This window comes from Brevundimonas kwangchunensis (assembly GCF_039523815.1).
In the GTDB taxonomy this organism is placed as follows: Bacteria; Pseudomonadota; Alphaproteobacteria; order Caulobacterales; family Caulobacteraceae; genus Brevundimonas; species Brevundimonas kwangchunensis.
This window is the reverse complement of record NZ_BAAAGA010000005.1, coordinates 167,850-253,141: the sequence shown is the minus strand read 5'-3', so window position 1 is coordinate 253,141 and position 85,292 is coordinate 167,850. Positions and strand designations below refer to the sequence as shown.

80 protein-coding genes (1 of these 80 only partly in view) are annotated in these 85,292 nt (G+C 65.3%); 37 read left to right on the top strand and 43 right to left on the bottom strand.

Annotation, left to right across the window (positions count from 1 at the left end):
* Positions 1–52: 52 nt before the first annotated feature.
* Entirely contained in the window at positions 53–646 is a 594-nt protein-coding gene (locus ABDZ95_RS10365) for a hypothetical protein (RefSeq protein ID WP_343793397.1), read from the top strand.
* Positions 647–668: 22 nt separating this feature from the next.
* On the opposite strand, the gene ABDZ95_RS10360 is transcribed toward ABDZ95_RS10365, so the two are convergent.
* Entirely contained in the window at positions 669–1,307 is a 639-nt protein-coding gene (locus ABDZ95_RS10360; RefSeq protein ID WP_343793395.1) for a CPBP family intramembrane glutamic endopeptidase, read from the bottom strand.
* 211 nt (positions 1,308–1,518) lie between these two features.
* Here ABDZ95_RS10360 and eno point away from each other — a divergent pair, with 211 nt between their 5' ends.
* From eno to ABDZ95_RS10295, 13 genes are all read left to right on the top strand, one after another.
* Positions 1,519–2,799: a phosphopyruvate hydratase gene (gene eno / locus ABDZ95_RS10355; RefSeq protein WP_343793393.1), complete on the top strand. Its 1,281-nt coding sequence runs from the start codon at positions 1,519–1,521 to the stop codon at positions 2,797–2,799.
* 109 nt (positions 2,800–2,908) lie between these two features.
* Positions 2,909–3,688 (top strand): helix-turn-helix transcriptional regulator, encoded by a 780-nt coding sequence (locus tag ABDZ95_RS10350; RefSeq protein ID WP_343793391.1) that lies wholly within the window; start codon positions 2,909–2,911, stop codon positions 3,686–3,688.
* A 65-nt stretch (positions 3,689–3,753) separates the two neighbouring features.
* Positions 3,754–4,221, top strand: coding sequence for a nuclear transport factor 2 family protein (locus ABDZ95_RS10345; protein WP_343793389.1), 468 nt, complete (start codon positions 3,754–3,756; stop codon positions 4,219–4,221).
* A 152-nt stretch (positions 4,222–4,373) separates the two neighbouring features.
* Positions 4,374–4,691 carry an FtsB family cell division protein gene (locus ABDZ95_RS10340; RefSeq protein ID WP_425542992.1) on the top strand — a complete coding sequence of 106 codons (318 nt, stop codon included), beginning with the start codon at positions 4,374–4,376 and terminating at the stop codon, positions 4,689–4,691.
* 114 nt (positions 4,692–4,805) lie between these two features.
* Complete coding sequence (pdhA, locus tag ABDZ95_RS10335) at positions 4,806–5,825, top strand: pyruvate dehydrogenase (acetyl-transferring) E1 component subunit alpha (RefSeq protein WP_343793385.1); 1,020 nt, start codon at positions 4,806–4,808, stop codon at positions 5,823–5,825.
* A 3-nt stretch (positions 5,826–5,828) separates the two neighbouring features.
* On the top strand, positions 5,829–7,223 hold the full coding sequence (locus tag ABDZ95_RS10330; RefSeq protein ID WP_343793383.1) for a pyruvate dehydrogenase complex E1 component subunit beta: 1,395 nt from the start codon (positions 5,829–5,831) through the stop codon (positions 7,221–7,223).
* Positions 7,220–7,531 (top strand): DUF5076 domain-containing protein, encoded by a 312-nt coding sequence (locus ABDZ95_RS10325; protein WP_343793381.1) that lies wholly within the window; start codon positions 7,220–7,222, stop codon positions 7,529–7,531. The genes ABDZ95_RS10330 and ABDZ95_RS10325 overlap by 4 nt, the downstream gene beginning before the upstream one ends.
* On the top strand, positions 7,528–8,808 hold the full coding sequence (locus ABDZ95_RS10320; RefSeq protein WP_343793379.1) for a pyruvate dehydrogenase complex dihydrolipoamide acetyltransferase: 1,281 nt from the start codon (positions 7,528–7,530) through the stop codon (positions 8,806–8,808). The genes ABDZ95_RS10325 and ABDZ95_RS10320 overlap by 4 nt, the downstream gene beginning before the upstream one ends.
* Before the next feature lie 151 nt (positions 8,809–8,959).
* Positions 8,960–10,366: a dihydrolipoyl dehydrogenase gene (gene lpdA / locus ABDZ95_RS10315; protein ID WP_343793377.1), complete on the top strand. Its 1,407-nt coding sequence runs from the start codon at positions 8,960–8,962 to the stop codon at positions 10,364–10,366.
* 221 nt (positions 10,367–10,587) lie between these two features.
* Positions 10,588–11,787: a tyrosine-type recombinase/integrase gene (locus ABDZ95_RS10310; protein ID WP_343793375.1), complete on the top strand. Its 1,200-nt coding sequence runs from the start codon at positions 10,588–10,590 to the stop codon at positions 11,785–11,787.
* A 203-nt stretch (positions 11,788–11,990) separates the two neighbouring features.
* Positions 11,991–13,268, top strand: a complete 1,278-nt coding sequence (locus ABDZ95_RS10305; protein WP_343793373.1) for a tyrosine-type recombinase/integrase — start codon at positions 11,991–11,993, stop codon at positions 13,266–13,268.
* Entirely contained in the window at positions 13,265–15,595 is a 2,331-nt protein-coding gene (locus ABDZ95_RS10300; protein WP_343793371.1) for a hypothetical protein, read from the top strand. The genes ABDZ95_RS10305 and ABDZ95_RS10300 overlap by 4 nt, the downstream gene beginning before the upstream one ends.
* Positions 15,585–16,058, top strand: coding sequence for a hypothetical protein (locus ABDZ95_RS10295; RefSeq protein ID WP_343793369.1), 474 nt, complete (start codon positions 15,585–15,587; stop codon positions 16,056–16,058). Before ABDZ95_RS10300 ends, ABDZ95_RS10295 begins: the two co-directional genes overlap by 11 nt.
* On the opposite strand, the gene ABDZ95_RS10290 is transcribed toward ABDZ95_RS10295, so the two are convergent.
* Positions 16,037–16,273: a helix-turn-helix domain-containing protein gene (locus ABDZ95_RS10290; protein WP_343793366.1), complete on the bottom strand. Its 237-nt coding sequence runs from the start codon at positions 16,271–16,273 to the stop codon at positions 16,037–16,039. The two genes, ABDZ95_RS10295 and ABDZ95_RS10290, sit on opposite strands and share 22 nt — an antisense overlap.
* Positions 16,274–17,202: 929 nt before the next feature.
* Complete coding sequence (locus tag ABDZ95_RS10285) at positions 17,203–17,499, bottom strand: nucleotidyltransferase family protein (protein WP_343793364.1); 297 nt, start codon at positions 17,497–17,499, stop codon at positions 17,203–17,205.
* A 120-nt stretch (positions 17,500–17,619) separates the two neighbouring features.
* Between ABDZ95_RS10285 and ABDZ95_RS10280 the strand changes: the two genes are divergently transcribed.
* The 5 genes from ABDZ95_RS10280 to ABDZ95_RS10260 all read left to right on the top strand — a co-directional run bounded on the left by ABDZ95_RS10280 (position 17,620) and on the right by ABDZ95_RS10260 (position 29,707).
* Complete coding sequence (locus ABDZ95_RS10280; protein ID WP_343793362.1) at positions 17,620–18,429, top strand: DUF2971 domain-containing protein; 810 nt, start codon at positions 17,620–17,622, stop codon at positions 18,427–18,429.
* 387 nt (positions 18,430–18,816) lie between these two features.
* The gene (locus ABDZ95_RS10275) at positions 18,817–22,743 is read left to right on the top strand and encodes a hypothetical protein (RefSeq protein ID WP_343793360.1); all 3,927 of its coding nucleotides are present in this window, start codon (positions 18,817–18,819) and stop codon (positions 22,741–22,743) included.
* Between the two features lie 231 nt (positions 22,744–22,974).
* Positions 22,975–27,357: an NACHT domain-containing antiphage protein HyoA gene (locus tag ABDZ95_RS10270; RefSeq protein WP_343793358.1), complete on the top strand. Its 4,383-nt coding sequence runs from the start codon at positions 22,975–22,977 to the stop codon at positions 27,355–27,357.
* 11 nt (positions 27,358–27,368) lie between these two features.
* The gene (locus tag ABDZ95_RS10265) at positions 27,369–27,548 is read left to right on the top strand and encodes a hypothetical protein (RefSeq protein ID WP_343793356.1); all 180 of its coding nucleotides are present in this window, start codon (positions 27,369–27,371) and stop codon (positions 27,546–27,548) included.
* Between the two features lie 8 nt (positions 27,549–27,556).
* Positions 27,557–29,707, top strand: coding sequence for an SEC-C metal-binding domain-containing protein (locus ABDZ95_RS10260; protein WP_343793354.1), 2,151 nt, complete (start codon positions 27,557–27,559; stop codon positions 29,705–29,707).
* 52 nt (positions 29,708–29,759) lie between these two features.
* Here the strand turns inward: ABDZ95_RS10260 and ABDZ95_RS10255 are convergent, their stop codons facing one another.
* The 6 genes from ABDZ95_RS10255 to ABDZ95_RS10230 all read right to left on the bottom strand — a co-directional run bounded on the left by ABDZ95_RS10255 (position 29,760) and on the right by ABDZ95_RS10230 (position 35,949).
* A complete protein-coding gene (locus ABDZ95_RS10255) occupies positions 29,760–30,467 on the bottom strand; it encodes a hypothetical protein (RefSeq protein WP_343793352.1) in 708 nt (235 codons plus the stop codon).
* Complete coding sequence (locus ABDZ95_RS10250) at positions 30,464–31,270, bottom strand: TIGR02391 family protein (protein ID WP_343793350.1); 807 nt, start codon at positions 31,268–31,270, stop codon at positions 30,464–30,466. Before ABDZ95_RS10250 ends, ABDZ95_RS10255 begins: the two co-directional genes overlap by 4 nt.
* Entirely contained in the window at positions 31,267–33,573 is a 2,307-nt protein-coding gene (locus tag ABDZ95_RS10245) for a hypothetical protein (protein WP_343793348.1), read from the bottom strand. The genes ABDZ95_RS10250 and ABDZ95_RS10245 overlap by 4 nt, the downstream gene beginning before the upstream one ends.
* 518 nt (positions 33,574–34,091) lie before the next feature.
* Positions 34,092–34,640: a hypothetical protein gene (locus ABDZ95_RS10240; RefSeq protein ID WP_343793346.1), complete on the bottom strand. Its 549-nt coding sequence runs from the start codon at positions 34,638–34,640 to the stop codon at positions 34,092–34,094.
* Positions 34,559–35,455 carry an NAD(P)-dependent oxidoreductase gene (locus tag ABDZ95_RS10235; protein WP_343793344.1) on the bottom strand — a complete coding sequence of 299 codons (897 nt, stop codon included), beginning with the start codon at positions 35,453–35,455 and terminating at the stop codon, positions 34,559–34,561. Before ABDZ95_RS10235 ends, ABDZ95_RS10240 begins: the two co-directional genes overlap by 82 nt.
* Positions 35,452–35,949 carry a flavin reductase family protein gene (locus tag ABDZ95_RS10230; RefSeq protein ID WP_343793342.1) on the bottom strand — a complete coding sequence of 166 codons (498 nt, stop codon included), beginning with the start codon at positions 35,947–35,949 and terminating at the stop codon, positions 35,452–35,454. Before ABDZ95_RS10230 ends, ABDZ95_RS10235 begins: the two co-directional genes overlap by 4 nt.
* 126 nt (positions 35,950–36,075) lie before the next feature.
* Between ABDZ95_RS10230 and ABDZ95_RS10225 the strand changes: the two genes are divergently transcribed.
* Entirely contained in the window at positions 36,076–36,981 is a 906-nt protein-coding gene (locus ABDZ95_RS10225; RefSeq protein ID WP_343793340.1) for a flagellar motor protein MotB, read from the top strand.
* 128 nt (positions 36,982–37,109) lie between these two features.
* The gene (locus ABDZ95_RS10220; RefSeq protein ID WP_343793338.1) at positions 37,110–37,841 is read left to right on the top strand and encodes an arginyltransferase; all 732 of its coding nucleotides are present in this window, start codon (positions 37,110–37,112) and stop codon (positions 37,839–37,841) included.
* Here ABDZ95_RS10220 and ABDZ95_RS10215 read toward each other — a convergent pair.
* From ABDZ95_RS10215 to ABDZ95_RS10180, 8 genes are all read right to left on the bottom strand, one after another.
* A complete protein-coding gene (locus tag ABDZ95_RS10215; RefSeq protein ID WP_343793336.1) occupies positions 37,838–38,863 on the bottom strand; it encodes a M48 family metallopeptidase in 1,026 nt (341 codons plus the stop codon). The two genes, ABDZ95_RS10220 and ABDZ95_RS10215, sit on opposite strands and share 4 nt — an antisense overlap.
* Positions 38,864–38,872: 9 nt before the next feature.
* Entirely contained in the window at positions 38,873–39,445 is a 573-nt protein-coding gene (locus ABDZ95_RS10210; RefSeq protein ID WP_343793334.1) for a LemA family protein, read from the bottom strand.
* Positions 39,446–39,601: 156 nt separating this feature from the next.
* Positions 39,602–41,803, bottom strand: coding sequence for a DNA topoisomerase IV subunit A (gene parC / locus ABDZ95_RS10205; protein ID WP_343793332.1), 2,202 nt, complete (start codon positions 41,801–41,803; stop codon positions 39,602–39,604).
* A gap of 1,049 nt (positions 41,804–42,852) precedes the next feature.
* A complete protein-coding gene (locus tag ABDZ95_RS10200) occupies positions 42,853–43,965 on the bottom strand; it encodes an alkaline phosphatase D family protein (RefSeq protein WP_343793330.1) in 1,113 nt (370 codons plus the stop codon).
* Positions 43,966–44,026: 61 nt separating this feature from the next.
* Positions 44,027–46,366, bottom strand: a complete 2,340-nt coding sequence (locus ABDZ95_RS10195) for a TonB-dependent receptor (RefSeq protein WP_343793328.1) — start codon at positions 46,364–46,366, stop codon at positions 44,027–44,029.
* Positions 46,367–46,592: 226 nt separating this feature from the next.
* The gene (gene recO, locus ABDZ95_RS10190) at positions 46,593–47,315 is read right to left on the bottom strand and encodes a DNA repair protein RecO (protein ID WP_343793326.1); all 723 of its coding nucleotides are present in this window, start codon (positions 47,313–47,315) and stop codon (positions 46,593–46,595) included.
* Positions 47,315–47,803 (bottom strand): nuclear transport factor 2 family protein, encoded by a 489-nt coding sequence (locus ABDZ95_RS10185; RefSeq protein ID WP_343793325.1) that lies wholly within the window; start codon positions 47,801–47,803, stop codon positions 47,315–47,317. Before ABDZ95_RS10185 ends, recO begins: the two co-directional genes overlap by 1 nt.
* A gap of 46 nt (positions 47,804–47,849) precedes the next feature.
* Positions 47,850–48,461: a flavodoxin family protein gene (locus tag ABDZ95_RS10180; RefSeq protein WP_343793324.1), complete on the bottom strand. Its 612-nt coding sequence runs from the start codon at positions 48,459–48,461 to the stop codon at positions 47,850–47,852.
* A 112-nt stretch (positions 48,462–48,573) separates the two neighbouring features.
* Between ABDZ95_RS10180 and ABDZ95_RS10175 the strand changes: the two genes are divergently transcribed.
* The 7 genes from ABDZ95_RS10175 to ABDZ95_RS10145 are packed head-to-tail and all read left to right on the top strand — an operon-like array spanning position 48,574 to position 51,865.
* Positions 48,574–48,921 carry an ArsR/SmtB family transcription factor gene (locus tag ABDZ95_RS10175; RefSeq protein ID WP_343793323.1) on the top strand — a complete coding sequence of 116 codons (348 nt, stop codon included), beginning with the start codon at positions 48,574–48,576 and terminating at the stop codon, positions 48,919–48,921.
* Positions 48,905–49,408 carry an SRPBCC family protein gene (locus ABDZ95_RS10170; protein WP_343793321.1) on the top strand — a complete coding sequence of 168 codons (504 nt, stop codon included), beginning with the start codon at positions 48,905–48,907 and terminating at the stop codon, positions 49,406–49,408. Before ABDZ95_RS10175 ends, ABDZ95_RS10170 begins: the two co-directional genes overlap by 17 nt.
* A 25-nt stretch (positions 49,409–49,433) precedes the next feature.
* Positions 49,434–49,910, top strand: a complete 477-nt coding sequence (locus ABDZ95_RS10165) for an SRPBCC family protein (protein ID WP_343793319.1) — start codon at positions 49,434–49,436, stop codon at positions 49,908–49,910.
* A gap of 35 nt (positions 49,911–49,945) precedes the next feature.
* Positions 49,946–50,389 carry a VOC family protein gene (locus ABDZ95_RS10160; RefSeq protein ID WP_343793317.1) on the top strand — a complete coding sequence of 148 codons (444 nt, stop codon included), beginning with the start codon at positions 49,946–49,948 and terminating at the stop codon, positions 50,387–50,389.
* Between the two features lie 49 nt (positions 50,390–50,438).
* Complete coding sequence (locus tag ABDZ95_RS10155) at positions 50,439–50,831, top strand: DoxX family protein (RefSeq protein ID WP_343793315.1); 393 nt, start codon at positions 50,439–50,441, stop codon at positions 50,829–50,831.
* Positions 50,832–50,848: 17 nt separating this feature from the next.
* Positions 50,849–51,232 carry a DUF1801 domain-containing protein gene (locus tag ABDZ95_RS10150; protein WP_343793313.1) on the top strand — a complete coding sequence of 128 codons (384 nt, stop codon included), beginning with the start codon at positions 50,849–50,851 and terminating at the stop codon, positions 51,230–51,232.
* A 24-nt stretch (positions 51,233–51,256) separates the two neighbouring features.
* Positions 51,257–51,865 (top strand): dihydrofolate reductase family protein, encoded by a 609-nt coding sequence (locus ABDZ95_RS10145; protein ID WP_343793311.1) that lies wholly within the window; start codon positions 51,257–51,259, stop codon positions 51,863–51,865.
* A 4-nt stretch (positions 51,866–51,869) separates the two neighbouring features.
* On the opposite strand, the gene ABDZ95_RS10140 is transcribed toward ABDZ95_RS10145, so the two are convergent.
* The 11 genes from ABDZ95_RS10140 to folK all read right to left on the bottom strand — a co-directional run bounded on the left by ABDZ95_RS10140 (position 51,870) and on the right by folK (position 61,899).
* Positions 51,870–53,105, bottom strand: a complete 1,236-nt coding sequence (locus ABDZ95_RS10140) for a serine hydrolase domain-containing protein (RefSeq protein ID WP_343793309.1) — start codon at positions 53,103–53,105, stop codon at positions 51,870–51,872.
* A 3-nt stretch (positions 53,106–53,108) separates the two neighbouring features.
* Positions 53,109–54,056, bottom strand: a complete 948-nt coding sequence (gene era, locus ABDZ95_RS10135) for a GTPase Era (protein WP_343793307.1) — start codon at positions 54,054–54,056, stop codon at positions 53,109–53,111.
* Complete coding sequence (gene rnc, locus ABDZ95_RS10130) at positions 54,053–54,769, bottom strand: ribonuclease III (RefSeq protein ID WP_343793305.1); 717 nt, start codon at positions 54,767–54,769, stop codon at positions 54,053–54,055. Before rnc ends, era begins: the two co-directional genes overlap by 4 nt.
* Entirely contained in the window at positions 54,769–55,560 is a 792-nt protein-coding gene (gene lepB / locus ABDZ95_RS10125) for a signal peptidase I (RefSeq protein ID WP_425542991.1), read from the bottom strand. The genes rnc and lepB overlap by 1 nt, the downstream gene beginning before the upstream one ends.
* Before the next feature lie 467 nt (positions 55,561–56,027).
* Complete coding sequence (gene acpS, locus ABDZ95_RS10120) at positions 56,028–56,429, bottom strand: holo-ACP synthase (RefSeq protein WP_343793303.1); 402 nt, start codon at positions 56,427–56,429, stop codon at positions 56,028–56,030.
* Positions 56,426–57,187, bottom strand: coding sequence for a pyridoxine 5'-phosphate synthase (locus ABDZ95_RS10115; protein WP_343793301.1), 762 nt, complete (start codon positions 57,185–57,187; stop codon positions 56,426–56,428). Before ABDZ95_RS10115 ends, acpS begins: the two co-directional genes overlap by 4 nt.
* A gap of 2 nt (positions 57,188–57,189) precedes the next feature.
* Positions 57,190–57,777: an orotate phosphoribosyltransferase gene (pyrE, locus tag ABDZ95_RS10110; RefSeq protein ID WP_343793299.1), complete on the bottom strand. Its 588-nt coding sequence runs from the start codon at positions 57,775–57,777 to the stop codon at positions 57,190–57,192.
* 9 nt (positions 57,778–57,786) lie between these two features.
* Entirely contained in the window at positions 57,787–58,602 is an 816-nt protein-coding gene (locus ABDZ95_RS10105; protein WP_343794278.1) for an LOG family protein, read from the bottom strand.
* A 2-nt stretch (positions 58,603–58,604) separates the two neighbouring features.
* Positions 58,605–60,818, bottom strand: coding sequence for a RelA/SpoT family protein (locus tag ABDZ95_RS10100; protein ID WP_343794276.1), 2,214 nt, complete (start codon positions 60,816–60,818; stop codon positions 58,605–58,607).
* Between the two features lie 71 nt (positions 60,819–60,889).
* Positions 60,890–61,249 (bottom strand): DNA-directed RNA polymerase subunit omega, encoded by a 360-nt coding sequence (gene rpoZ / locus ABDZ95_RS10095; RefSeq protein ID WP_343793297.1) that lies wholly within the window; start codon positions 61,247–61,249, stop codon positions 60,890–60,892.
* 89 nt (positions 61,250–61,338) lie between these two features.
* Entirely contained in the window at positions 61,339–61,899 is a 561-nt protein-coding gene (gene folK / locus ABDZ95_RS10090) for a 2-amino-4-hydroxy-6-hydroxymethyldihydropteridine diphosphokinase (RefSeq protein ID WP_343793295.1), read from the bottom strand.
* Between folK and ABDZ95_RS10085 the strand changes: the two genes are divergently transcribed.
* Both ABDZ95_RS10085 and ABDZ95_RS10080 read left to right on the top strand, forming a co-directional pair.
* Complete coding sequence (locus ABDZ95_RS10085) at positions 61,898–62,446, top strand: LabA-like NYN domain-containing protein (RefSeq protein WP_343793293.1); 549 nt, start codon at positions 61,898–61,900, stop codon at positions 62,444–62,446. The genes folK and ABDZ95_RS10085 overlap by 2 nt on opposite strands.
* Positions 62,447–62,573: 127 nt before the next feature.
* Positions 62,574–62,774: a hypothetical protein gene (locus ABDZ95_RS10080; protein ID WP_343793291.1), complete on the top strand. Its 201-nt coding sequence runs from the start codon at positions 62,574–62,576 to the stop codon at positions 62,772–62,774.
* A gap of 4 nt (positions 62,775–62,778) precedes the next feature.
* On the opposite strand, the gene smpB is transcribed toward ABDZ95_RS10080, so the two are convergent.
* Both smpB and dapA read right to left on the bottom strand, forming a co-directional pair.
* Complete coding sequence (smpB, locus tag ABDZ95_RS10075) at positions 62,779–63,249, bottom strand: SsrA-binding protein SmpB (protein WP_343793289.1); 471 nt, start codon at positions 63,247–63,249, stop codon at positions 62,779–62,781.
* On the bottom strand, positions 63,249–64,130 hold the full coding sequence (gene dapA, locus ABDZ95_RS10070; protein ID WP_343793287.1) for a 4-hydroxy-tetrahydrodipicolinate synthase: 882 nt from the start codon (positions 64,128–64,130) through the stop codon (positions 63,249–63,251). Before dapA ends, smpB begins: the two co-directional genes overlap by 1 nt.
* A 111-nt stretch (positions 64,131–64,241) precedes the next feature.
* Here dapA and ABDZ95_RS10065 point away from each other — a divergent pair, with 111 nt between their 5' ends.
* A complete protein-coding gene (locus tag ABDZ95_RS10065; RefSeq protein WP_343793285.1) occupies positions 64,242–66,344 on the top strand; it encodes a transglycosylase SLT domain-containing protein in 2,103 nt (700 codons plus the stop codon).
* Here the strand turns inward: ABDZ95_RS10065 and ABDZ95_RS10060 are convergent.
* Genes ABDZ95_RS10060 through ABDZ95_RS10045 form a run of 4 tightly spaced genes read right to left on the bottom strand, consistent with a single transcriptional unit; the run spans position 66,293 to position 69,499 of the window.
* Positions 66,293–67,090, bottom strand: a complete 798-nt coding sequence (locus ABDZ95_RS10060) for an ABC transporter ATP-binding protein (protein ID WP_343793283.1) — start codon at positions 67,088–67,090, stop codon at positions 66,293–66,295. The two genes, ABDZ95_RS10065 and ABDZ95_RS10060, sit on opposite strands and share 52 nt — an antisense overlap.
* Positions 67,087–68,073, bottom strand: coding sequence for a FecCD family ABC transporter permease (locus tag ABDZ95_RS10055; RefSeq protein ID WP_343793281.1), 987 nt, complete (start codon positions 68,071–68,073; stop codon positions 67,087–67,089). The genes ABDZ95_RS10060 and ABDZ95_RS10055 overlap by 4 nt, the downstream gene beginning before the upstream one ends.
* Positions 68,070–68,870 (bottom strand): ABC transporter substrate-binding protein, encoded by an 801-nt coding sequence (locus ABDZ95_RS10050; protein ID WP_343793279.1) that lies wholly within the window; start codon positions 68,868–68,870, stop codon positions 68,070–68,072. Before ABDZ95_RS10050 ends, ABDZ95_RS10055 begins: the two co-directional genes overlap by 4 nt.
* Positions 68,867–69,499, bottom strand: a complete 633-nt coding sequence (locus ABDZ95_RS10045; protein WP_343793277.1) for a TetR/AcrR family transcriptional regulator — start codon at positions 69,497–69,499, stop codon at positions 68,867–68,869. The genes ABDZ95_RS10050 and ABDZ95_RS10045 overlap by 4 nt, the downstream gene beginning before the upstream one ends.
* A 171-nt stretch (positions 69,500–69,670) precedes the next feature.
* On the opposite strand from ABDZ95_RS10045, the gene ABDZ95_RS10040 reads away from it, so the two are divergent.
* Genes ABDZ95_RS10040 through ABDZ95_RS10025 form a run of 4 tightly spaced genes read left to right on the top strand, consistent with a single transcriptional unit; the run spans position 69,671 to position 73,904 of the window.
* Positions 69,671–71,029 carry a glycosyltransferase gene (locus ABDZ95_RS10040; RefSeq protein ID WP_343793275.1) on the top strand — a complete coding sequence of 453 codons (1,359 nt, stop codon included), beginning with the start codon at positions 69,671–69,673 and terminating at the stop codon, positions 71,027–71,029.
* Complete coding sequence (locus ABDZ95_RS10035) at positions 71,001–71,897, top strand: RsmD family RNA methyltransferase (RefSeq protein WP_343793273.1); 897 nt, start codon at positions 71,001–71,003, stop codon at positions 71,895–71,897. Before ABDZ95_RS10040 ends, ABDZ95_RS10035 begins: the two co-directional genes overlap by 29 nt.
* Entirely contained in the window at positions 71,897–72,694 is a 798-nt protein-coding gene (locus ABDZ95_RS10030) for a TrmH family RNA methyltransferase (protein WP_343793270.1), read from the top strand. The genes ABDZ95_RS10035 and ABDZ95_RS10030 overlap by 1 nt, the downstream gene beginning before the upstream one ends.
* 58 nt (positions 72,695–72,752) lie before the next feature.
* Positions 72,753–73,904 carry a S41 family peptidase gene (locus ABDZ95_RS10025; RefSeq protein ID WP_343793268.1) on the top strand — a complete coding sequence of 384 codons (1,152 nt, stop codon included), beginning with the start codon at positions 72,753–72,755 and terminating at the stop codon, positions 73,902–73,904.
* On the opposite strand, the gene ABDZ95_RS10020 is transcribed toward ABDZ95_RS10025, so the two are convergent.
* Positions 73,901–74,254, bottom strand: coding sequence for a GFA family protein (locus ABDZ95_RS10020; RefSeq protein WP_343793266.1), 354 nt, complete (start codon positions 74,252–74,254; stop codon positions 73,901–73,903). The genes ABDZ95_RS10025 and ABDZ95_RS10020 overlap by 4 nt on opposite strands.
* Entirely contained in the window at positions 74,254–77,700 is a 3,447-nt protein-coding gene (gene dnaE, locus ABDZ95_RS10015) for a DNA polymerase III subunit alpha (RefSeq protein ID WP_343793265.1), read from the bottom strand. Before dnaE ends, ABDZ95_RS10020 begins: the two co-directional genes overlap by 1 nt.
* Positions 77,701–78,163: 463 nt before the next feature.
* Between dnaE and ABDZ95_RS10010 the strand changes: the two genes are divergently transcribed.
* On the top strand, positions 78,164–78,280 hold the full coding sequence (locus ABDZ95_RS10010; RefSeq protein WP_343793263.1) for a hypothetical protein: 117 nt from the start codon (positions 78,164–78,166) through the stop codon (positions 78,278–78,280).
* Positions 78,281–78,317: 37 nt separating this feature from the next.
* Here ABDZ95_RS10010 and ABDZ95_RS10005 read toward each other — a convergent pair whose 3' ends face one another.
* From ABDZ95_RS10005 to mce, 6 genes are all read right to left on the bottom strand, one after another.
* Positions 78,318–79,019: an ABC transporter ATP-binding protein gene (locus ABDZ95_RS10005; RefSeq protein WP_343793261.1), complete on the bottom strand. Its 702-nt coding sequence runs from the start codon at positions 79,017–79,019 to the stop codon at positions 78,318–78,320.
* Positions 79,012–80,322 (bottom strand): lipoprotein-releasing ABC transporter permease subunit, encoded by a 1,311-nt coding sequence (locus tag ABDZ95_RS10000; RefSeq protein WP_343793259.1) that lies wholly within the window; start codon positions 80,320–80,322, stop codon positions 79,012–79,014. The genes ABDZ95_RS10005 and ABDZ95_RS10000 overlap by 8 nt, the downstream gene beginning before the upstream one ends.
* Positions 80,319–81,635: a proline--tRNA ligase gene (proS, locus tag ABDZ95_RS09995; RefSeq protein ID WP_343793256.1), complete on the bottom strand. Its 1,317-nt coding sequence runs from the start codon at positions 81,633–81,635 to the stop codon at positions 80,319–80,321. Before proS ends, ABDZ95_RS10000 begins: the two co-directional genes overlap by 4 nt.
* Positions 81,636–81,865: 230 nt before the next feature.
* Complete coding sequence (locus tag ABDZ95_RS09990; RefSeq protein ID WP_343793254.1) at positions 81,866–82,204, bottom strand: DUF3088 family protein; 339 nt, start codon at positions 82,202–82,204, stop codon at positions 81,866–81,868.
* Positions 82,205–82,208: 4 nt separating this feature from the next.
* Positions 82,209–82,469, bottom strand: coding sequence for a DUF1467 family protein (locus ABDZ95_RS09985; RefSeq protein ID WP_343793252.1), 261 nt, complete (start codon positions 82,467–82,469; stop codon positions 82,209–82,211).
* Positions 82,469–82,894 carry a methylmalonyl-CoA epimerase gene (gene mce / locus ABDZ95_RS09980; RefSeq protein ID WP_343793250.1) on the bottom strand — a complete coding sequence of 142 codons (426 nt, stop codon included), beginning with the start codon at positions 82,892–82,894 and terminating at the stop codon, positions 82,469–82,471. Before mce ends, ABDZ95_RS09985 begins: the two co-directional genes overlap by 1 nt.
* Before the next feature lie 235 nt (positions 82,895–83,129).
* Between mce and ABDZ95_RS09975 the strand changes: the two genes are divergently transcribed.
* Positions 83,130–84,131 carry a hypothetical protein gene (locus tag ABDZ95_RS09975; protein ID WP_343793248.1) on the top strand — a complete coding sequence of 334 codons (1,002 nt, stop codon included), beginning with the start codon at positions 83,130–83,132 and terminating at the stop codon, positions 84,129–84,131.
* Between the two features lie 22 nt (positions 84,132–84,153).
* Here the strand turns inward: ABDZ95_RS09975 and ABDZ95_RS09970 are convergent, their stop codons facing one another.
* Positions 84,154–85,292 carry the 3' portion of a M20/M25/M40 family metallo-hydrolase gene (locus ABDZ95_RS09970; protein ID WP_343793246.1) on the bottom strand. Its footprint extends 472 nt past the window's final position, so only the last 1,139 of its 1,611 coding nucleotides appear in the window; its start codon lies beyond the right edge, outside the window — the gene reads right to left on this strand; its stop codon occupies positions 84,154–84,156.

Here is an 85,292-nt window from a genome sequence, read left to right as displayed (position 1 = left end):
CCGCGCGCCGTTTTCGTGCGTTGTATGCCCTGAACCACTCAGGGAGTTCTCGATGATCCGTCGTCTTCTGCTGGCCGCGTCCGTCCTGGCGCTGGCCGCCTGCAATGCACCGGAGGAGCCGGCGACGGCCCCGACGCCTTCGCCCGAAACGCCCGTGACCGAGCCGGCGGCGCCTGCCGCCAATGTTCTGTCGGCGCAAGGCTTCGGCCCGCTGCGGATCGGCATGACGACGGCCGAGATCGAGGCCGCGCTGGGACCGGACGCCAATCCGAACGCGGTCGGCGGCGCGGACCCGGAAAGCTGCGATCAGTTCCGTCCTCAGCGTGCGCCGGAGAACATGCTGGTCATGACCCAGCAGGGCGTGCTGACCAGCATCTGGCTGACGCGGACCTCGGACATTCCGACGGACCGTGGTTTCAAGATCGGCGACTCCGCCGCATCGATCAAAGCCGCCTACGGCTCGGCCGCCACAGTCGGACTGCACAAGTACGAACCCGCTCCGGCAGAATACATCACCGTCTGGTCGTCCAGCGACCACACCAGCCCTGCAGCGCGCGGGATCAAGTACGAGATCGGTCAGGACGGCAATGTAAAGGGCATCGCCGCCGGCGGTCCCTCGATCAGCTACGTCGAGGGTTGCTCCTGACGACGACGCCCTGGGTCTGGGCCTAGCCCAGACCCCAGGCCGCGGAAATCGCCACATCGAGGATCATGTGGGCGATCCATGCCGCCCACAGCGACTTCGAGCGCCGGACGATCCAGCACCAACCCACGCTGGTCACTGCAATCAGCCCCTGAAGTGCGTAGGGATACTGGTCGTGCGTCAGCCCGAAGGTGATGCTGGTGACGATCGCGGCCGGCCAGAAGCCAATCACCACTGTCAGGGCGGCGAGGAGGAAGCCGCGATAGATCAGCTCCTCGTAGAAGTTCGAGAACGTGTTGCCGGCGATCTCCCAGCCGTTGAAGCCGTTCCACGCGGGCGCGCCCATGCCGGCGAAGTGGAGGAAGGCCATGCAGGCCGCGGTGCTGAGCACCCCGCCGATGACGCCCCAGAGGGCGGCCGCGCGGGTGGGGCGGAACCAGTCTCCCGGTACATCGCCCGTCTTGACCAAGGCGAACCAGCAGCCCCCCGCGACCGCCGCCGTGAAGGTCGTGTAGAGCAGCAGGTGAGGGAGGAAGAGCCAGAGCCCCTCGTAGGGTTTCGGCCCGATCGCGGTTTGTGCTGCGATCCTGACGACGTCCGCCAGCCAGAAGGCGCAGACGTAGACGAACGCCACGACCGCGAGGATCAGAAACTTACGATTCAATTGCATATCCCGCCCGATGGTTTCTTATTGATTTCAAATCCCAGCGGCACTGGGTTGAGAGACTGAATAGAGATTCCGGCGGGGCGCAAGTCGTGTTGGTCGCAGGACGGGGGAGAGGCATGCGCCGCCAGCACGTCTCCCCGAGTTGCCGCGACGCCGCCGGCCGGGCTATGGCTGCGCGCGTTCCGTGAACATCCGCCGCAGAGATCCCATGACCGACATCGCCGAAATCCTCGCCCGCCAGATTCTGGACAGCCGGGGCAACCCGACGGTCGAGGTCGATGTGATCCTGGAAGACGGCAGCTTCGGCCGCGCCGCGGTGCCGTCGGGCGCTTCGACGGGCGCGCACGAGGCGGTCGAACTGCGCGACGGCGACAAGGACGTCTGGGGCGGCAAGGGTGTTCAGAAGGCGGTCGACGCCGTGAACGGCGAGATCTTCGACGCCCTGTCGGGCATGGACGCCGAGGACCAGCGCCGCATTGATCTGGCCCTGATCGATCTGGACGGCACGCCGAACAAGTCGCGCCTGGGCGCCAACGCCATGCTGGGCGTGTCGCTGGCCTGCGCCAAGGCCAGCGCCATCAGTGCCAACCTGCCGCTGTATCGCTATGTCGGCGGCGTCTCGGCCCGCGTGCTGCCGACCCCGATGATGAACATCATCAACGGCGGGGCCCACGCCGACAATCCGATCGATATCCAGGAATTCATGATCATGCCGACGGGCGCGGAGAGCTTCTCCGAGGGCCTGCGCATGGGGGCGGAGATCTTCCACGCGCTGAAGAAGGCGTTGAAGGATGCCGGCCACAACACCAACGTGGGCGACGAGGGCGGCTTCGCGCCGAACCTGCTGTCGGCCGAGGCCGCCCTTGAGTTCATCACCAAGGCCGGTCAGGCCGCCGGTTATCTGGCGGGTGAGGACTTCCACCTGGCCCTGGACGTCGCCTCGACCGAGTTCTTCAAGGACGGCAAATACATCCTGGGCGGTGAAGGCAAAACCTTCGACGCGGACGGCATGGTCGGCTACCTGGCCGATCTGGTCGAGCGCTTCCCGATCGTGTCGATCGAGGACGGCTGCGCCGAGGACGACTTCGACGGCTGGAAGCTGCTGACGGATCGTCTGGGCGACCGCGTTCAGCTGGTGGGCGACGACCTGTTCGTCACCAACCCGGCCCGTCTGGCCGCCGGCATTGGCGAGGGACTGGCCAACTCCATCCTGATCAAGGTCAACCAGATCGGCACCCTGTCGGAGACGATGGACGCCGTCGATATGGCCCACCGCGCCGGCTACACCTCGGTGATGAGCCACCGGTCGGGAGAGACCGAGGACTCGACCATCGCCGACTTGGCCGTCGCCACCAACTGCGGTCAGATCAAGACGGGCTCGCTGGCCCGCTCGGACCGGACGGCCAAGTACAACCAGCTGCTGCGCATCGAGGAGCTGCTGGGCGACCAAGGCCAGTACTACGGCGACGGAATGCTGCTGAGCCGGTGAATACTGCGCGCCGGCGCATCTGCGCCCGGAGGCGCGGATGCAGTCGGCACCAGATGAACGGACCTGCGAACGCGTCGCCCCCATCGGGCGGCGCGTTTTGCATGACGGAATGGTCGCGCAGGTCGTGGAGATCTGGACCGCCGCCGATGCGCCGCCGCCGTCGGGTGTGATCGAGCGCCATGCGGTCGTCCTGCCGTACGAGGGCCTGTTCGGCTTCAGGGTTGGCGCCCGCTCGGACCTGTTCGACGCCCAGCGGGCGCTCTTCGTGACGGCGGGGCAGGAGTATGCGGACAGCCATCCGGTCGAGGGCGTAGGCCATGCGGCGCTGGTGGTTCGTCCGTCGGACGAGGTTCTGGAGGAACTGTTCGGGTCGTCCCGACCTTCGGCTCACATCGCCTTCCACCGGATGGGCGCATCAATGACGGCGCGCGGACGGATGCGGACCCAGCGGCTGAGGCGGGTCGGGCGGGCAGGGGACAATCCTCTTCGCGACGACGAACGGGTTCTGGCGACCCTGCGCGAGGTGGCGCCCGAACGCGCCGCGTCCGCGGATCGTGGCTCCCGCATCGTGGATCGGGCGCGGGAGGTGCTGCACGCGCTGGGGTTCGAGCGTGTGACGCTGGACCGGATCGCGCGCGAGGTCGGGGTGTCGCCCAACTATCTGACCCAGGCCTTCACCCGGGCCGAGGGGCAGCCGCTGTATCGCTATCAGCTGGGCCTGAGGCTGAACCGGGCTCTGGTCGAGCTGCCGCACAGCGACGACATCACCGCGCTGGCGCTGGATCTGGGCTTCTCCAGCCACGCCCACTTCAGCACGGCCTTCAAGGCCAGCTTCGGCCAGAGCCCGTCGGAGTATCGCGCGGGCGCCCGCGCTGTGGTCCGAGCATAGGAATGTGGAAGCGGCGGCCCCGCCGCGCCCGCTAATCCCCTCCCGCAACCTCAAGGAGGAACCCCATGAATTTCCGCACCCCCGTTATCGCCGGTCTGGCCGTCGTCGCTGCTTTGGCCGCCGCTCCGGCCAGCGCCATCATGTCGTCCGAGCAGGATCGTCGCACCGTCGCCGCCATGGACATCGAGTTCCAGGCCGCCGTGAAGGTGCGCGATCTGGCGACGATGGATCGCATCCTGCACGAGGACTATGTGCTGGTCCTCGGCGACGGCACGACCCTGACCAAGGCGCAACTGCTCGAGCGCGAGCGCCACATCACCTACGAACAACAGGACGAGGATCCGGGCACCCAGGTGGTCCGGGTCTATGGCGACACCGCCGTGGTGACGGCGCGCCTGTGGCTGAAGGGCGTCGGGCCGCGCGGCCCGTTCGACCGCAAGCTCTGGTTCAGCGACACCTATGTGCGCACGGAATCGGGCTGGAAATACGCCTTCGCCCAGGCTTCGTTGCCCCTGCCGCCCGAAGGTCAGTGAGCCGGTCTGCGGCGTCGGTGATTCGGTGGGCGCCGCAGCTTCGCTTCCCACGAAGATATCAATGGCCAAGCTACGGTTCGTTAGGGCTTTTCGGTCATGAATGATCAATCACGAGTCCACGCTCAGAAGGAGCGTCCCCAGTGCCTGATCGCATGAAGCCCTACGTTCCGTCCTGCGCCCTGCTGCTGTTGATCGCCTATCTGGGCGTTCAGGCCCTCACCGGAGAGCGAGGCCTGCTGAGCGGTGGCGAGCGGGATGCGATGATGCTGCGCCGCGAGGCCCAGCTGGCCAGCATTCTGGAACAGCGGCAGGACCTCGAGGTTCGCGTCCGCTACCTGCGCACCGACAGCCTCTCGCGCGATCTGCTGGAAGAGCGCGCGCGCGCCGTGCTGGGCTTCGCCGATCCTCGCGACTACGTGATCCGCGTCGCGGCGCCCGCACGCCCGGACGTCAACCGCCATCAGTCGTGAACTTTGGTTACAGCTTGGCCGGACGACTTTGCGTTTCGGGAACGAAGGCTGCTAAAGCCCCTTTCCGTAACGACAAGCGGCCCCGATTTGTGGGGTCCAGCCGGGAGATGACGGATGGCGAAAGCCCCCGCCGCCAAGACTGATTCAAAGAAGATTCCGAATACGCCGACGGCCTCCAGGGAGGACCTTCTGCGCTTCTACCGCGAGATGGTTCTGATCCGTCGCTTCGAGGAGCGCGCAGGCCAGCTGTACGGCATGGGCCTGATCGGCGGTTTCTGCCACCTGTACATCGGCCAGGAGGCTGTGGCGGTGGGCGTTCAGGAGAGCGTCAAACAGGGCCACGACAAGATCATCACCGGCTACCGCGACCACGGCCACATGCTGGCCGCCGGCATGGACCCGAAAGAGGTCATGGCCGAGCTGACCGGCCGCATCGGCGGCTCGTCCAAGGGCAAGGGCGGCTCGATGCACATGTTCGACGTGCCGACCGGCTTCTACGGCGGTCACGGCATCGTCGGCGCCCAGGTGGCGCTGGGCACCGGCCTGGCCTTCGCCGGCAAGTATCGTGGCGATGACTCGGTCTCGTTCGTCTATTTCGGCGACGGCGCGGCCAACCAGGGTCAGGTGTACGAGAGCTTCAACATGGCCCAGCTGTGGAAGCTGCCGGCCATCTACATCATCGAGAACAACCAGTACGCCATGGGCACGTCGATCGAGCGCGCCTCGTCGACGACCGAGCTGTACCAGCGCGGCTCGAGCTTCGGCATTCCGGGCGAGCAGGTCGACGGCATGGATGTGCTGGCGGTTCGCGACGCCACGGCCCGAGCCGTGAAGCGCGCCCGTGAAGGCGGCGGCCCGTACATCCTCGAGGTGAAGACCTACCGCTACCGCGGCCACTCGATGTCCGACCCGGCCAAATACCGGACCAAGGAAGAGGTCGACGAGGTCAAGAAGACCCGCGACCCGATCGATCACATCAAGATGCTGCTCGAGCAGGCCAAGGCCACCGAGGACGAACTGAAGGCGATCGACAACGAGATCAAGGCGATCGTCGCCGAGTCTGTCCAGTTCGCTCAAGAGAGCCCGGAGCCGGATCCGTCCGAGCTCTATACCGACGTCTACGTGGAGGCCTGATCCGTGACCGACATTCTGATGCCGGCGCTGTCCCCCACGATGGAAGAGGGCACGCTGACCAAATGGCACATCAAGGCGGGTGACACCGTGTCGGCCGGCCAGGTGATCGCCGAGATCGAGACCGACAAGGCCACGATGGAAGTCGAGGCCGTGGACGAGGGCGAAGTGCTCGAAATCCTCGTCGCCGAGGGTTCGGAGAACGTAAAGGTCAACACGCCGATCGCCCGTCTGGCGGGCGAGGACGGCGCGGCCGCTCCGGCGCCGAAGGCTGACGCCGCAAAGACCGAGGAGGCTCCGAAGGAGGCCGCCGAGGGCAAGACCGGCGATCCGGAAAAGGCACCGGCGACTGACGGCGCCGCCGCCGAACCGGTCAAGCCGAAGGTCGAGCTGCGCGATCCGGAAATCCCGGCCGACGCCAAGCTGGTCAAGACGACCATCCGCGACGCCCTGCGCGACGCGATGGCCGAGGAAATGCGTCGTGACGACAAGGTCTTCCTGATCGGCGAGGAAGTCGCCCAGTATCAGGGCGCCTACAAGGTCAGCCGCGAGCTGCTGCAGGAGTTCGGCGACCAGCGGGTGGTCGACACCCCGATCACCGAGCACGGCTTCGCCGGCCTGGGTGTCGGCGCCGCCATGGCGGGCCTGAAGCCGATCGTCGAGTTCATGACGTGGAACTTCGGCATGCAGGCGATCGACCACATCATCAACTCGGCGGCCAAGACGCTGTACATGTCGGGCGGCCAGATCCGGGCTCCGATCGTGTTCCGCGGTCCGAACGGCGCGGCCTCGCGCGTCGGCGCCCAGCACAGCCAGGACTATTCCGCCTGGTACGCCCAGATCCCGGGCCTGAAGGTCATCGCGCCGTATGATGCGGCCGACGCCAAGGGGCTGATGAAGGCGGCCATCCGCGATCCCAACCCGGTCGTCTTCCTCGAGCACGAGATGATGTACGGCCTGGAGTTCGATGTGCCGGACGTCGAGGACTGGGTCGTGCCGATCGGCAAGGCCAAGGTCCGCCGTGAAGGCACGGACGTCACCATCACGGCGCACAGCCGCATGGTAGGCTTCGCCCTGCAGGCCGCCGAGAAGCTGGCCGAAGAGGGCATCAGCGCCGAGGTCGTCGACCTGCGCACCCTGCGTCCGCTGGACACCGACACCATTGTCGAGAGCGTGAAGAAGACCAGCCGCCTGGTCTCGGCCGAGGAAGGCTGGGGCCCGATGGGCGTCGGCGCCGAGGTCGTGGCCCGGGTGATCGAGCATGCCTTCGACTATCTGGATGCGCCGCCGCTGCGCGTGCACCAGGAAGACGTGCCGCTGCCCTACGCCGCCAACCTGGAAGCCCTGTCGCTGCCGGGCGTGGACAAGATCGTCGCCGCCGTGAAGCAGGTGATGGCATGAAGGCTGAGTTCGAACTGACGACGCCGGACAGCGTCGCAGCCGACGAACAGGCCGTCGAGATCGTCCGCATGTGGTGGTCGAACGGCGAGCCGGTCATGTCGGTGAAGCCCGCGTTCGACGATCCGGCGCGGTTCGGCGAGATGCTGTCCATCGCCGCCCGACACATGGCGCATGGCTATGCCGTTCGGCACGGCCATGACGAGAAACAGGCCTATAACCGCATCCTTCAGGGGATGAGCGAGGTCATCAAGGCCGACAACGTTCGCACCGTCGCCGAGCCGATGGTCCAGACCGGGAGCGTCCAATGACCGACATCCTGATGCCCGCCCTGTCTCCGACGATGGAGGAAGGCGTTCTGGCCAAGTGGCACGTCAAGGTCGGCGACACCGTCAAGGCCGGCGACGTGATCGCCGAGATCGAGACCGACAAGGCCACGATGGAAGTCGAGGCCGTGGACGAAGGCGAAGTCACCGACATTCTCGTGGCCGAAGGCTCCGAGGGCGTGAAGGTGAACACCCCGATCGCCCGTCTGAAGGACGAAGGCGGCACGGCGGCTCCGGCGAAGGCCGAAGCGCCGAAGGCCGAAGCCAAGGCCGAGCCCGCCAAGGCGGAAGCGAAAGCCGAAGCTGCTCCAGCCAAGGCTGAAGCCCCGAAGGCTCCGGCTGCAGGCAAATCCGCTGACGGCGGCCGTCTGTTCGCCTCGCCGCTGGCGCGCCGCATCGCGGCCCAGAACGGCGTCGATCTGAAGTCCGTGAAGGGCACTGGTCCCCACGGCCGGATCGTGCGTCGCGATGTCGAGTCGGCAGGGAAGGGCGGTTCGGCCGCGGCCTCCTCCTCGGCTCCGGCGGCCGAAGCGCGCAAGGTCCAGTCGCTGGCCCAGATGGGCATTCCAGACGGCAGCTACGACCTGATCCCGCTGGACGGCATGCGCAAGGCCATCGCCCGCCGCCTGACCGACAGCTTCCGCGATGTGCCGCACTTCCCGCTGACCATTGATTGCGAGATCGACGGCCTGCTGGCGGCGCGCGCCAAGGTCAACGCGCTGCTCGAGAAGGATGGCGTGAAGGTCTCGGTCAACGACTTTGTGCTGAAGGCCTCGGCCATGGCGCTGAAGGCCGTGCCGGAAGCCAACGCCAGCTACTCGCCCGAGGGAATCGCCATGCACCACAACGCCGACGTGGCGATGGCGGTGGCGATCGACGGCGGTCTGATCACTCCGATCATCCGCAAGGCCGAGACCAAGTCCCTGTCGCAGATCGCGACCGAGGCCAAGGATCTGGCCAAGCGTGCCCGCGATCGCAAGCTGAAGCCCGAAGAGTTCCAGGGGGGCACCTTCTCGGTGTCCAACCTGGGCATGTTCGGCATCAAGCAGTTCGCCTCGATCATCAACGAGCCTCAAGGCGCGATCATGAGCGTCGGGGCAGGGGAGCAGCGTCCTGTCGTGAAGGGCGGCCAACTGGCCGTCGCCACGGTCATGACCGTGACCCTGACCTGCGATCACCGCGTCGTGGACGGCGCTGTGGGAGCGAAATTCCTGCAGGTCTTCAAGGCGATGATCGAAGATCCTGTGACGATGCTGGCGTAACCCAAACCGCCGTCATCCTCGGGCTCATCCCAAGGGCCCATCGCTCAGCGAATGCTGGAGAGGGGGGCTGACGGCGTCGATGGATCGGCGGGCGCCGGAGAGACGCCCGCCACAGGCCCTCGGGACAAGCCCGAGGGTGACGGAGTGAGAGATGGCTCAAGAATTCGACCTCATCGTCATCGGCTCGGGTCCGGGCGGGTATGTCGCCGCCATCCGCGCCTCGCAGCTGGGCCAGAAGGTCGCGATCGTCGAGCGCGAGAACCTGGGCGGCATCTGCCTGAATTGGGGCTGCATCCCCACCAAGGCGCTGCTCAAGTCGGGCGAGAAGTTCGAGAGCCTGTCGCACCTGAAGGACTACGGTCTGTCGGCCGAGAAGGTCGGGTTCGACTTCGACGCCATCATCCAGCGTTCGCGGGGCGTCGCCGCCACGATGAACAAGGGCGTGGCCTTCCTGATGAAGAAGCACAAGATCGAGGTGATCGAGGGCTCGGCGAAGCTGGAGAAGGGCGCTGCGGCCCCGAAGGTCGTGATCGCCCTGAAGGCTGGCGGAAACCGCACGGTCGAGGCGAAGGCGGTCATGCTGGCCGTCGGCGCACGGGCGAGGGCGTTGCCGCAGATCGGTCTGGAAGCCGACGGCGACAGGATCTGGGCCTACCGCGAGGCCCTGGCTCCAAAGAAGTTCCCAAAGTCGTTCGTGGTGATCGGCTCGGGAGCTATCGGTCTGGAATTCGCAAGCTTCTACCGCGCCTTGGGTGCGGAAGTTACGGTGGTGGAAGCGGTCGAGCGCATCATGCCGGTCGAGGACGAGGAAGTCTCGAAAACCGCACAGAAGGCGTTCGAGAAGCGCGGCATCAAGTTCCGCGTCGGCGCCAAGGTGACCAAGGTCTCCAAGAGCGCCTCGGGCGTGAAGGTCGATGTCGAGATCGGCGGCAAGGCCGAAGCTCTGGAAGCCGAGGTCTGCATTTCGGCCGTGGGCATTACCGCCAACACCGACGGCATCGGGCTTGAGGCGCTGGGCGTCGAACTGGACCGCGGGCACATCAAGACCGACGGCCACTGCCAGACGAACGTCAAAGGTCTGTACGCCATCGGCGACTGCGCCGGCGCGCCCTGGCTGGCCCACAAGGCATCGCACGAAGGCATCCACGCCGCCGAGCACATCGCTGGCTACAAGACGCCGAATGTCCATTCGCCGATCGCGGGCTGCACCTACACCCAGCCGCAGGTGGCGTCGGTCGGTGTGACCGAACAGGGCGCCAAGGCCGACAAGCGCGAGGTCAAGATCGGCCGTTTCCCGTTCCGTGTGAACGGCAAGGCCGTGGCCGCCGGCGAAACGGACGGCTTCGTGAAGGTGATCTTCGACGCGAAGACCGGTGCGCTGATTGGCGCGCACATGATCGGCCACGAGGTGACCGAAATGATCCAGGGCTTCGTGACCGCCATCACCATGGAGGCGACCGAAGAAGACATCCACGGCATCGTCTATCCGCACCCGACGATGTCGGAGGCCATGCACGAGGCTTCGCTGGACGCATACCAGCGCGTACTGCACCTCTAGAAACGACGAGAGGCGGGCCCGAAACGGCCCGCCTTCTCGCGACGTCTATTTATCGCCTAAGATATATTATGCGAAGGGGACACATGGTCGACGGTGTTGCATGAGCTGTAGCACGGAGCCCCGGCGCGGAGATCCAAAATCACGCAGCGACGGGGCTTCGTGCGGGCCACAGACCAATTTTCTGGGATTGATCTTGGGAGTTCGAAGCTGGGATAGCAGCCATGGTTACGCTTGTTGGCAGCTGTCTGAGTTCGAGTATGCAAGATTGTTCCGCGGCTCTGCTCGGGCCTTACTGCGCCGACCCATTTGGAGTACCGCGCTACAGCGCCACCATCTGGATCGACTTTTTCAACGGCCACTTGGCGTCATCGACCCGAAGAAAGTACGCCGCAGCAGCGAATGCGCTCTACCACCAGGCCGAACGCATGACCCCGCCGATAGACTTGGACGCTGCGTTGCTGTCTGCGGATCTTTCGTCCTTGGAAGCGGTGCTTTCGGCAAATCTGCTCTCAGGCGCCGACAGCTTGAATGGGCAAAGCCGTTGGCGGCTGTCGAAACAGTTCGTGTTCAGCATCCTGGAGAACGTGGTCAGGTCCGATACGGCCGAGCTTGGGCGAGAATTACGGCGGATCAAGCGCTTGTATGCGCAGCTGCGGCCGTCCGGCCGTCAGCCAAATGTCCGACTCCGGGCCATTCCCGCAGTTGCGCTCGAAGAACTCTATGAGGTCTTTCGGCCCGACAGCGTCCGAAATCCCTTCCGAACCGATGCCCTCAAATGGCGCAACTTCGTCATCCTCCTGATGCTAACACAGCTTGGCCTTCGCAAGGGCGAGGTCCTGTCGTTAAGCGTTTCAGCCCTCCAAACTGAGTTCGACGAGAAGGCTGGTGGCTTACGGCACTGGCTCTCGATCGACGGCAGCCTCTTGCAACAGGACACTCGCGCGCGGCAGGCCAGCCTGAAGAACGGCCCTGCTATGCGACAGCTGCCGATCTCTCTCGCGCTGCTCACGGCCCTTGACACCTACGTCAGCCAATTCCGCGGTGACCCGCCCCACGCATTTCTCTTCAGTTCGTTGCAAGACGGTCCGCTCGCCGCCAGCACTTTGGACCAGATCATAGCTACGGCTGTTGATTGTCTTTCCGTCGACGCCGTCGACGCCATTCGGCGGCATGCGGATGGGAAACTCTCAGCGCACTCGTTTCGCCATACGGCCGCGGTCATTCGGTTACAGCGCTTCGTGTCCTCAGGCATGGAACATGACGAAGCCATCAGGCGCCTCCGCCCCTTCTTTGGTTGGTCGCGGGATTCAGAGATGCCGTTTCACTATGCTCGGGCGTATTTCGACCCTCGTTACGCGCAGCTGTGGGATGAAGATTTCGAAGCGTCATTGGCCGCTCTTCGGGAGGGGGTGTTCGGATGACACAGCTTCAGCTTCCGCTGGGAGGCGGGCATGAAACTCCCCTTCCCTCCCTCGCCGCCGTCCCCCCGCTTCCGACCATAGTCCGGTACTATGATGACTTCGCGCGAATGCAGCGAACTCTCAGAACTGACGCTGAGAGTGGCTGGATCATAGAGCACAACGGTGCCGAAGTGAGCTTGGCGCTCCGCTTGGCGAACTCGCCGATGCTGGACCTTGTGAAGGTCGCCTTGGTCGAGGCTCTGACCAATCTCTCGCCCGCAACCGCCATCGGCTACTGCGGAGTTTACAACCGCTTAGCCCCAGAGCTGCTGACCGGAATCATCCGGCACCTTCTCGGCAGCTCACCGACGGCATTCCGGCAGCGTTGGATTGTCGATTTTCGTGACCGGCTGACCAGACAGCAGGCCGTCGCCGTTAGGCATCTTGCTCGGACCACATGCCGGCTTGAACTGGGAGAATGGCGGATCTCGGATCTGTCGCTCGTCCGCGACCTGCCGGGTCATCACTTGGACAAGTACGCCGGTATCCGGGATGGTTCGTCCTTCCTTAGCGGCAACGCTCGCTCATTGATCGTAGAGTTCATTGATACCGTAGCTCGCGAGGTCGAGGAGACCCGACCTCCCCGCATCCGAATCCGAGATGCCGCCATCTTGGCCATCTCGTTCCAGTTCGGTCTGCGTACGAAACAGATTGCGTCTATTGAGCCCGAAGATCTGAAGTTCTTCGAGAATGGCGCCCTTCATATCCGTATTGGACTAATCAAACAGCGGGGTGCGAAAATTGGTCGAACGGTCACTCGCCGCGTACAGCAAGGATGGGTGAATATCTTTTCTGCTTGGATGGAGGTTAGACCTCCTAAATCAGCGAAGCTCTTTGACCTGCGGCCCGATCAACTCGGAGACGTAATTCAGGCACTTACGAGCGACCTAAGCGGAACGGCATATTCCGCTCGCGACCTAAGGCACACCGCCGCACAACGCCTGGTGGACGGTGGCGCCTCCAGAGAGAGCGTGTCTGACTTCCTGGGCCATACGGACACAACCGCCGCAGATGTCTATTTCACAAGTTCGCCAACCCAAGCCGCGTTGGTCAACGCCGCCTTGGGATATTCGCCGACCTATCAGGCAGTGGCAGCCGCTGGCAGAGGCGACTTAATCACCGCGACCCAGCTCCTGAAACGGCCTCTGGATGAGCAGGTCTCCGGCATGCCTCACGGCATTCCGGTTTCGGGAATTGGAGCCTGCACGTCCGGTCAGACGCAGTGCCGGCGGAATCCGGTTCTCGCCTGCTATACCTGCCACATGTTCTTGCCCGTTTCCGACGCGGCTCTGCACCGTGGTGTGCTCGAGGATCTTCGAGGCGTCGTTCGAGACTTTGATCAGCCGGCGAAGCTCGATCGAGTTTCAGGAGCAATGATGCAGCTCCGCGCAACCTTGGAGGCCATCGAAGCAGTGGTTGGCGAAACGGAGAAATCCTCGTGACCCCTGAACTCCAAGCCTTCCTTCGCCTCGGACGGGAGCTCGCAGAGTCCAGGCATCTCAGCTGGGACCTCCCCTACGACCTGACGACCGGTTCTATTCCCCGGGACCGCTGGTGGGACCTGTCGGCCCTCGTGAACGCCAATACGGGAGTGAGGGTCAAGCTTTCTACGTTTGCCACTCACGACGCCAGCCTGGACGCGATCGCTCGCTTTGGAGGCGGTAAGGCCGCACCTGTAATGACCGGCGAGTGGATCGAACTCTACAAGGCGGTAGCGCTGCAGGACATCCTCGTTCTGGGCAACAAGCCCTCCAACTTCGGTGCGAATGTCGGTCCCTCTTTTCGCATCCTAGCCGCGGCCGCAGGTTCGCTGGCGCCGCACGAGCTAAGCAGCGACCAAGTGCAGCTCGGCTTCAATGCAGCTCTGGTCGCCAGCGACTCCGCCAAGCGTGCGTCTACGCTCAAGGCGTTGGTCACACGCTGGTTCGATGCGACAGGCATCTGCCAGCACCGGCCGCTTGCCCAGTATTGCACAGCTTATCCGGGCCGATCGGAATTGCTCGGACAAGTTCAGAAGCTCGCCGTCACGTCACGCCGGCAAACCGACACCAAGCGGCCAGCTGCGCTCAGGTCGGAACTCAGCCAGCGTCACTTCGCCGAGAAATTGCCCAGCGAGGAGGCCCTTCTTGAGCTGATACGGATCGTCTTCGGCGAACGACCTCGCACGGTGTCTGACATGGTCAGATTTCACCAGGTGCGCATTCTCCTCACGACCGGTTTCCGCGCTGGCGAACTCGTGACCTTGCCGGCCGCGACCCTCGTTTCCCGTGAGCAGGAGACCTCGCATGCTCGGCTCTATGGCCCCCCTGCCCCCGCTCTGGCGCTCAGGCACTTTGCTGAAAAGCAGTTCGCGAAGGGCCGTGGAGCTGATCTGATCGAAAGTCTTCACCACGTCCCTCCCCTGTTTGCGCCGATCGTCAAAGAGAGCGTCGCGGAAGTGCTCCGACTTACCGCGCCGATGCGAGAGATGTTGAAAGCTCAGCGGACGGCCGGACGGCTCTTCCCCGAGGTCGCGCTAGATGCCCTCGTTCCGTGGACGGAGGCCTATTCTCGCTTGTCTGGAATGATGCAATTCTCAAGCGAGCCCATCCCCGATGATCTGAAGACCCGATACCGGGCAAACTATGACGCGAGCGTGCTTACTGAGATGCGGGATCACCAACGCGCTTGGGCCTCCCGCCGGCCTCATAAGCAGGTCCGGGAGTATTTTTTGCGTGCCAACACCGCGCTGCGGCGCCCCATGGTTCGCGACAGTCGCGGCGAATTTCTCCACCTCGGTAACCGGGTTCGTACAGGTGATATCGGCCTATACGTGCTCGGCGCGGACATGGAGTCGTATGCGGCCACCCACCTTCCGAGCAAAACGCCGGACATGCGGGTCAGCCAGGCCGGAAGCCGTGCTCTAGGCATTGAAGATTTCTTGTTTTTGTACCCGGCTCGGGCGCTAGCTGAGGAGAAGCACGACGCCATCGTTGATCTCGACCGGTACTTCGCCGTGCAACGGACGGAGCGGCAAGATCTGGAACTGCAGCTCGGCGGATCGGCCCGTGAAGGAAAGCTCTTTCAGAAGTACGGGATGGACGAGAAGTCACGTTTGTTGGCTGTCAATCCGCACGCCATCCGGCACCTGCAGAACACCGAACTTTTCCGCCTTGGGGTCGCCGACACCATCATCTCCAAGCGGTTCAACAGAAAGTCCCCCGTCCAGAGTTACTCCTATGATCATCGGACGCTGGCGGAACATCTGGACGAGATGGATCCAGCCACCGCCAAAGCTTTGGCGGATGCCGATCTTGGCCCTCAGGCGCGCAGAGCGTTCGACCTGATCAGGGGCGGTAAAATCCAAGGTCCCATTGTGAAGCAGTTCCGTAAGGTTCAGGCCGCAGAGGGGGACGACGCGGCGTTTGCCTATTTGAACGCCGAGGCCGGAGCGCTGCACGTGACCCCTTACGGGTTCTGTCTCAACAGCTTCGCGGCCAGTCCTTGCCTCAAACATCTGGAGTGCTTCAACGCCTGCTCCCATCTGGTCCGAACCGATTCACCTCAGGAACAGGCCAATCTGGAGCAGCTTCGGGATCGATACGAACTGCATATCGGAAGGCTCAGAGAGCGTCCCAGTGCAGCTCCGATGTTTGAGGTCCAGCTTCGCCACGCTGAGGCTCGGCTCGAAGGGGTGCGGGTGGCCCTTCGGCAGGCGCCCGGGAGCGCTGTGTTCCCTGATGGTGATGACCGATCACAGGTGCTCGGGGAGAACGTTAGTGTCGGATGAAGCCTATTTGGAGCAGGTCCTCGAGGCGATGATTCTCGCTAACGAAGGCATCACCTTCCGGAGCGTTTCGCGTCAGTCTGAGGGACGCTTTCCATTCCCTACTTCGCTAACTCGCCGCCCTGAACTTCGCAGCCTCGTGGAGCGATTTATGGAGCGCCAAACCGAGGCCCGGCGGTTGGCCGACAAATTGTCGAACTCAAGTCCGGCTCAGACTGCCGCCCGGCTCGCTGCGGCAGAAGCTCGTGTCGCCGAGCTCAGTCGCCAGAATACTCTTCTCGTCGCTGGCCTCCGGGGAGCGATTCTAGCTATTGGCCGGATGGGTGGCATTCATGCGTGGAAGGAGTATTTCCCCGCGTACAGCGCGGCATTTGCAGAACTCCGCAGCCTTGGGGCTGTGCCTGAGGGTGAACTGGTCCAGCTCTCAAGCGATGAGCACTTACGTCAGGAAACCTCGCTTGGGTGAAGCAGACGCCACGCTTCGACAGAGAGACCACTCGCTAAAGCAGTCAGGCTGTCCAAGGAAACATTTCGCTCCGCTCGCTCAACGGATCCGACGTACGTGCGATGGAGGCCAGCTGCAGCTCCAAGCTCCTCTTGGCTCAGACCACGCTCCCTGCGGAGCCGCCTGAGGTTGCCAGCAACCACCTTTCGCAATCCGTCACCGCGGGCCTCGACCATCGTTTAAGGGTCGAGACATGATGACTTTGCGTCGACAGACGTTAAGTAGCATTTATGCCTTCCCGAGCTGCTCAGACGACCGCTGGCCCGGTCTACCGGATCACTGTCCTAGTGGGGCGGCCCGTGTTCCAGGAGTTGAGCGATGGCGCTCATGCTGCGGGAACTTCTCTGCCAAACTACGTGAGCGAGTTGATCTCGAAGAGAGTGGCTCAGGAACTGTTGGCCCCGTCACCGACATGGCTTGCAATCCCCGTGGCGGCCCAACCAATTCGCCTTGCACTACCGGAGGACGCCTACAAAGCCATCGAGCGGCTTTGTGGGCTTTGCGGGCACCGACGCGACACCGTTCTTAGCAATCTCGCAGCGGGAGCTCCCCGAACGCCGGATGCCGAAATGACTCTTGGCTTCCTTCGAACGGATCCCGGCAAAGGACGCATCTTTGGAATGTATTTCGAAGTTGCTGGCTTTCAGTACGCCTTGTTGAGGCTCCTCGCCGGAGACATGTTTTCGATAGGTCGCGTTCTCGACGCAGCCTTCGTCGCGTTGGCTAGGCAGGCAGCGAGTACTGGCTTGCTGCACGAACAACCGATCTCCCAGGGGGCGAAGCAGTTCGCATCCAAAATGGTAATGATTGAGAACCGTCGGCGTGCAGGGCGGCTTGGTTGAGGGCCGCATTAAGCAAACGCGGCAGTTTGCACGAGTGCGACCTTACTGCGGAGGCAGAGTCGCTAGACCGGTACTGTTCCTGGTCGATGAAGCCGATGCAACCGCCCAGACTCGGAGTTTTGGCGCAAATGCACCATGATGATGAACGCGTTCAGCCGTGACGAAGCATCCGAACTACTTCTGGAGCAGCAACCTTGCTGGCCCAAATGCCTGAGCAGCCAATAGCCCCATGATAAGTTTAATCTACTAGCCGAGCTGGCCCGTCAAAACACTCGTATCAGGTCCACTTCGACACCTATGTTCGACGTGGTTCGGAGGTTCCGTCGTTCGATGAAATTGACGCGGGTGCCTAAAGCATCAACGAGGTCGAGGTAGAGGCCGCCCTGATCGAAAGCGTCGAAGTCAGAACCGGGCGCGATGTCGAAAGCCACTCCCACCGTAGAGCCTGGTGCTCGCTCATCGCGAGCAACCGATCCAAACAGGTAGATTTGCGACACTCCACGGCCTCTTAAGAATGTCTCGAGGCTACGCAGGCTCGCCAAGGCATCATCACGGCGCATCTGGTTCAACCTTAAGCCACGGGCCGGTCACCGCTAGTGGGAGGCTAAGCAGTTCCCTCCGCGCGGACAATGGCGAGATCCGGTCGGGACAGAAGCTCTGCCCTCGCCTAACCTTGATCCATGACCGATCCTTATCTGCCCGACGGCCCACCGCCGCTGCTTTACAAATTCCTTGGCGTGGGATCGGACTTGTCACCGCCGTGGACAGAGAGGCTCAACGCCTTGTTGGAAGGGAAGTGTTTCCATCCGGGCGCGGCGGCTTTCAACGACCCCTTCGATTGCTGGCCTTACGGGGCCCTGCCGGATTCCAAGGCCGGGTTCGAAGCCACGCAGGCTCCATTCATCGCCACCTTAGCGGAGAACGAGCGCCGAGACATTCCGGCCAACTATGCGATCCCGTGGATGACGAAGAAGTTCGCCAGCAAGTCGATCGAGGATATCCACGATGGTGTTCAGAGGGGCCTTCGCATGGCGGCCGACGCTACTGGCGTCTTTTGTTTGGCAGCCTGTATCGAGAGCACGTTGATGTGGAGCCACTACGCCTCCAGCCACGCAGGCGTCGCGTTACGCTTCGACTTTCGCCGTCAGCGCCGCGGCGGATTGAACCCGCTCTGGAAGGTTCGGTACGAGAAAGAGCGTCCTGTGCTGGACACGCTTCAAATGGGTAAGCTTGGCGACGTCGTGCCCCGGGCATTGGCGACCAAATCAGACACTTGGGCTTATGAGCAGGAGTGGAGGTCCATGAAGTCCGAGGGGGCGGGGCAAGTCTTTAGGTTCGATCCGGAGGTGATCACCGGCGTGATCTTCGGTGCCAATTGCAGACCCGAGGATGAGGCCTGGGTGCGCGACCGGGTTCGACTTCGCGGACTTTCTCTGGAGCGGATGCGACCAGACCCCAAGAGCTTCGCGCTGATCCGCAGTCCGGCCTGAAGGCTTCAGGTTCCGCTGCAGGGGCGGCGATCGCCTGAAGCCTGACAAAAAAGTGTCTGCGCCCTGCCCCGCGACGGTGCCGGCTGCTTCCTGGGCCACACCTGCCAACAGTGCTGGCGGTTTTCGCGCGGTAACCGGTGACCAAGCCCCCCACTTTGACGCATTCGATATGGTGGGAGTGATAATGGATTTGAAGGATGCGTTTGGGGGCGGATGTTGATTTGATAGAGCGCTGAGCAATCCGCTGAATTTGCACGACAGGTTGCTGCGATCTAGTTCAAATATTCTGAAGCTGATGTGGGACTAGGTTGCCGGTCCTTCCAAGCACCATTGGATTTCACGACTTGGCGCTTCCTGTCGAAAAGGCCATCCATCCTGACGACCCATATGATCCTCATCGACCCGGAACTTTGGGCTAAAACACGGGCCGGTGCCCGTTCCGGGCGGGGCTTCCGCTACCAGGACGCTCTTTGCGCGGCCTTGGCGGTTCAAGCTTGGGCGGGCGAAGCCGCGTGGACGGCAGTCGTTCCTGAAGGGCTGGAGGACGCGACACTGCATGGCGCGAACCTAGAGATCCGCGCCCAGATCAAGTCTCGGCACGATCCCCGCAATCTCTTCAGCCTGACCGAAATCGCCGGGCACGTCGCCGAGATGACGCTCAAGCTCCCGGAACTCGCCGAGAACGACACCCGCCTCGCCCTGATCCTCGAGACGGACATTGCAGGCCTCCATGGCTGCGGGTTTTCAACGCCGATCAGCCGGTCGGGACAGAACCTGGACGACCTCACAAGAGCCCTCGAAAGAGCCTACGGCGCGCGAACGCTCGATGCGCCGTCTCTGCTTGAGCGCCTCCATCTGATCGTGGAGCCGGATCCCCTCGGCGCATTGCCGGATACTCTTGAAAGGAAAGGTGGACTTACGCCTGCAGCAGGCAGGCTGGTCGGCCACCAGCTCAGGGCTGCGGCGGGCAAGGCTGCTGATGACAACTTCACCAACCGTCCGGAACAGCCCGCCACCTTGGGCGCGACGGACGTCCAAGCCCTCATCGACAGCGTCCAACGCGTCATCGATCCCTTGGGCAAACTGGAGCTCTCGGACGGCCTTTGTGAAGCGGCCGACTTTCACGCCCCCCTGAACACGTCGGACTTCTACAGCGGCGTAAATGTCATGCCGGGGCATGTCGGTGCGGGTCTGGTGTTTGATCGACCGCTCGAGACCGCCGATATTCTTCAGGCGCTCGAGATCAGCAGACGATGCTTGGTCGCCGGACCATCCGGAGCAGGCAAATCCGCGCTGACCTGGCTGGCGGCGCATCACACCCGCCATGCCGTCCGTTGGTATCGGGTGAGGCGTCTTTCCGACGTTGATGCGCCAAGGCTGGCCCAACTGGCCCGCGTACTGGACGCCAGTCCGACCCGCCCCGTGGGTTTCGTCGTTGATGACATCGGCCGCCTCGGCGCCGCTGGTTGGGATGCGATGGTCACGGAAGTCGAAGCGATACCCGGCTTGCTGCTGATGGGTTCGATCCGGGAAGAAGACGTGTTTCTTCTCGGGACCGCTTCGACAACGCCCGTCATCCGCCCTCACCTGGACGAAGCGCTGGCCCAGCGCCTCTGGTCGGCTCTATCCGCCGAAGGCGACGTCGCCTTCGCGCACTGGGTCGAGCCGTTCGAGGAGAGTCGGGGCCTGCTGCTGGAATACACGCACCTGCTGACCAAAGGCCGACGCCTCGAGCAGACGCTGGCGGAGCAGGTTCGCCGCCGGCTGGCGGAGAACCGCATGGATGAGCTCGAGCTGATGCGAGCCATCGTCTTCCCCGGACGCTACGGCGCGGCCGTCAACGGGCGCGCCGTCCAGATCGGCCTCGGCTGGGAGGATTTCCGCATGACGCGGGCTCTGGCCCGTCTGATCGAGGAGCACGCCGTTCGGGAAATGCCGGACGGAACCCTGGGGGGACTTCACGAGATTCGATCGGCCTATCTGGATGACGCCGTGCAGGCCTGCACGACTGCGCCGTTGGCCGAAAAGGTCGCGCGAGCCGCCGCCTTCGTAACCACCACAAACCTGCATGCCTTCATCACCCGTGTTCTGCGCGCTCATCCGGAGATGCAGAAGGACGTCATCGCAGCTCTGGCGAGCCGCGTCACCGCCGGTGGGCTGGCGGACCTCACGGCGGCCGTTCACGGGCTCGGTTTGGCGACGGCGGATCTGGTTGCAGAGGGCTGGCTGGAGATCTCCCGGCGCTTCGAAGTCGACGACCGCTTCTCGTCGCTGCTGTTCACCTTGACCCTGTCGGACCCGCTGGACGGCGATCTGCCATTGTTCTTGAAGCAGCGCCAGACCAAGGCAGCGTTCTCAGAAATGCAGATCGAGGACCTCCGTATCGCTCTCTTCGAAGCGCTCGACAACCTGGGCAACATCGAGATGGGGCAGTTCGGGGTCGAGGACGTCCATCGCCTGCAGGCCGCCTTGATGCCTCTAAGGGGGTGTCGCGCTGCGCCCCAATTTGATCTCATGATCGACCAGGACCTCTCTGAGGTGCCCGTCATTCCCCTGCTGGAGTTTGTCCGGACGACCGAAGAGGTGTCGCCGCCACAGGCGGCGCGCCTCATCGAACTTGCCGGAGGATCCGAGTCCGTTCTGGCGCGACTGCGGGATGAGCTTCCCTGGATCACGACGCCCCGGCTGACGCAGTTCGAGGATGAGGAGACGGGCGTTTCCGAGCTCGCCGTCGAGGGCTATGTCCGGATCATTTCCGAAACTGTCCAGACCGATCTGCACGGCGATGTCGTTCGGCTTTGCGAGTTGATGCTAGCCGCAGCGCCCGAAGCTCGACGCGCCGTCTCCGACGCGCTGACGCCCACCGGCGACCCGTTGATGGTGCAGGGACGGAGCTTCAACCGGAAACGTATCCCTCGCGGAAATCTGCCCGGTCCGGCCCACATCGCGTGGACCCGCGCGCAGGCGCGCGCCGTGGACCGTCTTGTCGGCGCGCCGCAGCAGACCGGGCGCACCGCCTCCCTCGCCGGCCTCATCGAGGAGTTGGCGCGTCGTCTCGACGAGGCGGCGACCTTCTACCTGCGGATGGAGCAGCCCGGAAACCGCTGGAGACTGCTGCTGGATATCGGAGCGATGTTGAGGGACTTCGTGCCCCCGCCGCAGGTCAGCGAAGCCATGTCGGACACTCTGGACGCCGGCGCGTTTTCCGGCTCCGACACCATGCATGCCTTCGCTGCCGACCTGCAGCGACTGGCGACCGAACTCGCGAATGGCGACGATACGGATGTTGCGGTCCGCGCCATGCGTGTGGTCGATCTGGTCGAAACCGCCCGGAAGCTCGCCGATCCCGAACTCTGGCGGATGATCTCGTCTCCTCCGACACAGGTGATGTCCGAGCTCCACGCACGTCTTCAGGATATCCGGGCGGTATGCGGCCACATCGCCAATGACCCGCTGCGCCGCGGACGGTGGGCTGCGCACTTCAGCAAGACGAGCCGACGTCATTCGCCCTTGCCTGCCGCCGCCGCCCAATCTCGGGCTCAGGCTGAGGCAGACCTCGCTTCACGCTGTAAAACTTACAAGGAAGCCTTCGCTGAAGCAGGACTGACGGTGCAGGTCTACTCCCGCGCGCCGGAGAAGGACGAAGGGTACGCCTGGCCGCATGTCTACTTTGCTGGCCTGGTGGTGTCCGCCTCGATCCAAGAGTGGCTGGAAATCATGCCCCGGTTCATCGAGGTCTGCGCAGGCTTTGCGGACGCGCCCCGCATGAGCTGGGCTCCCTTGATCGGGGATCAGATACCGCCCATCGCCGTGGTCCGGATCGGAGAGACCCTTCTTCCGGATCTCGGCTTCGCAACGGAATGGGCGGAGCATCTCCCCTACCCCATCATCGGCACGCCTCTGTTGGACAAGGTAACCCACACGCTGAACGACATCTCGGCACTATCGGCGATGATCTTGGACAAGGGCGTCGATCTGAACCCTGCGGAGTCTGAACACGCAGAAGCACACCTTGAGCGGATCAACGACGCAATCACCTGGTTCAACGACGCGATTGAGGACACCCCTTCCGTCGCGGTCGCCTACGCCGGTCAGCTCGTTCTGACATGCTTCCAGCGTATCCAGGCTGAACTCGATGACGATTTCGAAGGCGAGACGCTTGCCGCCGAGTTCACGCGAATGCTGAACAACGACATGACCGACCTGACATCCCAAGTCGCCGGCCTGCGCATCGTCCTTATGGAGCATGCCCTCGGCCTCCAGGCATGGTCGGAGCTGTCCGCGCCGCTGGATAACGATAGGCCCAAGATCTGATCTCTAGGATTCCGAGCTGGCAACCTGAATGAATCGTCGCGATCCGCCTGCGCGTTCGCACCTGCTCTTTCGAGAAGGGTCTAGGATCTCCACAACGGTCCAAGACCGCATCGCCACACATCGCGCTCGGACAGCACATAAGCACCGGGCCGCGCTTTGCTTATCCATGCCTGTGTACAATACTAATTCAGGCTCGCAACATCACGTGTTGGCGCTAGATTTCAGGCGGAAATGACGACCCGCGAAACATTCATCGAACTTGCACGACGCTTCCGCGACCTCACCGATAAGGAGCGCGAGGATCCCGTTAATCTTGCATTCTGGGGCTTCCACGAGAGCAAGCTTGGAAGCGGCTGGGATGAGCTTCTGAAAAGCGAGCGCGTGGTGATTCTGGCGGAAGCCGGATCGGGCAAAACCCGCGAGATGCAAACGCAGACGCAGCGCCTGCTCGCCGAAGGCAAAGCAGCGTTCTTCATTCCGGTGGAGGCGCTCGACCGGGAAGGTGTTCGCCCTTACCTCGCAACGAACAAGGCAACCGAAAAACGGTTCGACGAATGGCTCACCGATCCTGAACAAGAAGCTTGGTTCTTCATCGATGCCGTCGATGAGTTGAAGCTGACCGACGGCAAGCTGAGTTCCGCGCTAGGCAAACTGGCTGGCGCGCTTGGAGAGCACCAGCCGCGGGCGCACGTCTTGGTGTCATGCCGGCCAACCGATTGGCGACCGGTTCAGGATATGGAGACGTTCGAAACCCTTCTGCCGGTCACAGCCCCCGCCGTCGAGCAGCCGCTGACCGGCGAAGAAGGATTTTTGGCACCATTCGATAAGTCGGTAGAGGCATCTCCCCCGCCCCAAAAAAAGGCTGTCGAACAGGCCCGATGCGTCTTTCTCCTGCCGCTCGACCGGCAACAAATCGAGGCCTTTGCCAAGGCACGCGGCGTCGTTGATACGAAGGCATTCCTTGAAGAGCTTCATCGAAGAGATGGGTGGACCTTTGCTCGGCGGCCTTTGGATCTTCAGGGGCTGATCGACACGTGGCGGGAGAGCGGCAAGCTTGGATCTCGCCGGGAACAGCATGAAGCCGACGTCACGTTGTCGTTACGCGATGATCCCGAACGCGCTGACCAGCACGTCCTTACTCCGGAGAAGGCCCTCGAAGGTGCGGAACGGCTCGCGTTGGCCATGCTGCTGGCGCGTGAACGCACCATCCGGGCACCGGAACAGGCGGTCGCTTCGACGAGTGAGCAATCATCGCTGAACGCTGAAACAGTACTTAGCAATTGGACGCCACAGCAGGTGAAGACGCTGTTGCGTCGTGCGATCTTCGACCCGGCAACCTATGGCCGCGTTCGTTTCCATCACCGCAGCGTCCAAGAGTATCTAGCGGCCTGCCGACTCGTGCATCTTCGCGAACAGGGTTTGCCAACTCGGCAGCTTTGGAAGCTGCTTTTTGCGGACACCTATGGCGAGAAGGTGCTTGTACCGTCGATGCGTCCGGTCGCGGCTTGGCTTGCGAACAGCGACAGCCAGATCGCTAAGGAGATACTCCGGCGAGAACCGGAAGCCCTCATCCTACACGGTGACCCGGAAACGCTGCCGCTGGCAACGCGCATCGCGCTCGTCCGTGCATACGTAGCAGCTTATAGCGGCGGCGATTGGCGGGGCCTGGAGATGCCGATCGCCGAGGTTCAACGGCTGGCGCGCTCCGACCTGAAGGACGTGGTTCGGGAATGTTGGGCGCAGGCTTACGAGAACGAAGAGGTTCGCGAGTTTCTCCTGAAAGTCATCTGGCTGGGGGCCATTGCGGATTGCGCGGACCTAGCGAATGAGGCGCTCTGGGACAAAGCTTTGGGTCCTCACGCGCGTGTCGTGGCTAGCCGTGCGCTTGAAGACTGCAAGCGCTACGATCTGCTGATACTCGCGACGAAGGATATAGCGGCATCCAGCACACGGTGGCCTGATCGTGTCGTTTACGGCTTCGTTGCGGGCGTCTTTCCTCAGGCAGTCTCCGCCAAGGATCTCGTCAAGATCGTCAAGCGCACTCCGGAGCCAAAGAAAACCGTAGGCGGATTTTCGTGGGCACTGCTCACCCAGGCCGGAGAGCTGGACCCGCTAGCTAAGACAACGACAGAGCTTCGCAAAAGACTTCAAGAACTGGTCTGGGAGGGGCGTTCCGGTTCGGACTGGTGGCAACCCAGAAGTCAATTTGGTTACCTCACACCGGCGCTTGCAAAAATCTGTCATCGACAGTTGGCCGCCAGCATCCACGATAAGGCACTACTCTCGGCAGCCGTAACCGCAAGCCGCTTCCATGACGAGCGTGTTCTCGGCCGCGAAGACTTGCAAGAGTTACGCACTTGGTGCGCGGGAAGCGATATCAGCCGAGAGACGGCTTTCTGGCTTGAGGTTGAAGCGATGAACCAGATCGCGCCGACCAAGGACATTCGGAATTGGGTCTACCACGCTCAGCATCACGGCTTGATCGGTCACCTAGTCGCGGCCGACTGGGCTTGGTTGATCAAAGGGCTGGCGAAGTCTCGATCCGACCCAATGCGGGCCGTCGCGCTCGAAGGGCTGATTTCGCTTTGGTATGAGCGTGGTCGAGTTCCTGCTGAGCTGGCAGACCTAACGCGACGTATTGCTGACGTTCCTGAACTTTCCACCACCCTGCTGGCTCGCACGACCCCGGTTCCTGACGATGGGCGGATGGCGAAATGGGAACGGCAAGACCAGCGTTTCAAAAAGAAGCGTGAAGTCGAGGCCGCGAAGGTCCTGAAATCTTGGAGTGAGTGGCTCCCCAAGCTTAAGGCTGACCCAGAAAGGGCGTTCAGAGGACGGGCGAAAGGTGTAACGCGCTGGAATCTCTGGCGCTGGCTCAGCCACGATAAACGTGCGGAGTCTGACCAAGGCCTTCTCGCTCGTCGGAACTGGCACCGGATCAAGGCCGTCGTCAACGATCGTGTAGGCGAACTCTTTGAAGCTTCACTACGGGAGTACTGGCGAAAGAATGAGCCGCCGCTGAAATCTCGTCGCGAGCCCTCGGATCGCAACGTCATATACAACTCACAAGGGCTCGCCCTGACGGGCCTCTTGGTGGAGGCGTCCTCGGACCCAATGTGGGCGTCCAAGCTTTCACGTGCCCATGCACGTCGCGCGGCCGAGTGGGCGATGCTGGAGTTGAACGGCTTCCCAGATTGGTTTCCCGGCCTCGCCGCCGTTCACCCGAAAATTGCAAACGCCGTGTTGAATGCGGAAATCGACGGCGAGGTGGCGAGCATTGTGCCCCACGGTCATTCGCATGCAGTCAGTGCGCTCCGTTACGGCCCAGCAGAAGTGCGCAGGCTTGCGGCTTCTCACCTGTTTTCAGCTTTGAAGGTTTGGCCGAGACCGTCAAAAGACGAGCACACGCGGGCGCAGCAACTGAGCATCTTGGAGCACATCCTAGCAGCACTCGTCTCGGCGGACACACATCGCGAGGAGCTAGCGGATCTCGCTGCGCGCCGTTTCAAGGCCAGCACGACTGGGATGAATGCTGCGCTTTGGCTTCGGACACTCGCCCATTGCGACCTACGCCGGGCGATGCGCGTGATGGGGAGCGCACTAAAAAACGCGTCGGCCGAAGTACGGGCAACGCAAGGAGTTAAATGGTTCGGCACGCTTTTTGGTGACCATGGCTGGCATGGAGACACCGTGTCATTGGATGCTGACACCGATCTACTGCTTGAGCTCACAAAGCTCGCCTATGAATGCGTTCGCCGCGAAGACGACGTGGAACATGAGGGCGTTTACTCCCCGGGTCCCCGTGACGAAGCGGAGACGGCGAGGAACCGCCTCATCGGCGCGATTATTGGCAAACCTGGGCCTGAGGCCTACCGGGCCCTACTCGTCATGGCGGAAGAGCCGCTATTCGCCCACATGAAAGATCGCCTTCGTCTCATGGCGCGCCAGCGTGCATCGAACGATAGCGAACCCGACGCCTTATCACCGCAGGAAATCCGGACTTGGGAGGATCGCTTTGAAACGCCCCCGAAGAACCGCGACGAGCTCTTCCAAGTGGTGCTCGACCGCTTGGACGATATGCGTCACGACATTCTGCATCATGACTTCAACGACCGGGCCGATCTGGAGAAGATCGAGCGCGAAGAAGACCTCCAACCAAAACTAGCATTGAGACTCGCGAACAGCGCTCGCGGACAATTTCATATCACCCGCGAAGATGAGGTTGCTGGCAAGAAAGAGACCGATATTCGATTCCATGCTCCGTCGATGGACCGTGCTGTCGTCGAGATCAAAGTTGGCGACAACTGCTCTATCAATGATCTTGTCGCCGCTATCGATGACCAGCTGATCGCGAAATATCTTCGACATAGCAGTTGCACCGCAGGCTGCTTGTTGGTCACCTATGCTGGCCGCAAGGGCTTTACATGTGCTGACACTAACAAGAAGATCGGCTTTCAAGAGGTCATTCGACGTCTGCGAGTTCACGCAAGCGTACGCGAAGCGACCGAGCAGGGTCGCATTCGGCTCGATGTGTTCGGTCTCGATCTACGCGATCCGCTAAGCCCTGCTGCAACGAGTTTCCCTGACTACAGCGGGGGCCGCTCCGCAAAATGATGGCGGTGCTGATGGCGACGACCTATCTACGCATTCTGACGCAGCGCGATCGCTGGAAGGCGGCGCATCGGATGATGCGCGACGTGCTCTCGGGCTACAATACCGCTCCTACGGCCGTTACCATCGGAGGCATGCGCGTGCTGGGCCCGTCGAGGTGGCTTGGGTACCGCGAAGCCATGGGGGTTGCCTGATGTTCGGAATGACCGTGCGCGATGAGAGCGAGGTCTTCGCCGAACTGGCTGAGCTTTGCACCTCGTCGGGCTACATCCACGTCATCGCCTATTTCTGCGGGCGGGATAATTTCATCCGCTATGGCGACCAAATCCTCAAAGAGGATCTGGAGCATCAGTACTCGGAGGGCCGCCTGGTTCGAACCGAGATCTCGACGCTGATCGGTCTGCTCGTTCGCCAGCCCATCGACTTCACGATGCCATCTGCGGAGCAGCGCAACGCCGCTATCGAGCGAACGCAAGAACTCATGCTGGAGCTTCATCATGCGCTCACGAAGCCATGGATGGAGTCCTTCAAGCCCGGCGTCAATCGGTCCGTTGACCCGTTCACGCAAGGCGCAAGTCTTCGAGAGCCGATCTTCTACGGCGGGGAGTCGGCGTACCTGTTCCAGTACCGAGAGTTCGTAGAGCCGAAATACCAAGCGGACGATGCGTGGTTGGAGAGCACCAAAGGCTTCCGCATCGGGCAAGCGCGCATTGTGGCGAATGCCATTGGCGCGATCGTCAACGAACGACAACTGGCTGTTCGCAAGACGATCGACCCGAAGAAAAACCCCGAGTGGTCATTGCTTCCCGGCTTCGAGTTCAACGCGACCGAGGTCGCAGAGCGCAGCGGCGTTGAGCTGGCGGCGGTCGAGCGGATCCTGGACGCGTTCGCGCTTCCTGCAGACGACAGCAACGAGCGGTTCACCGCGCTGAACGAGTTCAATGCGACCAATGCCACCCCGCTTCTGCGCAAGGACAAGGCGACGTTCCTGCTGCTCCAGCACTACAGCCTCGTCGAGGCGATCTACGAGACGCCGTTCTTCTGGATGCTGACCGACAGAGCGTACAAGGCGACCGCGCTCACCCACCGGGGGACGTTCACGGAGGATTTCTCGGCGGAATGCCTGACGAAGGTTTTCGGGAAGGCGCGGGTATACCGAAACGTCGATGTCTACCGCAGCAAGGGCGAGAAGCTCAGCGAGATCGACGTCTTGGTCCTATTCGGTGACCGCGCCATCGTCGTGCAGAACAAGTCCAAGCGGCTGACCATCGAGGCCCGCAAAGGCAACGACCTCCAGCTACAGGATGATTTCAAGAAGGCGGTTCAGGACGCTGCCGACCAAGCGATGCTCTGCGCAGAGGCTCTTGTCTCGGGCGGTCACCGACTTGTCGACGGCAATGGTACGGAGGTCGCGCTGGTCGAGACCTTCCGGGAAGTGTTCCCGATGTGCGTGGTCTCCGACCACTACCCGGCGCTCGCGTTCCAAGCCCGCCACTTCCTCAAGTTCCGCTCCGACGACACCGTCCGCCCTCCGCTGGTGACGGACATCTTTGCGCTCGATGCGATGACGGAGATGCTGCAGTCGCCTCTGCATTTGCTGAACTACCTTCATGCGCGTGCGCGGTTCGGCGGCAAGCTGCTGGTCAGCCACGAGCTCACCACGCTGTCGTTCCATCTCAAAGAAAATCTCTGGCTTGGGGGCGAGTACGACATGGTCACGTTGGGCGATGACATCGCCCTGGACCTGGATACCGCGATGATGGCGCGGCGAGAGGGGCTACCGGGCGCCAAGACACCCGAAGGCATCCTCACGCGCCTCAACGGCACAGCGGCTGGCCGCCTGATCGCGGAGATCGAAGCGAGCGCCGACCCGAGTACGACGTCGCTAGGCCTGTGGCTCCTGTCGCTCAACGAAGGCACGCTCCGGACCATCAGCAAGGGGTTGGACCAGCTCGTAAGCGAGGCGAGGCGCGACGGTCAGAACCACGACATGACGGTTGTCGCAGGCGACCCCAGCTCTGGGCTCACCGTCCACTGCAACCACGGCGACCAAACCGAAGCGACCAGGAAACTTCTCGCGCATTGCAATCTGCGTAAGTACTCGCAGAAGGCCGACAGCTGGTTCGGACTCTTGCTGAATCCGCAAGACGGGACGGTGCGGTTGGGGCTCTCTGCCTTCTACCCTTGGGAACCAAACCCCGAAATGGAGAAGCTTGCGGCAGCCCTACCGCCACCGCCACCGCGACCTGGCTCGATCTTCTCCAAGCCGGCCCCGGCTGTGAAGCCGAAGGTCGGCCGCAACGAGCCATGTCCGTGCGGGAGTGGAAGAAAGTTCAAGAAGTGCTGCCTCTAGTCACGGCCCCAAGCCACCTTCCGTCGAAGACATACGGCGGTCGGTCGTTTCGTTATTTGAACTTGGACCGGGCGGTCCAATAGGTCCCCTTTGTCGCCCAGAAGCGCAGAACGGCGTCCCGGTAGCGTTCGACGTCTTTGACGTCCACGGAGATGGGGACAGCGAGGGCCGAATATGGCCCGGTCGTCCAGTCGTCGGTGAGACGCTCGGGCGCAACGACTGCTGCCTTCATCGCCAGAAGCGCATCGTAGGACGGACCCAAGCCATGCTTGACGGCGTTGGCCACAAGCTGGAGTTCGCGAAGGTCGGGATGGTTGAAGTTCTGGCGCAGCTCTACCGGGTCACCATCGTCTTCGCGATTGCCCATCGCCTCAATGAGACTTCTGGCGTCCTTCCAGTCGGCAATGGGCTTTAGAAGCCAGTCGCTCAGCTCGTGATTGAGGTGGGAGTAGAGCTGCTTCTCGAACAGGTGAAAAAGGCCGCTGACGCCGGTCGCAAGGAACACGCTCCGCATCTGCATGAAGCCGATCGCCTGATCGATGCCGTGTTCGTAGGCAGCCTCGACCGCCATGTCGTAGTCGTCCGGCCCCCATCGCGAGGATTTCATGACCGCTTGGGCATGCCGCTCTTGTTCGGCTTCGACGTCGTCGAAGATCGGAGCGACCCGCTCGAGAAGAATCTCAGAGTAGCGCCGAATATCTGGTGCAAACCGAGCCGACACCCACTGGTCGAAGAACAAGCTGAGCCGCGGTTCGGTCACGGCGTGCGAACCGGCATATAGGTCGCGTCCAACTGTCTGTGGAGCATCGAGATCAGCGTCAGAATGTCTTCGGCATCCTCGCGACTCATTGGCCAGTCGATGCGGGGCTCGTGCGCTGTCGGATTCCGAAAGAGGCTGAAGACGCCCCGCACCAAGCTTGCGAAGCAGCTCTGTCGACTAAGGTCTGTTTGCGTCACCAAGGGGCTTATCGCGAGCATGGGTGGTTTGCTCGCAAGCGCGCGGTCCACAAGCGTTGAACCGTCATCGGTCAACCCGGTCTTATCCCGTATCTTGGCCGCGAGGCTCTTTGCAGCTTCCAAGACGGCGTGGAAATAGTCGTCTGCTAGGAGTTCCGCGCGACAGAACCTCAGCACGTCCGGATGAACTCTGCGCAGTTCCAGATCGCTTCGTAGTTCGCGTGCGCGTCGCTCCGCTTCGGGCAACGTAGAAACCGCCTTTGCGATTTCGAGCCGTCCGGCCTCGGTGACTACCATTCCGGAAAAGGCGAGTGCTTTATTGACCCTCGCTCGCAACGGCTCAAACCGATGGGGCTCGCGGACAAAGCGCGCAGGCGCCAGCCCTTGGCGGATGAACTCCAGGATGTTGGTGCGGTCCTGCCGACGGTTCTGCACCTCGACGAAGGCGTTGTAGACGCGGAGGCGCTTGGTCATTGGGCCGGGGTCGATCATCCGGCATTGCGCGAAGAGATAACCGATTTCCGGATTGGTCAGTCCGTCATTCGTGTCTCCGAGTGCGCCGGCGAGCCCTTCGAGTTGACCGGCCGTGAAGAGCGCTTTGGTCATTGCTCACCTCCAGCTTCCGCGTTGTCTGCGGGTCGGCGGAGGTTTTGGAAGAAGACGCGGTCGGTCACGCGCGCCATATCCTCGAACGACACCGCTGTCCGATCGATGTCGAACTCCCGGGCCGTCCGCTCATAAAGGAAGTAGGGTTCAAGTTCGCGCGCCGTAAGCATGATGGCGCGCTGCCGATGCCCGTCGTTTATCGGCCGGATGAGATCAACCTCCGCATCCGTGAACGGTGTCAGCCGTGCAAACGCGATGAAGACATCGAACATGTCCGCTGGAAAGGCATTAGCCACCGCCGTGAGATTGCGCACGTCGTCGGCCGTGATCGGGTGTCGGGTCTTTGATTCACCAATGACGACCTGAATGCGGCGGTTCTGACCTCCCCGGGCGACCACGACGAAATCTGTCTCGCAAGAATGAATGGCCGCGCCGGCTGGACGAAGCGTCATGCCGGCTGCGAATACGGGATGTCCAAAGCTGTTGAGCTTGACGAGCTGCTGCAGGGTCAACGCCACCGGGATGCCGCCCGCCTGATGGTCGTCTCGACCGAAAAGGCCGGAGCGACGGAATGCCCAATCCTTGTCGCGCAACTGACTGGAAACGGCGAAGCGGTGGCCGCAGTAGTCGCATTCCAGAGAGCTCTTTGCGTCGTCGAGCGACGTCCAGAAAGACAGTGTGCAACTTGGGCAGTCGAACTCTAGCCCAGGCCGGAAGACACCCTTTTCCAGAAGTTGTTTGAGGACCGCGTCGTTCGTCAATGGCGAGCCCACGGGGCGGGGAGCAATATAGAGCTGCTGGTATTCAGCGAGCGGCCTTGTTGTGCCCTGACCGAAGATCGTCTGCATGGCCGCGCTTCGGCTGAAGGATTGGTCGGGCCGATGGCTCTCGATGAGCCGGCGAACGCCTTCGATCTTAAAAGCTCGGCAATCGTCGAGCCCTCCCATCTGCCGGATGAGGGTCGATACGATCTTGCCCGCGTCACTCGGCCTGGCCTCAATCCCGACGGTCCCGAAAATCTCGGCGATCAGTTGAGAAACATCGACAGCGCGCAAGGACATGTCGCCGTCCGCCGCTGTGGTGACGATGCCGAGGCTCTCCGGTTCGGCGCGTGCCGAGTCCCACTCGAAGTGGCAGTTGCGCCCGTAGAACTCGTTGAGCGCTGGCAGGAAAGGAAGATGGAAGGTGGCTTGCTCGTTCCCGAACAAGCCGATGCCGGGGTCCACCGACAGCACGTAGCGCTGCTGGTCCAGCGAGAAGTGTTTTGAGAATGGCCGGTCGCCTATGGCGAACGACACGGTCGTTTTGCCGGAGGATTCGCCCAGGGATGCAAGAGAGGTGCTCTCTCCAAAGAACATCACGGGGGCTTGGATGTTGAACCCATTCCACAGGTGTTCGTCGATGGCGCTTATGTTGAGGTTCTCTCCGAACCGCGTCTGATCTTCCATAGGAAGGTCGCGACGATGCCATAGGGTGAGGTGCCCTTCGTCCATGCCTGTTCGGGGCATTCGGCGGCACTCGCCGTCCCAGAACTGACGTAGCGCTTCGGACCTGGCCGCATGCCTCTCGTCGTAGAAGAACATCGGGATGTCGCAGGCGCGAAGATTCCAGAAGTTCAGCACGTCATCGAAGCTGTCCGCGTGCCCGACATAGAAGCTTGGGCTCGCCCAATGGTTCTGCACCACGTAGTGCTGCTCGACATAGACTCTGTTAAGCGAAGCAAACGTCATGGCGGCCCGGTCAAAGAGCGGCAGCTCTCCTCCTAGCGCGATGATGTTCCGCTGCCCGAGGAGATGTGTTCTCGCCAATCCGACATAGTCGGTGCCAGCCACCTCCGGTGACGGCACGCCGCCGTAAGTCGCCAAGAATACGTCTGCGAGCGGGTCTGCCGGGTCCCACTCATGCAGGTGAAGAGGTGTGGCGAGGTCCGGATTGCGGTGGACCGTCTCGTCGTAGAGCTTTGCAATCGGGTGATGGAGGTCGACGACCTGGCAGCGTGTTTCCTTACCATGAGGAACGAACAAGCCATCATGAAACAGCGGCCAGGGCAGGTGTGTTTGTCTAGCGACAAAGTCGCGAACAGCGGCGGTGTCCGACAACGCGTGAAGGGCGTCCACGCGGTATAGCCGCACCAAGGCGTTCGCATGCGCTTCATTGCCGATGGGGATGATGGGATTGTAGCGGCCGCCCCATTGGACGAACGACAAGCGCATGGCCTCTCGAAGGGCATCAAAGTCACCAACTTCTACGCACCAGCCGATGCGCAGAGGTCGATGACGTAGGTTGATGCTCAGCGTGTTCACAGGCTCTCCCGAGGGTTGTTCTATACAGCTGAGCTTGGCGGAACAAAAAGACAACCGAAATCAGAAAAGACTGAGCTGCCGCCTACACTCTTCGTAATCCCCGCCATTTACGCGACTGAGCCATTTGGACGAACCGAGCCTTGACGTATGCGTCAGGCCCCCTCCCGCCTGATCGACGTCCTCCGCGTGGAGGAAGTGCGATCGGTCTCCGGTTCCAGCCCCGGCCAAGAGTGGACCGGATTGAGGTCAGCTATGATTCAGAAGCGGTCAATCTCGCTTCCTCCTGGCGTTTATCCACAGCTCTCAGAAGGTTCGCTGTCTGCTGGGTCGGAGGCAGGGAAGAGCGGCTGTGTCCGCCACGGCCTGCAACACTCGCCATCATAGGGGCTGCAACAGGCTGCCGAATCCGAACTGCAACTTTCTGAAGGTTTTACAGCCGATTAGATCGGCAACACCGACCGAACCTGTGCGATCTGCGAAATGATGTATCGGGTTCTGGCGATCAGGCCCGCCTGAGCTCAGTCCTCGCGCAACTCCAGGGCCGTGAAGGGCTTCTGGCCGCGTTCGATGCGGATCATGTCCAGAACGCCGACCAGCTGTCGCGAACGCCAGTGGCTGCAGAAGAAGGCCAGAACGCCGAAGCTGCAGAACGCGACGAACTGCATGGTCAGGGTCCGATGTGCGTTGACGAACGCCATCAGGTCGTCACCGGCGACCTGGGCCAGCAAGGCGATGATCGAGAACGGGATCGTCAGATAGCCGATGATCACCGCGCGCAGCATCTGGTCCTGACGGCGCGCGTTCAGATTCGCGAGCGCCGACAGGGCGTCGAACGTTTCCTCATCGACCCCGTCCAGAAGTTCGAAGGTCTGCCGTGTAGAGCGGTTGCGGCGGAAGCCCGACACGAAATCTATGCCGACATAGCTCCACGCGCCCGGCGTCCAGAAGCCGGACGGAAGCAGGCTCCAGGTCGGGAAGAAGCGGATCAGTCGCTTCCAGAGGCCCCAGACGGCGAGTTCCTCGACTGTCTCTGCTGAAGCCGCGCCGTCAGGCTCGACGTGTCCCATCGCGATCCCCCCATGGATTGCACCTCGGAATAGAATTGATCGACCAGCGCGGTCAGCGCCAGATGGCTGCCGTTGGCGCGGGCCTCATCGAGCACCAGGCCAAGGTCCTTGCGCATCCAGTCGACGGCGAAGCCGAAGTCGAACTCACCACGCGCCGCCGTCTTCCAGCGGTTGTCCATCTGCCACGACTGCGCCGCGCCCTTGGACACGGCGTCATAGACGGCGTCGGTATCGAGGCCTGCCGACTGCGCGAAATGGACCGCCTCGGCGATGCCCTGGACCACGCCGGCAATGCAGATCTGGTTGACCATCTTGGTCAGTTGACCCGCGCCGGCCGGACCCATGTGCTTGATCGCCTTTGAATAGCTCATCAGCACGGGCTCGACGCGCGTGAGCGCCTCGGCGTCGCCGCCGGCCATGACGCTGAGTTGGCCATTCTCCGCGCCGGCCTGACCGCCCGAGACCGGAGCGTCGATGAACGAGGCCCCCTGCCCCGCCGCCAGCGCCGCCATCTCGCGCGCGACCTTTGCGGACGTCGTCGTGTGGTCGACGATCACGGCGCCATCGGCCAGATGCGGCAGGGCTTCGCTTACAACCTGACGGACATCGTCGTCGTTACCGACGCACAGGATGAACAGCTCCGCGCCCTTTGCAGCGTCAGCGACTGTCGCGGCGAACGCGCCGCCATTCGCATCCGCCCACGCCTGCGCCTTGGCCGATGAGCGGTTGTAACCGGAGACCGTGTGACCGGCCGCCACGAGATGCCGCGCCATCGGGCCGCCCATGACGCCGAGCCCGGCGAATCCGATCTTCATGCTTCAGGCTCCGCCGCGACGCCGTAGCGACCGCGATAATAGGTCAGGGCCGCACCCGGCCGGGTCTCGAACGCCTCGACCTGTCCGACGATGGTCAGGTGGTCGCCCATGACGATGCGGTCGTGGGTCGTGCAGACCAGCCGCGTCAGCGCGTTCTTCAGGCGCGGCGGCTCGATGCTGGTGCTGTCGAACTCCTCGGCCGACAACTGGCTGACGCCCCAGGCGAAGCGATCCGACATCTCGTGATCCTCGACCGGCAGCATGTGCACGGCGAAGCGGTCTGCGGCCGCGAAGGCGTCATGCCGCCAGGATTTCTGATCCAGACACCAGAGCACCAGCGGCGGGTTCAGCGAAACCGAGGTGAAGGAGTTCACCGTGATGCCCAGCGGCCCCTCCACCGTATGGGCCGTCACGACGCAGACGCCGGTCGCGAAGCCGCCCAGCGCGCGCCGGTAAGCGGTGCTGTCGAAGGCGGGATCGGTCGGGGTTTCCACGGTCACGTCTCTGGACCTAGGCGGCGTCGGCGCGCAGGGCAAGCGGGCGGACATGGCAAACGGGTTCTTAACGTCCATCGGCGATTCTCAAGGCCGAGAATCCAGTGCTTCAGGGTCTGCCTGCCGATGTCGATGAACGATCGCCCGATCATCATCAAGAAGGTCAAGAAGGTGTCCGGCGGCGGGCACCACGGCGGCGCGTGGAAGGTCGCCTATGCGGACTTCGTGACCGCCATGATGGCCTTTTTCCTGCTGATGTGGCTGATCAACACGACCGATCCCGAACAGAAGAAGGGGATCGCCGAGTACTTCGCGCCCGCCAGCGTCTCGCAGACCACGTCGGGCTCGGGCGGCATTCTGGGCGGCACCTCGCTGGGCGACGACGCGGGGGCCAAGGGCGCCGGCTCGATGTCCGCGATCACCCAGCTCGCGCCCGAGGCGCCGCCGGATGCGCCGGAACAGGCGGGCCAGAACTCGAACCTCGCCGCGGCGAGCGAAGAGGAACTGCGGGACGAGATCGCCCGGCGCGAGGCCGCGGACTTCGCCTCGGCCGCCGAGTCCCTGCGTCAGGCGATGCAGTCGATGCCCGAACTGGCCGAGCTGTCGAAACAGCTGATCATCGACCAGACGCCCGAAGGCCTGCGTATCCAGCTGGTGGATCAGGAAGGGCGTTCGATGTTCGACAATAACGCCTCCCAGCCCAATGCGCGGGCGCAGCTGCTGCTGCGCGCCGTGTCGAGGGTGATCAATCGCCTGCCGAACCGCATCTCGATCACCGGGCATACCTCGGCGGCGGCGGGCTCGAACCGCGCCAGCGGGCCGAACGACTGGACCCTGTCGGCGGCGCGCGCCAACGCCTCGCGGCTGGTGCTGCAGGCGGCGGGCGTCAATCCGGACCGGGTATATCAGGTCGCCGGCAAGGCGGGTTCGGACCCGCTTTATCCCGACGACCCGTCGCTGGCCGGGAACCGGCGGATCGCCATCGTGCTGCTGCGCGAGGCCCCGGTCCTGCCGACGGACACCAGCCTGTGACGGGCTGCCCGCCAGCTCCGGTTTCGGGCGGCGGGCGAACGGGCTTGCGCCGGGCGACGACACAGCGCCAGATGGCGGAATGAGCGGCTCGCCGGAATTCGGGCGTATTGGGATGCGGAGGTGACCGTGTGACCCAGTTCGTCCCGCAGCGGCAGCTCCGCTTCTACCTGACCTCGGTGGCCCCCTGCCCCTATCTGCCCGGCCAGACCGAGCGGAAGGTGTTCGCCAACCTGCCCTTCAGCGATGGGGCCCACGTCAACGACGAACTGACCCAGGCAGGGTTCCGGCGCAGCCAGAACATCGCCTATCGCCCGGCGTGCGAGACCTGCGACGCCTGCGTCTCGGTGCGGATCCCGACCGGGGAGTTCGCCTTCTCGCGGTCCCAACGGCGGATCCTGCGGGCGAACGAGGACCTGTCGCGCGATCTGGTCGAGGCCGAAGCGACGACCGAGCAGTTCGACCTGCTGAGAAAGTACCTGAACGCCCGGCACCCCGAAGGCGGGATGAGCGGGATGGGCTGGCTCGACTACGTCGCCATGGTCGAAGATACGGCTGTCCGGACCCATTTGATCGAGTACCGCCTGCCCTCGGCCGACGGCGGGCCGGGCGATCTGGTCGGGGTCTGTCTGACGGACCTCCTCTCGGACGGGCTGTCGATGGTCTACAGCTTCTTCGATCCGGAGCTGGAGGAGCGGAGCCCGGGCCGGTTCGCGATCCTGGACCACATCCGGCAGGCCCTGACCGTGAACCTGCCCTACGTCTACCTGGGCTACTGGGTCCGGGGCTCGCAGAAGATGGACTACAAGGCCTCGTTCCGGCCGATGGAACAGCTGACCCGGCTGGGCTGGCGACTGCTCTAGCCGGCCGAGGGCACCGAGGTGGCGTAGGCCGGAGCCTCGGACTGGCCCGACCAGACCCCCGGATCCCGACCGCCGCCGAACTTGATCAGGGCCTGAACCCGCTTCTCGATCGGCGGATGGCTGGCGAACATGCCCTCGAGGCCGACGCCGTTGGGCTGGTTGTCGAGGAACAGCTGCTGCAGCTCGTCCGGCCCCTTCACGTCCGACCGGCCCTCGACCTTGCGCAGGGCCGAGATCATGGCGTCGGGGTTCTTGGTCAGCTCCACCGCCCCGGCGTCGGCGACGTACTCGCGGGTGCGCGAGAGCATCATTCGGATCACCAGCGCCAGGATGAAGCCGATGATGGCGAACGCCATGCCGATCAGCATCAGGGGCGCGGCGTTCTTGTTGTCGCTGCGACGGCCGCCGCCCGAGTACATCAGGCCGCGGAAGACCAGCTCGGCGACCACGCTGATGATGCCGGCGAAGATGGACGCGATGACCATGGTCCGCACGTCCTTGTTGATCACATGGGTGAGCTCGTGGGCCATGACGGCCTCGACCTCGTCCCGGGTCATGGCGTTCACCAGACCGCGGGTCAGGGTGATGCTGTACTGCCCCTCGTGCAGGCCCGTGGCGTAGGCGTTGAGGGCGTCGCTCTCGATGATGCGCAGGGTCGGGGTGCGCATGCCGCGCGAGATAGCGAGGTTCTCGAGCAGGTTATAGAGATCCGGCTCGGTCTTGCGCTCCACCTTCCGGGCGCCGGTGAACATGTCCACCATGGTCTGGCTGCCGAAATAGGCGATGGCGAACCAGATGGCGGCGGCGACGAAGGCCATCGGCACGGTCGCGCCCAGCCACGACGCGGCCAGCGCCATGTCGTCGCCCAGCCCCCTGCCCGTGCCAGGCAGGAAGCCGACGCCCATCAGCATCAGCTGGACGCCGTAGAGAATCCCCACCAGCAGGAGGGGAAAGGTCACCAGCAGGATGATCGAACGGGTGTTGTTCGCCCAGATATGGGTCTGGAGCCCGACCGCGCCCATAATGACGTCTTAGAACTTCACCTGCGGCGGCGCGGCGTTCAGGGCCGCGCGCTCGCTCTCGCCGACGTCGAAGAACGGCTTGTCCGAACCGAAACCGACCATGCCGGCGAACAGGACGGTCGGGAACTGGCGACGGACGGCGTTGAACTCGCCCACGGCGTTGTTGAAGAAGCGACGGGCGGCGGCGAGCTTGTTCTCGATATCCGACAGCTCGCGCTGCAGCTCGAGATAGTTCGTGTTGGCCTTGAGGTCCGGATAGGCCTCGGCGACGGCGAACAGGCGGCCCAGCGCGCCGGTCAGCATGTTCTCGGCCTGCACCTTGTCGTTGACCGAGGTGGCGCCGGCGGCGGCCGCGCGGGCCTGGGTGACGGCGTCCAGGGTGCCGCGCTCGTGCGAGGCGTAGCCCTTCACCGTCTCCACGAGGTTCGGGATCAGGTCCTGGCGCTGCTTCAGCTGGACGTCGATGTCGGCGAACGACTGATCGGCGCGCTGATCCAGGGCGACCAGCTTGTTGTAGCCGCCGACGACCATGAACAGGACGATGGCGACGATGACGCCAATGACGATCAGGGTAACGAGCATTTCCGTCTCCAGTGCGCCGGTGGACCGGCTGTGCCTCAACTATCGCGCGATACGGCCGCGCTGGATAATGAAATCCCCGTCACCTGTGGATTTGTCGACCCCTCCACCACCCTTCGGGTGGTCCCCCTCCCGGCGGAGCCGACGAGACGGAGGGGTTCATCGGAACTTCCTGAGCCCGCGGGGCCCCTGCCGCCCTGCCCCGGCGCGCTTGCCGAGCCAGTCCTTCCAATCAGGCCAGTTGCGGCGACGTCCGCCGCCGTCGGCCCATTCCGGACCCTGTTCGGCGTTGAACACGGTGACGTCGGCGAGGCCGCCCTGTTTGAAGTTCTGCAGCTTCACGCCCTTGCCGCGGCCCATTTCGGGCAGTTCGGCGATAGGGAAGATCAGCGTCTTGATGTTCTCGCCGATGGTGGCGATGTGGTCGCCGGTGACGCGCAGGACCGCCAGCATGTCCCCGTTCAGCACCTGCTTGCCGCCGCGCTTCTGGGCCAGCAGGTCGTCTTCGGGCGCCACGAAGCCGTAGCCGGCTTTCGAAGCGACCAGCAGCTTGCCGCCCGGCTGATGCGCCAGCAGGTTCACGATCTCGGCCTTTTCGTCGAGGTCGATCATCAGGCGCAGGGGCTCGCCATGTCCACGACCGGACGCCAGCTTGTCGGCGCCGACGGTGAAGATGCGGCCGTCCGAGGCGGCGACCAGCAGCTTGTCGGTCGTATAGCCCGGCACGAGGAAGGCGAGGCTGTCGCCTTCCTTGAACTTCAGCTCCGACGGATCCTCGACCTTGCCCTTGGCGGCGCGGATCCAGCCGCGCTCCGACAGGATGACGGTGATGGCCTCGCGCGGGATGAAGGCCTCGACCGGGGCGAACGACGAACTGTCGACGGCCTCCGAAATGGTGGTCCGGCGCGGCGAGATCAGGGCCTTGCGAACGGCCTCCAGATCCTTGCCGATCTGTTTCCATTGCTTGGCCGGCGTGGTCGACAGCGAGCGCAGGTTGGCCAGTTCCTCGGACAACTCCTTGAACTCGTTCTCGATCGCCATTTCCTCGATCCGCGCCAGCTGACGCAGGCGGGTGTCGAGGATGTAGTCCGCCTGCATTTCCGACAGGCCGAAGCGGGCGATCAGGACGGCCTTGGGCTGTTCCTCCTCGCGGACGATGCGGATCACCTCGTCCAGATTGAGGAAGACGATGCGCAGGCCTTCCAGCAGGTGCAGGCGCTTCTCGACGCGCTCGATGCGCCATTGGGCCCGGCGCAGCAGGACCTCGCGGCGGTGATCGAGGAAGGCCTGCAGGCAGGGCTTCAGGCCCATGACGCGCGGCGTGCCCGTGGCGTCCAGTACGTTCATGTTGATCGGGAAGCGGACTTCCAGATCGGAGAGCTTGAACAGGCTCTCCATCAGGACCTCGGGCTCGACCGTGCGGGACTTGGGCTCGAGGATGACGCGGATGTCCTCGGCCGACTCGTCGCGGACGTCGGCCAGAAGCGGGGCCTTCTTGTTCTCGATCAGCTCGGCCAGATCGGCGATCAGCTTGGACTTCTGGACCTGATACGGGACCTCGGTGATGACGATGCGCCAGACGCCGCGACCCAGATCCTCGGTCTCCCAGCGGGCGCGCAGGCGAACGCCGCCCCGACCGGTTTCATAGGCATCAAGGATGGAGGCGTGGCCCTCGACGGCGACGCCGCCGGTCGGGAAGTCCGGTCCCGGCACCAGGGCGACCAGTTCCTCGGTCGTGGCCTCGGGCTTCTCCAGCAGCAGGTGGCAGGCGTCGATCAGTTCGCCGACATTGTGCGGCGGGATCGAGGTGGCCATGCCCACGGCGATGCCCGACGAGCCGTTGGCCAGCAGGTTGGGGAAACCGGCCGGCAGGACGATCGGCTCCTGATCCTGATCGTCGTAGGTGGCGCGGAAGTCGACGGCATCCTGATCGATGCCCTCCATCAGCAGGACGGCGGCCGGCGTCAGCTTGCACTCGGTGTAGCGCATGGCCGCGGCGCTATCGCCGTCGATGTTGCCGAAATTCCCCTGCCCGTCGACCAGCGGATAGCGCTGGGCGAAGTCCTGGGCCAGGCGGACCAGGGCGTCATAGATCGAGGCGTCGCCATGCGGGTGGTACGAACCCATCACCTCGCCGACCACCTTGGCGCATTTGCGCGCAGCGGCCTGCGGGTTCAGGCGCATCTGGTGCATGGCGTACATGATGCGCCGGTGCACCGGCTTGAAGCCGTCGCGGACGTCGGGCAGCGCCCGGTTTGTGATGGTCGACAGGGCGTAGGCGAGATAGCGCTTGGAGAGCGCATCGCCCATCGGCTCGTCGACGATGCGTCCGCCCTCGGGCGGCGGGGTGTGTACGGTCATGACATCCGAATCGAGGGTTCGTGCCCGTCAGTCTAGGGCGAAGTGTCTCGACCTGCGGAATTTCATGGGATCATTTGCGCTCTGATCTCTGCTCGCGAAGGCATGCCAGACTTTTCACAAGTGTGAAGCCGGTATGCGCGCGGGCCATCAGGGCGAGCACCGATCCCGCGCGCGGCAGCCTCAGTAGTTACAGATGAAGTTCCGGAAGTGGTAGGCGTCGGCCCAGTCCCACCAAGCATCTTCCGTCAGGGTAGCTTGCCAAACAGAGTAGTAGTGGTCGGCGTTCATTTCCGCCATTCGGCATGTGATCGTCACGCGTGAGCCAGACGCCTCGGCTGGTGATGTTGAAAACATGACCCCCAATGCCGCCGCAGCGACGAGAGTCGTGGTGATTGCCGCCTTCGTTCTTCCAGAGGGCATGATTCAGATATTCCTTGTAATGCTAGTTGATGCCTATTCTCAGGACGAGAAAGTCAGCAGGTTTTTTGGCCGTACAGACAGTGCTCCGGCGCGATTCGCCGGAGCACCAGGAACCGATCAGTAATTGCAGTTCAGGTTGTAGGCAGCGAACGCCTCTGCATACAGAGCATAGTAAGAGTCATCGCCTGTCGCCAGGTATTGCTCAAGGTAGTGATTTGCCGTCGCCAGTTGAGCCCGGCACCACACCGCCATCGGAGGAGCGTTGATTACGGGCCCCGACCGGGGAACGCCGGCGATGGCGGGGGTAGCCAGCGATGCAGCAGTCAGTGCGGCTGCAAGGCACATGGAAAGAGCGGCTTTTGTTTTAGACACTGCACTTCTCCACTCGTTACAAATCTCCGGATACAGAGACGCGCAGAACGGACGCCCGGCCTCGACGAAGGTCAAGGTGGGTCGGTTCACTATTACTGCTTAACAGGATCGAATTACTGAAGCAGACCCGAACAGTATTCACCAAGAGTTGCAAACCCGTGCCGTTGGGGGATAGCAACGTTCCGGTGGAGATTGATCTTCGCTCGACGCGTGGCGATCGGGGCGCTGCGAGGTCACCGCGATCGCCAGCACCCGGATCAGACCTGAAGATCCCCGGTCCGGATCAACTGCTCCAGCTTCACCGCGCCGTTGACGTCGCGGACCTCGGCCAGCAAGGTTGGCGCCCTGCCCCGCTCCCAGCCGATGGTCAGCAGGCCGAAATTCTGCTCCTGAACGACAGCGCCCTGACGCAGGGCGTTGGGCGGGATGAACTCCTCGACCTCGGTGATGCCGGAGGAGGTGATGTCCCACAGCGGATACGGGACGTTGTCGTCCAGCCGGGAGATCTCGCCGTAGTGAGTGTCGCCGGACAGGCAGATCAGCCCGTTGGCGCGCCTGTCGCGGATGGCGTCGATCAGGCGCTGGTGATCGCGGGCGAAGTTGATCCAGGCCTCCCAGCCTGGGAAGTCGGCCACCACCTGGAGGCTGGAGCCGAAGATGCGCAGATCAGCGGGAACGGACAGCTGGTCCTCAAGCCAGCGCCACTGGGTCTCGCCCAGCTGGGTCGCCTCGAGCGCGGGATTGCGCATGTAGGGGCCGGGTGACGGCTTGCCGGTGTGGGCCTGCTGACGTTGCCAGTCGCTGTGCCGCTGGCCGTTGAGCTCCAGCGGGACCAGGCCGGTGCGATTCCAGCGCAGGTCCGGCAGGATGATCTGAACCTTGCGGCCCTCCGGGCCGAAGACGTGGGCCGTGTAGATGCCGTCGCGGGTGCGGCGCGGACTGTCGGCGGGCTCGCCGAAGAAGTCGAGGAACAGGCGGCGGGACTCCTCCTTCATCGGATAGTCGATGCCGGCGTCATTCTCGCCGTAGTCGTGGTCGTCCCAGATGGCGAGAATCGGCACGCCGCTGGCTTTGAGGCGCTGGAAGCCCGGCTGGGCGGCCAGTTCGGCGTACTTGCGGCGCATGATGCCGACGTCGCGGGTGTCGAGATAGACGTTGTCGCCCAGGAAGATGAACAGGTCAGGGTTGGTGGCGAGGATGGCGTCCCAGATCGGCTGGGGCTTGTCGCTCTTCGCGCAGGCGCCGAAGGCGATGCGTGTCAGGGCGCGGGCCTGTTGCGGGTGGCTGTCGGCCCTCGCGGCGGATGCGCCGGCTACGAGGCCGGCGCCGACCGTGCCGGCCATGAGGCCGCGGCGGGAAAGCGTGGTCATGGGGAACTCCTGAAAAGGAAGGGCGCGCCCCTTGCGAGACGCGCCCTGTTTCTGATCGGCCTCAGAAGCGACGGCGGACCGAGACGAAGACCTGACGCGGGGCGCCCGGCAGGAAGGTCTGGCGGCCGGCGTCGTTCTGGAACCCGCCCGAACCGACAGTGGCGATGAAGTCGGTATCCAGCAGATTGGTGACGTTCAACTGGACCTGTGTGCCGTTCAGCCAGGAGCCGCCGCTGGTGAAGCGATAACCAGCAGTGAGCTCGCCCAGCAGGAAGGCATCGGCCGACTCGTCGTTGAGATAGGACGAGTACCGCTCGCCCGTGTAGGCCGCCGCCAGCGTCGTGAAGAAGGCGCCGTTGTCGTACGACAGCTCGGCCCGGGCCAGGGCGTTGGGGATGTTGACCAGGGTCTTGCCAGCGGTGGCGACCACATTGCCGGCGCCATCGCGGACGTTATCGTCGTAGGTCGAGTCGTTGTAGCTATACGAAACGAAGCCCGAGACCGTGTCCGTGAAGTTCCACAGACCGGCGACCTCGAAGCCTCGGCTGGTGACCGAGCCCACGTTCTGGATCCCGTTGCCGAGGCCCTGGATCGATGAGCCGAGGGCGACGCTGAGCAGGCGGTTCTCGAACTTGACGTCATACAGGGCGACCGTGCCCTGTAGACGGTCGAACCGGAAGCGCCAGCCGGCCTCGATCGATGCAGCGGTTTCCGGCCTGATCGTGCGCTGGAGAGCCCGGAAGCCCACGGCGGTAGCCGAGAAAGGGCCGCCCGTGGCGGAGGATTCGTAGGCGCGGATGTTCTCGGTGTACGAGGCGAACAGTTCGTGATCCGGGGTCACATCCCAGGTCAGGCCGACCTGCGGAAGGAAGTTGTCCTCGGCCTTGATCGAGCCGGTCTTGTCGGGGCCAACCAGGGTCTCGGCCACGTTCTCGGCGCTCAGGGATTTGAAGCCGAAGTTCAGGGTCACGGTATCCGTGATGTCCCAGGTGTCCTGCACATAGGCCATCACCGTTCTCGTATCGAACGCATACTGCCATTGGGTCAGGAACGGGTTCTCGTAGAACTCGTACGGCTCGGCGAGGCTTTCGGTCCGCGACAGACCGTAGAAGCGGCGGGCCTGGACGAAGTGGTTGTCCTCAACCCAGAAACCCGCCTCGAGCATATGGGAGCCAAATTCGTACCGGGCCGAGCCGAAGAAGCCGAAACGCTCGATGTCGTATTCGGTCGTGCGGACCGAGATCGGGCTCGGGTTGGCGATAACGACGCCGTTCTGGTCACGGGCGCCCGCCGTGGTGGCCTGGTAGGGCGTCCACCAGCCGCCCATGCCGCGGTTGTCATGGAAGTAGCCGCTCACGGACACGTTCAGACGGTCGGTCAGCGGATAGTCGACCGTCACGCCGCCGAGAATGTCGTCCCGCAGGGTGGTGGAGTCATAGTAGGCATCGTCGATGCAATCCCAGCCGCCGACGTAGGGGTTGGTCCCTGCCAGTGGACCGGAGCCGTTGCCCTGGGCGCAGTCGCGGTTCGGATTGGCCTGGTAGATGGCGGCGTTGGTGACGGCCGTCGCATAGTCGTTGATGACGTTGTCCCAGTTGCGGCCGAGACGATCGATCTGCTCCAGCGACAGATCCTGCTGATCCTTCTCGCGGCGCTCGGACAGATCCAGGAAGGCGCTGATCGAGCCGCGACCGGCCGGGTGATAGAGGTTCAGGTTGAGCTGGCGGCTGTTCAGATCGCCCCAGCCCTTCCAGTGGTCACCCTGCTGGTCGGCATAGGAGGCCGACAGGCGCGTGCCGGCCGAGCCGAGCGCGCCGCTGTCGATGCGAACGAAGCCCCGATAGGTCTGTTCGCTGCCAATCACACCGGCGACGTCGATGCCGAAATCCTCGGACGGTCGTCGCGAGACGAATTGAAGGGTGCCGCCCAGGTTGCTGCTGGAAGCGGTGCCGAGCGAACCCGAGCCTTGGGCCACGTCGACCCGGCCGAGGTTCTCGGAAATGATGGCGCGCGAGATGTGCAGGCCGTTGTGATTGCCGTAGCTCATGTCGCCCAGCGGCACGCCGTCGAGAGTGAAGCCGAGCTGGCTCTGCGAGAAGCCGCGCAGGACGATCCGGGTGGACCACTCGTAGTTGCCCTGCGAATCCGACGACTGGAAGCTGACGCCCGGCAGGCGTTCGATCGCCTTCAGCGGGCTGGTGCCCGGAACCTCGATGGCGATGGCCTCGTCGGTGATCGAGGACTGCTGGCGGGCCGAGCCGCGTCCGAAGACGACGACGTCTTCAAGGCTGGTCGGGCCGTCAGGGCCGTCCGGCTCACTGACGAGCGTCTGCGCCAGCGAGGGCGTGGCGAAGGCGAGCGCCGCCAGCGAGACGCCGGCGAGAATGCGTTTGTCGATCATGGAAGTCCCCAGAAATCACGCCGGGCGGCGTGTGGGACGGGGCGTTAGGCCGGTTCCATGACGGTGAATCGAAGTTTTCGCAAAGCAGATGTGACCCATAAGGTCATCGATATATTTTCGGCGCGATCGTATCCCAATATCCGCAGTAAATATAAATGCAGATGTGAATACAATATCTCCTGTAGTTCTATAGATATCATCCGCAATCGGATCAACCGATTATTTGTCAGGCAGCGGACAGTTTCTCGACGAGACGGTCCCGCGCCGGCGGCAGGGGCCTGTTCTGCGGGTGGAAGACGAACTGTTCGAGGAAGTGACCGGTCAGGGCAAAGCCGGCGAGGATGTCCCCCGTACCCAGCCCGGCCTGGGCGCCGAGCATGAAGGGCGGCAGGGCCAGCATCTTGTCGGCATAGGGGGCGCCGGCCTCGCGGCTTACGGCGCGGCCGGTCCGCGGGCTGACATAGATCAGGTCGTCCATAGCGCCCGTGGCGGCGCAGCGCGACAGGTCCATGCCGAAGCCCAGATCCTCCAGCAGGCCGGCCTCGAAGCGGACGAAGATGGCGGGCCAGACCTCCGGCAGGGCGAAGGCGGAGACCAGAGCCTCGAAGGCGAGGAAGACGCCGGGATGCGGCTCGCGCTCCGGCAGGGCGCCCTGCACGACGGCGGCGGCGGCGGCGAGGCCGGTCAGGGCCAGAGGATCGTCGAACAGGACACTGGGCCCCTCCCCGATCGGCTCCAGTCGTGCAGAGCCCAGTTGCTCGGACGTGCGGGCGCGATACTCGGCCACGACGCGCGCGCCGGGCTGCAGGAAAGGCTTCATCTTGCGCGAGGCCCCGCCCGCCACATAGGCCGAGCGCCGGCCGTGGGTCTCGGTGAGCAGATCGACGATGACGCCGGTGTCGCCATGCGACCGGGCCGCCAGCACGAAGGCGTCTTCGGTGAAGTCCATCAGCGCGGCGCGTCGGTCCCGCGGACGGCGGCGACGACGGCGTCGGACTTCTCGTTCGGGATGGCGAAGCTGAGAACGTACTGTTCGATCTTCCAGCCGTCGTCGGTCAGACGCAGGACGCCAGAGCCGCGCGTTTCGCCATAGCTGGTGTTGGTCAGCTTCTCCTCGAACCAGGCGATGCAGCGGCATTCGATCGGGGCGATGGTGATGGTGCGCTCGGTGGCCGGATAGGACCAGCCACGGCCGCGCGCGAAGTAGGGCTCGGCGAAGGCGCGGAACTGCGCAAGCGTCCAGTGCTCGGTGGCGTCGGTGCCTATGAAGCGGGCGTCGGGCGTGAACAGGCCGAAGTAGGTCGGGCCGTCGGCGGCGGTCGAGGCGTCGTTGAGCCGGTCGAGCACCGCGGCGACCTGTGCGACTTCAGGAGCGGGCTCCGGCGCGGCTTGTGGCGTCTGGGCGGCGAGCAGGAGAACGGCGAGGTGTGCGATCATCCCGGCACTGTGGGCCGTCCCTGCGCCGCCGCCAAGAGCGTGGTTGTCAGTCTCCGCTTTCCGGCACTGGATAGGTGTCCGGCTTCAGCACTTTCGCCAGGGCGATCAGATTGCGCGCGGCATTGCGGCCCACGCGGTCGGAATAGTCGTGCCCCTGATCGGTCTCGACATAGTCGGGACCCGGGCCAGGCCCGAGGTGCCAGTAGGTCCAGCTCTGGGCCGGGATGGTGAAGCCCATGTCGATCAGCCCCTGCGAGACCGTGGCCACGATGTTATGGGCGCCGTCCTCGTTGCCGGTGATGACGATGCCGGCGACCTTGCCGAACATGACCGGGCGGCCGCTGTCGTCCGTCTCGGCGAAGAAGGCGTCCATCCGCTCCAGCGCACGCAGGCAGACGCTGGACATCTGGCCCAGCCAGGTCGGGGTGGCGAAGACGACGATTTCGGCGGCGAGGATCTTCTCGCGGACACCGGGCCATTCGTCGCCGTCGCCCATGTCGCTCTCAACGCCGGGGCGGATGTCCAGATCAACGAGGCGGACCAGTTCGGTCTTCGCCCCGCCCTTTTCCAGCTCGGCGATGACGACCCGTGCGAGGGCTTCGGTGCTGGAGGTCTCGGGCGACGGCTTCAGTGTGCAGTTCAGGATCAGGGCTTTCATAACGGGCCAACCAGCTCGTCGTGAGGACGTTCCGCCGATTAATTTAACCGAACGGTTGACAACACGGCCGGCCGGGTTCATTTAACCGATACGTTCAATACAGACGAAGCCGATGCAGACCGATCCCCTCTCCGCCCAGTTCGCCGCCTTGGCCGACCCGACCCGTCGGGCGATCCTGGCGCGGCTGACCCAGGGCGAGGCCACCGTGAACGAGCTCGCCGAGCCGTTTGAGATGAGCCTGCCCGCGGTGTCGAAACACCTGAAGGTGCTGGAGAAGGCCGGTCTGATCAGCCGCAGCAAGGAAGCCCAGTGGCGTCCCGCGAAGCTGGAGCCGATGGCGATGAAGGGCATGGCCGAATGGCTGGAGCACTATCGTCGCTACTGGGACAAGAGCTTCGACCGCCTGGAAGATTATCTACGCAAGGTTCAGAAAGGAAACGACGATGGCAAACGGAACTGACAACAATCCCTGCGATACCGACGGCGTCGCCCACACCTTCGATCTGGTGCTGGAGCGCGTGATCGACGCGCCGCCGGAGAAGGTCTTCAAGGCCTATACGGACCCGGCGATCCTGAGCCAGTGGTTCGCGCCCAAGCCTTGGTCGATCACCGACGCCGTGGTCGAGCCGCGCGCCGGCGGCCGTTTCAACTTCGTGATGCACGGTCCGGACGGCGAGGGCTTCCCGAACACGGGCATCTTCCTGGAGGTGGTCGAGAACCGTCGCCTGATCTCGACGGACGCCCTGACCCCGGACTGGAAGCCGGCCGGTGCGCCGTTCATGGTGGCCCGGATCGAGCTGGAGCCGACCGGCGACGGCAAGACGAAATACACCGCCACGGCCAGCCACTGGAACGCGGAGTCCATGAAGCAGCACGAGCAGATGGGCTTCCACGAGGGCTGGGGCCAGGTGGCCGACCAGCTGAACGAACTGGTGAAGACGCTCTGACGTTCGCCCCTGCGGGAGAAAATCGATGACGCTTGCGGAAGACCTCGAAACCCGGCCGACCCTGCACATGCAGCGGACTTTCGACGCCCCGCGCACGCTGGTCTGGCATGCCTGGAGCCGGCCTGAGGTTCTGGTTCTCTGGATGGGGCCGGTCGAATGGCCGGCGACCAGCGTCACGATCGACTTCCGCGTCGGTGGCGAGTGGCGCATCTGCCTGACCTCGCCGGAGACCGGCGAACACCTGTGGCAGGGCGGGACCTATCGCGAGATCGTGGAGCCCGAACGTCTCGTCTTCACCTTCAAATGGGACGAGAGCCACGAGGACGGGCCGCCGGTGGATACGCTGGTGACCGTTCGACTGGACGAAACCGACGACGGCCGGACGGTGATGAACTTCACCCACGCCGGACTGAAGAGCCAGCAGAGCCTGACCGGCCACAAGCATGGCTGGACCAGCACGGTCGACCGGCTGGAGGCCTGGCTGGCGGCCAATCCCGACTGACACCCCCTATCGAAGCCTGAGAGAGGAGACCGACCATGAAGATCGTGACGAGTCTGAGTTTCAAGGGCGAATGCCGCGAGGCGTTCGACTTCTACGCCCGCGTACTGGGCGGCAAGGTGACCGCGGCCTATCCGTTCGGCGACGGCCCGCCCGACATGCCGATCGATGCGAAGTACAAAGACTGGCTGATGCATTGCTGGCTGGACGTCGGCGACCAGTCGATCATGGGCGCAGACATGCCGCCGGAGTTCGGGCCGAACATCGACAAGCCCAAGAATGGCTTCGACGTGACCCTGCACACCGAGGACGCGGCTCAGGCCAAGACCTGGTTCGACGCCCTGGCCGAGGGCGGCACGGTGATGATGGCCTTCGGCGAGACCTTCTGGTCGCCGGGCTATGGCAATCTGGTCGACCGGTTCGGCATCCCCTGGATGGTCAACACCATCCCCTCTGGCGACTGGCAGCCGCCGCACGCCTGACGATCCTGAGGGCGGCCGTGCCGCCCTCCCCCTCACCGGAGATATGACGATGAAGGCCACACCCCTCGTCTGGACGGGGCGGGTGCTCAGCGCCCTGTTCGTCCTGTTCATGCTGGGCGCGTCGATCGCGCCGAAATTCCTGATGCCCGAGATGGCCGAGCAAGCGTCGACACCCATCGGCGTGTCGGCCGACCATGTGCTGATGATCGGCGCACTCGAGCTGATCGGAACCCTGCTCTACGTCTGGCGGCGCACGGCCCTGATGGGTGCGATCTTCATGACCGCCATCCTGGGCGGCGCCATCGCCACGCACATGAACGCGGGCAGCCCGCTGTACAGTCACACCCTGTTCGGCGTCTGGCTGGGGCTGGTGATGTGGGGCGGCCTGTGGCTGCGTGACGAAGGCGTCCGCGCCATGTTGCCCCTTAGGGGCGCGGCGTGAACCCGTCGGCGGCCGGGATGCGCCACAACTTCCGGGGCACGGACCCGGACGCCTATGAGGCGGCGCAGACGGGCTGGCGGCGCGAAACGGTCGTCGCCCTTCGTCAGGCGATCCGCAAGGCGGGCGGGGACGACGAGCGGATCAAGTGGGGTCATCTGGTGCTGTTCGCGGCCGGGCCGGTCTGTCTGGTCCGGGCCGAGGAGAGCCGGGTCATCTTCGGCTTATGGCGCGGCAAGCGGTTGCGCGAGCTGGAGCCCCGGCTGAAGGCTGGCGGCAAGTACGAGCTTGCCAACATGAGCTTCATAGAGGGCGATCCGGTGGACGTTGAGGCGATGGCCGATCTGGTCCGTGCCGGGATGGCGCTGAACCTGGAACTGGGCGACCCGACCGCCCGTATCTGAACATGACCGACGGAGGAGACCGCGATGCGGAAGCTGAGAGTCGCGACTTTCATTTCGATGGACGGCGTCATGCAGGGACCCGGTGGGCCGAACGAGGATCGTTCCGGCGGCTTCGAGCTCGGCGGCTGGAACGTCACTTTCTGGGACGAGGCGCTGGGCGGCTACATGGTTGAGGTCATGGGCGAGAGCTACGACCTGCTTCTGGGCCGTCGGACCTATGAGGTCTTCGCCGCCCACTGGCCGCGCGTCGACGACGAGACCGGGCGGTACTTCAACGCGATCAACAAATACATCGTCGGCGGCGCCGGTACGGACACAAGCTGGGTGAACAGCTACCGGCTGGATGGTGACGCGGCGCAGGCCGTGCAGGCGCTGAAGGCCACCGAGGGGCGGGATCTGCTGATCCAGGGCTCGAGCGAACTGATCCACGCACTGCTCGCGGCCGACCTGATCGACGAACTGACCACCCTCACCTTCCCGGTCGTGCTGGGCCGGGGCAAGCGGCTGTTCGATGACGGATCGAAGGCGGGCGCATGGACGCTGACCCGGTCGCGGACCAACACCACGGGCGTGGTTGTCAGCGAATACATCCGCGCCGGCGAGGTGCCGATCGGCTCCTTCGCCCTGGACTGATCCTCTAACGGTGCGTCGCAGTCGGGAACGGCCGCCCCATCGCTTCCGCCACGCCCTGCTGGGACAGCAGGAAGACGGCGTCGCGCGTGTGGTAGTTGTTCGACAGGACGATCACCGTCACGTCGGCATCGGGCTGGTAGGTGACCAGATTGCGGAAGCCGGACCAGCTGCCGGTGTGGAAGATCTGGTTGTCGAGGAACGTCGGGCTGACTTGGCGGCCCAGTTCCTTCTCGAAGATGCCATAGCCCCACAGCCGGCGCGGATTGCCCCGCTCGTCGGGCGTGTCGTCCGGGGCGTGGTCGGCGATCATCTGGCGATAGCTGTTCGGCGTCAGCAGGTGGCCGCGATGCAGGGCGCGCTGCCACACCAGCAGGTCGTCCAGCGTCGAGTACAGGGCGCCGGCGCCGTAGATAATGCTGACGTTGGCGTTCGGCTGGGGCGTCGGCGGGCCCGAGGTCAGGTTGGCGTAGCCCATGACCACGTCCGAGGCGCCGTCGTCGTATCCGGTGTCGTTCATGCCCAGCGGTTCGAAGAAGGCCGTGCGCAGGAAGTCCGGCAGGGTCTGGCCGCTGACCTTCTCGACGATGGCGGCGGCGAGGTTGAAGCCGGCGTTGTCGTAGCGAACCTTCGTGCCCGGCTGGAACTGCAGGCCGTAGCGCATTGAATCCGCGGTCAGCTCGTCCAGCGTCGCGGGCGTGACACGGCGCGTCCCCCAGCCCGGTCGCGCCATCAGGTCCGGAATGCCCGAGGTGTGCGACAGCAGATGGTGGATGCGGATCGGCTCCCAGGCGGCCGGGCACGGCTGGATCCATTTGCAGACCGGATCCCAGACCGACAGCTTGCCCTCGTCCTGCAGACGCAGCACCGCGGCGGCGGTGAACTGCTTGCTGACCGAGGCCAGACGGAAGCGGGAGTTCAGCTCCAGCGGACGCCCGGCGCTCTGGTCGGCCCAGCCATAGACTTGCCGGTAGAGGACGTGCTCGCCCTTGGCCACCAGCACGCCGCCGGTGAAGGCGCGCGTGCCGCCCCAGCGGTCCAGCTGCGCCTGAAGTTGCGGGAGCTCCTGCACCACCTCCAGCGGCGGGCGCGGCGGCATGGGATCGGCGACGACGCGGACCTGTTCAGGCGCGTGCGTGCGCCAGGCGAGAACGCCCGCGCCTGCGACGACGGCGACGAAGAGAGCGAGGACGGCTAGCGCCCGCCGGGGATGGTTCCCGGCGTTACGGGGGACGTGAAACAAGGCTCAGACGTCGTAATCGAGACCGAACTGGGCGTAGAGCGCCCGCGAATCCTGCCACTTCGGATCGACCTTCACCGTCAGGAACAGGTGCACAGGGCGGTCCATCAGTTCGGTCAGTTCCTCGCGCGCCTTCTGGCCGATCCACTTCAGGGTCTGGCCGCCCTTGCCCAGCACGATGGGCCGCTGGCTCTCGCGCTCGACATAGATGGTCTGCTCGATACGGGCCGAGCCGTCGGGCTTGTCCTCGAACGAGGTGGTCTCGACGGCGGCCGAGTACGGCAGTTCCTCGTGGACGCGCAGATAGACCTTCTCGCGCGTGATCTCGGCGGCCAGCACGCGCATGGGCACGTCGGCGGACTGATCCTCGGGATAGAGCCAGGGGCCGGCGGGCATGGCTGCGGCGAGCCGCTGCCCCAGATCGTCGACGCCGTCGCCGCTGAGCGCCGAGATCATGTAGACCTCGTTGTAGACACCGGTTTCAAACAGCGAATGCGAGAGCGCCAGCAGGGTGTCGCGACGCATGCCGTCAATCTTGTTCAGCGCGAGGATGACCTGCTTTCCGGCCTCCTTCAGGCTGGAGATGATGGTCTGGGTGTCCTCGGCCGAGCGACGGTCGGCGGCCGTGCCGTCCTTGCCCTCGGAGGCGATGTGGGATGCGGCGTCGATCAGGTGGACGACCACGTCGGCGTCATCCGCCCCGCCCCAGGCCGAGGCGACCATGGCGCGGTCCAGACGGCGGCGCGGGCTGAAGATGCCAGGGGTGTCGACCAGCACGATCTGGGCGTCGCCATAAATGGCGATGCCGCGCACGGGGAAACGCGTGGTCTGGACCTTCTGGGTGACGATCGAGACCTTGGTCCCGGTCAGGCGATTGACCAGCGTCGACTTGCCGGCGTTGGGAGCGCCGATGATCGCGGCGAAACCCGCGCGCTGGTTTTGTGTCTCGGTCAAATCACGCCTTCACGTTGGAGAAGGGCCGTTGCGGCCGCTTTCTCCGCGTCCTGACGTGATCGGCCCTGTGCGGTCAAGGGCGGATATCCGGCGACGAGAGCCTCGACGGTAAAAGTCGGGGCGTGATCCGAGCCCGTGCGCTCGACGATCCGGTAGGTCGGAAGCGCCTTTCCCTGCCCCAGGGCCCATTCCTGCAGGGCCGACTTGGGGTTGGTGATGGCGCGTTTGGGGTTGGAGGCGAACTCGGCTTCCCACGCACTCGTGAACACGGCGCGAGCGGCGTCGATGCCGCCGTCGAGCCAGACCGCGGCCAGAAGCGCCTCCATGGCGTCGGCCAGGACGCCGTCGCGACGACGACCGCCCTGCTTGGCCTCACCGGGAGACAGGCGCATGGCCGGACCGACATCGAGCCGCTCGGCGACGCGGGCGCAGGCGGCCTTGTCGACCAGCGCATGCAGGCGCGAGGACATCTCGCCCTCATCGGCTGATGGGAAGTCCCGCATCAGCCGGTCGGCGACCAGAAGCCCGAGCACGCGGTCGCCGAGGAACTCCATGCGCTGGTTGTCGAGGAACGGACGACCGCGCGCATCGCGCACGGCCCCCTCGCCCACGCTGGCATGGGTCAGCGCCTGCTCGAGCAGGGCCGGGTCGCGGAAATCATGACCGAGGTTGCGCGCAAGCGCCCGAACAGCCTCGGCCCGTCGGTCCGTCATCAGTCCAGAACGGTGAAGAAGCGGCTCGGGCGGATCTTCGAGAACCAGCTCACCGGGTTCCAAAGCGACGCGCCGGGCTCCCATGAGAACAGGATGATCTCGGCCTTGCCGATCAGGTTTTCAGCCGGGACGAAGCCGACGCCGGCCGACTCGTCGACGCGGCTGTCGATCGAGTTGTCGCGGTTGTCGCCCATCATGAAGTAGTAGCCGGTCGGAACCTCGAACACCGGGGTGTTGTCCAGATCGCCGCCCGGACCGAAGTCCTGGATGCGGAAAGTGCGGCCGCCCGGCAGGGTCTCGTTCGCCTGGGTGATCTGCTGACCGTACATGGTGGTCAGTTGCTCGCCGGTGATGGTCACGTCCTGGACCGGCGCGCCGTTGATATGCAGCACGTTGTCGATCATCTGGATGCGGTCGCCCGGCATGCCGATCAGGCGCTTGATGTAGTCGGTCCGGTCGTCGCGCGGCAGTTTGAAGACCACGATGTCGCCGCGCTGCGGGGCGCGATCCATGATGCGGCCTTCGAACAGCGGCGGGCTGAACGGGATCGAGTGGCGCGAATAGCCGTAGGACCACTTGGTCACGACGATGTAGTCGCCCTCGTACAGGTTCGGCTCCATCGAGGCCGACGGAATGGTGAAGGGCTGGAACAGCAGGATACGCAGCACCATCGCGATGGCGAGGGCGAACGCAATCGTCTTGAAGATCTCCCAGCCCTCGTTGGCGGCGCCGCCGCCACTGGATTTCTTCTTCTTCGCGCCCTTCTTGCCGCGCGCGTAGACGGGCGTGATCTCGACGTCCTCGAACGGCGCGTCGCCCTGATCGCTCCAGACCGGGCGCTTCTGCGGCGCAGCGGCGGCTACGGCGGCGCCACCGGCGATGGCGGCGGCAGTGGCCGTTTCGGCAGGCGTCGGATGTGGATCGTGCGCCGGCGCGTCCGAGACGATCGTCACGGCGTCGTCGTGGGAAGACTGCTCTTCATGCGCCGGTTCGGCGTGCGCGGGCTCTTCATGAGCGGCGTCGGCGTGGCCGTCGCTGACAGCCTCGACAGCGGCCGGAGCCTCGACGTGTCCGGACTCGTGAGCCGGCTCGACGTGGGGCTCGGCATGCGTTTCCGGCGCAGCGGCGTGCGCGTCATCGTGCTTGTGGGCCTCGCCGTCGGCGTGGCTGTCGTCGTGCGGCTTGTGCTCGTCGCTCATGGTCGATCGTTCCCCCGCCGCCTTCGCGGTCGTTAACGGCGCAAATCGGTATAGCCTGTTCAGGCGACGGGCAAGGCTTCGATCACCACGAAGGCGAGTGCGTACGGGTGTTCGTCGCTTAGCGTGAGATGTATCCGCGCCTCGTGACCGGCAGGCGTCAGTCGCGCGAGATGCTCGGCCGCGTTGCCCGTCAGCTTCAACGTCGGCTGACCGGACGGCAGGTTCACCACTCCCATGTCGCGCCAGTAGACGTCGGCCCGTATGCCGGTGCCCAAGGCCTTGGCGCAGGCCTCCTTGGCGGCGAACCGCTTGGCGTAGCTCCAGGCCGGGTCGGGTTTGCGATCCGAACGGGCGCGCTCCAGTTCGGTGAAGCAGCGGGTCTTGAAGCGCTCGCCGAAACGATCCAGCGAGTTCTGGATGCGCCGGATGTCCGACAGGTCCGCGCCGACGCCGATGATCATGCGGCGACGTCCCGCGCGGCGTCCATCAGGTCGCGCATCCGGCGGATCGAGGCGCCGAGACCGACGAAGATGGCCTCGCCGATCAGGAAGTGGCCGATGTTCAGCTCCATCACCTCGGGAATGGCGGCGATGGCGGCGACGGTCTCGTAGTCGATGCCGTGGCCGGCGTGGACTTCCAGCCCCAGAGCATGGGCCTGGGCCGCTCCGGCGGTCAGGGCCTTCAACTCGGCGTCGGCCTCATCCGCACGGCCTTCGCGGACAGCATCGCAGTAGGCGCCGGTGTGCAGTTCGACGACGGCGGCGCCGGTGCTGTGCGCGGCCGCGATTTGGGCCGGGTCGGCGCCGATAAACAGGGAGACGCGGGAGCCGGCCTCGGTCAGCTGGCGCACGAACGGCGTGATCCAGTTGTGGCCGCCGACGACGTCGAGCCCGCCCTCGGTCGTGCGCTCCTCACGCCGCTCGGGCACCAGGCAGACGGCATGGGGTTTGTGGCGCAGGGCGACGCCCAGCATCTCCTGCGTCACGGCCATCTCGAGGTTCAACGGGCGGGCCTGGTCGTTCAGCAGGGCGGCCAGACGGTCGATATCGCTGTCAGAGATATGCCGGCGATCCTCGCGCAGGTGGGCGGTGATGCCGTCGGCGCCGGCCTCGAGGGCTTCCTGCGCCGCCCGGACGGGATCCGGCGCATGGCCGCCGCGCGCGTTCCGGACCGTCGCGACGTGGTCGATATTGACGCCCAGACGGATCGGAAGGGTCATGCTCAGGCCTTGGCCAGCCGGCGGCTGCCGGGGTCCTCGACGGGGATGGCGGCCAGTTCCGGCGGCAGCTTGTCGGCCTCGTATGCCGGCACATCCAGCGTCGCCAGGGCGATCAGGGGCACGCCGACGTCGGCGCGACCGCCAGAGCGATCGACGATGCAGGCGGCGGCGACCACGTCGCCACCGGCGGCGCGAATGGCGGCGATGCACTCACGCGAGCTGAGGCCCGTGGTGACGATGTCCTCGACCATGACGACCTTCTGGCCCGGCTCGACATGGAAGCCACGGCGCAGTTTGAACTCGCCGCCCTCGCGCTCGACGTACATCGAGGGAACCTTGAGCCAGCGGGCGGTCTCGTAACCGGGGATGATGCCGCCGACGGCCGGCGAGATCGCCACGTCGACCGGGCCGACGGCCGCGACGACCTTCTCGGCCAGCGCCTTGCAGAGACGGGCGCAGCGTTCCGCGTCCATGAACACGAGGTTCTTCTGCAGGAAGGTCGGGCTGTGCAGGCCGGACGAGAGCACGAAGTGGCCTTCGCGCAGGGCGCCCGCGGCGCGGAATTCGTTGAGAACGTCTTCGGAGGTCATGGCCCTCCCCTACCCCGTCACCGGCTCGCTTTGAAGTGAAGGTTGCGCCGGATCGGTGCTGTTTTCACCGCCGGGGTTCAGACCGCGGGCCAGAAGCTCGGCCCAGGCGCCTTCGGCGTCATCGGCGAAGCTGATCAGGTCGAGGTCCTTCTGGGCGACCATGCCATGCTTCGCCAGCGCCTCGAAGCCGATGACGGAGGTCCAGAACGCCTTGTCGACCAGCACGATCGGGATCGCCCGCTCCTTGCCGGTCTGGCGCAGGGTCAGGATCTCGAACAGTTCGTCGAAGGTGCCGAAGCCGCCGGGGAAGACGACCAGGGCGTTGGCGCGCATGGCGAAATGCATCTTGCGCATGGCGAAGTAGTGGAAGCGGAACGTCAGCTCGGGAGTGGACCAGCTGTTCGGCTCCTGCTCGTGCGGCAGGGTGATGTTGAAGCCGATGGACGGCGCGCCGGCGTCGTCGGCGCCCCGGTTGGCCGCGCCCATGATGCCCGGGCCGCCGCCGGTGGCGATGACGTTGTCGCGCGGTTGGCCGACCGAACCGCGCATGGCGCCGCCGCGCTCCGAGGCGATGCGGCCGAATGTGCGGGCCTCGGCGTACCAGCGGGCGTGGTCGCCGCCGCCGTCCTCGCCCGTGCGGGCGCTGCCGAAGACGACGATGGTGGAGCGCACGCCCCAGGCCTTCAGCGCCTCTTCCGCTTTCTCGTACTCCATCATGAAGCGCACGCCGCGCATGCCTTCGCTGAGGAGGAAGTCCTGATCGAGGGCGGCCAGCCGATAGGACGGCGAGGCCATCTGGGCCGCATTGGCCGGCCGTTCACTCATACTCACCCGCGCGCGCGCTCCACGGTGTCGACGGAAGGATTGGCGCGCAGGGCGGCCATGATAGTGGTGGCGTGCTTGGCGTCCTCGACCTCGACGTCGATGTCGACGTCGAAGAAGTCCTGCTGCCGGTGGCTCATCACCAGATTGAGGATGTTGCCTCCAGCCTCGCCGATCAGGGTGGCGACCTGGCCCAGCACGCCCGGCGCGTTCTTGATGGTGGCGCGGATGCGGGCGGCGGCGACGGCGCCCTGCTCGGCCTGCGGCGTCCACTGCAGGTCCTGCCAGACCGAATCGTCGTCGGCGAAGTCGGCCAGACGCTGGCAGTCGATCGTGTGCACGGTCAGGCCGACGTCGGGCTCCATGATGCCGACGATGCGATCGCCGGGCACGGGGCTGCAGCAGTGGCCGAAATTGATGCTGACGCCGGGGGTCAGGCCGCCGCCGCGGACGAACAGGCGGGCCTCCTCGTCACCGATGCGCTTGCGATCCGGGCCGGCCTTCAGGCGGCCTTTCAGCGCCGGGAACAGCGTCTCGCCGACCTTGGCGGCGGACAGACGGCCACGGCCGATGGCCTCGAACAGATCGTCCTCGCCGGCGATGGCGAGGGTCTCCAGGACGGGCTTCAGCGAGACCTCGTCCATCTGCTTGCCGGCGCGCGACAGGGTCTGCTCCAGCGTGGTGCGACCCAGCTTCTGGAACTCGCCGCGTTCCGAGGTGCGGATGTGGCGGCGGATAGCCGAGCGGGCGCGGCCGGTGACGGTCAGGCTGCGCCAGTCGGCCGGGATCTCGCGCTTGGCGCCGCGGATGATCTCGACCACGTCGCCGTTCTGCAGCTGGGTGCGCAGAGGCTTGAGCTCGCCGTTGATCTTCACGCCGACGGCCGTGTCGCCGACCTCGGTGTGGACGGCATAGGCGAAGTCCAGCGCCATACCGCCGCGCGGCAGGGTGATCAGCGCGCCCTTGGGCGTGAAGACGAAGACCTGCTCGAGGTACATCTCCAGCTTGGCGTGCTCGACCCAGTCGTCGCCGCCCTCGCCGTGTTCGATCACCTGCACGAGATGGCGCAGGTTCTGGAGCGGATCGCGGCCGCCGTCCTGGGCCATGGCCTCGCGGTCGAGGCCGTAGGACTGGTTCTTGTAGGCCCAGTGCGCGGCCACGCCGTCCTCGGCCACGCGGTCCATGGCCTCGGTGCGGATCTGCATCTCGATGCGCAGGCCGCCCGGGCCCACGACCGTGGTGTGCAGGGAGCGGTAGTTGTTCGACTTGGGCGTCGAGATGAAGTCCTTGAACCGCTCGGGCACCATCGGCCAGGCGCGGTGGATAACCCCCAGGGCGCGGTAGCAGTCGTCCTCGGCGTCGACGATGACGCGGAAGCCGTAGATGTCCGACAGCGACGAGAAGCCGACCGACTTGCGCTGCAGCTTGCGCCAGATGGAGTACGGCGTCTTCTGGCGGCCCAGAACGCGGGCGGAGACGCCGGCCTCGGCGAGGGTGCGCTCGACCTCGCGGGACACGCCGTCGATGGCGCGGCCGTGCTCCAGCTTCAGGGCCTCCAGCCGCCGCTCGATGGCGGTGCGGGCTGTCGGGTTCAGGTGCTCGAACGCCAGCTCCTCCAGCTCGGAGGCGATGGAGTGGATACCGATGGAGCGGCCCAGCGGGGCGTAGACTTCCAGGGTCTCGCGGCTGATCCGCTCGCGCTTCTCCGGCTTCACGTACTGAAGCGTCCGCATGTTGTGCAGACGATCGGCCAGCTTCACCAGCAGCACGCGAACGTCACGGCTGATGGCGAGGATGAATTTGCGAAGGTTCTCGGCCTGGCGCGTGTGCTCGGCCTGAAGCTCCAGCCGGCTCAGCTTGGTGACGCCCTCGACGAGGACGGCGATTTCCTCGCCGAACATGCCGGCGATGTCGTCGCGCGTGGCCGAGGTGTCCTCGACCACGTCGTGCAGCAGGGCCGTGACGATGGTGGCCGTGTCCAGCCGGTAGTCGGTCAGGATGCCGGCGACCTGGATGGGATGCGCGAAATAGGGATCGCCGGAGGCCCGCAGCTGCGAGCCGTGCATCTTCATCGCATAGACGTAGGCGCGGTTCAGCAACGCCTCGTCCGCGGTAGGATCATAGGCGCGGACGGCCTCGACCAGCTCGAACTGGCGAAGGACCTTGCTCCGCGCAGGCTCCGCATCCTTCGGAGGTGCAGAGCCAGCGGGATCGTTCAGATTGGCAGCTTCAGGGGTCGGCGCGGACTGCCGCGCCGGCAGGATCGTAATACCGTTGGCGGGATCTGCCTTCAGTACCGCTCCTCCTGCCCGCCATCGCGGTCGCTTTGCAGCGCGCGGATCAGCTCGGCCTCGGCCATGTTCATGTGCTGCGGCTCGGCCAGCAGGGCGACGGTTTCCGCCTCATCCTCGGCCTCGGTGCGCTCATCGACACGCTGCAGCGTGGTGATGATGTTTTCCTGCAGTTCGTCCGGGATGACCGTCTCGTCAGCCAGTTCGCGCAGAGCGACGACCGGGTTCTTGTCGTTGTCGCGATCGATCGTCAGCACGGCGCCGTTGGCGATGTTGCGGGCGCGGTGACCGGCCAGCAGAACCAGACCAAAGCGGTTCGGCACCTTTTCGATGCAATCTTCGACAGTGACGCGAGCCATAGGAATCCTCGGGCGGCAGAGAGAACCGCGCAAAATATAGATGTGAGCCGATTTGTGCAACGCCACATAGGCGATATTGCGGCTTTCGCTCACATGATCGGCGAGGCGTCCTTTCCGACGGCCGCCGTATTCGCAAGCTCGCGAGCCTGCTTCCCGTTCGGATGCACCCAGTCCGGCGCGATCTCGGCCAGCGGTCCCATGACGAACAGGCGTTCCGCGGCGCGGGGGTGCGGCAGGATCAGGCCGTTCAGGTCGCCCTGCTCCTTCCCATAGGCGATGAGGTCCAGGTCAAGGGTGCGCGGGGCGTTGAGCGCGCCGCGCATCCGCCCGAAGGCGTCCTCGATCCGGCCCAGCGCGGCCATGGTCTCATGGGGGTCATGGTCGGTGCGGATCAGGACCACGCCGTTCAGGAAGGGCGGGTCGTGCGGGTCGGGCCAGGCGGCGGAGCGCCACCATGATGACCGGGAAACTATATCGAGCCCCTCGGTGCGGAAGCGGCACAGAGCGGCCTCCAGCGCCTCACGGCAGTCGGTCCACGCCCCCTTGTCATTGCAACCCAGGGCGACGATGACGGCACGGTCCAGATCGGGTTCACCGCCTATTTCGATGGCGGACGGGACATCCGAAATATTGCCGGGAGCCTCTTCCATGACGTCTTACCCGTCCGAGCGCATCGCCCTGTTCATCGACGGAGCCAATCTCTACTCCGCCGCCAAATCCCTGAACACGGATCTGGATTTCCGAAAGCTGGTCGAGATGTATCGGGCCAGCGGTGTTCTGGTTCGCGCATACTACTATACGGCCGTCATCGAGGGCGAGGAGTTCTCGCCGATCAAGCCGCTGGTCGACTGGCTGGAATACAACGGCTTCACCGTGGTGACGAAGCCGGTGAAACGGTTCACCGACGGTCAGGGCCATGTCCGGACCAAGGGGAACATGGATATCGAGATCGCCGTGGACATGCTGGAACTGGCGCCCCGACTGGACCACGCCATCCTGTTCTCGGGCGACGGCGACTTCCGCCGGCTGGTGCAGGCCGTACAGGCGAAGGGCGTGCGGGTCAGCGTGGTCTCGACCGTGAAGACCCAGCCGCCGCAGATCGCCGATGAGTTGCGTCGGCAGGCGGACTCCTTCGTCGATCTGGCCGACCTTCTGGCCGAGATCGGACGCCCGAAGGCCGGCGGTCGGGAAGCCTGATCCTGTTCCTCGCCGGTCAGGAGTGTGGCTCCCCTGCCACGCGAATCAGCGTGCGCAATTCCGGTGCGAAATTCCGCGGAACAGCGGTCGTGTGGCGACGTTCCACCGACAGCTTTGGAGGGCTGTCATGCGTCGGAAAGTCGGGGTGTTCTCGCACAAGGAACGTCAGGTCGCGCTGGTCGCGATTTTGGCCGCTGCGGTGATCGCCATGGTGGGAACCCTGGTGCAGCCGATGCTGCGCCCATCGGTCGGTCCGGGCGGCGTAGACGCCTATATGACGGTGCAGGTTCCGGGCGTCCTCGACGCCACGCCACTGGCGACCAGCTAGGGTCTCAGCCCCGTTCCTTCATCAGGCGCGCCTTGTCGCGTTGCCAGTCGCGTTCGGCGCTGGCCTCGCGCTTGTCGTGCAGCTTCTTGCCCTTGGCGAGCGCGATCTCGATCTTCGCCTTGCCGGCCTCGTTCAGATACAGCTTCAGCGGCACGATGGTCTGACCGTCGCGCTGGACCGCGCCGATGAAGCGGTCGATCTGCTTGCGATGCAGCAGCAGCTTCCGGTGCCGACGAGGTTCGTGGTTGAAGCGGTTGGCCTGTTTGTACGGCGGGATGTCGGCGTTGATCAGCACGATCTCCCTCCCCTCCACCGCCGCATAGGATTCGGCGATGTTGGCCCGGCCGTCGCGCAGCGCCTTGATCTCGGTGCCCAGCAACTGGATCCCGGCCTCGGTGAAGTCCTCGAGGAAGTAGTCGAAACGCGCCCGCCGGTTCTCGGCGATGATCTTCGTTTTCGGTTTCTCGGCCGCCATCAGAGCCCCGCGTCAGCCATGGCGCGATCAATGGCCGGCTTCACCGCATCGCTGGTAAGCGCCAGCGGCAGACGGATTTCCTCGCTGCACAGACCCAGCTTCGCCAAGGCGTACTTCGTCGGCGCCGGAGAGTTGTCGAGGAACAGACCCTTGTGCAGGCCGATCAGGCGGTCCTGCCAGGTGCGCGCGGTGGCGTAGTCGCCCGCCTGGGCCGCATCGTGCATCGCCACCATGCCTTCGGGCGCGACATTGGAGGTGACCGAGATCACGCCGACGCCGCCCTGGGCGTGATAGCCGAGGTAGCTGGGGTCGTCGCCCGAGATCAGGTCGAACTGGCCGTCGATGTGGGTGCGCATCCAGCTGACGCGCGACAGGTCGCCGGTGGCGTCCTTGATACCGACGATGTTCGGATGGGCGGCCAGCCTCGCGACCGTCTCATTGCTCATGTCCACGCCGGTGCGGCCGGGCACGTTGTACAGCAGGACCGGCAACTGGACCGCCTCGGCGATCGCCTCGAAATGGGCGGCAAGGCCGGCTTGGGACGGACGGTTGTAGTAGGGCGTGACGACCAGCGCTCCGTCGGCGCCGACGGTCTTGGCGAAACGAACCAGCTCGATGGCCTTGTCGGTCGCCGAGGAGCCCGCGCCGGCGATGACGCGCACGCGGCCGGCGGCCACGCTCACGCAGAGTTCAACGACCTGCTTGTGCTCGTCGGCGGTCAGGCTGGCGCTCTCGCCGGTCGTGCCCATCGGCACGACGCCGTGAACCCCTGCGGCGATCTGGCGTTCGAGCAACCGCGTGAAGGCGGCGACGTCCACCTTTCCGTCACGAAGTGGTGTGATCAGGGCGGTGATCACGCCCTTGAACAAGGGGGCGGTCATTGAAACGATGGTCCTGCGTGGAAAAGGCGACAGTCGCCCGAAATGCGAAGACCGGAGGGTAGGTTGCCGGTCACTCGACCGCAACTGCGAGGAATGAGGATCGGACACGGAATGATCGGAACCAGTCTTGCGGCCGTGCTGGCCCTTGTCGCGCCCGCGCCCGAAAGCCTGATGCCGCCGCAGGAGCGGCCGTACCTGTCCGACACCGCCGCCGCGCCCCTGCCGACGATCACCGAGCAGCGCGTTCTGAGCGCACAGGACACCGCCCTCTTCCGTCAGGGACTGGCCTCGGCCCGCGCCCGCGACATCAGCGGCACGCGCGCCACCATGGCGCAGATCAGCGATCCGGCCGCGCGGCGTCTGGTTGAATGGGCGCTGCTGGACACCTCCGCCGGCCAGATGTCGGCATCCGAACTCACCGCTGCGGTGCAGAGCTTCCGCGGCTGGCCGCGCGACTCGGGCCGTCGTCAGGCCGCCGAGCGTTCGCTGGCCAACGGCTACGTCGGCGCCGACCAGATTATCGCCTTCTTCGACGAGGTCCCGCCGCAAACCGGTCAGGGCGCGCTGGCGCTGGCCGATGCGCTGGATCAACGCGGTCGCAGCGGCGAGGCGCGGCAGCTGATTCAGGACTGGTGGCGCACCCGCTCGTTCGAGGCGGACGTGCAGAGCCGGATGCAGGCGCGCTGGGGCTCGACCCTGACGCAGGCCGACCACGACGCCCGCCTGTCGATGCTGCTGCTGGGGCCGCACGGTCCGGCCACGCGCGCCATGGTTCCGCTGGCTTCGGCCGAGCGGCAGGCGGTCGCCAACGCGGTCTTCGCCCTGCGCGGCGCCTACAGCCCCGATTCGATCGTCGCCGGCCTGTCCCAGAGCCAAGCCCGCGATCCGGCCGTGGCGTTCGAGCGGGCGCGCATCCTGCGCTCGCAGAACCGGCAGTCGGAAGCCTTCCCGATCCTGTCCGCCCTGCCCGCCGCGCCGTCGTCGACCGATGCGCAGAACACCCTGTGGTCCGAGCGCCGGAACTACTTCCTCGACGCCCTGCAGGTTCGCAACTGGCAGGCGGCCTATGATTCGATGGCCGGACACGGCTTCCCCGGCGGCGACCGGATGGTGGACGCCGAGTTCTTCGCCGGTTGGGTCGCCCTGACCAAGCTGAACGATCCGGCCCGAGCGGCGCGCCACTTCGAGGCGCTGCGCCAGGCTTCCTCGACCCCGATAACCCAGGGCCGCGCCCTGTACTGGCTGGGCCGCGCGGCCGAGGCCCAGGGACAGACGCCGGCGGCGGTGAACTACTACCAGGCCGGGTCGCGGCACTTCCAGACCTTCTATGGTCAACTGGCCGCCGAGAAGGCGGGGCAGACGACGATCACCCTGCCGGCCGATCCGGTCATCAGCAACGCCGATCGCGCCGCCTTCGAAGGCAATGAGGTCGTGCGCGCCTTCCGCATTCTGGGCGAAACCGGCGAGACCACCCTGCTGCGCGTCTTCGCCTATCAACTGGACGACGACCTGCCGGGACCGCAGCAACTGGCCCTGCTGATGGACGCCTCGCGCGGCTATGGCGAGGGCTTCACCGCCATGATGGTCGGCCGTGCCGCCAGCCAGCGCGGCTTCCTGATGCCCGAGCGCCAGTATCCGATCCGCATCCCGCCGCAGGTCGCCGGCGCCGCACCACTGGAGTTCACCCTGGCCATCACCCGTCAGGAATCCAGCTTCGACCCGCGCGCGCGCTCGCACGCCAACGCCCGCGGCATGATGCAATTCCTGCCCGCCACCGGCCGCAGCGTCGCGCGTCAGCTGGGCCTGCCGTTCTCGGACGAGCGGCTGTGGGATCCGGACTTCAACATGACGCTGGGCAGCTTCCACCTGGGCGACCTGACCCAGCGGTTCGGCGGCTCCATGCTGCTGACCACGGTCGGCTACAACGCCGGCCCGGCCCGCCCTCCGCAATGGATCGCGCGCTGCGGCGATCCGCGCGGCGGCGCGACCGATCCGGTGGACTTCATCGAGTGCGCGCCCTTCACCGAGACCCGCAACTACATGATGCGAGTGATGGAGAACATGAGCGTCTACAAGGCCCGCCTGAACGGCGGCACGGCGCCCCTGACCCTGTCGCAGGACATCCGTCGCGGCGCGCCGGCCGGGCCGCAGGCCTATACGGCCTACAGCTCGGAAGACTCGACCCGGACACCCGAACCCGAGCCGTCCGAGTAACGCACGCCGGATAACAGCGGCCCGTCGGACGTCTCGATCCAGCGGGCCGTGAGGCCGAAGACGCGCGTCATGACGTCCGGCGTCATGGCCTGCATCGGCGCCGCATCGGCGACCACCCTGCCCTCGGCCAGCACCACGACGCGATCCGCATGGCGAGCGGCGAGCGTGAGGTCGTGCAGGGTGACCAGAACCGCCTGTCCGCTACGTGCGCGATCGTGCAGCCGCTCCAGCACCATCAGCTGGGCGTCGGGATCCAGACCGGCGATCGGCTCATCGGCAAGGATGGTCTGGGCGCCGGTCGCCAGGGCGCGGGCGAGCAGCACGCGGGCGCGCTCGCCGCCGGACATCTCGGCCACACCGCGATGCGCCAGATGATCGGCCTCGACTTCGACCAAGGCCTTCAGTGCGGCCGCCGAGGCGTCCGCGCCGGACAGGAAGGGCGCGCCGAGGGCCGCGACTTCGAGCGCCGGCAGGTTCCAGGCGATGCGGCGCTCCTGCGGGAGGTAGGCGACCCGTTCGGCGCGCTGGCGGTCGGTCAGACGGGAGACGCTGTCGCCGCCCAGCCGCGCTTCTCCGGCGGACAGGGGCAGCAGGCCGGCAAGCGCGCGGATGGCGCTGGACTTGCCCGCCCCATTGGGACCCACGACGGCGACCAGTTCTCCGGCGTCGACCTCGAAGCTGACGCCGTCGAGCACCACCCGGCCTCCAAGGCGCGCCGAGGCATTGATCAGTTGCAGCGCACTCACAGCCGCCACTCCTTCGCCGCGCGCCAGGCGATCAGGGCGAACAGCGGCGCGCCGACAAGGGCCGTGAAGACGCCCAGCTTCAGCTCCTGATCTGTCGGTGTGATCCGGGCCAGAACATCGGCCAGCACCAGCATCAGACCTCCGGTCAAGGCGGCTGGAACCAGAAGGCGTCCGGGGTCGCCTCGAACGACTGAGCGGACCAGATGCGGCGCCGCCAGACCCACGAAGCCGATCACGCCCGCCACCGCCACGGCGGCGCCGGTCGCGAGCGCGGCAGCCAGCAGGGCCAGCAGGCGAAGGCGCGCCATGGGCAGACCCGAGGTGCGCGCGGTCTCTTCACCGAGGCTGAGCATACGCAGGCCGGGTGCGGCGAGCATGGCGAGGGCGCCGGCGACAATAACCGTCGGCGTCACCCACAGGACATCGATCCAGCTGCGGTTCTGCACCGAGCCCAGCAGCCAGCTCATGACCTCGGCCGAGGCGATGGGGGATGGCGACAGGTTGAAGATCAGGGCCGTGGCCGCGCCGGCGAAGCTGGACACCGCCACGCCGAACAGGATCAGGGCCTCGGGCGACCGCACTCGCGCCGAGAAGAGAACCAGCAGCCCGCCGGCAAGCCCGGCTCCGGCCAGAGCCGACAGCTCGACCGCCCCCGGCAAGGCCGCCCAGCCCAGCACGATGGCCAAGGCCGCGCCCAGCGCTGCGACAGCGGACACGCCCAGCACGCCGGGATCGGCCAGCGGATTGCGCAGCAGCCCCTGCATCACTGCTCCGGACAGCCCCAGCGCCGCGCCGACGATCAGGGCCGTCACAGCGCGGGGCGTCCGGACCTGCCACAGAACCTCGCCCGGGCCTGATACAGGCGCGGCGAAGGCTTCTGCGAACTGCGCGCCCGAGAAGGTGGTCTCGCCGAGCAAGATCGCCACGACGACGGCAGCCAGCAGGGCGACAATCAGGATCAGACTCAACCGCGCGCCCGTCATGGCCGGCCTTCCCGCAACATGGCGGCGGCGTCGGCGGCGAACCACGCCGGGCAGGTCAGCGTCGCGGACGGCAGACTTACGGCGACGCGTCCCTCGGCGGCCTTGCGCACGACCGGATGGCGACCCGGTCCACGCCAGTCGCCCCGCGCCTGATCGAAGAAGCCCAGCACGAACCGGACGGGCGGGAACAGGGCGACCCGCTCGACGCTGACCGGATTGAAATACGGCCGGTCCGCCAGATTGCGATAGCCGGCGGCATCCAGGATGGCGTCGATCAGGGTGTTGGGCCCGGCGGTGAAGCCTCCGGCGGTCAGGTAAAGAGCGCCAGGGCGCTCCGCTTTCGGCGCTGCGCCGGCAGCCAGTCGGGCGTCCATGCGAGCAATGAGCGCCTCGCCCCGCGCCGGCACGCCCAGCGTCTCGGCCACGCTGCGGATGTTGGTGCGGATGCCCACGAAGTCGGAGACGTCGGGGATAGTGGCGACGCTCACGCCGGTCTGCTCCAGCCGGGACAGCAGGCGCGGTTCGCCGCCCCAGTAGCGGACGACGACATCGGGCTGGAAACCGACGGCGGCCTCCAGCGTCGGCCGCACCTTGCGATGTCCCTGCGCCACGTCGCGCAACCAGGCGTCGGGATCGTCCGCGCGGGGCGACAGGGCGAGTTCGGCGTCGGGGCGCAGCGCCAGCACATACTGGTCGGCGCATTGGTCCAGAGACATCACCCGCAGCGGCCGCGCCTCGGCCGAGCAGTCAAGCGCCAGCAGGCCGGCGAACGCGATCAGCCCCCCTGCCCGCCTCACGACTTCAGCAGGCCCGCGAGCAGTCCTTCCAGAAGGGTGTCGACCAGAACCTCGCGCTCGACCCAATCAAAATAGGGTTTGGCGATCATCAAAGAGACGATCCCGTGCCCGCCAGCCCAGAGCGCCTGAGCCGTCGCGCGGGGCTCGCCACGCACATGCCCCTCGGCGGCGGCGGCCTCGACCACCTGCTGGAACGAGCGGAACAGGTCTCCTCCCATTTCCCGCGCGGCGTCCTGTGCACCCTCTCGCAGCTCCAGCGGGCGGGTCATGTAGACCAGCCGATAGGCGTTGGGATTGTCGAACCCGAAGTCGATGTAGGCGCGCATCATCCGACGCATGCGCTCGACCGGCGATGCCGGCTCCGCGATCACCGACCGGTTCGCCTCCAGCAGGGCCGTGAAGGTCTGCTTGCAGATCTCCTGCAGGATCTCGCCCTTGTCGGCGAAATGCATGTAGAGCGCGGTCGAGGACAGACCGACCTCGTCGGCGATCTTGCGGATCGTCGCGCCCTCGTAGCCGTGATCCACGAAGATGCGCTCCGCCGCGGCGAGAATCTCGGCGCGGCGCTCATGGCCCTCGCCCTTGGGCTTGCGGCGCGAGCGGGACGTGGCGGTCAGGTCTGCGGTCAATCGACGCTCCCGGAGGTCCTGCAGAGGAATAGCGGCATCCTCGACGCACGCCAATGGCTTGCGGCTGGCCGCCCGGCGATGTAACCACAGGTTGCGGTCGGGTGATCGAGGTTTCTGATGCCTGATTGCCCCCTCTCGCCCTCTGAACTCCCGATGTGCGCCAGCGCCAGAATGCGCGGTCTGTCGTCGGCCCAGGTTGCGGGGCTGGCGGTTCTCGCCATCGGGGTAAACCTCGATGCGACACTCGTCGGTCATCTGCTGTCCGTCGCCGCGGCGGCGGTGTTCACCTTCATCGCCTTCTGGCGTTTTCTTCTGGTCGGCCTGACTCTTCAGCCCGCCGCCAAGCCGCCCGAGCCGGAGCGTTTTCCCCTCTATACGATCGTCGCCGCTCTTCACGATGAGGCGGAGGTGGTTGGTCAACTGGTTCGGCGGCTTGCGGCGATCGACTATCCAGCCGACCGTCTGCAGGGCTTTCTGGTCCTCGAGGCCGATGACGCTGCAACGATCGCAGCGGCCGAGGCGACCCGGCGCCCGGACTGGCTGGCCGTTTTGATCGCCCCTGCCGGAGAGCCGCGCACCAAGCCCCGCGCGCTGAACCATGCCTTGTCGCAGGCCACAGGTGAGTTGCTCACCGTTTATGACGCCGAGGATGCACCCGATGCTGGCCAGTTGCGCGAAGCCGCCGCGCGCTTCGCGTCGGATCGTTCCGGCCGGCTGGCCTGTCTGCAGGCGCCGTTGCGTATCCGCGCGCGTGTGTCGGGCACGACATCGCCTTTCATCGACCGCCAGTTCGCAGCCGAGTATGCGGCCCTGTTCGAGGTCATTCTTCCCGGCCTGGCGCGACTGGGGCTGCCCTTTCCGCTCGGAGGCACCAGCAACCATTTCCGAACGGGTGTTCTGCGACAGGTCGGCGGCTGGGATGCGTGGAACGTCACAGAGGACGCGGACCTCGGCTTCCGCCTGTGGTGCGAAGGATGGCGCGCCGGCGTCATCACCCGGCCGACCTGGGAGACGCCGCCCGGAGATTTCGCCCACTGGCTGCCGCAGAGAACCCGCTGGCTGAAAGGCTATCTGCAAACCTGGGGCGTTCACACCCGCCGGCCGTGGCGTCTCGGTTGGCGAGGGCTGTTCGCCCTCGCCATGACGATCGGCGTGACCCTGTTGTCCGCTGCGATCCATGCGATCGCCACAGCGTGGATGACGGCCGCCGTGCTTGTGGCGGCGATGGCGGGCCTCTGGCCGCAGGTTCCCAAGTTCTCGGTCGGGGTCATGCTGCTGGGCGCGCTTTCGGCCTGGCTGGTTTGCGCGATGGGGGCCAAGAGGTCGGGACTTGCTTACGGGCCGATGCAGATGATGGCGGCGCCGGCCTACTGGAGCCTGCTCAGCCTGGCCTTCGCGCACGCCTTCTGGCGCCTGATCCGCGAGCCTTTCGCTTGGGACAAGACCAGCCATCGCAGCGATCCGCTGGACGAGGCGGCCCCGGACGGCCTATCAGCGCCCCATGCCGCCGCGCCTGAACCCGTCTCCTGAAACGCTCGTCACCCGTGGGTGGCAGGACTACGCCCTGATGGATTCCGGCGACGGCCGCAAGCTGGAGCGCTATGGCCCCTACACGGTCGTGCGCCCGGAGCCCCAATGCTTCTGGTCGCCGCGCGATCCGAAGGCCTTCGAGGCCGCAACCGCCGTCTTCGATCCGCAGCAGGAGGAAGAGGACGCGGGCCGCTGGCGGTTTGACACCCACGGCCCGGTCGACGCCTTTCCGCTGAAGTGGCGCGACGTTCGCTTCACCGGCCGGTTCACGCCGTTCCGGCACCTCGCCTTCTTCCCCGAGCAGGCCGCCAACTGGGAGTGGCTGGACGCGCGTGTCCGCACGCTTGAGCGCCCCAAGGTGCTGAACCTCTTCGGCTACACCGGCGTCGCCTCGCTGGCCTGCGCCGCGGCCGGGGCCGAGGTGACGCATGTCGACGCGTCGAAAAAGTCCGTCGCCTACGCCCGGGAGAACGCCGAGCAATCCGGGCTGGCGGACAGGCCCATCCGCTGGATCGTCGAGGACTGCCGCAAGTACGTCGCCCGAGAGGTTCGGCGGGGCTCGAAATATCAAGGCATCATTCTCGATCCGCCGAAGTACGGCCGTGGGCCGACGGGCGAGGTCTGGCGTCTGTTCGAGGATCTGCCGGAACTGCTGAAGGACTGCGCGAGCCTGCTGGCCGACAACGCCTCCTTCCTGCTGCTGAACGCCTATGCGGCGCGTATCTCAGGTCTGTCGCTGGCCCATATGATGGCCGAGGCGACGGCGGATCGGGGCGGCGAGATCGACTGGGGCGAGCTGGCGCTGGCCGAGGATCGTCTCGACGGCCGCGCGATCGGCCTCAGCTTCTTCGCGCGGTGGTCCGCCTGATGACCGACCGTCTGATCACCTCCCTGACCAACGACACGGTCAAGAACGTGCGCGCCCTCAATATGCGCAAGGAGCGCGAGAGCACGGGCCAGTTCCTTGCCGAGGGGCTCAAGTTCATCGGCGAGGCGCTGGATCAGGGCCGTGCGCCGAGGTTGCTGCTGGTCGGTATGGAGGCCCGCGATCATCCGCTGCTGGACCGGGCGAAGGCGGCGACGCGCGCGGCCGGCGGCGAGGTCATCGTCGTCACCCATCCTATCCTCGAGAAGATCAGCCGGCGAGACAATCCGCAGACGGTGCTGGGCGTGTTCGAGCAGGTCTACACGCCGCTGTCGGCCATCCAGCCGGGCGCGGCGCCCTGCTGGGTCGCGCTGGAGCAGGTGCGGGACCCGGGCAATCTGGGGACGATCATCCGCACGGCGGACGCGGCCGGTTGCGGCGGGGTGATCCTGATCGACGACTGCGTCGACCCATTCTCGACCGAGGCGGTGCGGGCGACCATGGGCTCGGTGTTCGCCGTGGCCATCGCGCGGACGACGCGGGCGGAGTTTCTCGCCTGGCGGCAGAGTTGGCCGGGCAGCGTGATCGGCACACGGCTGGACGCCACCCACGGCTATCGCGATGCAGCCCTGCAGCATCCTGCCCTGATCCTGATGGGCAATGAGCAGGCCGGACTGACGGATGAACTGGCCGCGGCCTGCGACGTCAATGTGAAGATTCCGATGCGCGGCCGGGCGGATAGTCTGAACCTGGCCATCGCCACGGGCATCATGGTCTATGCGGCGACCGACGCGGCCTGAGCCGAAGGTGACGGGAGTTTCACTTGCCGCGGCCGGCGGCGCGGTGAAGCCTCGCGCCATGCGCTTCCTCCCTGCCCTCGCCGCCCTGATCCTGATCGCCGCGCCGGCGAACGCCCAGACCCCGTCGGTGACCCCGGACGGTTATCGGGAAGACGCGCTGGCTATCGAGGGGCTGATCAACGCGCAGTACGCCTATCTGGACCGTTTCCCTGACGCGGTAATGCCAATGAGCGACGTCCTGAGAGCCGAGGCCGGAGCGGTGCACGATAGCGGCTCACTGTTGCGGTATGCCGAGCACGCGCTGACGGCGCTGGCGGACCATCATGCGATCACGGGCGCGTCCTTCCGCGACAGCTGGGCCGTGACGCCGAGCTATTCGGACCTCTGGGTCGAGCGGCAGGGTGAGGTCTGGCGGATTACCGCCGTTCGCGAGGGTTCGCCGGCCGAAGCCGCGGGCGTGCGGGCGGGCGAGACGCTGGATGCGGTCGACGGGACGCCGGTGACACAGGCTGTCCAAGTCTTCTGGTCCGGGATCGGACTTGAGGCCGGCGGGGATCGGGACGGCTATGCGGCCCGGGTTCTGGCGGCGGGGCGCAGGGATCGCGATCGCGACCTGACGGTGTCCGGCCGGCGGCTCAGCTTGCCGAACCTCTACGCGACCCGCGATGAGCGGCCTCCTTTGACGGTCCAGCGAACCCCGGAGGAGTTGAGCATCCGGTTCAACGACTCGCTGGGCGATGGCGGGACCGTCGAAGCCTTCGATGCGGCCATGGCGCAGGCGCGGCTGGGGCAGACGGTCATTCTGGATCTGACCGACACGGCGAGCGGCGGGAATACCGTGGTCGCGCGGGCGATCATGGGCTGGTTCGTCAGCGAAGCGAGGCGCTATCAGATCCACAATCTGCCGGCCGAGGAGCGCCGGACGGGCGTTCCGCGCCAGTGGGTCGAGCAGGTCTTGCCGCGGACGGGCAAGCGGTTCGAGGGGCCGGTCGTGGTCCGGGTCGGCCGCTGGACCGGGAGCATGGGCGAAGGGCTGGCGATCGGGCTGGATGCGCTGGGCGTGCGGGTCGAGGGCGGCCCCATGGCCGGGCTGCTGGGGGCGATCTACGATCACCGCCTGCCCAACTCGGGGCTGGTCCTGAAGCTGCCGACGGAGCGGCTGTACGCCGTCGACGGGACGCCGCGGGAAGCCTTCCAGCCGCGGCCCTAGAAGCTGCGGCCGTCGACCCTTTCCGCTGTCCAGTCAAAGGGTTCGACGTCGGTCAGGGTGCGGACGTTGATGGCGATCATCGGGCCGTTCGGGCTCTCGCCGCGGGCGAAGGTCTGGACGCCGCAGGTCTGGCAGAAGCGGTGGTGGATCTTGTGGCTGTTGAAGAGGTACTGCGTCTGCGGACCCTCCTTCAGCACCTTGAAGGCGTCCGGCTGGACGAAGGTCAGGACAAAGCCCTTGCGGTAACAGTGCGAGCAGTTGCATTCGATCAGGCCGTCCAGACCGGTCGTGACCTCATAGGCGACGGCGCCGCAATGGCAGGAGCCGGAGTGGGTCTTGCTGTCGCTCATCATGCATCCTCCAGATAGCTGACGCCCGGGGCGGACTTCAGCGCGCCGCGCAGGGCGCCGTCGAGGCGGTAGCGGCCGGGCAGTTTCATCTCGACCTCGCGGCGGCCGTCCAGCGAGGCGACCAGAGACACCTCACCGCCCTTCCCGCCCGTGGCCGCGGCGCGTTCCAGCCGCGAACGCAAGGCGGCGGCGTCGGCGGCGCGAGCCGAGACGTGGATGCGCAGGCCCATCTGGCCGTCCTCGATCATCGCCTCCAGCGGGCTGGCGCTGTCGCCGAAGAAGCGGACCTCGCCGTCGGCCGCCTTGGCTCGGACCTTGACCATGACCGAAGCGCCGGCCTCCAGCACCTCGCGGCTGTTGCGAAGCTGTTCGGGCGGGAACAAGCACTCGAACTCGCCGGTCGGGTCCGAGAAGGTGACGAAGGCGAACTTCTCGCCGGTCTTGGCGCTGGCCCGCTCCTGACGACGACGGACGACGCCGGCCATCAGGAAGGCCTCGTGGCCGCTCTCGGCCAGGGCCGTAGCCTCCGCGACGAAGGTGACGCGCTTGCGCTTGAGCGCCGGCGCCATGTCCTCCAGCGGGTGGCCGGACAGGTAGAAGCCGACGGCGGCCAGTTCCTGATCCAGCTTCTCCGGACCGACCCAGGGCTCGACCGGCGTCAGGCGCGGACGGCCCGCGGCGACCTGATCGCCGCCGAACAGGCTGACCTGCGAGGAGGCGCGCTCGGCGGCCACGCTCTGGCAGTAGGCGATCAGCTTGTCGGCCTGTTCGAACAACTGACGGCGGTTGGTGTGGAAGCCGTCGAAGGCGCCGGCGCGGGCGAGGTTCTCCAGCGCGCGCTTGTTGACGAATTTCGGATCGACGCGCTCAAGGAAGTCGAAGATGTCGGTGAAGCGGCCGCCGGTCTCGCGCACCTCGACCAGATGCTTCATCGCCTCCAGACCGACGTTGCGGATGGCGCCCAGCGCATAGAGCACCGCCCCCTGCCCTTCGCTCCATTCCACGTCGAAGTCGGCCGAGGACCGGTTCACGTCCGGGGCCTTCACCGGCACTTCGAAGCGGCGGCAATCCTGATAGAAAACAGCCAGTTTGTCGGTGTTGCTGAGGTCCAGCGACATCGAGGCGGCGAAGAATTCGACCGGATGGTTGGCCTTCAGCCAGCCCGTCTGGAACGAGATCAGGGCATAGGCGGCGGCGTGGGACTTGTTGAAGCCGTAGCCGGCGAACTTGGCCACCAGATCGAAGATGCCGCCGGATTGGTCTTCGGAAACAGCCTTCTCGGACGCGCCCTTGATGAAGCGCGCACGCTGGAAGTCCATCTCTTCCTTCTTCTTCTTGCCCATGGCGCGACGAAGAAGGTCGGCCTCGCCGAGGCTGTAGCCGGCCAGGATCTGGGCGATCTTCATCACCTGTTCCTGGTAGATGATGACGCCGTAGGTCTCGGTCAGAACCTCGGTCAGGGTCGGGTGCAGATAGTCGACCTCGGCCCGGCCGAATTTCCGGTCGATATAGGTGTCGATCATCTCCATCGGGCCTGGCCGGTAGAGAGAGATCAGGGCGGTGATCTCCTCGATCGACCCGCAGCGCATCTTGCGCAGGGTGTCGCGCATGCCTTGGGATTCCAGCTGGAACACGCCGACGGTCTGGCCCGAGGCCATCAGCTCATAGGTCGGCGCATCGTCCAGCGGCAGCTGGTTCCAGATTGGGGCGGCGCCGCGACGGCTGAGATAGCCGTGGGCGCGGTCCAGCACCGTCAGGGTCTTCAGGCCGAGGAAGTCGAACTTCACCAGACCGGCCGGCTCGACCCACTTCATGTTGAACTGGGTGGCCGGAATGTCCGAGCGCGGGTCCTGATACAGAGGCACCAGCTCGGTCAGAGGGCGGTCGCCGATGACGATGCCGGCGGCGTGGGTCGAGGCGTTGCGGTACAGCCCCTCCAGCTCCAGCGCCGTGTCCAGCAGATTGCGCACCGCCGGCTCGGCGTCGCGGGCCTCCTTCAGGCGCGGCTCGAGGTCGATGGCCTGGGCCAGCGTAACGGGGTTCGCGGGGTTGGCCGGAACCATCTTGGCCAGACGGTCGACCTGGCCCAGCGGCATTTGCAGCACCCGCCCGACGTCGCGCAGCACGGCGCGGGCCTGCAGGGTGCCGAAGGTGATGATCTGGGCGACGCGGTCCAGCCCATAGTGCTGCTGGACATAGGTGATGACCTCCTCGCGCCGCTCCTGACAGAAGTCGATGTCGAAGTCGGGCATCGAGACCCGCTCGGGGTTCAGGAAGCGCTCGAACAGCAGGCCGAACCGCAGGGGGTCGAGATCGGTGATGGTCAGCGCCCAGGCGACCAGCGAGCCCGCGCCCGAACCCCGGCCCGGGCCGACCGGGATGTCGTGGTGCTTCGCCCATTTGATGAAGTCCGACACGATCAGGAAGTAGCCTGGGAAGCCCATCTGGACGATGATCCCGACCTCCCATTCGAGGCGCTTCCAGTACTCTTCCTCGGGCGCGGCGGGCATGACTTCGGTCAGGCGCTGCTTCAGGCCTTCGCGGGCCTGGTGCATGAGTTCGTCGGGCTCCGAGCGGCCATCGCCGGTGTCGAAGCGCGGCAGGATCGGCGCGCGGGTACTGACCAGGAAGGCGCAGCGACGGGCGATGTCGATGGTCGTGTCGCAGGCCTCGGGCAGGTCGGCGAACAGTTCGCGCATCGCCGCAGCGGGCTTGAACCAGTGCTGGTCGGTGATCCGACGACGATCCTCCTGACCGGTGAAGGCGCCGTCGGCGATGCACAGCAGGGCGTCGTGGCTCTTCGCCTGCGCCGCCTTGGCGTAGTGGACGTCGTTGGTGGCGACCAGCGGGGTATCGGTCTCGTAAGCCCAGGCGACCAGCCCGCGCTCGGCGGCGGCCTCGGCCGGGAGGCCGTGGCGCTGGAGCTCGACGTAGAGACGGTCGCCGAAGGTGGCCTGCATCTCGTTGAGGGCGGCATTGCCCTCGGTCGTCTTGCCTTGCGCGAAGAGCGGATCGACCGGGCCGTCGGGGCCGCCGGTCAGCAGCAACAGGCCGTCGGAATGCTCGACGACCTTGTTCCAGGGCACGCCGGGCTCGTCCATCGCTCCGGCTTCGAGATAGGCGGCGGAGGACAGGGCGCAGAGGTTGAGCCAGCCGGTCTCGTTCTGCGCCAGCAGAACCACGGTCGGGACCTTGGCCCAGCGCTCGGGCGCCTGACCGCCGATGCCGGTCACCGGCAGAGCGCAGCCCACGATCGGCTGAACACCGGCATCCTTCGCCGCCTGGCTGAACTCCAGCGCGCCGAACAGGTTGGCCCGATCCGTGACCCCCACCGCCGGCATGCCCGCGTCGGCGGCGAGACGCGCCACCTTGCCGGCCTTGATCGCGCCTTCAAGCAGCGAATAGGCTGAGCGGACCCGAAGATGGATGAAGCCCTGTTCGTTCACGCCGCCTGTGCTCCGCCTGCCCTGCTCCGGTTCGACGGACCGCCGTCGCACCTCACAACCGGAGTCTCACATCCGCCTCGACCGCGACACCCGCCCTGTCCGCGCGTCTGTGGATGAACGCGTCAAAACAGATGCAACAGAGGCAATGGATGCAATCGCCGCCGTTCGAAAACGCGTGCGAGTCGTCCGGAAATCCCGGGCGGTCAGGCCGGCGTGATCATCACGGCGGCGTACCACATCACCGAAACGAACCCCGCGCACGAGGCCAGCGACAGCATTTCCTTCACGAGACGCGGCATGAGAGATCTCCCGGACCAATGTTCCGGCTTCGTTCTATGTTCTCATTCTGTTCGCGTCAAGAGCATGAGATCTCGCCCCCTCGTCGCGCGCAGCCATGTATGCTTGTCAAACGACGCCATCAGTCATCCGCTCTCTGGCGGCAGGCGTCGCAAGGAGTGCGGTGATGGCCAAGGGTCAGGCGCGCAGCAACAAGGAAATCCGGAAACCGAAGGCGGAGAAGCCCAAACCGCCCGTGAGCGTCGGCAGTTCGCCGTTCACCCAATCGCCGGGCAAGAAGTAGGACGACAGGATCGAGGCGCGACCGGCGCGCCTCGATCCTAATACTCCTGGCTCTCCGCCGGCCGCTCTTCCAGATGGCCGTCCTTCAGGGCGAACACCCGGTCCATGTGCCCGGCCAGCTCCATGTTGTGGGTCGCGATCAGGGCGGCGACGCCGGTGGTCTTGACCAGATCGTGGAGGGCTTCGAACACCGTCTGGCTGGTGCCGGGATCGAGGTTACCGGTGGGCTCGTCCGCCAGAAGCAGGCGCGGACGGTTGGCCAGGGCGCGGGCAATCGCCACGCGCTGGCGCTCGCCGCCGGACAGCTGGGCCGGCTGGTGCGTCATGCGATCGGCCAGCTTCAACTGGGCCAGCAGTTCCTCGGCGCGGACGCGGGCGTCGGCCTGGCTGTAGCCGGCGATGCGCAGCGGCAGGGCGACGTTGTCGCGGGCGTCGAACTCGGGCAGCAGGTGGTGGAACTGATAGACGAAGCCGATGCTGGCGAGGCGGATGTGGGTCCGCGCGCGCTCCGGCAAGGCGCCGACCGGCTCGCCGTCGAACAGGATCTCGCCCGAGCTCGGATGTTCCAGCAGGCCGGCGGCATGCAGCAGCGACGACTTGCCCGAGCCTGAGGGGCCGATCAGGCCGACGATCTCGCCGGGCATGACGTCGAGGTTCACGCCCTTGAGGACGGTCAGGTCGCCGGCCTCGGCCTTGTAGGTGCGGGTGACGTCGCGGGCGGAGAAGACGGGCTTACTCATAGCGCAGCGCCTCCACCGGATCGAGTTTGGCGGCCTGCCAGGACGGGATCAGACCAGCGACGCAGCTCATGAAGAAGGACCAGATGGTCACCCAGAAGACGTCGAGCGGATCGACGAGCGCCGGAATGGAATCCAGCATGTAGACGTCGGCATTGAACAGCTGGACGCCCAGCAGCGCCTCGAGGAAGTGCTGGATGGCGCCGATGTTCAGGCAGAACAGCAGGCCTAGCGCCAAGCCGGTCAGGGTGCCGAGCGTGCCGATGGTGGCTCCGGCGATGAAGAAGATGCGCAGCATGGAGAACTGGCTGGCGCCCACGGTGCGCAGGATGGCGATGTCGCGGGTCTTGTTCTTCACCAGCATGACGATGCCGGAAATGATGTTCAGGGCGGCGATGGCCACGACGAGGCCCAGGATGATGCTCATGGCCACGCGCTCGACCTTGAGCGCGCCCCAGAAGGCGGCCAGACGGTCGCGCCAGTCGGACACGAAGGCGTCGCCGCCGGCGGCCTGACGGATCGGGGCCAGCAGGTTCTGGACCTTGTCAGGCTCCTGCACCTTCAGCTCGATGACATCCCACAGCCCCTCCTTGCCGAAGAAGAGCTGGGCCTGTTCGAGCGGCATGAAGACGAAGGCCTGGTCGAAGTCGCTGGCGCCGGAGCTGAACACGCCGCCGACGACATAGGTCTTCTCCAGACCGCCGAGGTTGCCGAAGGCGCTGTCCGCGCCGGTCGGCGAATACAGGGTGATCGGGTCGCCGGCCTCCAGCCCGAGGGTCTGGGCCAGCGCCTTGCCGATCAGGACATTGTCGCCGCCGTAGGCGCCCTGGCCGAAGCTGCGGCGGGCGGCGGGCGTCAGGCTGTCATAGACATAGGTCATCGACGTCAGGTCGGACGGCCGGATACCGCGGACATAGCCGCCGGAGACCGCGCCGTTGCGGCCGCGGAAGACGCCGATGCTCTCGGTCAGCGGAGAGACGTGGATAACGCCGGGCACATCCTTGATGCGCTGGACCGCCTGCTCGCGCTCGGGCGAATACAGCACCTGCCCCTGAACATAGACGTGGCCGTTGAAGGACAGCATCCGGCTGAGCAGTTCCGAGCGGAAGCCGGCCATGATGCTCATGACCGTGATCAGCGCCATCACGGCCAGGGCGATGGCGACGTAGGAAATGATCGCGATCAGGGCGATGCCGCCCTCCTTCCGCCTGGCGCGGAGGTAGCGCAGCGCCAGACCGAACTCCCAGGCGGAGAACGGGCCGGCGGGCTTCAGCGGCTTGCTGGCGGCCGACGCGACGTCGGTCATGCGGTGAGCCTCGCGATAGCCTCGGCCAGCGGCACGCTGACCTTCTCGCCCGTCGCGCGACGCTTCAGCTCGACCACGCCGTCGGCCAGACCCTTGGGCCCGATGGTCAGCTGCCACGGAACGCCGATCAGATCGGCCGTCGCGAACTTGCCGCCCGGGCGCTCGTCGGTGTCGTCGTACAGGACATCCTTGCCGAGGGCCTCCAGCTGGCTGACGGCCTCCTCGCAGGCGGTCGAGACGGCCTCGTCGCTGGCGCGCAGGTTGATTACGACCACGTCGAACGGGGCCACGGCGTCCGGCCAGATGATGCCGCCCTCGTCGTGGCTGGCCTCGATGATGGCGCCCAGCAGGCGCGAGACGCCGACGCCGTAGCTGCCCATGTGCACCGGGGCTTCCTTGCCGTCGGGACCCTGGACGTTGGCCTTCATCGCGGCGGAGTACTTCGTACCGAAGTAGAAGATGTGGCCGACCTCGATGCCGCGGGCCGACAGACGGTCGCCCTCGGCGGTCTGGCTCTCGAAGCGGGCAGCGTCGTGCATTTCCTCGGTCGCAGCGTACAGGGCCGTGCGCTCGTCGAAGACGGCCTGGACGGCGTCATCGGAGAAGTCGTGTCCGGGAGGCGCCATCTCGACCAGCTTGCGGTCGCAGAAGACCTCGCTCTCGCCGGTGTCGGCCAGAACGATGAACTCGTGGCTGAGATCGCCGCCGATCGGGCCCGTGTCGGCGCGCATCGGCACGGCCTTCAGACCCATGCGGGCGAAGGTGTTCAGATAGGCCGCGAACATGCGGTTGTAGGCCTTGCGGGCGGCGGCCTCGTCGATGTCGAACGAATAGGCGTCCTTCATCAGGAACTCGCGGCCGCGCATGACGCCGAAGCGGGGACGGCGCTCGTCGCGGAACTTCCACTGGATGTGGAAGAGGTTCAGCGGCAGCGCCTTGTAGCTCTTCACGAAGCCCCGGAAGATGTCGGTGATCATCTCCTCGTTGGTCGGGCCGTAGAGCAATTCGCGCTCGTGACGGTCGGTGATGCGCAGCATCTCCGGACCATAGGCGTCGTAACGGCCGCTCTCGCGCCACAGATCGGCCAGTTGCAGAGTCGGCATCAGCAGCTCGACGGCCCCTGCCCGCTCCTGCTCCTCGCGGACGATCTGCTCGATCTTGCGCAGCACGCGCAGGCCCAGCGGCAGCCAGGCGTAGATGCCGGCGGCCTCCTGCTTGATCAGGCCGGCGCGCAGCATCAGCTGGTGCGAGACGATCTGGGCGTCCGAGGGCGCCTCTTTCAGCGTGGGCAGGAAGTAGCGCGACAGGCGCATGGGCAGAATCCGGCAAGAGAAGCGTGAGGCAGAGCTTTAGCCGGGAGGAAGGGGCGAAAGCTAGGCCGAGGTGGACTGTCCTTCTCCCCTTGCGGGAGAAGGTGGCCCGCGTAGCGGGTCGGACGAGGGGTTGGTTCCGCGGTGCGACACCACGACTGGATGGGTGCGCTGCCCAGCCCCCTCATCCGTCGGCCTATGGCCGCCACCTTCTCCCGCAAGGGAGAAAAAAACTACGGATGCGGCAGGCCGATCCCGTAGCGCGCGGCGAGATACGGGATGATGGCCCCATCCTGCAGGAAGCGGCGGCCGGTGGCGGCGCTGGTTCCGGCCTCGGGCCAGTCGAAGGCGCCGTCGAGGACGAGGATGGGGCAGCTCTGGTGCTCTTCCCCGACCAGTTCGATGACGGCCGGGCGCGGGCGCGGGTGATCCAGTCGCGTGATCTGAAGCTGGTCCTTGAGCTTCGGATAGAAGGCCAGCACGCCCTCGATGACCGAGCCGGCCGGGCAGAACCACGGGCCGCCCTGATCGTCGTGCCAGTCCGGGTTCAGCAGGAGCAGATGATCGGTCATCGGCCTAGACTGGCGGGGCCAGCGGCGGCAGCGGCATCCAGCCGATCCAGACCAGGATCAGGATGAAGATCCAGACGATGGCCGACACCCAGGTCGTGGTGATGAATTTCTTCTTCAGGTTCGGATTGGCCGGCGCGCCCCACTGGGCGCCGTCGGTCGGCTTTTCCTGACCTTCCTGGTTCATGCCCAGCGGCAGGACGGCGAACAGCACCGTCCACCAGCAGACGATGTAGATGGCGACGATGGTGAAAGGGCCGATCGGCATCAGTGCGCTCCATCTTTCGGCGTTTCCATCAGCTCGACCAGCATGCCGCCCATGTCTTTCGGATGCAGGAAGATGATCGGCGTGCCGTGGGCGCCGATGCGCGGCTCGCCCGTGCCGAGGATGGTCACGCCCTTCGCACGCAGGGCGTCGCGGGCGGCGATGATGTCCTCGACCTCGAAGCAGACGTGGTGCTGGCCGCCCTTGGGGTTCTTCGCGAGGAAGCCGAGCACGGGCGAGTCGTCGCCCAGCGGCTCGATCAGCTCGATCTGGCTGTTGGGAAGGTCGACGAAGCAGACGCGCACGCCCTGCGCCGGCAGGTCGAACGGCTCATGAGCCTTCGTGGCGCCCAGCAGGTCGCGATACATCGCAACGCTGGCCTCGATGGACGGCGTGGCGACACCGACGTGGTTCAGTCTTCCGATCATCCGGCTGCTCTAGACCGATCCGGGGCGGGCGAGAAGGTGGGGCGAAGGTCGCAGCGCCCGCCGGTCGCGCTCGACCATAAAGCGCAACCGTGAGAAGGTCGCGTATTGCGCGAGAGGAGACGCGACAGTGCTCAGGCTTGGAGGTCTCGGACTGGGTTTCGGCGTGGTCGCTTTGACACTCGGGGTGATGGCGTGGGGGGACGGATGGGAGCCCTTCGGAAGCGATGCGTATGGGATGAAGTGGGGGCTGGGTCGCGACATCTACCTCTCCGCTGATCGGGCTAAGATCGCTGGCGACGACCTCTGGATTGTGTCGGGAAACGGCAAGCTGTTTCGGGTCAGCGAGCGCGCAGCGACCGCGGAGGATGCCTCGCTTGAAGACAATGTGCTCGACATCTGCGTCAGTGGCGACACCGTTCGTCTGATATCTGCGCCTACGAGCAGACTCTCCGAATGGACGATGCGAACGAGAGAGAACGGCGCGTGGAAACCGGGCCCCACGTTCGACTCACGCGGCGCCGGGCTGGTCGCGATAGTTTGCGGAGAGGGCGGCGTGACCGTGGTCACCTCGCGCCATCTGATCAACCTCAACCAGAACGGCGTCACTCACCGCATTCGCCTGTCACATCGCATTCCATCCGCGATGTCCAACACCGTCATCGAGCAAGGCCGCCAGCTGCTGATTGGCGCCAACTGGGGCCACTACGGCGGCGGCCTGTATCGCCTCGACTGGGAGACAGGCGAGGTCACAGTAGTGGAAAGCGCGCCTGGAGAGCCTTGCGAGAGATTTCTGGACGCCGAATGCAGTCCGATAGTCGGGATGGTTCCCATTCCTTGGAAGCCACAGTGCACGGCAGCGCTTGTCGGTGGCGGCGGCTACAGCGTGGAGCGCAACGCGGTGCTCGAAGTCTGCGGCAGCGAGGTGAAACCACTACTCAGGGCTGACTGCGGGACAGACCTCGACCCCAAGGGTGATACCCGGACGATGTTGCCATGCATGTCGACAGGCCTCGCCGCCGTCGATGGTCGACTGCTCCTGATGGGAACACATGCGCCGCTTTGGCGGACAGCCGAGGAGGAAGTCGATGGCCGGAGTCCCACCTTCCAGAGCATCGGCCCCTACCGCATCGCTTTCGAAGGTAACGTCGTCCTTATCGACCGACTGAACAACCGTGAAGAAATTCCCGACCTCCTCGCCGTTCCTCGGCCTCGGGCGGAATCGGGCGCGACGACCTGATCGCCGCACCCTTGGTCCAAAATCAATTCCCCGCCGCGAACGGGTCCGTCGGGTTGGGACGGGTCGGCAGCGGCATGCGCGGGAGCGGCTCGTCGCTGTTGGCGGCGGTCAGCAAGATGGCGGCCATGATCACCGCGGCCTGACGCAGGTCGTCCGCCCGCAGGTGGTCGTAGCTGTCGATCGAGGTGTGGTGCAGGCGGGCGCCGTAATCCAGCGGGTCCTGGATGAACTGGAAGCCCGGCACGCCGACGGTCTGCATATAGACGTGGTCGGTGCTGCCCGAGGTCCGCAGCGAGATGGTCGAGGCGCCGAGGCTCTCGAACGGCTTGAACCAGTCGGCCATCACGGCGGCGGCGGCGACATTGCCCTCGGCGTTGATGCCGCGGATGCGGCCCGAGCCGTTGTCCATGTTGAAGTAGGCGACCAGATCGCCGTGGCCGGCGCGCGGCTGGATCGGCCAGCGGGCGCGCCAGGTGCGGTTGTTCGGCAGGGCGTCCAGCTGCTCGTCGCCCAGCGGGGCGCGGGTGGCCAGATACTTGTCGACATAGGCCAGAGAGCCCCACAGCCCCTGCTCTTCCCCGTTCCACAGGGCGAAGCGGATCGTGCGCTTGGGACGGACGCCCAGCGAACGCAGGATGCGAGCGGCCTCCATGACCACGACGCTGCCGGCGGCGTTGTCGACCGCGCCGTCCGAAGCGGCCCAGCTGTCCAGGTGGGCGCCGGCCATGACGTATTCGCCCGAGCGGCTTGTGCCCGGAATGTCGGCCAGGATGTTGTTGGCGTTGATGTCCTCTTCGTGGAAGCGGACCTCGCTCATCAGCTCCAGCGCCGGCGCGGCGTCGGTGCGGGCCAGACGGGCCAGACGGCGGTAGTCCTCGGCCGCGATCTCGAAGCCGGGGGTACGGCGCTGGTCGTCCATGCGGTAGCCCGAGCCGGTGCCGTGCAGCAGGCCGCCGTCGCGCTGGGACATGCGGACGAAGGCGACCGCGCCCTCTTCCTGCAGGAACGCGTCCAGACGCGAGGCGAAGTCGGCCTCGCGCAGACGATCGGTGTTCGAGTGCGAATGGGTCGGCTGGTTGTAGGCGGTGCGGCCGGCCAGATCCTCGTCCGTCAGACGGCGGAAGGCCGGCTCGGTCGGCTCGGAGCCTTCGTTCGGCGTGG

What these genes read in the sequence shown, in the direction of transcription:
- ABDZ95_RS10305 (WP_343793373.1), top strand. Translation starts at nt 11,991, where the DNA reads ATGCTGGACCTTGTGAAGGTCGCCTTGGTCGAGGCTCTGACCAATCTC.
- ABDZ95_RS10040 (WP_343793275.1), top strand. Translation starts at nt 69,671, where the DNA reads ATGCGCGGTCTGTCGTCGGCCCAGGTTGCGGGGCTGGCGGTTCTCGCC.
- ABDZ95_RS10365 (WP_343793397.1), top strand. Translation starts at nt 53, where the DNA reads ATGATCCGTCGTCTTCTGCTGGCCGCGTCCGTCCTGGCGCTGGCCGCC.
- ABDZ95_RS10035 (WP_343793273.1), top strand. Translation starts at nt 71,001, where the DNA reads ATGCCGCCGCGCCTGAACCCGTCTCCTGAAACGCTCGTCACCCGTGGG.
- recO (WP_343793326.1), bottom strand. Translation starts at nt 47,315, where the DNA reads ATGGACTTCACCGAAGACGCCTTCGTGCTGGCGGCCCGGTCGCATGGC.
- ABDZ95_RS10265 (WP_343793356.1), top strand. Translation starts at nt 27,369, where the DNA reads ATGGCGACGACCTATCTACGCATTCTGACGCAGCGCGATCGCTGGAAG.
- ABDZ95_RS10260 (WP_343793354.1), top strand. Translation starts at nt 27,557, where the DNA reads ATGACCGTGCGCGATGAGAGCGAGGTCTTCGCCGAACTGGCTGAGCTT.
- ABDZ95_RS10270 (WP_343793358.1), top strand. Translation starts at nt 22,975, where the DNA reads ATGACGACCCGCGAAACATTCATCGAACTTGCACGACGCTTCCGCGAC.
- parC (WP_343793332.1), bottom strand. Translation starts at nt 41,803, where the DNA reads ATGACCGTACACACCCCGCCGCCCGAGGGCGGACGCATCGTCGACGAG.
- ABDZ95_RS10085 (WP_343793293.1), top strand. Translation starts at nt 61,898, where the DNA reads ATGACGTCTTACCCGTCCGAGCGCATCGCCCTGTTCATCGACGGAGCC.
- ABDZ95_RS10340 (WP_425542992.1), top strand. Translation starts at nt 4,374, where the DNA reads ATGAAGCCCTACGTTCCGTCCTGCGCCCTGCTGCTGTTGATCGCCTAT.
- ABDZ95_RS10235 (WP_343793344.1), bottom strand. Translation starts at nt 35,455, where the DNA reads ATGAAGATCGGATTCGCCGGGCTCGGCGTCATGGGCGGCCCGATGGCG.
- dapA (WP_343793287.1), bottom strand. Translation starts at nt 64,130, where the DNA reads ATGACCGCCCCCTTGTTCAAGGGCGTGATCACCGCCCTGATCACACCA.
- ABDZ95_RS10175 (WP_343793323.1), top strand. Translation starts at nt 48,574, where the DNA reads ATGCAGACCGATCCCCTCTCCGCCCAGTTCGCCGCCTTGGCCGACCCG.
- ABDZ95_RS10325 (WP_343793381.1), top strand. Translation starts at nt 7,220, where the DNA reads ATGAAGGCTGAGTTCGAACTGACGACGCCGGACAGCGTCGCAGCCGAC.
- ABDZ95_RS10000 (WP_343793259.1), bottom strand. Translation starts at nt 80,322, where the DNA reads ATGACCGACGTCGCGTCGGCCGCCAGCAAGCCGCTGAAGCCCGCCGGC.
- ABDZ95_RS10345 (WP_343793389.1), top strand. Translation starts at nt 3,754, where the DNA reads ATGAATTTCCGCACCCCCGTTATCGCCGGTCTGGCCGTCGTCGCTGCT.
- folK (WP_343793295.1), bottom strand. Translation starts at nt 61,899, where the DNA reads ATGGAAGAGGCTCCCGGCAATATTTCGGATGTCCCGTCCGCCATCGAA.
- ABDZ95_RS10025 (WP_343793268.1), top strand. Translation starts at nt 72,753, where the DNA reads ATGCGCTTCCTCCCTGCCCTCGCCGCCCTGATCCTGATCGCCGCGCCG.
- ABDZ95_RS10165 (WP_343793319.1), top strand. Translation starts at nt 49,434, where the DNA reads ATGACGCTTGCGGAAGACCTCGAAACCCGGCCGACCCTGCACATGCAG.
- ABDZ95_RS10160 (WP_343793317.1), top strand. Translation starts at nt 49,946, where the DNA reads ATGAAGATCGTGACGAGTCTGAGTTTCAAGGGCGAATGCCGCGAGGCG.
- ABDZ95_RS10215 (WP_343793336.1), bottom strand. Translation starts at nt 38,863, where the DNA reads ATGGGCGCGGTCGGGCTCCAGACCCATATCTGGGCGAACAACACCCGT.
- ABDZ95_RS10320 (WP_343793379.1), top strand. Translation starts at nt 7,528, where the DNA reads ATGACCGACATCCTGATGCCCGCCCTGTCTCCGACGATGGAGGAAGGC.
- ABDZ95_RS10080 (WP_343793291.1), top strand. Translation starts at nt 62,574, where the DNA reads ATGCGTCGGAAAGTCGGGGTGTTCTCGCACAAGGAACGTCAGGTCGCG.
- ABDZ95_RS10185 (WP_343793325.1), bottom strand. Translation starts at nt 47,803, where the DNA reads ATGATCGCACACCTCGCCGTTCTCCTGCTCGCCGCCCAGACGCCACAA.
- ABDZ95_RS10275 (WP_343793360.1), top strand. Translation starts at nt 18,817, where the DNA reads ATGATCCTCATCGACCCGGAACTTTGGGCTAAAACACGGGCCGGTGCC.
- ABDZ95_RS09985 (WP_343793252.1), bottom strand. Translation starts at nt 82,469, where the DNA reads ATGCCGATCGGCCCTTTCACCATCGTCGCCATCTACATCGTCTGCTGG.
- ABDZ95_RS10030 (WP_343793270.1), top strand. Translation starts at nt 71,897, where the DNA reads ATGACCGACCGTCTGATCACCTCCCTGACCAACGACACGGTCAAGAAC.
- ABDZ95_RS10240 (WP_343793346.1), bottom strand. Translation starts at nt 34,640, where the DNA reads ATGGGACACGTCGAGCCTGACGGCGCGGCTTCAGCAGAGACAGTCGAG.
- ABDZ95_RS10115 (WP_343793301.1), bottom strand. Translation starts at nt 57,187, where the DNA reads ATGACCCTTCCGATCCGTCTGGGCGTCAATATCGACCACGTCGCGACG.
- ABDZ95_RS10210 (WP_343793334.1), bottom strand. Translation starts at nt 39,445, where the DNA reads ATGCTCGTTACCCTGATCGTCATTGGCGTCATCGTCGCCATCGTCCTG.
- ABDZ95_RS10055 (WP_343793281.1), bottom strand. Translation starts at nt 68,073, where the DNA reads ATGACGGGCGCGCGGTTGAGTCTGATCCTGATTGTCGCCCTGCTGGCT.
- ABDZ95_RS10290 (WP_343793366.1), bottom strand. Translation starts at nt 16,273, where the DNA reads ATGGTCGAGGCCCGCGGTGACGGATTGCGAAAGGTGGTTGCTGGCAAC.
- ABDZ95_RS09990 (WP_343793254.1), bottom strand. Translation starts at nt 82,204, where the DNA reads ATGACCGATCATCTGCTCCTGCTGAACCCGGACTGGCACGACGATCAG.
- ABDZ95_RS10195 (WP_343793328.1), bottom strand. Translation starts at nt 46,366, where the DNA reads ATGATCGACAAACGCATTCTCGCCGGCGTCTCGCTGGCGGCGCTCGCC.
- ABDZ95_RS10145 (WP_343793311.1), top strand. Translation starts at nt 51,257, where the DNA reads ATGCGGAAGCTGAGAGTCGCGACTTTCATTTCGATGGACGGCGTCATG.
- eno (WP_343793393.1), top strand. Translation starts at nt 1,519, where the DNA reads ATGACCGACATCGCCGAAATCCTCGCCCGCCAGATTCTGGACAGCCGG.
- ABDZ95_RS10065 (WP_343793285.1), top strand. Translation starts at nt 64,242, where the DNA reads ATGATCGGAACCAGTCTTGCGGCCGTGCTGGCCCTTGTCGCGCCCGCG.
- ABDZ95_RS10285 (WP_343793364.1), bottom strand. Translation starts at nt 17,499, where the DNA reads ATGCGCCGTGATGATGCCTTGGCGAGCCTGCGTAGCCTCGAGACATTC.
- ABDZ95_RS10005 (WP_343793261.1), bottom strand. Translation starts at nt 79,019, where the DNA reads ATGAGTAAGCCCGTCTTCTCCGCCCGCGACGTCACCCGCACCTACAAG.
- ABDZ95_RS10200 (WP_343793330.1), bottom strand. Translation starts at nt 43,965, where the DNA reads ATGACCACGCTTTCCCGCCGCGGCCTCATGGCCGGCACGGTCGGCGCC.
- ABDZ95_RS10250 (WP_343793350.1), bottom strand. Translation starts at nt 31,270, where the DNA reads ATGACCAAAGCGCTCTTCACGGCCGGTCAACTCGAAGGGCTCGCCGGC.
- ABDZ95_RS10020 (WP_343793266.1), bottom strand. Translation starts at nt 74,254, where the DNA reads ATGAGCGACAGCAAGACCCACTCCGGCTCCTGCCATTGCGGCGCCGTC.
- lpdA (WP_343793377.1), top strand. Translation starts at nt 8,960, where the DNA reads ATGGCTCAAGAATTCGACCTCATCGTCATCGGCTCGGGTCCGGGCGGG.
- acpS (WP_343793303.1), bottom strand. Translation starts at nt 56,429, where the DNA reads ATGATCATCGGCGTCGGCGCGGACCTGTCGGACATCCGGCGCATCCAG.
- ABDZ95_RS10310 (WP_343793375.1), top strand. Translation starts at nt 10,588, where the DNA reads ATGGTTACGCTTGTTGGCAGCTGTCTGAGTTCGAGTATGCAAGATTGT.
- ABDZ95_RS10225 (WP_343793340.1), top strand. Translation starts at nt 36,076, where the DNA reads ATGTCGATGAACGATCGCCCGATCATCATCAAGAAGGTCAAGAAGGTG.
- rpoZ (WP_343793297.1), bottom strand. Translation starts at nt 61,249, where the DNA reads ATGGCTCGCGTCACTGTCGAAGATTGCATCGAAAAGGTGCCGAACCGC.
- ABDZ95_RS10105 (WP_343794278.1), bottom strand. Translation starts at nt 58,602, where the DNA reads ATGAGTGAACGGCCGGCCAATGCGGCCCAGATGGCCTCGCCGTCCTAT.
- mce (WP_343793250.1), bottom strand. Translation starts at nt 82,894, where the DNA reads ATGATCGGAAGACTGAACCACGTCGGTGTCGCCACGCCGTCCATCGAG.
- smpB (WP_343793289.1), bottom strand. Translation starts at nt 63,249, where the DNA reads ATGGCGGCCGAGAAACCGAAAACGAAGATCATCGCCGAGAACCGGCGG.
- rnc (WP_343793305.1), bottom strand. Translation starts at nt 54,769, where the DNA reads ATGACGGACCGACGGGCCGAGGCTGTTCGGGCGCTTGCGCGCAACCTC.
- ABDZ95_RS10150 (WP_343793313.1), top strand. Translation starts at nt 50,849, where the DNA reads ATGCGCCACAACTTCCGGGGCACGGACCCGGACGCCTATGAGGCGGCG.
- ABDZ95_RS10155 (WP_343793315.1), top strand. Translation starts at nt 50,439, where the DNA reads ATGAAGGCCACACCCCTCGTCTGGACGGGGCGGGTGCTCAGCGCCCTG.
- ABDZ95_RS09975 (WP_343793248.1), top strand. Translation starts at nt 83,130, where the DNA reads ATGAAGTGGGGGCTGGGTCGCGACATCTACCTCTCCGCTGATCGGGCT.
- ABDZ95_RS10350 (WP_343793391.1), top strand. Translation starts at nt 2,909, where the DNA reads ATGGTCGCGCAGGTCGTGGAGATCTGGACCGCCGCCGATGCGCCGCCG.
- ABDZ95_RS10010 (WP_343793263.1), top strand. Translation starts at nt 78,164, where the DNA reads ATGGCCAAGGGTCAGGCGCGCAGCAACAAGGAAATCCGGAAACCGAAG.
- ABDZ95_RS10280 (WP_343793362.1), top strand. Translation starts at nt 17,620, where the DNA reads ATGACCGATCCTTATCTGCCCGACGGCCCACCGCCGCTGCTTTACAAA.
- pyrE (WP_343793299.1), bottom strand. Translation starts at nt 57,777, where the DNA reads ATGACCTCCGAAGACGTTCTCAACGAATTCCGCGCCGCGGGCGCCCTG.
- ABDZ95_RS10180 (WP_343793324.1), bottom strand. Translation starts at nt 48,461, where the DNA reads ATGAAAGCCCTGATCCTGAACTGCACACTGAAGCCGTCGCCCGAGACC.
- ABDZ95_RS10170 (WP_343793321.1), top strand. Translation starts at nt 48,905, where the DNA reads ATGGCAAACGGAACTGACAACAATCCCTGCGATACCGACGGCGTCGCC.
- proS (WP_343793256.1), bottom strand. Translation starts at nt 81,635, where the DNA reads ATGCGCCTGTCGCGCTACTTCCTGCCCACGCTGAAAGAGGCGCCCTCG.
- pdhA (WP_343793385.1), top strand. Translation starts at nt 4,806, where the DNA reads ATGGCGAAAGCCCCCGCCGCCAAGACTGATTCAAAGAAGATTCCGAAT.